We start from the raw sequence: 115,343 nt of genomic DNA, 5'->3' as shown, positions 1-115,343 counted from the left end.
TCAAGACCACTGGGGGCCTTACGATCGAGGGCATTTCGCAGGACGAACAGCTATTCCTGCATCCGGACAACAGCGTTCAATCGGCGGAGCAGCTTGCCCGCGTCCTCCCTGACCCGGAGGCTGCGACGGCAGGACTTACGGGGGAAGGATATGCGGCGCTTCAGGACATGGAGTCGCAGCTCTGCCGGATGCTCGAAGGGCAGCTGCTTGCGTCCGGCATGTTCAGCCGGGCAGCGGACAATACCGGCTACGTGCAGGGAAACGGCGTACATGGCCGGTATTCAAGATGGCTTGATGCGAGTATTGCGCTGCTTAGAGAGCGAAAGGGTGTGCAGCAAGACAGCGCCGGCAAGGGGCTGTATCCAGCCAATGCCAGGATGGAGGCGCTGTGGTCCGACTGGGACCGCAAAAAGAAGGAATGGCTCGCCTTCGGCGGAATGGCGGCGCAGATTGCGCTCGCGGAGACGGCGCTGCGTGCACTGCCGGATATTTTATCGGGCAAGCTTCCGGCAACGGATATTATGTTTCCGAATTCATCCATGGAGCTCGTAGAAGGCGTCTATAAGCATAATCCGGTGGCGGACGCTTTCAATGAAGTGCTCGGCGATATCGTTGCCGCTTATGTGAAGCAGCGGATTCAGCTAGATCCGTCCGCCCGCATTCGCATTCTGGAGATCGGGGCGGGAACCGGCGGCACGAGTGCCGGCGTCCTGCGCAAGCTGAAGGCATATGCGGACAACATTCAGGAATATGGCTATACCGATATCTCCCAAGCCTTCCTGATCCATGCCAAGGAGACATATGGACCGGACCATCCATTCCTGACTTATCAGCTATTCAATGTCGAGTCACCGCTATCCGGCCAGCAGATTCGTCCGGGCGAATACGATATCGCCATTGCGGCTAACGTACTTCACGCGACGAAGAACATTCGCCACACGCTGCGCAACGCCAAAGCCGTACTCAAAAAGAACGGACTGCTGCTGCTGAACGAGCTGCACGGACAATCCATGTTTACGCATCTGACCTTCGGGCTGCTCGATGGGTGGTGGCGGTATGAAGACGCCCGGCTTCGTATACCAGGCTCACCCGGTTTATCGCCGGGGATGTGGCTGAACGTGCTTGAAGACGAAGGATTCCGTTCGGTCCATTTCCCTGCTGAGCCTGTCCACGCATGGGGCCAGCAGATTATTATGGCGGAAAGCGATGGCGCGGTACGGCAGCAGGTGAAGCCCGTTCAAGAGAAAAGCGAGGCGGCGGACAAGGAGAATCGGGTTAGCGTTCTGCCCGTCCAGCCGGTGAAGGCAGGAGCAGGAGAGCGTTACGCAGGCACGCTGAGGGAGAAGACAATTGCGTATTTGCGCCGGCGCATAGCGGAGGTGCTCAAAATGCCAACCGGACAGCTCGATCCGAGGGAGCGGTTCGAAAACTACGGAATCGACTCCATTCTGGTTGTACAGCTGACGAATGCGTTAAGTGAAGAGTTCGGCAGCGTGAACAGCACGGTGTTCTTCGAATATCAGACGGTCGAAGAGCTTGCCGGATATTTCTTGACAGCGCATCAGGAGACGCTCGCGGTGCTGCTCGGACCGGACGAATCCGGGACCGGAGGGGCACGGGGTATCCAAGAGCCACAGCCGGAGCCGGCCCTTGCAGGCGCAGCCGGAAATCAGCGGCCGGGCAGCCGGTTTGCTTCGATCCCGCAGAATACTGCCCGGACATCCGCGGCCGTAACGGCGTCAGCCGATATCGCTATCGTTGGGCTGTCAGGACGTTATCCGGGTGCCGGAAACATCCGTGAATTCTGGGCGCAGCTGAAGGCGGGAAGACACGGCATTACCGAAATTTCCAAGGATCGCTGGGACTGGGCGGATTATTATGAAGCGCAGCGCGGCAAAAGAGGGACGATGTACAGCAAATGGGGCGGATTCATTGAAGGATACGACCGGTTCGATCCGCTGTTCTTCGGCATTTCGCCGAAAGAAGCGAAGCAGATGGACCCTCAAGAACGGCTATTCCTCGAAACCGCTTATGCAAGCATAGAAGATGCGGGCTATACGCCTGCTACGCTATGCGCCAGCGGCAAGGTAGGCGTATATGTCGGGGTGATGAACGGGAATTATCCGACGGGTGCCAGTTATTGGTCCATCGCGAACCGCATCTCCTATTTGTTCAATTTCCGTGGCCCGAGCATGGCGGTCGATACGGCCTGTTCCTCCTCGTTAACGGCGATTCATCTGGCCATTGACAGCCTGAACAACGGCACAAGCGAATGTGCAATCGCCGGCGGTGTCAATTTGATTCAGTCTCCGAACCATTATTTAAGGCTGTCGGCCATGAACATGCTGTCCTCCGGGGATCAATGCAGGTCGTTCGGTGCCGGAGCGGACGGCTTCGTTGATGGGGAAGGCGTAGGCGCCATTGTGCTGAAGCCGCTGGACAAAGCGGTGCGGGACGGCGACCACATCTATGGCGTTATTAAAGGAAGCATGCTCAATGCCGGAGGCCGGACGAACGGTTATACGGTCCCGAACCCGCTGGCCCAGTATGAGGTCGTTACAGATGCGCTCAAACGGGCCAATGTCCATGCCAGAACGATTAGCTGCATAGAGGCTCACGGAACTGGAACCGCGCTTGGCGATCCGATTGAGATCACCGGATTGACCCGGGCGTTTGAACGGGATACGCAAGATAAGCAATTCTGCTCCCTAGGATCGGTGAAGTCCAACATCGGGCACTCTGAGAGCGCAGCCGGCATCGCCGGACTGACCAAAGTGCTGCTAATGCTCCGCCACCGGCAGCTCGTCCCTTCTCTGCACGCGACAACGCTGAATCCGGGCATCGAGTTCGGTAACACGCCGTTCGTCGTCCAGCAGGAGCTTGCCGATTGGAACCGGCCTGTCCTTACCATTGACGGCACCCGGCGGGAATATCCGCGCCGGGCCGGCATCTCTTCGTTTGGGGCGGGAGGCGCCAATGCGCATCTTGTCGTGGAGGAATATATGCCGAATCCGTACACCGTGCCGCAGCAGAGAACGGATGCATCCAGGCCGTGCCTCATTGTGCTGTCGGCCAGAAGCGGGGATCAGCTTAAGCTGATCGCCCAGCAGCTTGCGTCTGCCATTCAGGAAGGACGGTATGAAGAATCAGATTTGAGCCGGATCGCTTATACGCTCCAGACGGGGCGGGAAGCGATGGAAGAAAGAGCTGCCTGCGTTGCCGGAACACTTGAAGAGTTAGGCGCAGTGCTGCAGCTTCTCGGCGACGGTGTTTCTGAGGTGCCGGGTCTATACCGGGGACGGGTTAAGGAGAACAAAGACACAATCGCCGCACTCAGCTCCGACGATGAAATGCAGGAGGTCCTGAGCAAGTGGATGCGGCAGCGCAAGTTCGACAAGCTGCTGAGCTTGTGGACGAGAGGCCTGCAGCTCGATTGGTCACAGCTCTACGACGGCCCGCATCCGCAGCGCATCAGCCTGCCAACCTATCCGTTCGCCAGAGAACGGTATTGGTTTACGGAGGGCGGAGGGGGAAGCAGCCAAGGTCAGCCACTGGCAGAACAGCCGCCGGCTGAGCCGCTTGCGATCCCGGTCCCGCGTAAGGAAGAACCTGCATCCGCGGGGCTCATGACGGCAGGAACCGGGACCCCCGGCATGCTAGTGTCAGCAGCTGCAAGCGGCTTGAGCAGCGATGTATTTGACAGCAGCTTCTACGGCGAACTGCTGGATCGGATCATGGACGATTCCATCAGCATCGACCGTGCGGCCGATGAGATCCAATCGAATATAAGAGACGTGATCCGTCAAAGGAGGACCTATGGCTGAATTCCTGCAATATGTGTTGAATGAGATGAAACAGCATCGTCTGGCTAAGGCCGAGGCGCTTGATTTGCTGCGGCAATTTCACGGCAATGTGCTTGAAGAGCTGAACGGGGAGCTGTCCGCTGCCCGTTCTTACTCTGACAACGCTGTGGCTGGTCACCAGGTGCAGCGGTTATCACCGGAAGCGGAGCCCGCAGAGTCTCCCCTGGCGTCCGCGAAGCCGGGCGGCATTACGCTTCGCCCTTTATCCGAAGCCTTGCTGCCGGGCATTGCAGATGAAGGCCATTCCCGCGCTGCAGCGGGAACCGCAACTGCGGAGAAGCTGAGGGAAGAGCTGGCGGTAAGCTTGGCCGGCGTTCTCGACATGTTGCCGGGGGATGTGGACGCGGAGGAGCCGTTCACCCAATTTGGGCTGGACTCCATATCGGGGGTCGAATGGGTCCGGGACCTTCATAACCGGTTCGGCGTCCCGGTTACCCTGGAGGATATCCATGCGCACGCGAGTCTGCGGGAGCTTTCGGTATGGCTGGCTTCCGCCGTGAACGCAGAGGCGGACGTGGTCCCTGCGGAACAGTTCCCTACTGTCACGTTGCCCATATATGAGCCTGTAGAAGAAGCGCATACAACTGCTCAGGCCGCCCCAATTAAGCTGCCTGAGCGCTCTGAACCCGCCGGCCAAGCCGCCAGCTCACGGCCTTTATTTCCCGAGCTGATTGCGCTCAATCACCGCACTTCCGGCCGTCCTGTGTTTTGGATTCACGGAGGAAGCGCCATCGTCAGCGGCTACAAGCAGATCGCTCAAGAAGCCGAGCGTCCGATGTACGGCATCCAGGCCCGGGGCTGGATGTCCAGCCGCAAGCCGCTGCACGGCATTCAAGCGATGGCGGCGTACTATGTCCATATCATCATGTCTGTTCAGCCGCACGGTCCGTATGACCTCGGAGGTTTCTCGCTTGGCGGGCGTATCGCTTACGAAGTTGCCCGGCAGCTTCAAGAGCTTGGAGAGGGCGTTCAGACAATCGTCATGCTCGATTCTTATTTGCACACCCCTTACCGGGAAGCGCTTCAAGACGAGACATTCTATAGAAAAACGATTGCGCTGCAGGCGGTGAACTCGGCCCTCTTATCCGCGTTATCACCGGAGCCCAAATCATGGGCGGGCCGTCTTATCCATCAGGACGAAGCCCGTGCTTATTTGCACGAAGATCCGGAGTTGTTCCTGGAGCAGTTGCTCGGGATGGCCAGTGCACGGGGGTTGAACGGGTCCGAAGCAGCGTGGCGCGAGCGGCTGGAGCAAAGCATCCGGGTTCAGGAGGCTTACGGGCTTGACCGGTACGTTATTGCGCCACTGGATGCACCGGAAGAACCGTCCTGTTATTATTTCCGCTGCCGGGGCGGGTCATTTTATGGAGAGCTGGAGCCTTATTTTTGCCTGGATGACAACGGGACAGGACCGGCTGACGCTATCCCTTACTGGAAGGCGTGGGAAGAATGGCTGCCCCGCATGTCGGTTATGACGGCCGGATCGGACAGCCATTACCGGATGTTGTCCGATCTGCGCGCGATGGAAGCGGTACGAACGTTTTGCAGAATGCTGTACCGTATGGAAGGTCCGCCGTCCGAGGCGATCACTGCGTTAATTGAAGAGAATCAAATACAGAGGGCGAATCATTAGAATGGGGGACTTACTCATGAGCAGGCAGCATTATAAGGTATATTCCGAAGGAAGAATCGGCAATCTCGTCATGAAAAACCGGCTGGTGCGCTCTGCTACAGGTGAGAGCCAAATGTCGACGGACGGGAAAATATCGCAATCGGTTCTGCAGGTGTACAAGGATCTGGCGCTGGGCGGAGTCGGAACCATCGTTACCGGCGCCATGGCGGCAACGCCGACGGCCAAAAGAACGGAGGGCCAATATTGCATCTACGATGACGAATTCATTCCCGAGGTAGCCAAAATCGCACACACCGTTCATGAGACCGATCCGGAATGCATCGTCATCGCGCAGTTAAACCATCCCGGCCGGCAGGTGCATCACTATGTAACGGCGGACTGCATCGCGCCCTCGGCTGTGGAGTCTCCGATTCTGATCAAAAAAGCCCGGGAGCTGCAGCCGGAAGAAATCGGGCAAATCATCCGGTATTTCGCCAATGCGATTGTCCGGGTTCAAAAAGCCGGGTTCGACGGTGTGCAGTTTCATGCGGCGCACGGCTATTTGCTCAGCTCCTTCCTGTCCCCTTATACGAATCGGCGTACTGACAGGTACGGCGGTTCGGTGCAGAAGCGGGCGAACATTATCCGGGACATCGTTGCGCTGGCGAGAGAGGAAGTTGGCGACTTTCCGATCCTCATCAAGCTGAACTGCGACGATCACGTAGAAGGCGGCATTAACAAGGATAACTTCCCGGAGCTGCTGGACGAAATCGCAACGACCGGCGTCGACGCCATCGAGGTAAGCGGGGGCATGTGGGATTGTCTCGTCCGGTCCGAGGACGAATTAGGCTTTACACCGGTCCCGATTCCCGAAGCAAGAACGAAGATTGGCGGGCTTGCCAAGCAGTCGTATTATTATGATTATATCAAGGATATCCGTCTCTCCATTCCGCTTATCCTGGTAGGCGGACACCGTAATATCGAGCGGATGGAAGAGATCGCGCAGAACGGAAACGCCGATTTCCTGTCGCTGTGCCGTCCGCTTATTTCCGAGCCGGATTTGCCTAACCGCTGGCTGCACGGGGAAGGACTCACCAGGGCGGATTGTATTTCCTGTAACGCTTGCCTGCTTGTACTGCGTAAGGAATTTTGCTGTCCGTATAAGAAATACGGCAAATTGAAGGAGTTATATCTCGCGACGAACGCAGAGAATTGGAGGGAGACCTTCAAGTAGGCATCAAGCCCGGCCGGTGACTGAAATGCCTGAATGCCTGAGCCTGTTCATAGGGTTCAGGCTTTTTTTGTATACATGGGCGTATGTCAATGACTACATTGCTGGTTAATGTTAAATAGTTGCCTCATACTTATAGTATTCAGAAAGCAATCAGACTCTATGACATAGGAGGAGACGGGGATGACGGAGCTTTTTATTAAGCAGAAGGTGTTCAGTCTAAGAGAGAAGTTTACGGTGAAGAATCAGCAGGAGCAGGATGTCTATTATGTAGAGGGCAGTTTTATGCGGATTCCAAAGACATTCTCCATTATGAATACAGCTGATGAGGAAGTCGCACTGATTACCAAGAAGGTATTCAGCTTTTTACCGAAGTTTTTTGTGGAGGTGGACGGCCGGGAGGTGCTTACGATTAAGAAGGAGTTTTCTTTCCTGAAAGCACGCTATACGATAGATTCGGCTGACATTGAGGTGCATGGGAATTGGTGGGACATGGATTTTCAGGTCATCCAACGCGGAGCCGTCATAGGTGAAGTCAACAAGAAGTGGTTCACCTGGGGCGATAGCTACAGTGTTCAAGTATTCAAAGAGGAGATGGAGGCCATCATCATCGCGATTGTGGTCGCCATTGATTGTGTGAAGGCTGACGATGCCGCGGCTTCCCAGCAGTGACTATTACCGTGCAGTTATCTGAAAGCTTTTCTATACTCTCCTTCAATCTGGACAGCGATAACGGAAGCCTCGTCCTGGCCCTCAACTTCATAAAATGGACTCCCCTTCGGGGCAATGGTTGAATCGCCATCCTGCTCCGGCAAGGATTTGTCCGGGTCGATGTACCTTTTTACAGTTCCGATTTCTTTGCCTATCCGCTCTGCTGCTATTGTGTCATCAGTAACTACGTAGGCTTTGTTATTCCATACAATAACTGGTGGGTAGGGAAGTACGGGATATTCGGTAGTGTTATCCTTAAGTGAACACCCTTGAAATATAATGATGAATACAATCAAGATGAAGGTTTTTTTTGAAATTTCATCCACCCACTTGTCTATTATTGAGAGTAATTACCAAATATTTTACGCGTTAACTTCAGAAACAGGAGATCAGGAAGCAGTGACAGCCGAACGTTGTGAAGTGAACTCACTGAAAGGGTGGACTAGATGAGTTTGACAGTTAGTCTAATTGAAAAAAGAGGTATATTAATAGATACTAATCTCCTGGAAGCTCAGGTACCAGCACCACACAATGATTTATTTGGTTTCGAGTCATGCAGAAAAACGCTCTGGGGAAATGAATTAATTAGTGAACTTGGGTGTGAATTAGTACATTCTTTAAAAGATACAGATATTTATGTATTTAATGAGGAGATAGAAAAGCTGAAAAGTGAATTCCTCATTTTGCTAGATAATTTAGATATTATAAGCCAACACACTGACTATATTAAAGACTTTATTGAATTCAGAATAAGAAATGCGCTGGAAATGATAAAGGTAGCACTTCATGAAAAAGATAAGGTTGGAGTTTGGATTGGGTAGCTATGAGTGATAAAGCAATGATTACCAGCTACAAAGCATATTTAGCGGCAGCCATGGATGTAATAATATCCTTGACTGCCGCTGTTTTTTGAGCTAATGTTCTACGTGCTGTACATCCTTGTGGCCGCCATTAACCACGTTGACTTGACTTGCTGCCTACAAAACGGTTACTTGCTGCTCCTATGCCGACTATGAAGAGTAGGACTGAAGCTCCAAGCAGAATGAAGAGCGGCAGGTTCCAGCTGTTTGTGGCATCATGCAGATAACCGATAAGGGCAGGGCCGATTGCGGCAAGTAGGTATCCGACCGATTGGGCCATGCCTGACAGTTCTGCTGCCTGATGCGCGTTATGAGTACGTAACCCGAAAAACATCATGGATAAGCTAAAGGCGAAGCCTCCGCCAATTCCGAGTATTATAATCCACAACAAAATGATATTGGAGCTTCCATAAAGCATTCCTAGCGTTCCTGTCAAAAGTAAAATGGTTGTGATGACCACCAGGGAACGCTGGTTTGACATACGCCCGGCTATAACAGGGACAATAAAGGTAAAGGGAAGCAGCGCTAATTGCATAATTGAGAGATACCATCCTGATTGGTTTAAGTCAATGCCTTGCTGTTGTAGAATTTCAGGCAACCAAGCGATCAGCACATAGAAAATCATGGACTGCGTACCCATAAACAGCGTCACTTGCCACGCAAGAGGTGAACGCCAGACATTCACATCATTGCCAGCCTGCTGTTGGCCCGTCAGGGTTGTTTGCTTCATATGATTTCTCATTTGAGGTAACCAGCAAAGAATCGATATGAAGCTTAGGATTCCCCATATTCCCAAGGACCCCTGCCATTTGAAACCAGCATCCGCGGCTAGCGGTACACTGATTCCCGATGCGACGGCTCCGGATAAACTCATTGAAATTGCAAAAATACCAGTCATGGAACCGATTTTGTGAGGAAAATTACGTTTGATTAGACTCGGTAATAATACATTACAAACCGCAATGGCGAATCCGAGAATTGCTGTTCCAATATACAGATTTACAGCGCCAGATAAAGAACGTACTCCAATACCAACAGTCAAAAAGATCAGGGCAATCAAGATTAAAAGTTCTACTCCATGCTTCCGTCCCAGTTTTGGGACTAGAGGCGATAATAAAGCAAAGGTAAGCAGAGGTACCGTTGTTAAGAGGCCCGCTAAAGTATTGGAAATATGAACGTCATCCCTTATAAGGCTTACTAAAGGACCGACTGAGGTTAAGGGAGCACGTAAATTAGCTGCAATAATGATAATGCCGAGTATTAGCAGCCCAATAGATGATGGTGAATTTTTTTTATTCGGCATTCTTCATTCTCCTACCAGAACAGTATAGTATAATATCCGCGCGGACAACGAAAGTATAATATAATATATTAAAATTGACAATAAGTATTTTATAATTAACGATTTTAAGGAATTTAATTCCTGAATATTTAAAATTATTACATTCGTTAAAAACAAAAATGCAACGCTGCGTTCCCATATATAAATGGAATACAGAGTTGCATATTGTAGTGGGGCTTTGAATTTTAGAAACCATATTTCAAGGCTATATGGAGTACTGTTTCGCTATTCGTATTATTGGTATAAGAGTGAGGACTATCTGCACGAAAACTGATTGTATCATATTGATTCAAGGTGTAACGCTCTCCATTGACCTGAATTTCAATAGAACCCGTCATTACTGTTGCAATTTCAGTTGTATTTACATGATGACCTTCAGGATGGTACGAACTATTAGGGTTTAAATAAGCCCGGCACATTTCAATATCGTTGCTGGCATTTTTGAAGACGGGCTCTATGCTCCAATTCTTATTGTCATTCGAAAACCGGAGCCCTTCGCCTGCCCGGTACAAGCTGACGGGGTCCTCTGATTTGAACAAAGCCAACAGCGGTAATGAGATGCCCTTTGAAATTTTCCATATCATCGCCAGAGTCGGATTGGTCTCTCCGCGTTCGATATTACCCAGAGTAAGTTTGCTTACGCCCGTTGATTCTGCTAAATCCTCCAGACTCATGTTTTTTTCTTTTCTGTACCTTTTCAAGGCACTGCCGATTTGTAATACAAGTTGTTTTGATTCATCGATTTCATCCATTGGATATTCACCTCAACAAATAACTGTATAGCTAGTATATTGTTTATTCTGACTCTTTTCCATACGAGCAGTATTTGATGGTGACTATCTACACTTTAAATTTGTTGATCTGTCCCTGCAATTCTTCTGCCATCTTAGAGAGGAATTCTGCCGACGCTGCAATCTCTTCCATGGAAGCGAGCTGTTCCTCGGTTGCAGCAGATACATTATGAACCCCGCCGGATGCTTCCCCGGCAATGCTGGAGATCTGGCTTATATATCCGACCACTTCATCTGCGCTGGCTGACATTTCTTCTGAACCGGCAGTTACTCCCTGAATGTCATCAGCGACCCTGTTCACGGCTTCGTAGATATGCTCGAATGCTTCTCCAGCCGCTGTAACAATCTCAATTCCGGCTTCGGTTTCATTGCTGTTCACCTTCACAGCCAGGATTGCATGGTTCGTATCATTCTGAATCAGCTGGACAAGATCGGTAATTTTTTGCGCGGATTTCGAGGATTCCTCGGCTAGTTTACGTACTTCTCCGGCTACAACAGCGAAGCCCCGGCCGTGTTCCCCTGCACGCGCAGCCTCGATAGCCGCATTCAATGCGAGCAGATTGGTCTGACTTGCGATAGTATTAATTACCCCGGTAATACTGCCAATCTCAGCAGAGCGTTCCCCCAGACCGGTAACCAGCTCGGTCAGTGAGGATATGGAAGTACGGACGGAGCCCATTTGGTCCACTGCCTGCCGGATAACCTTATTGCCTTCAGCCGATTGATTCGCGGCATCTACAGCGAGTACGGATACGCTCTGGGCAAGGAGGGCGATCTGCTCCGAACCATCGGCCATCTCGCTCATTGCCTGTGAAGAATTATTCACCATCTTCACCTGATTAGAAGTACCAGAGGCTAGTTCCTCGACGGTTTCGGAGATTTGCTCGGAGGCTTTCGTATTTTGCTCTGCACTCGCCAGCAATTCTTCCGAAGAAGCGGCTACCTGCTCGGAAGTCATGGAGACGGATTGAATCATCGCCCGCAAGTTACCAGTCATGGTATTGAAGGAGGCAGCCAATGTACCGAGCTCATCCTTGTTTTTAAGTGTGATGGTTTCACCGGTTAGATCCCCGTTCGCTATAAGCAACGCCGAAGCATTCATTTTCTGAATGGGTCTTGATATCATGGCTGCAATGAAGAAGGCTATAAATAAGGCAATCAGGAAGGAAATAATCGTCACCGCCAAAATGATAATGAATGCACGATTGGCCTCTGACAGTGAATCTTTTGTAGCCTGTCCCGATAAATCACTGCCCATGGCAATTAACTGAGCGAGTGTGTCATTGGCTGTATACCATAACGGGTAAGCCTCTGTATGCAGCCTGCTGGCATCCTCAAAGTTGTTAGCTAACCCAAATTCGATAAAGGCAGGCATTTTCGCCATATAGGCATCATAGTTGGTGCTGAAGGCATTATACATTACCATCGCTTCGTCACTGCCCTCAATGAGGGTAAACAGCTGTTTGCGCTCATCCTCAATTTTGACTTTGAGCTGCTCCAAAGCTTCATTCATCTTCGCAATTTCACTCAGATCCGTCTCAACGATGACGGCAAGAGCCAGCCGCTCCACATCTGAAATGTCACCATTCATCATGCCAAGTAAGCTGACGCTCGGCATCCACTCCTGATCGATTTCCTCGGAGGTTTCGGACATTACATAGATCTGATTTAAGGCATAGGTGCTTACGAAGGCGAGCAGTGCAACCACAACCAGAAATCCCATCAATAATTTCATGCGAATCGTCAACTTCATGCTCCCCAACAGGTTTCTCTGTGTGTCTTTCATGTTTCCCACTCCTCAATATGCTGCGCAAAAATAGGTGTCACATGTATATCGACAGCTTTTGGCATTAATTGAAGATATGAAAATTATAATCATACAAATTTAATGTAATTTCCTGCGTAACAAAGGGAGACACGGAGTGGAAGATTGGATTATGATTGCCTACCCGATTTGCCTGAACGTATTCAGGTCATTCTAGGTAATAGCTCTAAGAAAGCCCGGGTCGCCGAAGATAGAGGGACTCCCCGCAGCGTCGCAATCCCGATCCGCCGTTCAGGAATCGGTGGCTTCAAAGGGATTTCAAAGAGCTTACCGGACTTCAGCTCCTCGGTGATGTAATTCCGCACGACAAAAGCAAGACCAAATCCGCTGCTGGCGAATTGCACGAGAAGATCCACGCTTCCCAGCTCGAATTCAGGCTCCAGCTTTACTCCACATGAAGCGGCATAATGATCCAGATAACGTCTTGTGCTGCTTCCCGGCTCCAGGATCAGCAGAGGATAGTGATGGAGGGCTTCGATGGCAAGCGGGCCTTCTGCCGCCAAATTCTGAAAGTCCTTTCCCCCGACAAGACTGTCCTGGATCGGTTGGCTCTCGTAGAATTCGACCTGTTTGTCAGAGGCAGGCAGACTGACTATACCGAAGTCGATTTTTCCTTCCTTAAGCAGCGTTATTGTCTCTGGTGTCGTCCGGTTAGTGACCCGGATTCTGATCCGGGGGTGCAGGGCATGAAACTGCTCCAGATACGGTAACAGGAAATATTTGCACAACGTGTCACTTGCCCCGATTGCGATTTCTCCGCTGTTCAAGTTATTCATCTCTGCAAGGGCCTTTTCTCCGATATCTACGAAATTGAAAGCCTGCTCCAGGTAATGAAACAGTACCTCGCCTTCCTTGGTCAAGATGACTCCTTTAGCAGTGCGGAAGAACAACTGTCCACCAAGGGAGTTCTCCAGCTGTTTAATGGTATGGCTGACAGCCGGTTGAGTGATATGAAGATGCTCTGCTGCCCGCGATAAGCTGCCAGTTCTGGCAATCCAATAAAAGACTCGGTACCATTCCAAATTGATAGACATTCATATTACCTCTCTTTATACCTAGTATTACTAATATGCATTATTCTAATATACTTTGCTTAGATTATCATTAGTTTTGTAAGCAAATTAGGATTGGAGGCTATGAATATGACAGTAACAGCAATCGTGGGTGCAAATTGGGGAGATGAGGGCAAGGGGAAGGTGACGGACATGATGGCAGCTGCTTCATCTTATGTGGTGAGATATCAAGGCGGAAGCAATGCAGGACATACGATAATTAATCCTTTCGGGAAATTCGCGCTGCGGATGCTTCCTTCCGGGGTTTTCTATTCCAATGTGGTGAATGTTATCGGCCCCGGAGTGGCTGTGGATATCGAAGTGCTGCTGCATGAACTGGAATCATTAACCGTTAGAGGAGTCCCGGCCCCTCAATTACGAATATCGGAGAGAGCCCAAATTGTACTGCCAGTGCACCGGTTGCTGGACGAGCTCGAAGAGAACCGGTTAGGAGGCCGCAGCTTCGGTTCGACGAAACGCGGGATTGCCCCGTTCTATTCCGATAAATATGCAAAGCTTGGAATTCAAATCTCCGGCTTATTCAACAAGGCTTATCTTCGTGAACGTTTGGAAAATCTGTTGGAGAGTAAAAATATACTGCTCCGGCATCTTTATGGACAGTCAACGATTCAGGTAGAGGAGTGGTTAGCCAAGTTAAGCGAGCAGGCAGAGGCTATCGCTCCTTACCTGTGCGATACAACAGCGTTGTTGCATAATGCCTATCGGAATGGAGAAGGGATTCTGCTGGAAGGACAGCTTGGGGCGCTTAGAGATCCTGACCATGGGATATATCCTTTCACGACTTCATCCTCTACACTTGCCGGATATGCTTCAGTAGGGGCCGGGCTTCCGCCGTATTCGATTGAGAAGATCGTAGCGGTAACAAAGGCTTATTCCAGTTGCGTCGGTGCAGGGCCATTCGTTGTGGAAATGGAAGACAGCAAAGGCGATGAGCTTCGAAGCCGGGGTGGAGATGCCGGTGAGTACGGAGCGGTAACAGGACGGCCTAGGAGAGTAGGCTGGTTTGATGCGGTCGCGACGCGATATGGCTGCAGAATCCAGGGAGCAACCAGCGTAGCGCTTACAAACCTGGATGTCCTGGGTTATTTAGATGAGATTCCGGTATGTGTGGGATACGAGATCGGGGGGGAAGTCGTAGACGAATTCCCTTACCAGGATAAGTTAAGCCTGGCCAAACCCGTATATAAACAGTTTCCGGGCTGGAAATGCGATATATCGCAGATTACAAAGCTGGAAGACTTACCGGAAGCCGCAAGAGATTATATCGATTATATAGAATCAGAACTGGGAGTGGGGATTACGACGGTATCTGTCGGCCCGAACCGGGAGCAGGTTATCCTCCGCCAGTCACAGGTGCATAGAGGGTAGGCTAATCCGGAGTATTGCAGCTCAGCAACTAATTCACAATACTCGCGTCTAAAAGAATAGATTCCAGTATCATCCATTCGGAGCATTTCACAGGGGGATTTATTCTATGTACTCACATCGTTCGTTTATTCAGAATCACCGGCTGGCGGCAGTTTTGGCAGCGGGTTTGTTCGCGCTGGCCGCTTTCTTCGGGCTTGGCAGCGCATATGCCCATGCGGACCGCTGGGAGGTGTTTGACCAGGGCGAGCATTTATTTTTTCCGGAGGGGCCAATTGAGATTGACGGAGTGGTTATGGTGCCCCTGCGCCCGATAGCGGAGCGGTTTGGCTATACCTTTGTGTCCGTAAGCAATAAGGAAATTGTGCTTAAGAATGCGGAAGGGCACAGAGCCGTAGTCCGGCTGGGCACCAAAACAGCTTTGCTCGATTATGACGGCGGTTCGAAAACGCAGCTGATGGCGCAGATTCCCCGCAACTACAACGGTGCATGGTTTATTGATCTGGCGCTGGCAGGAGCCATGGGCGGTCAAGGACACTCTACAGTTCCCGGGACAAATCTGATTCAGCTTCGTCCCGTGTCAGGCGATGCCCAGGAGCAGCTGGAGCAGAAGTATTGGTTCAACTTCATGGATAAGGGCAAAACGGTATTTGTTAATAATCAGGGGCAGGAGCAACTACGGACTTCCAATACTCCGGTGTATGACTTTGGTTATGAAGAACTGCTTCCGGTGAAGACATCCGCCTATACGGCTGGTTTCATGAACCGGGCAGGAGAACTGGTGTTAGATACGCCGCATTATCAAGTGGGACAGTTCTATGAGGGGCTGGCCTGGTTCAAGGATATGGTCAAGACGGGAAGCGGCGGCTTTTCAGTGAAAATGGGCTTTATGAACCGTGCAGGCAAGATCGTCATTCCGGCAATCTACAGCCGTGTGTATGATTTCTCGGATGGGCTCGCGAAGGTAGCCGGAGGCAAAACCTTGTACATCGACCACAGTGGAAAAATAGTTATACCAGGCGTATCCGGGCTGCAGAATAGCGAGTCGTTCTCGAATGGTCTGGCGCTCGTTACTGTACGTACCACAAGCGGCGGTAAAAGCGTCATCCGGACCGGCTTTATCGACAATAAAGGGAATTGGGCAATCAAGCCAATCTATGACTCTGCGAGTTCGTTCTCCGAAGGCGTTGCTACCGCGGCATTGAACGGCAAAAGCGGTCTCCTCGATACCAAAGGAAAGTTGATTCTGAAGCCTGAATTCAGTACTGGTAATGGGTTCGTAGGGCAGTTCCATGACGGTTATATTGTGCTGACGCTGAGCGGGGGCGAACACGATTACAAGCAGCGGCTTGTTGATGCTAATGGGAATATTATTGCTATTCCGGGTGCCGAGCAAATTAATGGTTATGGCGATGGCATGATTTCTTATAAGGACGGCGGATACGGCTTCAAAAATGTGGCAGGTGATGTGATCGTAAAGCCTGCTTTCTCAGAGGTACGGGATTTCAAAGCCGGAGCAGGCAAAGGGTTCACAAATATCAACAATGAACAATCCGCATGTCTGATCAATAAAGCAGGAGAAATCGTCTGGAGTAGAGAATAAAGGTCGTATATCCTTATATTTGAAAGGGAAGATGACTTTGGAAACAGGCGGAGTTCGCCCGGGTAAGCTCAATGCGATAGTGTATGTATTATTTGGTTTGCAGCTTCTGTTCACTCTTTTCAGTAACCGGTTTTATAGCTTTATCGCTTATATCGACAACAACCAAAGTTCTAGCGGTAGTATGGCTGGCTTAATATCGATAGTAGCAGCCATAGCTGCAGTTGTATGCGTGATATGGTTTGGGAGAAGGCATAGTCTGGTGCTGATGTTTCTGTCCGTGGAGCTGATATCTATTCTGTACCAGCTATGCCTGCACCCGTCGCAGATTCTACGGCCAACCAATCTGATCTATACAGTGGTTGTCAGCGTGCTGACGGTATTGTTTCTGGTTAAACTGCCGCCGGCAGAACCTGAAGAACCGGCCGGGAAGGCGGAGCAGGAGAGCGTCAAATTGTCTTCCGGCAGTAACCATGATTCCGGCCCAGTGGTAACCGCTAAGCTAGGTATGATTATGCTCTATATTCTGGCGGCGGTACCAGTTCTGTACAATATTTATTCCAAGTCTGGCGGTTATGAATATACAATGCTGGTGGGTCCGTATCTGAAGTTGTCCTACTTCTTTGTCATTCTCAGTGTTATTTATTTATTCATCACGAATACATATTTGCAGGATCATTTGAAGGTGATTCTTACACTCATTGTTGTTTTTACCCTTATAAAATTCGTACTGCCGCTGTTGTATTTCATACCGGGCATCAATTATATCACTTTCTATGCCGGATACTATCTGGTTTACATTCTTCTTGCCGTTCTAATTATCGCTCCGGTCTACACGCTGCTGCGGGGAAGACGGCTGCCGCTGCTGTCCCGGCTGGCAGATCGAATATCTTTTTAAGCGGCGGATTTCCGGAATAACCACTTCCTCAGCAAAATCTCCTCACGGAAGCCAAACGCACGAAGACATCTGTAAGATGTTCTTACGCGCCGGCTTACCCGTTGGGGGATTTTTTTGTGGAGCCATAAACTCTGATTCACTCGAATGTTAGAATACATCAAATATGATTTGGCTTAGATCATTGTTTTAGATGGGGCGGTAAATTAGAATTTCAAGTATAAGTTAATGAAAACGAATTCATCTTCACAAAGGAGCCGGTAACATGCTTAGAATAGTAAAAGTCGAAAACGGGACAGTCCAGGGACTGCCGGCAGCCGATCCCCGGATTACAAGCTTCAAGGGGATACCCTTCGCTGCTCCGCCTATAGGCGACAACCGCTGGCGGGCGCCGCAGCCGGCTGCAGACTGGGAGGGTGTGCTGCATGCTTACCAGTTCGCAGCGGTCTCCATGCAGGTGAGGCAAGAGCTGGATGATAATAACATCTATACCCGCGAATGGGCCGTAGAACCGGACATCGCAATGAGCGAGGATTGTCTGTACCTGAACGTATGGACACCAGCTAAACTTCCGGACGAGAAGCTCCCCGTATACGTATGGTATTTTGGCGGAGGCCTGCAGGTAGGCCATCCGGCTGAGATGGAATTTGACGGTGAACGTATTGCACGCAGAGGCATAGTGGTAGTGACAATCAACTACCGCCTGAATGCCTTCGGATTTCTTTGCCATCCGGAAATAACAGCGGAAGCGCCGGAGGCGCCCGCCAACTTTGGCAACCTCGATCAACAGGCAGCGACCCGCTGGGTGAAGCGCAATATTGCGGCATTCGGAGGCGATCCGGACAATATCACCATCGGCGGACAGTCAGCCGGCGGCGGGAGTGTCATGAGCCAGCTCACTTCACCACAGAACGAAGGTCTATTTCAGAGGGCGATTGTTGAAAGCGGGATTTTCACAAAGCTGTATCCGGGAACCCTGCTGCCTCCTCACCGCAGTGATCTGCAGGAGGCTGAGCATGACGGTACCCGGTTCTTCAATTACCTGGGCGTATCCTCACTTGCAGAAGCCCGGCAGCTGGATGCGGTCTATCTTCGGGACAAGGCCGTAGAGTACGGGGGATTCTGGGGCACGGTTGCAGACCAGAGATTCCAGACAGGCAACCCGTTCGAATTGTTTCTTCAGAACAAGCGCTTGAAGGTACCGGTAATGCTGGGTCATACCTCCTCGGAGTTCTTTAGTACCCCGGACGCCGGGACATTCGACGAGCTCAAGAAGCTGGCCGCAGACATGTTCGGTGAGGATGCCGGTACATTCCTCGAGCTTTGCGGAGATCAGACCGTTCCAATAGAGGAAGCCAGACAGAGAGCTTCGGTTAGCGGAATAGAATATGCGATTCGCATTGCTGCGCGGGCCAATGCCGACACCGGCAGCGAAACTCCGCTTTACTATTATAATTTCGATGCTGAAATACCGGGCTGGGATAATCCCGGCACCTTCCACTCTGTAGATCTCTGGTTCTTCTTCGAGACGCTCGCCAAATGCTGGAGGCCTTTTACCGGCAAGCATTATGATTTGGCCCGGCAGATGTGCAATTATTGGGCCCATTTCATCCGTTCCGGAGACCCGAACGGCCCAGACTCCACAGGAGCGGAATTACCCCGGTGGGAGCCGTATACCCCGGACGCGCCGTACGGGATGCTGTTTGCAGACAAGGCGGAGTTTTCCGGACAACAACCGGAGGCCATGATGAATTTCCTTGTTCAGCAATATTTCAGGAACCGCGAATAAACCGGTTTGATTGAAGAGCTCCAATTCTAGCGTTTGGCCTGCTTCTGGAAATTTCTCGGCGTATGCCCGGTCATTTGCTTGAACTGCCGGCAGAAGTGTTCCACATTCTGATATCCGCACCTTGAAGCCACATCGGCAATGCTCTGGGCATTGTGAATGAGGTATTCCTTGGCCATACGGATCCGGCTGCTGATGACATCATCCATGCAGGAGATTCCGAATGTTTTTTTGTAAATGTTCTGAAGATAGCCCGGGCTAATGAGGAGAAAATCAGCCATTTTTGACACGGTCCAGTAATCCCCGGGGTTGCTCTGAATAGCCGTGCGCAGCTTCAGCAATTTGTAATATTGAGGTGTAATATTATCCTGGAAATAGGATTCCCACAGTTTGTTGAATAAGGTCCGGAGCAGATAATCGATGGAGGATTCTTTGCAATTCCGGTTGAAATTGTGTTCGCTGACCATCAGCTCAAGCAGCTTTTGGCAGTAGTCAGGGTCACTTAACGCAAAGGGCACACCAAAAGGAAGCGGAGATTCCGTGATATAAGGTTCATCGGATTCGAAGCGGAGCCAGTCATTGACGAATTGACCGGCGCTGGCCCGGTAATAGACTTTTTGCTGTGGACGATAGAGGATTACATTGTGAGCGGGATAGAGCTTAAGTCCGCCATGTACCCAGAACTCTGCTGGAGTCTTGGTAATAACAAGCAGCCAATGAGAGCCTACGGGAACATCAATAACAAAATTACCGGCGTGTGAAGTATTGCACTCAACATAGTGTATAAGGGCCATCGCGTTCTCCTCCTGGCAGACATGGCGTACTAGCATAGCGAATACAAGAACCCGCCCCTGTCAGGAGCGGGTTCCCTGTCTATCTATAAATCCGGTAGTTTCCGCTCAGCGCCAGCATAGTGAAGAAGTACAGGCAGTTGTCGTAATACCGGCGCTCCCCTGTACGAAGCGGCGTATGCCAGAACAGCTTGACGAAAGGCCCGGCATCCGGTCCATCGGCTGCAAGCGAGGCCATACCCAGTGTAGCCAGCAGGCCGACCGGATGCAGGGAAAGCTCGTCAAACGGCTGCCCGTCAATGGTATAACGCCGGTAATCCTCAGGCTTGGTGTCACGGAAGAACGCCTGAATCCGGTTAGACTGCTCCACCTGCCAAGGGTCACAGCGGAACCATTCATAGTCCAGCCCGATGTTGGCGGCGACCCGGTATGCATCGCTGAAGAAGTGGCGGAAGTCACCGTGCGGCTGGGGTTCAGCCGGAGTCCCGTCATAATTGGCGTATTCCGGCGACAGGCCGGTTTCGGGATGGCAGGCCTTATGCAGATAGGCTCTGCTTTGGGCTGCCGCATCCCTCCAGAATGCCCGGTCCGCTTCATCTGCCTGCAGAGCGAATAAATCATAGAAATGCGGCAAATGGTAGGAAGGGTCGCTGAAGGGGGTCTCGGGAATGAACTTAATCAGCCGGGTTGCAGGGTCCCACATGGGATCGCCTTCTCCGTCTTCGCCTTTGTGTACACAGGCGCGGAGAATGATTCTGGCCTGCCCGGAATAGTTGAACGGCTCGGCGCCGTCGCCCCAGCGCGCCGATGCAAAGAACAGCGCCATGGCGAAGAACTCTTCACCGTCCGGCGCCGGACCGGGAGACAGCCGCGTGCCGTCCAGCTTGCAGTGCCAGGCAAAATAATCCTTGTAACGGCCTTCCGTATGCTGCATATAGACCTTGGCGAACTTCCAGAGCCGGTCGAATTCCTCCTTTTTATCCATTTGAACCGCCATCATCATCCCGTAGGACATGCCTTCGGTACGCACATCGGTATTGCCGGTATCTACGATATATCCCTTATCGTCACCCATAGGATGGTAGATTCGGACCCCGGGAGCGCCGTAGAAAAGCTCGTTCCACGTATCTTCAAGTCTCTGAGCAATGGCCTCTGGCGACAGGCCGTTCTCAAGGAACAGGTTTCTGTATTTTCCCGTATAAAAGGAGCCTTCTGTGAAAAAATTCATAACAATCCTCCAATGGATAGCATTTTGCCCAAAGTATAACATAACCGGCAGTATAGAAATTAAAGCGTTTTCCTTGAAATTTATAGGTGAGTCCGGCCGCGTCCAATCATCTAAGGATAGATCAATCTTAGGTGTCTATATGTCATGGACTTCGCTAAAGCGGCTTCTCTATACTGAAAGGGAAAGGGACATACAGGTGACGGTGCTGGCGTAGCCCGACATATCCATGTATATAACGAACAACTAGGGGGACAACAGAAATGACGCAACAACAGGGATTCAATCCGTATCTGCCATCCTGTGAATATATTCCGGATGCTGAACCTTATGTATTTGAAGGCAGAGTGTATGTGTATGGCTCACATGACCGGTTTAACGGACACGCCTTCTGTCTGAACGACTATGCCTGCTGGTCTGCTCCTGAGGACAATCTGGCCGATTGGCAGTATGAAGGTGTGATCTACCGGACTACGGATGACCCGCTGAACCCGGAAGGCAGCATGTGCCTCTATGCACCGGATGTGACGAAGGGGCCGGACGGACGGTATTATCTCTACTATGTACTGGACAAGGTTCCTGTCGTATCGGTGGCTGTCTGCGGCAAGCCGGGCGGCAAATATGAATTCTACGGCTATGTAACCTACGGTGACGGTACGCGTCTGGGCGAACGGGAAGGCGACGAGCCGCAGTTTGATCCGGGGGTATTGACCGAAGGAGACACCACCTACCTGTACACCGGCTTCTGCGGATACGGGGACAAGTCCAGACATGGCGCCATGGCTACCGTGCTGGGTCCCGATATGCTTACGATTATTGAGGAGCCTGTGTTCGTAGCGCCGAGTCAGCCTTACAGCGGGGGGACAGGATTTGAAGGCTATGAGTTCTTCGAGGCCCCGTCTATCCGCAAAAGAGGGGATATCTACTACCTGATCTATTCTTCGATCTCGATGCATGAGCTGTGTTATGCGACCAGTAAGCATCCGACCCGGGACTTCGTCTATCAGGGAGTCATTGTAAGCAATTGCGACCTGCATATTGATACGTATAAGCCTGCGGACCAGCCGATGTATTATGGCGGCAATAATCACGGCAGTATCGTAGAGGTTAATGGAGAATGGTATATCTTCTACCATCGCCATACCAACGGGACAGCGTTCTCCCGCCAGGGCTGCATTGAGCGGATTGAATTCCGCGCAGATGGCACGATCCCCCAGGTGGAGATGACCTCCTGCGGTCCGAACGGAGGCCCGCTCCAAGGAAGCGGCGAATATCCGGCCTATCTGGCCTGCCATTTGTTCTGCAAGGATCAGGAGATGTACACCGGAGGTTTCGGCCCGATTGGTGCCTGGATGGACAGCCGGTTCCCGAAGATAACCCAGGACGGCAGGGATGGCGATGAAGAGATCGGCTATATTGCCAATATGACCGATTCGGCTACCGCCGGATTCAAATACTTCAAGTGTGAAGGGGTTACCCGGGTCTCCATTAAGGTGCGCGGTTATTGCCACGGCGAGTTCGAGGTGAAAGCGGCCTGGGACGGCCCGGCACTCGGACGTATCCCGGTAGGGTTCACGAATGTCTGGAAAGAATACACTGCGGAAGTGGCGATTCCGGACGGCGTTCAGACGCTGTATTTCACGTACACCGGCAACGGCGGCGCCCAGCTTGCTTCGTTTACGCTGGAATAACCCGGAGAATATGCTGAATATGGCTTGATGCACAAGCAGCACTTGGAAGTTCCCGGGTGCTGTTTTTTGTTGCTGCAAGCTGTAAGCAGGAAGCAGGGAGCGAGCCGCTATGAAGGTAGCTATGCTAAGCGCACTACCGCTACACCCCGGAAGAATAACGGGCCTTGTAGTCTGAAGGCGTCATGTTCATATAATGCCTGAACCACTTCGAGAAGTAGCTGACATGCTGATAGCCTGACTCCAGTGCAGCCTCCAGCACGTTGTATGATCCGCTGCGGAGCAGACTGGCCGCCTGGCTGATGCGGATATAGTTCAAATACTCCATTGGGCGCATACCAGTCTGGGCTTTGAAAAACTTGCAGAAATGCGAGCGGCTAAGCGATACAACGGAGGCAAGCTGATCCAGCTCCAGCCTGTCACGGGAATGCTGCTCCATATAGCTCAGCACTTCCCTAATTTGCCGGTTGTATTCGCGCCTGTGACGGGGCTCCGGCTCCGGATTCTTTCGGGTGAGCCCGTATTGATAGCTGTCTGCAATGAACAGCAGCAGGTGAGCCTTCAAGCTCAGTTCATACGCCGCAGACTGATGCTCATAGCGGTTCAGCAGTTCTTTTATCAGATAGAGCAATGGAGTATGGGTATCATCTGCAGCAGATAACAAGGCGGGCAGCCGGGTTGTCCCCTGCAATAGAGGGTCCAGGAACAACGACTGCACCCGGTCCGGATACGGTGAAGAGAGCCAGGAGCATTTGAACACGATGGAGTAATAACAGGTGCCGCCTGAGACGGTATCCATGCCCGAATGAAGTTCCCCCGGGTGAACGATCAGGGCATCGCCTGCCTGAATGGTGAATTCCCGGCTCTCGATATAGAAGGTAGCCCGGCCTTCCGCCAGATAAATGATCTCCATCTCGTTATGCCAATGCACGGGTAGAATCGAATGAACGCGGGCCTGATGCTCCACCCGGTAGATATGAAGCGGGAATTCAGGCTGACCATGCAGCTTGTTCTCACGGTAACGGTGTTCGTACATGATTACCTCCTGCGAATCGCAATATTGTGTTTATAAAGCACAAATATATGCTAGATAACGGATATTAATAATAATATCATTATAATCAAAGGAAGTCATAATGAAGGGTGGAACTATTGTGAATCTGATCGCTACACACTCCGGTACAGATGGCGTAAGGCTGGAGACTACAGAGGGGATTATGCATATCGCCATGGCCATGTATACGCCAGGCATTGCCAGAATCCGGTATACCCTGAATGCGGAGCTAAGCGGGAAAGAGAGTCTTATGGTAGTGAGCCGCCCGGAGGCGGAGAGTGTAGAGTGGACGATTGAGGAACACTCCGGCCATCTGGAAATTTCGACAGTGCTTCTTAAGATTAAGGTGGACAAGTTAACCTGCGCGTTCAGTTATTGGGATGCGGATGGCAGGCTGCTGACACGGGAGCCGTCCAGAGGCGGCAAAACCCTGGAGCGGACAGAGGTCTATCATACGGTCTTCGATGCTTCGGCAGATACGGTTGAGACCGGTCAGGGGGCCGATGGTCTGCGCGCGAGAGCCGAAGGGGTCAACCGCAGGCTGGACAGAGAGGCTTTTCATACGAAGCTGGAATTTGAATGGCAGGAAGACGAAGCGCTATATGGACTTGGCTCCCACGAGGAAGGGATGATGAACCTCCGGGGCCGGCAGCAATACTTGTATCAGCAGAATATGAAAGCGGTTGTTCCGGTGCTTGTATCTACGCGCGGTTACGGGATTCTGGTAGATTCGGGGTCGTACATGACCTTCCATGATGATGCCTTTGGCTCCTATCTCTGGAGTGATGCGGATGAAGAAATGGATTATTATTTCATTTACGGGCCGGAGTTCGATCAGATTACCGGGGGAATCCGTTACCTGACCGGGGAAGCGCCGATGCTTCCCAAGTGGTCCTTCGGTTATGTACAGTCCAAGGAAAGGTACATCTCCCAGGCAGAGCTCATTGCCACAGTGCAGGAGTATCGTGAGCGGTCGCTTCCCCTCGATTGTATTGTGCTTGACTGGCAGTCCTGGACGGGGAATCTGTGGGGGCAAAAGACCTTCGATCCCGAACGTTTCCCTGATCCCTCGCAGATGATGAACAGCCTGCACGCCATGAATGCCAAGCTCATGGTATCCATCTGGCCGATTATGGGCGCGGGCGGGGCCAACCATGAGGAGATGAAGGAACGCGGCTTCCTGCTCGGCAATCAGGCTACTTATGACGCCTTCCGGGAGGAAGCGCGCGAATTGTACTGGAAGCAGGCCAATGACGGGCTGTTCTCCCACGGGGTCGATGCCTGGTGGTGCGATTGCACGGAGCCTTTTGAGGCGGACTGGAAGGGTGTGGTGAAGCCGGAACCGGAGCAGCGCCTGCTGATCAACACCTCGGAATCCAAACGTTATCTCGATCCGGGGCTGATCAATGCCTATTCCATGCAGCATTCCAAAGGCATCTATGAAGGCCAGCGTGCAGCGACCTCAGAGAAACGGGTGATCAATCTGACACGCTCCGCCTTCGCGGGGCAGCACCGGTACGGCACGGTTACATGGTCAGGCGATATCGCGGCCAATTGGGAGACGCTGAGGAAGCAGATTGCCGACGGCCTTAACTTCTGCCTGACAGGCTCTCCGTACTGGACACTGGATATCGGCGCTTTTTTCGTGAAGAAGCAGAAGGAGCAGTGGTTCTCGAACGGAGATTATGACGAAGGGGTTGCCGATCTCGGATACCGTGAGCTGTACGTCCGCTGGTTCCAGCTAGGGGCCTTCCTGCCGATGTACCGTTCCCATGGGACGGATACGCCAAGAGAGGTGTGGCAGTTCGGAGAAGAGGGAGAGCCGATGTACGATACGCTTGTGAAATATCTGAAGCTCCGTTATAGGCTGATGCCATACATCTACTCACTGGCCGGAGCCGTCGCACACCGCAGCTATACCCTGTTCCGTGCGCTTGCCTTCGACTACCGGGAAGATGTGCAGGTCCATTCGATCGGCGACCAGTTCATGTTCGGTCCGGCCTTCATGGCAGCTCCCGTAACGGGGGCAATGTATTACGGTCCCGGTTCCCTTGAGCTTGAGGGAGTCCGCAAGCTGCGCAGTGTCTATCTGCCTGCCGGGGAATGGTACGATTACTGGAGCGATGAACGGATAGAGGGCGGCCTGACGATTGAAGCCAAGGCCGGTCTGGAGACACTTCCGCTCTTCGTCCGCGCCGGCTCGATTGTTCCGCTTGGCCCGGAGATTCAATATACGGATGAACAGCCGGATGCTGTGATTAGCCTCAAGGTATACGGAGGCAAGGATGTCTCTTTCACCCTGTATGAAGATGAAGGGGATAACTACAATTATGAGCACGGCTCCTATTCCATGATCTTGATGACCTGGAGCGAAGCGGAACGTAGCTTGACGATTGGGAAGCGGGCAGGAGATTATGCCGGTATGCAGGCGGTCAGACAATTTACTGTAGAGATCGCCGGACAGGCCGGAAGCTGTATTGTAAATTATGAGGGTGAAGCTGTAACCGTCCGGGAAGCAGACCTGAACCTTTGACTTTGAAGCCCTCAATGCGTTCTGCTGTTTCTCCGGTAGGCGGCCGGCGTCACTTTCGTGATCTTTTTGAATGTACGGTAGAAATGGGGCATGCTCTCGAAGCCGCAGGCCATAGCGATCTGCTCGATGGTATAGTTTGATTGCAGCAGGCAGTCCTTGGCGGCAAAAATCCGTTTGGTCGCGATGTAATCCGTCACATTCATCCCCAGACGCTGCTTGAAGACCCGGCTGAAATGGGCCGGAGAGATCGCCGCCCGCCCCGCCAATGAGGACAGCTCCAGCGGCTGATCCAGGTGGTCGTTGATATAGCTGAGTGCCTCACGGAACCAGTCCGGCAGCAAGGCGCTTGAGGTTACCGGCTCGGCAGCCTGCGGGAGGCAGTAGCGGTTCAAGTGAAGCAGCGTGAGATGGAGCAGCAGCGTCAGGGCTTGTCCGCCGTCCGGACGGCTCTGCTCCCGTTCACCGTGGATGACATCGATATCGTTTTGTAAGATTCCGGCGTGTTCAGGAGATAGGGTGTACTTGTACTGCTTATTCTTCTTGGCCGCGTCAAACAGCTTCAGATATGCATAAGATTCGCTGTAGGTATGGTTAAGAACAAGACCCGGGCTGAAAAATACGGCAGAAGAGGTCACCGGCTCCTCCTTGTCGGGGAATCCCCGGTGCACCGTGTTTCCGGGAACGACGATAACATCCCCCTGGCGCATTTCATAAAAGGTCTGATCGATGAAAAAGGTGCCTTTGCCGCCGTATACGTATATGAATTCGTACCAGTCGTGCTGATGGTCGGGCAGCTCGCGCTGCGGGCTTTTGGTCTCCTTGTAGTCCAGAAGCAGAGAGAACGGCAATTCATTGTCGAAATGCTTGCGGATCGGTTCCATGACGCGGCCTCCTTAGCTAAGGCTATGAATTCTTATCCTTATCATATCAAAATAAGGTATAAATTTGTTTGTTTAAGCTATTTTTATTCCTTTATCGGATGTTTAAAATAAGGTGGAATGGAGGTGCTGTGATGTATATTGATGCTCATCAGCATTACTGGAAGATAGACAGGGACGATTACGGATGGATTACACCGGATATTCCGGTGCTGTTCCGGGATTATCTGCCCGCTGACCTTGAACCGCATTTGCACAAGCACGGGATTAGCCACTCGATTGTGGTACAGGCTGCGCCGACTGTGGAGGAGACGGAATACATTCTGGGACTCAGCGAACAGGCGGATTCCATAGCCGGTGTGATTGGCTGGCTGGACCTTGCAGGCCCGTCCTTCCGGGAACAATATCAGCAGCTTCGCAGGCACCGGAAGTTCACCGGTCTTCGCGTGATGATCCAGGAGATGGAGGACCCCGGTCTGCTTTTGACCCGTCCATATATAGAAGCGCTCTCATTTCTTGCGGACGAGGATGTCCCCGTGGACCTGCTGGTTCTGGCAGATCAGCTTCCGCAGCTCATAGGGCTGCTGGATCGGGTTCCGGGTCTAAGAGGGGTCATCGACCATTTGGCCAAGCCTCCGATTGAAGCGGGCCAATTAGAGCCGTGGCGAAGCCGGATGGCGGAGATTGCGAAGCACCCGAATATCTGCTGCAAGCTGTCCGGGATGGTAACGGAAGCCGGTCCCCAGGGCTGGACACAGGAGGATTTCACGGCTTATATCCATGCGGTGCTGGAGCTGTTCGGACCGGAGCGGGTGATGTTCGGCAGCGATTGGCCCGTGTGCCTGATGGCGGCAACCTATGATGAGGTGCTTCAGATCTTGCGGACGGCACTGAAGGAGCGGATGTCGCCGGAAGAGATGGAGCCGGTCTTTGGGGCGAATGCCGTGAGATTTTACAAGTTAGATACGCTATATAAGAAGCACTAAAGAAATAAACAAAAAGCAAAAGAAGCGCCGGAAGTCCAAATGTTCACCGCTGTGACGATGAAGCTTCAAGTTCAAATCATAAGTGCAATATCAAACTACAGGAGGTAGAACGCTATGAAATACAGAAAGCTGGGGAATACAGGGCTGGATGTCTCTGTATTAAGCTACGGGGCATCGTCGCTGGGGAGCGTATTCCGGGATGTTCCCAAGGAAGAAGGAATCCGCACGGTTCACACGGCGCTTGATATGGGGATCAACCTCATCGACGTCTCTCCCTATTATGGTCTGATGAAAGCGGAGACTGTTCTGGGAGAAGCGCTGCAGACTGTGCCGCGGGACCGCTACATCCTGAGTACGAAAGCCGGACGTTACGGCCAGGATGAGTTTGATTTCTCCAGAAAGCGGATTATCCGTAGCGCCGAAGAGAGTATGGGCCGTCTGGGGACGGACTATTTGGATATTTTGCTGCTGCATGATATTGAATTCGGCTCTCTGGAACAGGTAATGGAAGAGGGAATTCCAGCGCTTAAGGAGTTGAAGCAATCCGGCAAAATCCGTTATTCCGGCGTGACCGGCCTGCCCCTTCCAATCTTCGAGACCGTGTTGTCGCGGACCGCTCTGGATGTAATCCTGTCCTACTGCCACTATTCGCTGAATGACACGACACTGCTTCAGCTCCTTCCGCTGCTGAAGAGCCGCGGCACGGGACTAATTAATGCCTCGCCTATCTCCATGGGCCTGCTCAGCAACCGTAAAGTGCCTGACTGGCATCCGGCGAGTGCGGAGATCCAGGCCGCGTGTCGGCGCGCCGCTGAATATTGCCGGGACAACGGAGAGGACATCGCCAAGCTGGCGGTCCAGTTCTCTACAGCGAATGAACAGATTCCGACAACGCTCGTAAGCACCGCGACACCGGAGAATATCCGCAACAATATTAAATGGACGGAAGAGCCGATGGATGAACAATTACTGGCGGAGGTACGGGACATCCTGAAGCCTATCGACGGGGCAACCTGGCCGAGCGGCCAGCCGGAGTGGAACGTGATGCAAGGCCGGAACGGAGATTTCTTATAATGAAGGGAATTATTTGTGAGGAGATCGGGAAGCTCGTATACCGGGAAGATCTGCCGGAGCCGGAGCTTCAGGACGGAGAAGCCATTGTAAGCATCCGGCGGATCGGAATCTGCGGCACAGACCTGCACGCCTACCGGGGCAATCAGCCTTATTTCACTTATCCGCGTGTGCTTGGGCATGAGCTGTCCGGGACGGTTGAGCGCATTGGCGACAATCCGCAAGGGCTGCGGGCCGGTGATCAGGTAAGTGTGATCCCTTATCTGCATTGCGGAGAGTGCCGGGCCTGTCTGAGCGGCACAACGAACTGCTGTAAGAAAATGAGAGTGTTTGGTGTTCATTTGGACGGCGGAATGCGGGAGCGGGTGAGCTTGCCAGTAGGCAATCTATTGAAGACAGACGGACTGACGCTGGATCAGGCGGCTATGCTGGAGCCCCTGGCTATCGGGGCGCATGCCGTGCGGCGTTCGGGTCTGGGATCAGGTGATCAAGTGCTGGTTATCGGAGCCGGTCCTATCGGACTGGGCGTGATGGCGATGGCCAGATATGCCGGTGCGCAGGTGATCGCGATGGATGTCAACGATGAACGTCTGGAATTTTGCAAAAGCTGGTCGCAGGCGGAGCATACGGTAAGTGCCTTGCGCGAACCGAAGGAGCAGCTATCCGGGCTGACAGAAGGCAACTTCCTGCCATATGTCATTGATTCCACCGGCAATATCTCTTCGATGGAGGGTGCCTTCGGCCTGGTTGGGCATGGAGGGACGTTGACTTATGTCGGCTTGGTCAAAGGTGATATAACCTTTAATGATCCGGATTTCCATGCGCGGGAAATGACCGTGCAGGGGAGCAGAAATGCGACCCGGGAGGATTTTGAACAGGTGATTCGGGCCATCACTGACGGTTATATTGAGGTGGACAGCTATATTTCCCACCGCTGCTCATTCGAAGATATGACCGGCCAGTTCGAGCGCTGGCTGAATCCGGAGTCCAAGGTAATCAAGGCACTGGTAGAGCTGGATTAAATACGAAGGAGCGGAATAGCGATGACAAGCAAGGAACAGAGCCGGCAGCGGTTATGGTACAGTGAACCGGCGCAGGAATGGAATGAGGCGCTGCCGATCGGCAACGGGCGGCTCGGAGCCATGATCTTCGGCAGGGCAGCCGAGGAGAAGCTGCAGCTCAATGAGGATTCTGTATGGTACGGAGGTCCGCGTGACCGCAACAACGAAGACGCGCTGCCTCATCTGCCCAAGCTCCGCAAGCTGATCCTTGAGGGGAAGCTGAAGGAGGCGGAGGAACTCGCCGCGATGACGATGACGGGACTGCCGGAAGCGCAGCGCCATTATCTGCCGCTGGGCGAGCTGCTGCTGTCATTCAGCGGGCATGAGCAGCCGGCTTCGGATTATAGACGGGAGCTTGATTTGGAGCGCGGCGTATCCCGGGTGAGCTATTCAACCGGCGGGGTCCGGTATACCCGCGAGCTGTTTGCGAGCTTCCCGGATCAGGCCATAGTGGTCCGGTTGACCTCCGACCGGAAGAACGCAATCTCCCTGAAGGCCAGGTTCAACCGCCAGAACTGGAGAATGCTGGAGAAGACGGAGAAGTGGCAGGACGATGGACTCGTGATGGGCGGAGAATGCGGAGGCCGGGGAGGCAGCTCCTTCGCGGCCGTATTGAAGGCAGTAACGGAAGACGGCACCTGCCGAAATATCGGAGAATATTTGCTTGTGGAGGGGGCCAGCTCGGTTACGCTGCTGCTTGCCGCAGGAACCACATATCGCCATCCCGATCCGGCACTGCATGCCAAGATGCAGCTTGAAGAACTGAGCCGGGTTCCCTATGAAGAGCTTCTGGCCCGTCATATTGCGGATTACTGCAGCTTATACGGGCGGGTTGCGCTGACGCTCCCCGAGAACCCGCAGCTACACGGGCTGCCGACCGGCGAACGGCTGAAGCGGTTTCAGCAAGGGGAGGAGGATCACGGGCTGATCACAACCTATTTCCAGTATGGCCGTTATTTGCTGATCTCCTCCAGCCGTCCGGGTTCTCTGCCTGCGAATCTGCAGGGAATCTGGAATGACAGCTTCACCCCGGCCTGGGACAGCAAATTCACGATCAATATCAATGCGCAAATGAACTACTGGCCTGCTGAAATCTGCAATCTTGCGGAATGCCATGAGCCACTGTTCGATTTGATTGAAAGGATGCGGGAGCCGGGACGGGTGACGGCCAGGGTAATGTACGGCTGTGGAGGCTTCACAGCGCATCATAATACGGACATCTGGGCAGATACCGCTCCGCAGGATACCTATATGTCGGCGTCCTTCTGGCCGCTGGGCGCGGCATGGCTGTGCCTGCATCTGTGGGAGCATTACCAGTTCAGCCAGGACCGTTATTATCTGGCGCAGGCGTACGATACCATGAAGGAAGCTGCGCAGTTCCTGCTGGATTACCTGATAGAGGATGAGGCTGGCCGGCTGATTACCTGCCCGTCTGTCTCGCCGGAGAATACGTATCGGCTGCCTGGTGGAGAATCGGGCGTGCTGTGCGCCGGAGCCTCCATGGACTTCCAGATCATTGAAGCTTTGTTCAAGGCCGTCGTCCGCAGTGCCGAGATTATCGGCCGGGACGAGGCATTCCGCGAAGAACTGCGCTCTGCGCTGGGCCGGCTGCCTGGACCGCAAATCGGGAAATACGGCCAGATTCAGGAGTGGATGGAGGATTACGAAGAGGTGGAGCCGGGACACCGTCATATCTCCCATCTGTTTGCTTTGTACCCCGGGGACGCATTCACGGTGGAGCATACGCCGGAGTTGGCTGCAGCAGCCCGGACTACGCTGGAGCGCAGACTCGCAAGCGGCGGCGGACATACCGGCTGGAGCCGGGCCTGGATCATTAACTTCTGGGCCAGACTACAGGACGAGAGCAAAGCCTACACGAATGTACGGGCATTGCTGGAGCATTCGACCCTGCCTAACCTGTTCGACAACCATCCGCCGTTCCAGATTGACGGGAATTTCGGAGGAACCGCGGGAATTGCCGAGATGCTGCTGCAGAGTCACACGGATAGCATCAGACTGCTGCCCGCGCTGCCTGCAAGCTGGAGCGAGGGCAGTGTGAAGGGGCTGCGGGCAAGAGGCGGCTATACCCTCGACTTCTCGTGGGCCGATGGACTCGTTACGGAAGCGGTGGTATCATGTACCGTATCCGGTCCTTGCCGGATCGAAGGTCCGGGCCTGGATTCCGTTTCGTTCACAGGGGAAGCGGGAAGCTCTTATACGTTTACCCGGTAAGCGTGAGCCGGAAGCTGCCAGGATAGAAGTTTATGGAAGATTGCGTAAACTGGATGCTGGCAGAGTTGATGATTATAGAAAATTGCGTAAACAGGAAGCTGGCAGAGCGGATGATTATAGAAGATTGTGCTGGGATTGGCGCATTTGCGCCAATCCTTTTCTGTGATTATGCAGGAAATTCTGCGTATAAAATAGACCCGCCCAAAGTAGGCGATGCGCAGGGATGAAAGGGATAAATCCCACTAATTCCGCAGAAAGTGAGCGATGTGCGGGAATGAAAGGGATAAATCCCACTAATTCCGCCGAAAGTCGGTGATGCGCGGGAATCAAAGGGATAAATCCCACTAATTCCGCCGAAAGTGGGTGATGCGCGGAAATCAAAGGGATAAATCCCACTAATTCCGCCGAAAGTGGGCGATGTGCGGGAATGAAAGGGATAAATCCCACTAATTCCGCCGAAAGTGGGCGATGCACGGGAATGAAGGGATAAATCCCACTAATTCCGCCGAAAGTCGGCGATGTTCAGGAACGAAAGCGGGCGGTAAGAGGAAATGAAGAGCAAAAGTGCCCCTGAATCCACCGAAAGTCGGCGACAGAAAGAAACGAAGAGCAAAAGTGCCCCTGAATCCACCGAAAGTCGGCGACAAGAGATGGCGTAAAATAAGTTGTGTACCAGTATTTGGAGCCTAGTCAGGCAAAAAGTAGGGTATCCTCAGGATTGCGAAACCACCAAGGAGGAACCCTACCAATGACTATTTTACCCGAAAGCTCACTGAATAATCTATTTGAAAAACTTGTTAACGATTTTGTGAAAGACCACTTGGAGTCCATCATGCGTGCAGAAATGCAGGCGTTCATGGCGAGCGAGGAAGCAGGTACACGCAATAGCCGTAACGGATACTACACCCGAAACCTGCACACGAAATACGGCAATCTAGAGGACCTGGAGGTCCCCCGCGACCGCCAAGGATTGTTTCAAACTCAGATGTTTGAGCCGTACCAGCGGCGGGACGGGTGGCTGGAGGAAGCGGTCATCCAGATGTATAAAAGCGGCATGGGGACGCGGGATGTGGCCCGGTTTATTGAAAGTATGTTTGGAAGCCATTACTCTCCAACGACCGTTAGCAACATTACGGCTACCGTCCTGGACGACATCCACCAGTGGCAGAAACGGCCGCTGAGCAAGCGCTACAGCGTGATCTACCTGGATGGGCTGTACGTGAAGCTCAAACGGGGTACGGTCCGCGGTGAGGTCGTTTATTTTGCGATGGGGATTGACGAAGAGGGACAACGTCAAATCCTAGGGTTCTACGTCGGCGGTCAAGAGAGTTCGAACGGCTGGCGTGAGGTCCTTAAAGACCTGTACGACCGTGGAGCGCAGGAAGTGTTGCTCGGTGTGTTTGACGGGCTTCCCGGGCTGGATGCGGCGTTTAAAGAGACGTACCCGCAGGCGGATGTGCAGCACTGTGTGGTGCACAAGGTGCGGGCCACGTTCCCCAAAATCCGGATCGAGCACAAAACCGATGTCCTTGAAGACCTGAAGACCGTGTATACCGCACCGGATGAGGTCGTGGCCCGGGCTAACTTTGATACGGTCAAAGCCAAGTGGAACAAGCTGTATTCGAAAGAAATGAAGTCCTGGGAGGAGCAGTTGTGCACACTCCTGACGTTCTACAAGTACCCGGAGCCCATTCGCAAAGCGATCTATACGTCGAATCCGATTGAGCGAATGAACAAGGAAATCCGCAAACGCCTTAAACCGATGAACAGTTTGACGAATATGGATGCGGCAGAGAAAATCGTGTATCTCGAAATGCTTGACTACAATGAACGTCATGGGCAGCGGGTCGTTCCTGGCTTTGGGATGGAACCCGTCAAAAAGAAGCTAAACGAGTTATTTGAAGCACGCTACCCTTCCTTGCCCACACCCGAAGAAGAATAGCGGATGAATCCAGTTTCTGGGGGTCGGGGTTCCCCCGACCCCCAGAAACACCTGCACCCCCAACCCGTAACCCGGGGAGGTACTTCTACTCTCTTACACAAACTTCTTGACGCTACCCGACAAGAGGAAACGAAGAGCAAAAGTGCCCCTGATTCCGCCGAAAGTCGGCGACAGGAGGAAAAGAGGAGCAAAAGTGCCCCTGAATCCGCCGAAAGCCGGCGACAGGAAGAAATGAGGAGCAAAAGTGCCCCTGAATCCGCCGAAAGTCGGCGACAAGGAAGAAATGAGGAGCAAAAGTGCCCCTGAATCCGTCCGATGTGCGCAGGCAAGAGAAAGGTGTAAACTATCTGTCTTGTTCTTCATTTAAAGCTGCAGCCGTATAATCGCCAGCGGGTGCATTAAGTCATGTGAAATACCGGGAGCGGCTCATCAACCGCTGGCTGCTCCTGTGCTAAAGAACGGAAATTCAGTTGCCGCACAGCAAGCAAGCGTTTTCTTTTTATCGAATTTTCGGGGGGGAAGTACTATAGTTTATGAATTGTAAGCGCATTCTGAAAACGTATAATTAGAGATGTCAACAAGAGAATTTATAAGCATAAGCGATTAGCCAAAAAGGGGAGGCATAACAACATGCACAAAACGGCAAAACGTTCAGCCAAGGCCGCGGCAGCCGGTGTATTAGCACTCACACTGGCACTTACAGGCTGTGGTTCTGGCAACAACAGCAGCAACACCGGAAGCAAAGATAACGCCAGTGGAGGAAACGCCAGTCCGGCGGCAGCCGGAGACGATAATGCTCCGGTAACATTCTCGGTATTTATGAGTGGTCCCGGGCAGCAGCCTACGCCTGACAACAAAATTCTCAAACTGATGAAAGAAAAAACCGGGGTCAGCTTCAATATGGAATTCCTGGTCGGCGACCTGCAGCAGAAGCTGGGCGTCATGATTGCCGGAGGTGACTATCCGGACATCATGTCAGGGGACGACAAGCTGATCAATGCCAAAGCTTACATTCCGCTTGAGGATCTGATTGAGAAGTACGCGCCCAACCTGAAGAAGCATTATGCCGATGTGTGGAACCAGATCAAGGATGAGAGTGACGGTCACATCTATGTACTGCCAAGCTATGGCGTATATCAAGGTAAAATTACTGAACCGACTTACCAGGGACCCGGCTTCTGGCTGCAAAAGAAGGTACTGGAGGAAATGGGCTATCCAACGCCTAAGACCCTTGATGAATATTTCGATATCATTGCCAAATATAAAGAAAAACACCCGGATGTCATCGGGTTCGAATCGCTCAACTTCGACTGGCGTGTGTTCCCGCTGCAGAATGCGCCTGAGCATCTGTCAGGACATCCGAATGACGGAGCGGTTATTGTAGACAACAATGTAGCGCAGATTTTTGCCGACAAGGATATGTCCAAGGATTACTACAAGAAGCTTAATGAGATTAACGCTCAAGGGCTGATGGATAAGGAAGCGTTCGTGCAGAACTATGACCAGTATCTGGCCAAAATCGCAAGCGGCAAGGTCGTCGGTATGTTTGACCAGCACTGGAACTTCCAGGACGGTGAGACTTCCCTGATCTCCCAGGGCAAAATCGAAGATACGTACATCGGCTTCCCTCTGCTCTATCCGGGTGCTGAAGAATGGTACCGTGACCGCGGAGCAGTCGGCACCAACCGCGGCTTCGGCATTTCGATCAATGCCAAGGACCCTGAGCGCATTATCAAATTCTGGGATCAGATGATCACTGAGGAATGGCAGAAGACGATCCAATGGGGAGTCAAGGGTGAGGATTATGAAGTGAATGCGGACGGTTCGTTCTACCGGACACCGGAACAACGGGCAAACGCTGACAAGACAAGCTGGCAGGTAGCTAACAAAATCACAGGTATGCACGGTTATATGCCTAAAATTCAAGGTACGTACAGCGACGGAAATGCAGCAGATCCGGGTACGCAGCCACAGGAATTCTTCGACAGCCTGAAGCCGTATGACCAGAAGATTCTGAAGGCGTACAACAAGAAATCCTGGTCTGAATTCTTCAAGGAACCCAAAGAGAACAATATCTACTTCCCGGCGTACTCCATCGTGCTTAAGGATGGTTCGCCAGCTCAGCTTGCACAGTCCAAGCTGAATGACCTTCAGGTTAAATTCCTGCCCAAAGCCATTATGGCCAGTCCGGCAGAGTTCGAAGGTGTATGGCAGGATTATGTGGACAAAATCCACAAGCTGGACATCAAGGCCTACGAAGACCGGATTAATGAAGGCATCCAGCAGCGTATCGAAAAATGGAGCGTCAAGTAAGCGGCACTAAGGCTTGAAACGGAGCGGGAAATGAACTTTCCCGCTCTTCCTAAATAGGAGTGGAGAGAACGATTACACAGGAGGGAATACTACATGTCTGATGCCGTACTGGACAAACAGGTCAAGAAACAGAAGACCCGTAGAAGCAAAGTCGATCCGGAAATCGGTGTGAGCCTCAGCTGGAAGACGCTAAAGATACAGAAACAGCTTATTTTCATGTCTGTGCCGATTGCCATCTATTTAATTATTTTTAACTATGTTCCTGTTTGGGGATGGATTATGGCCTTCCAGAATTACCGCCCGGCGCTCTCCTTCGGCCAGCAGGAGTGGGTAGGCTTCCAGCAGTTCAAATTCCTATTCTCCGATGAGACCTTCATGCTGGTGCTGCGCAACACGGTTGCCATGAGCTTCATCAATCTTGTACTCGGTACGGTGACGGCTATCGGCCTGGCTTTGCTGCTGAATGAGATTAGACTCAAGTTCTTCAAACGTATCGTCCAGTCAATTTCATATTTGCCGCACTTTCTGTCCTGGGTTATCGCAGCGGGTATTGTCGCTACCTCCCTGTCGATTGATGACGGGATTGTCAATGTCATTCTAATGAAGCTTCACCTGATCAAAGATCCGATTATGTGGCTCAGTGAAGGCAAGTATTTCTGGGGCATTGTCGGGGCTTCCAACGTGTGGAAAGAAGTAGGCTGGGGTACGATTATCTATCTGGCCGCGATTACCTCCATTGACCCTTCCCTGTATGAGGCAGCATCCATCGACGGCGCTACGCGTCTGCAAAAAATGCGTTTTGTCACTCTTCCGGGAATTAAAGCAACCTTTGTGATTCTGCTGATTATGAATATTGGACATATTCTGGATGCCGGCTTTGAGCTTCAGTACCTGCTCGGCAACGGTCTTACTATAGACTATTCGCAGACCATCGACATCTTCGTCATTAAGTACGGGATCTCTATGGGGAACTATTCTCTGGCTACGGCAGCAGGGATCTTCAAGACCATCGTCAGCGTTATTCTCGTCTTCATGGCCAACTATACTGCCAAACGTCTCGGCGAAGAGCGGTTAATCTAAAGGAGGAAGCCCTTATGAAAGCTGTAGCAAAAGGATCAAGCCGCATAGAGCCGGTTGTGTTTCATACACTGAACACGCTGTTCATGCTCTTTGTGGTTGCTGTAACCTTGTATCCATTCCTCCACACGATGGCTGTTTCGTTCAACGACGGCAGTGACACGCTGGCCGGTGGAATCTATCTCTGGCCCCGTTCGTGGACGCTGGAGAATTACAAGGCGGTCTTTGTTTCAGGGACGATCTACCATGCCGCATTTATCTCGGTATCCCGCACGGTCATCTCAACGCTGCTCGGTGTTTTTCTCACCACTATGCTGGCTTATGCACTGGCGCAGCCACAATATATTTTTCGCAAAAAAATCGGCCTGCTGTTCATCCTGACCATGTATTTCAATGCCGGACTGATTCCGAACTACTTCCTGATCAAGAATATGGGCCTGCTGCATAGCTTCATGGTCTATATCCTTCCGAGTCTGGTCAGCGCATTCAACCTGATCATTATGCGGACCTATATCCGCGGTCTTCCGTTCAGTCTAACCGAATCGGCGAAGATCGACGGGGCGGGGGATTTCCGGATTTTCTGGAAAATCATCTTCCCGCTGTGTACTCCTGTACTGGCAACGGTTGCTTTGTTCATTGCGGTAGGTTCATGGAATGCCTGGTTCGATACCTTCCTCTATGCTTCCTCGGATCTTAAGCTAAGCACACTGCAATATGAAATGATGAAGCTGCTGGGTTCCACGATGAGCACGAACAATGATCCTTCCATGCTTGCGGGAGGCCAGAATAATCAGGTGCAGGCCCTGGTTACACCGGCTTCCATCCGTTCCGCGATCACGATCGTTACGGCTGTCCCGATTTTGTTCGTCTACCCTTTCTTGCAGAAGTATTTCGTGGTAGGGTTGAACCTGGGAAGTGTGAAAGAATAATTGTCATTTAGAATGATATAAGAAAAATATGGATAATATAACCGTTTCGGGTGAAGCCGAAGCGGTTTCTCCTGTTCAATACTGGTGAGCCTTGCAGAACTCAAAATACTTAAATAAAGAGGGTGATCCAATGCTTAAGGTACTGTTTGCCGACGATGAGCCGCTTATGCTGGAAGGGCTGCGATTCCTGGTAGACTGGGAGAAATTAAACTTTGAAGTATGCGGTGAGGCTCTGGACGGGGAGGACGCGCTGGATCTGATTCACAGCACCCGTCCTGATCTGGTTATAACTGATGTGCGCATGCCGGTAATTGACGGTCTTGAACTAATAAAAAGAGCTTCCAAAACCGATTTCCGGCCCAAGTTTATTATCTTCAGCGGCTACGCCGACTTTGAGTATGCCAAGCGGGCGCTTAAGTACGGGGTATCCAACTATTTGACCAAACCTCTGGATGAGAAGGAGCTAACAGAGGCGCTGCAGATCGTAACCGACCAAATCCATAAGGAGCGCAAGGTGTCCTCACGGCGCGAGGCTCTTTCGGCTCTGATGCAGGCGGATACGGTATCCCGGCTCCTGATGCGGGAGAACACGGAAGAGGAGCGGCAGAAGGGGATGAAGAGCCTTGGGATCACCCCCGCCTCGCGGATATGCTGTATACTGGTCCATGGAACAGCGCCTGACAGTCTTCAGCTGCGTGAGCAGGTCTCTGCCATGGGCGGCAAGGAGCCGCTGTGCAGCCTGAGCGTCTATCCGTTCACTGCAGGAAGCGGGAAGCATGGATATTTGCTGGTGTCCCCGCAGGAAGGACCGGAGCTTGACCCGGCCATGCTCACAAGCTGGATGGATGAAATACGTCCCTTGTACAGCACTCCGGTCTGTTTCACGGCAAGCCTTCAGCATCACGGACCGGAAGCTCTGAATTCGGCTTATCAGGATGCGCTGGCTGCTGAGCTGTGCAGGCCGGATGCCGCGGAGGGCGGAGCGGCCGGCTTCTTCGAGAAGCAGGATAAGACTCAGATGGCGATGCTTCCGGCAGAGCTGAGAAGATCGCTGCTGCAATCCGTCACTGAAGGGAAGCTTGAGCACCTGAGCGGGCAACTCCGCGATGTGTTCAAGATATTCTCGGCGGAGGTGGCTTCAAGCTCATGGATCGACGCTTTTCTGGCCAATATCAAAGCTGAGCTGCTACGTGAAATTACTGCCAGAGGGGGAGACTATGCGCAGTGGGTGAAAAAATGGTTTCCGTCCCGGTATACGGCCAGCTGCCTGCCTCTGCTGGAGAGGCAGACGGAGGAGGAGCTGTGCGAGGCTGCAGAATGGTTCGCAGCTGCTGCGGACGGCAGGCGGGAGGACCAGATAGTGTCTGCCGTGACGGAGTATGTCCGCAGGCATTATCAGGAGAAGCTGAAGCTGCAGGATATTGCGAAAGTTCTGCATGTGAATTCCGCTTACCTGGGACAACGGTTCAGGAAGCATTACGGCAGCTCTTTTAACGACTATCTCCATGAATACCGCATTGAAGAAGCCAAGAAGCTGCTGCGCCGGACCGATATGGGTATTTCCGATATCTCAAGCCGGGTGGGCTATGCGGACGCTGATGTGTTCGCTGCCAAGTTCAAGGCGCTCAACGGCGTTACGCCTACCGTATACAAGAAGAGCTAAATCAAGGGGAGGAGGGGACTGCATGAAGCATAAACGGAAGCCGTCTGCCTTCATCAATGATATTCCGCTCAAATACAAGTTTTTGTTTATCTACTTACTGTGTGTTCTCGTCCCCATACTCAGCATCAACGCCCTTTTTTATGTGCAGATCAGCCGCAACGTGGAAGTACGGGAGAGGGAGAATCTGGGGATTTCGGTAGACCGGGTGGTCTATGATCTGATGCAGATCGTGAATGAATGTGTGGCGATCAGCAATACGGTGGCTGCAGACCGGCCCTATATGGAGATGATGGATTATGCCTACCCGGATAATGAGGCTTATTATGATGCCTATAACGATTTTCTTAAGGACAAGCTGCGGCAGTACAGCAATCTCCACTCCTATATCTACTGGATGGGCATATATACCTCCAATCCGACGATCCAGAATGGCAGCAGCTATTTTATTCTGTCAGACAAGGATAAGCAGAGTGAATGGTACCGCAAAATATCAAGCAGCACAGACAAGGTATTGCTGACCTCCTATCAGGGGACCAACCCGCTTAATCCGCCCCAGCAGGAGGTGTTTGTCAGCCTGATCCGCAAGCTAGATAACTTTACGGGCCAGCCCTACAATAAGTATTTGCGGATTGATCTGCGGCTGAACAATGTGCAGGAGCTGTTCCAGAAGGAGCGTGATTATCTGGATTTCAAGCTGCTGGATGAGAAGAACCGGATCGTGCTGGCATCGGGTCAATCCTTCTACTCGCTGGACACCAATGCTCTGCTGAATGTGGACACAAGCCTGGATCAGCCATCCAAGCAGATTGTCCGTACGCTCAGCAGTGCAGCCTACACCAAGGGCTGGCGTCTGGTCGGAACTCCGGAGGGCCGGAAGGTGAATCATGAAATGGTCCATGCGCTAAGGATCTCACTGATTCTTGCTCTATTAACTATAATTCTCCCTACCCTGCTCATGATTGTGATTATAAGGTCCTATAATCTGCGGGTCAGATTGCTCTACAAGCATATGAAGCTGGTCAAATATGAACAGTTCGAGAGCATTGATATGTATGAGGGGAAGGATGAAATCGGCGGACTGATCCGCAGCTTCAATCTGATGACCGGGAAAATCCGCAATCTGATCAATGATGTCTATAAGCTGGAGATTCAGAAGAAGGACCTGGAGCTTGAACGGGTACGAGCGGAGCTGAAATATCTGGAAAGCCAGGTGGACCCTCATTTCCTCTTCAATACGCTGAATGCCATATTGGTCATTTGCAAGAAATATAAGTATGAACAAGTCACGGATGTCATCCGCAATCTGGCGCTGATTATGCGCAGGCTGCTAAGCTGGAAGGATGATCTTATTACTGTAGAGGAAGAGGTCTCTTTTATCGAAATGTATCTGCAGATTGAGAAGTTCCGCTTTCAGAACCGGTTCTCATATGTGCTGGATATTGAGCCGGAGGTGCTGAAATGCCGGATTCCCAAGATGAGCATACAGGCCTTGGTGGAGAATTCCTGCAAGCATGGCCTACAGTCGGTCAAATGGGCAAGGGAAATCCACGTGTCCGCGGCGAGGGATAACGCTGGCCTGCTGATCGTAGTGACGGACAATGGCAAGGGAATCGAGAAGGAGAAGCTGGAATGGATCAAGTCCCATCTGGAAACGGAGCAGGATTCCGGACAAAATGTCGGGCTTCGCAATGTGTATAAACGCTTGATGTTGTACTATAACGGCAGAGCCAGGTTCAGCATTGAGAGCACCGAATATGAACAGACGGTCATTACCATCCGGATTCCCGAGGACTTGAGCCTGGATCTGGTAGTGGAGGGATCTCATGTATAAAGTGGTACTCGCGGATGATGAAACCCTCGCATTAGAGGGATTGCGGACACAGACGGATTGGGAAGAGCTGGGCTTTGAAATCTGCGGAGCCTGCGAGAATGGGGAGGAAGCGCTGGCTGCGATTGTACAAAACTCGCCCGATCTTGTGATTACAGATATCCGTATGCCCGGGATTGACGGGCTGGAGCTGATAAGGCGCGTGCGCAGCCTTGAGATGGAGCAGCCGATCTTCGTCGTTCTCAGCGGCTACGGCGAATTCGAATATGCAAGAACTGCCATTCGTTATGGGGTAAGTCACTATCTGCTGAAGCCGGTCGTAGAGGCCGAATGGGATAAGGTGCTTACAGACATTACGGATGAGCTGGAGCTACGCGTTAAGCAGCGGATGCAGCAGAGCATGCTGGCGAGCCGACTGCTGCCGCTGGCGATTGCGCGCATGCTTGAGGGCCACTGGGCCGAGCCTGAAGAGGAGGCGGCCGAGCAGATGGACCGTCTGGATGAGACCGTCACGGGCTGGACGTATCTGCATGTGGAGGGCGATAGCAGCAATATCACAGACCTTTGCCGGGAGCTGGCCGGACCGGCAGGTGCCCTGTTCATTGACCTGCCCGGCGATCAGGCCGGACTGGTTGTGGAGAGCTCGGCGGGGGCGGCCGGGCTGGCGGAGCAGCTATACGCTGGGCTGGTCCGCAGCGGTGTGAAGGGCTCCGTCAGCATCGGGCCGAGTGTGCAGTCACTCCGCGAGCTGCCTGTCTCCTACAGGGAAGCGGCAGGGGCTGCGGCCCGCCACTATTTCTATTCAGACGGAAGCGGTCCGGTGCATTCGGCCATTGAAGGCGAGGGCCAGGTGAACTACAATCTCCCTGCCACAGAGTTGCTCGAGGAAATAATAAGCGCTGTGGAGAGGCTGCAGGAGCAGAAGGTTCAGGAGAAGCTGAACGAAATGTTCAGCGTGTTCAAGGAGAACCGGACAGATCCGGGAGTTGTACAGATGACCAGCATGGATATCATGCTGAGAAGCATGGAATTGCTGAAGGAATTCGGCGGAGCGGACGATCAGTGGATCGGTTCGCTTGATTTTTTCAGAACGGAGCCCAAATCGCTGGAAGCCCTGCAAGCCACCCTTCAGAGCGCGCTGGCAACAAGTATGAATTATATCCGGCAGCACAAGGAACGTAACTCAGAGCATCCGCTTATCCGCGTAGAATGCTTCTTGCGGGATCATTATTCCAGGCATTTGACTGTAAAAGAGATTGCCGAGCACTTCTATATCAATCCGGTGTACCTGGGCCAGGCCTTCATCAAAAAGCATGGGATCAGCATTCTGGAATACATTCACAATCTGCGTATAGAAGCAGCCAAAAAGCGGCTGATCGAAACCCGCGACACAGTCAGGAGCATTGTGGAGAGTGTGGGTTATGTGCACTATCACCATTTCCTGAGAGAGTTTGAGAAACGGACGGCACTGAAGCCGGTGGCATTCCGCGAACAGTCCCAGTCTGATAAAGGATAGATCCATTAATTTATTAGGGTCCATGTATTTAGTATGGTAATGGTAAACGCATACAAATTCGCTATGATAGAGATAGCTGTCCAACAATGCTGTTATTCACAGGAGGTCCACGGCATAGGCATGCAGGCCCATTGGAATATCTATGGCCCGTCCATTGAAGAAATCCGCAGCGCCCTTGAGCTGTACGCTTCTTTTGGGGCTCAAAATCCTGATTACGGAGCTGGATATCTCCATGTTCCGTAATGAGGATAAGCGCACGGACTTGAAAGCGCCAACATTAGAAATGCTGAGGCTCCAGGAGGAGCGTTATACGGAGATCTTCGCCCTTCTGCTGGAATACAAAGCTTCCATTGATTCGGTGATCTTCTGAGGCGTGGCCGATGATTATACCTGGCTGGACGGTTTCGCAATCCTAATTGTTATAACCATCTTATCGCTAACAACAATGGAGGGAATTAAATGACAACTCAATTGAATCAGGCTACCGGAAAGGTACCCCCTAACGGTAATCCGCTGGTAGCGCACAGATACGGAGCCGACCCTTATGCCCTGGTATTCGGGGACAGAGTCTACCTGTACATGACCAACGACGCGCTGGAATATGATGAGAGCGGTGTGGTGAAAGAGAACTCTTACAGCAGTATCAATACCATTACCGTCATCTCCTCTGCCGACCTGGTCAACTGGACCGATCATGGCGCGATTGCCGTGGCCGGACCGGAGGGCGCTGCGAAGTGGGCTACCCAATCCTGGGCACCGGCAGCAGTTCATAAGGTGATTGGCGGCAAGGACAAGTTCTTCCTGTACTTCGCCAATAATGCCAGCGGGATTGGGGTTCTCTCAAGTGACAGTCCGGTGGGGCCATGGGTTGACCCAATCGGGGAAGCGCTGATTCTGCGCTCCACACCGGGGGTGGCGGATGTGACCTGGCTGTTCGACCCGGCGGTTCTGGTCGATGACGACGGCAAGGGCTACATTTACTTCGGAGGCGGTGTCCCGGAAGGACAGTTCGCAGAGCCGGGCACAGCCCGGGTGATGAGACTGGGTGAGGATATGACCAGCGTAGTGGGTACTGCTGAAGTGATCCCGGCGCCATTCATGTTCGAGGATGCCGGGATTCATAAGCGGAACGGTGTCTACTACTATACTTACTGCTCGAACTTTTATGACGGGGAACGGCCAGAGGGCAGCCCTCCGGCGGGGGAGATCGCCTATATGACAAGTGATAGTCCCATGGGTCCCTGGACATATCAGCGGACGATCCTGAAGAATCCGGGACATTTCTTCGGAGTCTCCGGGAACAACCACCATGCGGTGTTTGAATTTCATGACAGCTGGTATATTGCTTATCACGCCCAGACCTTATCCAAGGCACAAGGGATTGCGAACGGCTACCGCTCCACGCATCTTAACCGCCTGACTCATCATGAGGACGGTTCCATTCAAGAGATTCATGCGGACTATGAGGGCGTGAAGCAGCTTGTCACACTGAACCCGTATGAACGCATCCCGGCAGCAACGATGGGCTGGAGCGCGGGGGTGAAGACAGAATTTCTCACTGCCGGGGGAGAGCAGATCGTAACGGATATAGAGAACGGCGGCTGGATCGGATTATCCGGAGTGGACTTCGGGAGCCGGGGAGCAAAAGCGTTCCAGGCTTCGGTTCTGGGCCTTGAAGCCGGCGGTGTACTGGAGCTGCATCTGGATGACCCGGCTGGCCCGCTCGCCGGCAAGCTGTCCGTGCCTGCGGCGAACGGGGCAGAATGGACGGAGCTGAAGAGGGAGGTCCATGGAGCCATAGGGGTACATTCACTCTATCTGGTATTCACAGGCGCGAGCGGCAAGGACTTGTTCAAGCTGGCAGCTTGGAAATTCACGACAGAAGCATAACCAACTTCAAGGAGGCCAAAGCATTGAATACCGCGATCATTACCAATCCTGTAATGTGGGCAGATGTCCCGGATGTGGATGTTATCCGGGTCGGCCCTGTATTCTATATGGTCAGCACCAGCATGCACTCCATGCCGGGCTGTCCGATTATGAAGTCAGAGAATCTGTACGACTGGGAAATAGTGAATTATGTCTATGACTCCTTCGAGGATCATGAGGCCCACCGGCTGGAAGACGGCCAAGGGATATACGGCAGCGGTTCTTGGGCGGCCTCCCTCCGCTATAAAGACGGAATCTACTATGTATGCTTCTCCTCCAATGATATGGACCAGTTCTATATCTACCGGACCGGAGATATTGAGCAGGGACCCTGGGAGCGTTCGGTGATTCCGGGACTCCATCATGACCCGGCTCTCCTGCTGGATGAAGATAACCGCAATTATGTGATCTATGGCAACGGGGACATCATGATCAAGGAGCTGACAGCGGATCTGACGGCTGTGAAGCCCGGCGGAACGGATCAGCTGCTGCTGGAAGGCGAACGGGAAGACATCGGCCTGCGGATTGAAGGCTGTCATGCGCATAAGCGGAACGGCTATTATTATCTGTTCTTCATTGAATGGCCGAGAACCGGCAATCAGCGCAGACGCCAGCTGTGCTACCGTTCCCGTGAGCTGCCGGGTCCTTACGAGCGGAGGGTTATTCTGGATGATGATCTGGGCTACCGGAATAACGGTGTCGCCCAAGGCGGCATTGTCGATACACCGGACGGCGACTGGTACGCGGTGCTGTTCCAGGATCATGGGGCTGTCGGACGGATTCCCTGTGTCCTCCCCGTAAGCTGGGAGCAGGATTGGCCGGTGATCGGGGAGAACGGTGAAGCGCCTAAAGTGTTCCGGACGAAGCTTCCTGCGGGGGAGCCGAAGCCGCTGGTGATCAGCGATGAGTTCGATTATACCAGCGGCCGGCTGGCGCTGAACTGGCAGTGGAACCATAATCCCGACAACGGGCTATGGTCTCTCACCGAGCGGCCGGGTTATCTGCGGCTGCGCACCGGACGCACAGCAGACAGCATTCTGCGGGCTCGTAATACACTGACCCAGCGGACGGAAGGTCCGGCGTGCAGCGCGGAGACGCTGATTGATCTCTCAGGCATGCAGACCGGCGACAGGGCAGGTATGGTTGCCTTGCAGAACGGGTACGGGACGGTCGAGGCTGCGGCCTTGGAGCAGGGCGGGTTCAGCGTGAGTATGTGCGTCAACAGCGGTGACGGCTGTCCGCAGACGGTAGAGAGTATTCCATTCACCGGCAACAGGATATATCTAAGAATCGATTTTAATTTCGAAGATAGCGTGGACACGGCCCATTTCTTCTATTCGGCAGATGGGGCGGCCTGGAAGGCTATTGGCGGAACGCTGCATATGAAATATACACTGGATCATTTCATGGGCTACCGGATTGGCTTGTTCAATTATGCGACCCAATCATCCGGAGGTTATGCCGATTTCGATTATTTCCGTTATCGCAGGCAGGGCTAAGTCCGGGTCTTGAAACCGAAACCGGCAGCCTGGATGCCGAAGGCGGGGGCAGTTTAAGAATACCGGCCAGAGGCAGCGACAGAGTGCAGGTGTGCTAATAGTTGGCTTAATCAGCATGTGAGGGGCATTGGTTAATGCTTCTCATTTGCTTGTCGTCTAGCCCGTACCCGCTCCAGCAAAACTGCCGAGATAACTACAATTGCCTATTCTTCCTGCCGGGTTTCAGCCTGTTTGGAAGCAAGCTTCTCGCGGTAGGCCCGGGGGGAGAAGCCGGTAAGCTGCCGGAACTGCCGGCAGAAATGCTCGACATTCGCATAGCCGCAGAGTGCTGCGATCTCCGCAATTTTGTGCTGGCCATAGCCAAGCTTCTCCTTGGCCAGCCGAATCCGGCAGTGAATGACATCCTCCATGCAGGAGATGCCGAAGGTGGATTTGTATATGGTCTGCAGGTAGCCTGTACTTATATGCAGATGCCCGGCCATAGAGGACACGGTCCAAGGGTGGCCGGGGTTGCTGTAAAGCGTCTTGCGCAGCTCCAGAAGATTATAATATTGCGGAGTCAGCTTGTCCTCGGACGCCTCGGACAGCTTATTGAACAAGAGCCGGAACAGGTAATCAATGGATAGCTCCCGGTAATCGTTCTGGAAGGAGTTCTCCAGTGTCAGCAGCTGAAACAGCTGATGGCAATAGCCGGGGTCCGGCAGCGAGAATGGAGTGCCGACTGGTAGGACGGTCTCTGTAATATAAGATTCATCCGCATCAAAGCGGACCCAGTCATTCACATACTTCCGGGAGCAGGCCCGGTAATAAATGCTGTGCTTAGGCGGATACAAGACAGCAGAGTGAGCGGGGAATTCCTTCAATTCCCCATTCACATCAAACAGTGCCGGAGTCTGTGTCAGTACAAGAAGCCAGGCATCCAGCCCTTCCGGAATGCTGTACACGAAATCATGCTGATGCGTAGCGTCATATTCAACGTAGTGTATTGCGGGCATTGGCTTCTCCTTTCTTCGGATAGATCAATTAATGGTCAGTAAATATCATTGTTAGAAATTCGCTCAATCTCTATAATTTATAGTGTGTATCACGAGTGTAGCTGAATAATGACAGTGGAAGGTGTATTACTGGTTATTAGAAATTATCAATAAGAAGGAAGGTTATTGATTAATGATACCACAACAAAACGAGGATCGGAATCAGATCCTTTGCTATACAAGGCTGCCGCAGGAGGATATGGTGTACGCTTCGAGGCTTGCCCACAGCATGCACTTGGCTTACAGCACAGACGGGCTTCTGTTTCAGGAATTGAATCATAACTCAGGTGTTCTGTTCGCCAAGGCGACGGAGAATGAAGACGGGACACTCCGGGCCAAGAGCCTGAATCATCCTTATCTTTTCCACTTGGCTGACGGGAATTACGGCGTAATTGCTGTGCGTACTGAGGCAGACGGTGAAGCCGATGAACAGAGTAAGGGGAAGGTGCTGTTGTTCTCCTCTGCCGATTTACTGCAATACAGCGAGGTGGGACTGCTGGAGCTTAAGGCCGATACCTTTGTAAGCGATGTCTCCTGCCAATACGATCCTGAGCGGAACGGTTACCTGATCAGCTGGATGGATGAATATGGTCAGGGGTATGAGAGCTGGATGACCGACATTATGAGCCTCAAAAATGTCTCGGCTCCGGGAAAAGCAAAGCCGTTCACTCTGGATACCGTGCTTGCCGATATTGAAGGGATTCTGCCGCGCAATGTGATCTCTGTCTCTGCAGAGACAGCCCGCAGACTCTTCTGCAAGCTTACTGTTCCAGAGAACATTGCTATCGTGGTTCCGGACCGCGTAAGTGCGGCTTCGTTAGAGGAAGTGAAGGCTGTGCGGGCAACGGCTCTATACAGCGATGGTACGCAGGCGTCCAAAAAAGTGGATTGGAATATGGGCGCCATCGACTGGAGCCAGGCGGGAACCTACAGAATTACCGGGGAGATCCATCAGGAGCATTATCCTTTTCCAATCGCACTTGACCGTGCTGACCCTTGCATTACACAGTGGAAGGGGAAATATTATTTCATTGCCACCAATGATGCGGATCAGAATCATACGCTGTATATGAGGGAAGCGGATACTATTCCCGGACTGGTAACGGCTGAAGAGGTGCTGATTCTCGATTCATCCACCTATGAACAGATTCGCGGTCTGCTGTGGGCGCCGGAATTCCATTTCATTGAAGATGAGCTGTACATTTTTCATGCGGCAACCTCTGGTGAATTCTTCTATGAAGAGTCGCATGTGATGAAGCTGCGGGCAGGTGGTCATCCGATGAACGCGGCGGACTGGACTATCCCGAAGCGTGTAGTGAAGAAGGACGGCACATATTTGTGTGAAGCAGGCAAGACGATTTCTCTGGATATGACTGTCATCCGGTGGAACGGCAAGCTCTATGCGGCATGGTCGGAGCGCCAGTTCGTGCCTGTCGATCTGGGGGCCAGGGTCTATATCGCAACCATCGATCCGCAGGAGCCGTGGAAGCTGACCAGTGATCCGGTGCTGCTGACCCGGCCCGACTATGGGTGGGCTAACAATCATACCTTTGTGGATGAAGGCCCGTTTGCCCTGTATTCGGATGACAAGCTCTACGTGACCTTTGCCAGCGCAGCGGTGGATGCCACCTATGTTGTCGGTCTCCTGACTGCAGATAGAGGGGCGGATCTGCTGGATACAGAGAGCTGGACCAAAGGCAATTATCCGCTGCTGACCTCCAGAAGTGTGCCGGGAGAATACGGTCCGGGCCATAATTCCTACGTGACGGACGAGGATGGGGTCATCTGGAACGCCTATCATGCGAGACCGGGAATTGACGGACCACGTAGCTCCGGTCTCCGCCGTGTGCATTTTGACATTGACGGTGCTCCGGTTCTGGATTTCACAGAGGAAAAGGACCTGAATCCGGAGCTGAAGCAGGTATCCATGGAAGTGAACGTAGGCTAGCTAGTGGGTCTGTTAGCCGCATCAGCGTCTCCCTGGAAGAGTGAACGCAAGAATGTACGGGATCATCATTGTTGACGATAACGCCCTTAATATGCAGAAGACTTGCAAGGAAGAGGAGGAATTGATTATGGAATATCATGTTGCCATTCAAGGGAGCGATCAGGCGCCGGGTACGGCGGAACAGCCATTCCGCTCCGTTTCCCGTGCTGCGGCTCTTGCGGTGCCGGGAGATACGATTACAGTACATGCGGGGATATACAGGGAATGGATCAGCCCGGCCAATGGAGGTACAGAGGAACAGCGGATTGTATATCAGTCTGCCGGGGATGGGGAAGTGGTTATCACCGGTGCTGAGCCTGTGGCCGATTGGACGGATGAAGGGGACGGCGTCTGGAGTACGGAGGTACCGAACACCCTGTTTGTTGTCCGCAACCCCTATAAGGTTAAATTGTACGGGGACTGGCTGTTTGAAGGCGCGTTCCAGCCGCATTTGGGAGAGGTATACCTTGACGGCAAGTCCCTATATGAATGTGATGGCGTTGACAAGCTGCGCAATCCCCAGGTTTGGCCTCAGGCCAAATATGCGGAGGACTCTCTGCTGCAGTGGTATGCGGAAGTAAGCTCCACGGCCACCACAATATGGGCGAACTTCGGCGGCAGGGACCCGCGCAAAGAGAATGTGGAAATCAATGTGCGCCCTTATTGCTTCTGGCCGGAGAAGACCGGCCGCAGCTACATAACTGTCAGGGGCTTCACACTCCGGCAGGCCTCACCCCAGTGGGCTCCGCCAACAGCTTTGCAGGAAGGGCTCATTGGCCCCCATTGGAGCAAGGGCTGGATTATTGAGGATAATCTGATCAGCGAGTCCAAATGTACAGGCATCAGCCTCGGCAAAGAAATCACCACCGGGCATAACGAATGGTCGGAGAACCGGATCAAGGGCGGAACGCAACGGGAGCAGGAGGTTATTTTCCGTGCTTTGCGCAAGGACTGGCACAAGGACCGGATTGGAAGCCATATTGTCCGCAACAATGTGATTCATGACTGTGAACAGGCTGGAATCGTAGGGCATCTAGGAGGTGCTTTTAGCCAAATCTATCAGAACCGCATTTACAATATCCATCATAAACGTATTTTCCACGGCGCAGAAGTCGGAGGCATCAAACTCCATGCTTCACTGGATACCCAAATTTGCGGGAATGTCATTTACAGCTGCTACCGGGCACTTTGGCTGGATTGGCAGGCGCAGGGCACCCGTATCAGCCGAAACACCTTTTACGACAATTTGTCCGAGGATCTCTTTGTAGAGGTCTGTCACGGCCCTTATATGGTGGATCACAACCTGTTCCTGTCTCCGATGAACTTTCGCAATATGGCTCAAGGCGGTGCGTTTGTTCATAATCTGTTTGCCGGCAGGTTTGTGGTGCGTTCCGAGCTTACCCGTTATACACCCTACCATATGCCTCATGAGACAGCTGTTGCCGGGTTCAGTAATATCACGGGTGGCGACGACAAGTATTATAACAACCTATTTATAGGTGATGACGATCCGCACAACGAGCCGCTGCCGATGACTTTTTTCGAGCATCTTCCACTCACTCCAAGAGAAAATCTGGACGAAAGCGGTGCCCCGGTAATGGACGGTATCCCGGATAACTCCCGCTGTTATCTTCACCCTGTGGGGTTGGGCGGGTACAACGATTACCCGGACTCCATGCACAAGCGGTGGTGGGAATATACCAAGGAAGAAATTGCGGCGATGGAGGAAGCCGAAAAGCCGTTCCAGCCCGATAGGATGGCACTTCCTGTCGCGATACAGGGCAATGTGTATTTGAAAGGCGCGGTCCCCAGTTCTCATGAGCCGGATGCAAGGGCCTATGTTGACAACGGTGTTGAGATCGAAATCGATCCAGCTGTAAACAAGGTGCAGTTGTATATTAAAAGCGCTGAAATGATGCATGCTGCAGCTCCAGCTGTAGTTACGACTGAGATGCTCGGCAGAAGCTATCACGCGGAGATGTACTACGAGGAACCGGATGGCTCCGCCTACCGTTTTGACCACGACTTTTTTGGCAAACAGCGCCCGGATCAAAATATCACGCCCGGACCATTTGAATTGCTAGATGATAGTCCGGTGAAGATTGTGCTGTAACGCAGAATAATGGGGCAAGGCTCCCACACTTTGTTTATTGAATAAACTAAGTGTGGGATATACATAAATTCAAGGAGAGGGATGAGGACATTGAACGGGAATAATCCGAAGTATTTAACACAAAAGCCAGGGTATGATCAGGAGCGGGAAGGGATCGCGCGGGGAGAGATCCGCACGATTGAATATCCTTCTGCGACAGTAGGCAACACGCGGAAGGCCCGGGTGTATACACCGCCCGGATATTCCAGTGCAGAGAAATACAGCGTCTTGTATCTGCTCCACGGCATTGGCGGAGATGAGGACGAATGGTATACCCACGGCAAACCGCAGATCATCCTGGACAATCTGTATGCCGATCTGCTGCTGAAGCCCATGATCGTTGTGCTGCCGAACGGCCGGGCGATGCTGAATGACCGGGCGGAAGGCGATATTTTCGCCCCCGACAAGGTGCAGGCCTTTGAAACGTTTGAATCGGATTTGCTGAACGATCTCATTCCTTATATAGAAGCGAATTATTCAGTCCTGACGGACCGGATGCACCGTGCCCTGGCCGGATTATCCATGGGAGGTGGGCAATCGCTCAACATGGGTCTGAGCCATCTGGACCGGTTTGCCTGGATCGGGGCGTTCTCCCCGGCTCCCAACACGAAGGAGCCTGAGCTGCTGGTACCCGATCCGCAGCAGACGTCCGCAACGCTTAGCCTGCTCTGGTTATCCTGCGGCGATCGGGACAGCCTCAAGTATGTCAGCGACCGGACGCACGCCTATTTCGCGGAGCATGCGGTGCCGCATATCTGGGTTGAAGAACAGGGTGATCATGATTGGCCGGTCTGGAAGAACGGCTTGTATCAGTTCTCGCAGCTTATTTTTTAAATGGTTTGGGGGCGTTCGGAATGAGTGCCTCTGATTCCGCTGGAGGTGCTGCTATTGTAGCAGCGAAACGTCCTGCCGGACGTACACTGATTGTCCGTTGATCAAACGCTGACCGAGCATTGATCGAGTACTGATCGAGTACTGATCGAGTACTGATCGAGTACTGATCGGGCACTGATCGGGCACTGATCGGGCACTGGTCGAGCACTGGTCGAGTACTGATCGAGTACTGATTGAGTACTGATTGAGTACTGATTGAGTACTAATCGGGCACTGGTCGAGCACTGATTAAGCACTGATTATCCGCTGATTGCCCCATCAATCGCCCGCTAATCACACACCCAACGTCCGCCGATCGCCAACTAATCAGCCTCTAATCACTCACCTGTCGTCCACCGATCGCAGAAGACTGCATTGCACGCGGCGTTGAGGTTGTTGGGAGGAAATAGTTGGATTTTATACACTTGCTGATAAACAAATATCCCTTACTGCAACTGTAGTTGGATAAACAGCACTTAATTCATTGAAATTCACCTTAAATGGAGAATACAGCAAAATTAGATGCTCTTTTTCCACTTGCTTGTCTGCAAACGCCGGAATCGGCCTAATTAAGATACGTTTTTCCACTTGCTTGCTGACGAGGGCGATTGGTTGGATAGGAGCAGGCTGGTTGGCGATGAAGGGGCGCTAGGTTGGATAGGAGTAGGCAGGTTAGCGATGAAGGAGCGCTAGGCTGGATAGGAGTAAGCAGGTTTGTGATGAGGGAGCGCTATAGGTTGGATAGGAGTAGGCAGGTTGGCGATGAAGGAGCGCTAGGTTGGATAGGAGCAGGCTGGTTGGCGATGAAGGGGCGCTTGGTTGGATAGGAGTGGGCAGGTTGGAGATGAGAGGGCGCTTGGTTGGTTAGGAGTAGGCAGGTTGCCGAAGAGGAGGCGATTTGTTGGATATGGGTAGGCTGTTAGCCGAAGAGGGGCCAGGTTGGCTGGATAGGATTAGGCGAGTTGGCCGACTTGGGGCTTGATTGGCTGGAGAAGTTAGCTTATATATACTCACTTAAGCGCGAAAAAGGCAACCCCAAGCCATTTACATGGCTCCGGGGCTGCCTTTTCTTTTATACCTGCGCCTTGCCGGTCAATGCTTATTTATTCGCAATCGCATCGGCACGCATTTTAACAATTTTGTCTGCTCTTTCTTTGTCGACAGCAAAGACATCATTCCAGCCGAGACCTTCGACATCGCTCTTGAGCTTCGTCCAGAGCTGATCGAATTCGCCCTGATCCTTGGCGAAGATCATTTTCCAGGAGGTGTTCTTCACATAATCCGAAATCTGGCTGCGTTTGTTCTTGACGTCCGAAGAATCGGAGCCGAGGCTTGTATTGATGTTAGGTACAATATCGATCATGTTGTTCTTCTGATAGTATTCGGTCGGAGTGATCGCGTCATAGGTTTTCTGCCAGTCTGTAGTCAACGCTGTTTTGTTGGCTTCAATGGTGGAAGCCCAATAGGTGCTGTTGTAGAACTCCTTGGTTTCCGGGTCGACTACGAAATCACTCATAATCATCGAGTTTACCTTACTCTGGCCGTCCTGATAACCGCCGCCGCCGTACTCATCAGGTACAGGGGTGTTTTCCTGGAATGCCGTTTGGCCTACCTCGGTCAGCTTGAATTTGCCGTCAGGCGTTTTTTCATAGTTGAAGCCTTCAAAACCGTTGGTGTAGTAGCGCAGACCTTCAGGGGAAGACATCCAGTCCATCAGTTCCATGATTCGTTCCGGTTCTTTCGCTTTGGAGCCGATGGCAAAGACTCTTCCGTTCCCGAAGTAAGCATCACTGTTCTGGATCAAGTGGGTGTCCGCAATTGGAACCGCAACGTTGCCGTCGCCCTGGTTGCCTCTTTCAATCGTGTTGTAGAAGCCTCTCTGCCAGGAGTACCACAGGAGAAGAACCTGTTTGTTGGTCAGCTTTTCGGACACCTTGTTCCAGTCCTGGGAAGGGGAGTCCGGGTCGACGAGGCCCATTTTGTTAGCGTCATAATAGAACTGCAGAATCTTCTTGTACATACTGTTGTCGTCTACGATCGGAACGATATCGCCTTTGGCATTCAGTTGAATGGTTGTAGTCCCGTTCGGCTGCTCGTAACCATACCAGTTGCTGAGCCAGCGGACATTCTCCATGCTTCCGCCGTCCCAGTCCTTCCACAGCGTGATCGGAACAATCGGCTTGCCGTCCGGAGTCTTCGGATATTTGGCCTGCATGTCCTTCAGGGCGGTCATCAGATCGTTCAGATTGTTCAGCTTCGGCGCGCCGATTCCCTTGTAATAGTCCCAAGGCAGAATCGGGCTGGAGTATGGCAGCTCTTCCGAGAAGGTGGTTGGCGAAGTATCGGCGGTGAAGGCCGGCAGGGCATAGATTTTACCGTCCGGGTTCTGCTTCTCGAAGGCAACATTGAACGGCTTGAAGTGATTGTCTACATATTTGGACAGATGCTCTGTATTCTTGATCAAGTCCGTAAGATCCATAATCATACCCGCCGGAATCAATTCCTCGAGCTGGCTGTTCTCAATAATCAGAAGGTCCCCGAGGTCTCCGGATGCCGATCGGGTCTTGTACAGCTGATCGCCGGCCACCTGCGGAGCCAGAATGTTCAGCGTGATATTGAACTTGTCTTTCAGCAGTTTACCGTACCACCCGGTCTGCTCGCCCTGGTAGTTAGCCGCATTGTTAAATACCGTAAGGGTCAAAGGTTTGCTGTGATCAATGCCTGTGCCCGGATCGGATGACTGGGCAGGTGTCCCTGGTTCGGCCGTCCCTGCTGCAGCACCCCCATTGTTGGAATTTCCACTGCAACCGCTTAGTACTGTTGTTATCAGCAGAATCGTCGTCCCGAGCACCAGTGCGGACTTTCTTCCCAGCTTAATGTGTGTTCTCATGTGTAGCCCCCCGAATGATTAATGTATCATAATGGCGCAGGCGTATTAGCCTTTGACTGCCCCAATTATAATTCCTTTGACAAAAAATCTCTGGAAGATCGGATAGACCAGCAGAATAGGTGCGACTACGATAATGGTAACCGTCATGCGGATGGAGGTAGAGGTCTGCTTGGTCGCCAGCGTTGCCATCGCCGTTGATCCGGCATTCTGCAGATTGACCATAGTGGACAAGGAGCTTGCCTGATTGATGTAGTTATACAGAATGAACTGCAAGCTGTACAATTTGCTGTCCGTCACTAGCAGCAGCGTGTCCTGGAAGGAGTTCCACTGGTTGACTGCCGAGAAGATGGCAACGGTTGCAAGGATCGGCTTGCTGATCGGCAGAATGATTTTGTAGAAAATCGTGAAGATCCCGGCACCGTCAATGCTGGCCGCCTGCTGCAGCTCCTTGGGCGTAGCTTCCACGAAGGTTTTGACCAGGATAATGAAGAATGGGGCTACCACGGACGGAAGAATATACGCCAGGAAATTGTCGGTAAGATGCAGGGTTCTCATGGTCAGATACCACGGGATGATCCCGGCATTGAAGAACATCGTAATGATGGTGAAGCGGTACCAGAATTTCTTGCCCCACATATCCTCCTGCGCAAACATGAATCCCAGGAAGGCAGAAGCGCCGACAGTGAGAAGGGTACCTATTACCGTTCTGGCCAGCGAAATGACAAAGGCATTGCCGAGGCCCGGTATTTTGAATACATCGACATAGTTCTGGAAATGAATCCCCTTAGGCCAGAAGATAATCTCACCCTTGGCACTGAGATCGTTCGCGCTGATGGTATTGATAATGATCGAATAGAACGGATAGACACAAATGAAGGCGAAGAGGGAGAACAGGATATAGATGACGGTGGAAATGATTTTGTCGGTGGCGCTGACCTGCATTTTGACCGTTTTGGAGATGTCTATATCCCGGCTGTTTGGCGTAAGACCCGTCTGGCTGTCACTCATACGATGCCCTCTCCTCTCAACAATTTGGACAGTCCGTTTACCGAAAAGAGAAGCACAACACTAATCAGGCTCTTCAGCATACTGATGGCAACGGAGACGGAATAACTGCCGCCGCCCATGGCGAGGTTATACACATATAGATCCAAGACCTGAATAGTGTCCTTGTTAAACGCATTCTGGAAGACAAAATATTGCTCCAGTCCATTGTTCAGAAAACTTGCAATCTGGAGCATCAGCAGCACGAAGTAGGTCGGCATCATGCTTGGCAATACGACATGCCGGATCACCTGCATCCGGGTTGCACCGTCCACATAAGCCGCTTCATACAGCGACTCGTCAATGCCCATGATGGCGGCGATATACAGGATCGCTGACCAGCCGAGTGTCTTCCAAGTAGCCCAGAACCACATGGTAAGCCAGACATGATCCGAGCTCTGAAGGAAAAGGACCGGAGAATCAGATAGCCCCGTCGTGTGTAGGAAGCCGTTGACCATACCTTCACTGGAGAACATGGAGAAGGCCAGGGAGTAGACGAGGACCCAACTGATAAAGTTCGGCAGCGTGGTTACGGTCTGAATGAATTTACGGAACCGGACAGCCTTGATCTCGGTCAGGAAGATGGCGAAGATCATCGGGAGCCAGGAGAAGAGAATGCCCAGACCGCTAATGCCGAAGGTGTTCTTGATGACCTGGAGCAACTGGTCGACCTTCACCTGGTTCTCAACCAGAGATTGGAACCACTTCAAGCCGACAAACGGCGATTGGGACAACGGAATAGGCGGGGTATAGTCAAAAAAGGCATATACCCATCCGTAGAGCGGGTAATACGCAAAGACAGCAAGTAAAACCATAAAGGGCGAAATGTAAAGGAATTTCCGGAAAGAATTGCTTCTAATGCTCTGGCTGCGCATCGTTTCACTCCTCTTCGTATTCTCTTTGTATAATTGCCTCGTTGAAGCTTTCCAGATCTGCTATTCCTGGTAGTGTAAGTCTGCCGGTCATCCCCCTTTTTCAAAAGCAATTTCAACGGCCCCGAGGAGTGCGCTGTTTGTTGTTTCCCCTATTGTTTCCCCTAACCCTTCTATATTGATAACGCTTTCATATATGAAATCTATAATAAATTATCATCTACCTACTAACAATGACCGATCCTCACCACTTATTGATCTATTATGAGGTGAAATCCGGATGGGATCATGAGCATGCCCTCTCCGCAAAAGAAGTGGAAAAAGGACACTTAATTTTCTCGAATGATTCGAACTAAGATCATTAGGTGGAAAAAGTACAACTAATTAATCCAATATCCTGGTTTGTGGCATAAACAGGATAATTAAGTGCTGTTTTTCCACTTGCTGCCGGACAGTAGCGTTAAATCATATAATTAGTTGTACAATTTCCACTTACGTTCCATGTATGCCTGCTGAAAGTGCCGCCATGCGCCCGTAGCAGCCGTTAAGCATACGTGGAAACATCAGTGGAGCATCGTCTACGCTCATAGATACCGTTGCGCCCCTGTGTGCCACTACCCAGAAGAACCTATCACCCCTACACCCCACTACTCAGAAGAACCTATCGCCCTACACCCCGACTACTCAGAAGAACATATCGCACCTACACCCCCACTACCCAGAAGAACACACCGCACCTACGCCTGCCCCAGAGCACACTAAGCGGCTCATTTTCCGGTCAGCCTGTTCTGCAATCCGTTGATTTCCATGCTTAAGAAAAGCAACATACGTCGATATGAAAGCAACGTCAAGCTATAGATTACAAGGACCGTGTGTGATTAAATACATAAAGAATACAGCATTTACTCTGGTACCTACATTTGGAAAGATGCGAAAGGATGAATACTGATCATGGACAAACAACAACAGCTCGGCTTGACGCCTCCTATGGGCTGGAATTCATGGAACACCTTCACTTGGGATATTAACGAGCAACTGATCCGGGAAGCCGCCGATACTCTGGTGGCAGACGGCTACAAGGATGCGGGATATGATTACATTGTCATCGACGACTGCTGGAGCCTGAAAGAACGGGACAAGGATGGTAAGCTGGTCGCCGATCCGGTCAAATTCCCGAGCGGAATGAAGGCGCTTGCAGATTATATTCATTCCAAGGGACTGAAGTTCGGCATGTACTCTTGTGTAGGCACACATACCTGCGCCGGGTATCCGGGGAGCTTCGAGCATGAATTCCAGGATGCGGAATCCCTGGCCGAATGGGGCGTGGATTTTCTTAAGTATGACTATTGCTTCAAGCCCAGACATATGTCGGGAGAGCTGCTGTACAAGCGGATGAGCTTGGCGCTTAAAAACTGCGGAAGAGACATTCTGTTCTCCGCGTGCAACTGGGGCGAGGACAACGTCTATCAGTGGATTCGTGAATCCGGCGCGCATATGTACCGTTCTACCGGAGATATCCAGGACAGCTGGGAATCCATCAAGACCCTGGCTCTGTCGCAGCTGGATAAAGCAGCGTACACCGGCGCCTACTGCCATAACGATCTGGATATGCTGGTAGTCGGCATGTACGGAGGCAGCAACAGCGACTTCATCGGCAGTCAGATCGGAGGCTGCACGGATGTGGAGTACAAGACCCACTTCTCACTATGGGGCCTGCTGGGTTCTCCGCTGATGATTGGCAGCGATATCCGCAAGGCCAACGAGGCTACCAGGAATATTCTGCTGAACCCGGATCTGATCGCGATCAATCAGGATGTGGAGAGCCGCGGGGCTTACCGCATCAAGCCGGAACCCCAATGGTTCCATGCAGATGATGTATTCATGCTGGTCAAAGTATTGTCGGACGGAGACCTTGCGATCGGCTTCTTCAACCTGAGCGATGGACAGAGAGAGATGTCGCTGCAATTCTGGGATTTCGGAATCCCGTATGCCTCCGGCAAATCGCTGTCCCTGTATGACTGCTGGGAGCATAAAGAGCTTGGCGTATTCAGAGAAAGATATGCTCCGGTCGTTGCAGCCCATGATTGTCTGATTGTGCGGGCTAAATTGGTGTAGAGAAGAGAAGGGCGTGAACATGAATAGAACATGCAGACAATGCGGTGTTCCCCTGATGACGGATGATGTGGCGATTTACCTGAAGCTGGTCACGCGCAATGCCCAGGATTTCCTGTGTATCGATTGTCTTGGCGAGCAGCTCAAATGCGGGCGCGAGCCGATTGAGCGGCTGATCAAGTACTTCAGGGAGTCGGGGAAATGTGTGTTGTTCCGTTAAAACGCGTTACCTCCGCTGCTTTATGTTTATCTATATAGCGAGAGAGTGTAAAGTGGTAAGGAAAGGATGGATGGGACAAATGGTTAAATACAGAACGGCAGCTCCGCATGAGCGCGAGGAATACATAGATTTGGCCAACCTGGCATTCCGCTTTGATTTTGAAATCCTGATGCCCAAGGCTTATGACAAAAGTGTAGATTCTTCGGCCATGCATAAGGTTGCTGAGGATGAGCAGGGCAGGCTGCGCGCACTGGTGGCTGTGTTCCCCGAGTCTCTAAGGGTAGGTGAGGATATATTGCGGACCGGCTATCTGGGTACCGTATCGGTCCATCCGCGCGCGCGCGGCGAAGGGCATATGAAAGCGCTTATGAATCTGTGGCTTGAAGAGCTGCGGGGTACATGCGATATGGTTGTATTATATGGGCAGCGGCAGAGATATGAGTATTTCGGCTTCACGCTTGGCGGTGTCAAGTTCAAGTATACTGTGGCAGAAGCCAATGTGCGCCATGGCTTAAGAGGGGTGGATGACACTGGAATATCCTTCAGTCCGCTGTTTGAGATTGAAGGGGGAGCAGAATTTGCGCATAACCTGAACACCTCGCGGCTTGCTTATGTTGAACGTAGCTTAGAGCAATTACCGCTGATTTTCAGCACACTCTGTCAAAAGGCACTTGGCGTTCTGGATCAGGATAAGCTGATCGGCTATCTGGTTGTCAACGAAGCGGGCGATGATATAGCTGAATTCGCGCTGGAGAAAGCGGACGATATTCTGCGGACGCTTAAGGCATACATGGCCTATAGCAGAGCAGGGCGAATAACGACGTACGCGCCGGAATATGAGATTCAGCTGAATAAGGCTCTTGGCGGTATTGCCGAAGACTTTGTGACCGAGAACTCGGATATGTATCATATTCTGGATTTCGCCAATGTCCTGAAGGCTTATCTGACGCTGAAGCTCAAGACCACAGGTCTGGTCCCGGGTGAATTCTCCGCAGTGATGGACGGACAGCCGGTGACGGCGCGGGTGGACGAAGAGGGCGTGAGCGTCGAGCGGTCTGCCCGGCCGGGAGTTGTGGTCCTTGACAGGCTGCAGGCTCAGACGCTTCTGCTGTCACAACACAGCCGTTACATGGCAGTGGATGCGCCTACAGGCTGGTTCCCGCTGCCGCTGTTCTGGTACAAGATTGATAAATTCTGAATAATCCCATGTCTCACAATAGAGCAACGCAAGCCTTCTACTCCGGGAGGCTTGCGTTTTTTTTGGCGTATCTTCAACTCCCTGCGGAGTTAGGGAGGGCCCCGCTGAATGAATCTCTATATTGCGACGGAGTGTATGAAGTTGCTTTTTTGAAGACCTTTGAGAAATACAGCGGGTCATGGTAGCCGACGGAATAGGATAAAGACTTTATAGATAACTGTGAATCGGCCAATAATGCACAGGCACGCCGAATCCTGAATGCGGTCAGATAACCGGAAATAGAGGTGCCCGTTTCTTTCTTGAACAGCCGGAACAAATAGCTGCGCTCAATTTTGACGAATCCCACTACATCCAGAACCGATAAGGAGGAATTCCAAAAGTTGGTTTCTATATATTCTTTTGCGGAAGAGACATAGTCCTTTTTGAGATATGCTTGTTCACTGGGGTAATACTCCATGTAATAGGACAATAACAAATGCAGCCCTGCCTCCGAACGTTCCCGTTCATATGGCTCTATGCCGGTGGCCTTGATCTTGTGATACAAGGGTTCTATATCCTGCGGAGGGGCCGTTACAACCGGATGCTCCGGTGAAATATGAATCATCGACAACAGACGGGAGGCCTCAGTCCCGTTGAATTCAATCCAGAAGTACTCCCAGGGGTCCTGCGGATCAGGGTAATAGTACACCTCCATATGCGGAAAAATAATGAAGCTCTCGCCGGTCTGCAACAGGAAGGTTGTCTGGCATGTCTTCAAATAGCCTCTCCCGCTTACAATATAATGCAGAGCATACACATCGCGGACGCCCGGTCCCCATTTGTGTAAATCGGGCGGTTTATATCCGTTTGCTTTAAACATCGGATTCTCGCTGAATCCGTATTCCATTGGCTTCATCGTCAGCACCTGTATCCTTATAGCATCATAATATTATTAGATTAAAGGAAATTTATGAAGAAAGATAGCGTTATGAGGAGCTTGAACTAACTATTAAATGACTGAATAAAGAGACCCCATCATAGACAAGGATTACATTGTTACGGTTTGCAGCCAGTCGAATAACCCTTAGGTGAATACTTTCAATTTCAACCCTGTATATAGATAAATTAAAGCTGCTAACAAGCAACGTCTAAAAATAGAGAGTCATTTGCGCGATTCATTAACGAACAAGCAGCTCTATGATTTAATGGATATTGAAAAAAGTTTAGTTTATTTCCTCATTTCATTAAAGGCCAACTCGGCCAATTCCAAATAGAAAAACCACAAGCTCAATCTATAAATTAATAGGACTATGCTGAATTTGACATAATTTTTTGTGGTACTATATTGGTAATCGTTGGTGAAGTGGAAGAACATAAGCTTATTAATTCGTATTATAGATTTAAGGGGAAGGATAATGATTATGTCTAATGGAAAAACTGATAAACTATCAGAATAATTCGGACTATGAACGAATCAAAGAATTTAGCATAGTTGGCATTGTAGCTTCACCCGAAAAGTTGGATGGGCTGAAGCAATTTCTGGATCATCTGGATAGTCTCCATGGACTGACTTTTATCATTGCTCAACACGAGTCTGCCAAGTCGGAGTTATTTCCATTAGAAGAGCTCTCTAAACATACCCATATGAAGATTTTTCATGCAGCGGATCAAATGGAGATCCATGAGGATTGTATTTATTTGTTACCTCCCCATCATGATATTAGCTTTCAATCAAGAATAATAACTTTAACAGGCGTTACTGCTAATAAAGGCAATGACTTATCGGCTGATCGATTTTTAAATGGACTTACGGGAATTCTTGGAAGCAATACGATAGCTATCCTTTTTTCAAATGAGGGTAGAGACGGTATGCTTGGTATCGATAGTATTTCAAAAGCTAATGGGCTAATCATAGTTGAAGAAACGGATATGACAAATCCTGTTCGCTTGACCGGAAGTGATATTGAAATTGATCAGACCGATTATTTTCTTACTCCGGAGGAAATGCCGGAACATATTGTTGAATATATTGATTTTTATATGAATCAGACCAAACAATCGATTGCTGAAGAACTAAGTACATTATTTGCGATCCTGAAGAAGTCTACAGGTGTAGATTTCTCTGTTTATAAACAGGCAAGTATTATGCGCCGTATTCAAAGACGGATGGGTATTAGAGAATTTCAATACCTTAAGGAATACAATCAATATTTATTTAATCATTCCAATGAGGTCACTGCCTTGCAGAAAGATTTATTAATTGGAGTGACGCAATTTTTCCGTGATCCGGCTGCCTTTGCTATTCTTGCAGATAAGGTATTGCCTACCATCTTTGAGCAATGTGGTGCAGACAAGCAAATAAGGGTGTGGGTTGCTGGTTGTTCTACCGGAGAAGAAGTGTACTCCATAGCCATTTTGATTAGAAAATATATGGAGGACATTGAAGAAACTTTTGATGTGACCATTTTTGCCACCGATTTGGACAAGGATTCTATTCAATTCGCCAGCAAAGGAGTATATTCAGAAATCATTTCTAAGAACGTGTCAGAGGAATACTTGGATGCTTATTTTACCCGCCAAGGAAATGAGTACAAAGTAAATAAAGAAATTAGGCAAATGGTCATTTTTGCTCAGCACAATTTGGTTAGTGATCCACCCTTTACCCAGCTAGATCTAATTTTATGCCGTAATCTGTTGATTTATTTGCAACAGCCTGTTCAAAAAAAAGTGATTTCCCTGTTTCACTTTTCATTGAAATCAGACGGGTATCTCTTTTTGGGTCCAAGTGAAACTTTGGGCAAATTAACCAATCTATTTATACCTCAGGATAATAGATGGAATATATACCACCATAAGATAAGTGATTCGTTGTCTGCAGTGGGTTTCTCTGGTATCAGAGAACGTGTGAATGATAAGAAAATGAGTCACAAGAATAATGTGATTGTAAGATTAAAGGAAGCGGAACGGGTTCTTAAACTGGAAACGGTGTATACCAAGCTGATCGAAGAATACGTGACTGCTTGCATTATCCTTGATAGCAGCAACGATATCGTTCATATCAATGGGAATGCCAATCAATATTTAGTCTTCCCTAAGGGTAAACCGACACTGAATGTGTTTAAACTGGTTCCTGAATATTTGGGGGTTGTTATTGGGAGTTTGCTTCAAAAAGCGAGAAAAGAGCTTAAGGAAATTATTTATAGAGATGTAGCCATTAAGGATAGCTATAAAGGACACTCCATTCATTTGAGAGCAAAGTCTTTTTCAATTGATTCGATAGATGACAAATTGATGATTCTCTTTTTTGAAGATGCTGCTGAACAGAAAGAAGTCCTGAGCGAGGATGGAACAGATGCAGACTTGATACAAAATCATCAGTTTCCGGCATTACATGACAAGGAGCATATTCAGGACCTGGATCAAGAATTGGTTCATGCGAGAGAATTGCTGCATACTGCGAATGCTAAATTAGAGGTGTACAACGAAGAATTGGAAACCTCTAACGAAGAGCTGGGATTGGTCAACGAAGCATTGATTGTTTCCAATGAGGAACTGCAAAGCACGAATGAAGAGTTACAGTCGGGTAACGAAGAATTGATGGTTGTAAATCAAGAATATCAGACTAAAATTCAGGAATTAACCGATTCTAATAATGATATGTCAAACTTTTTAAACAACACCAATATCGCTGCTATTTTTCTGGATGAAAAGATGACTGTACGTAAATTCACACCTGCAGTTAGCAAAGAAATAAATTTGGCAGACATGGACATAGGCCGTTCCATCGGCGATATCAAACATAATTTACAATATGACGAACTGATGGCAGACGCAATGAAAGTTCTTTTTTCGGGTGAAAGCGTCAAAAAAGAAATCATGAATTCAAATGGTAAATGGTTCAGTATTATTCTATTACCCTATTCAGCATATGATTCCCGCTATCAAGGAATCGCAGTTACGTTAATTGATATTACGGAATTTAAGAATGCAAGAATGTCTGAAGATTTTACGGAGCAGAAAAACAAGCTGGAATTATTACATTCCACGGAGATGCTCTCGGTTATAGGCCTTTTGGCAGCAGGCATCGAACAGGAGATTCATGATACGGATACCTCAACTTCGAAGCTCGGGAAAATCGAAGCCATAACGGATGAATTACTAGTCCTGGCTAGTCCGCAAAAGCAGAATTTCGAATCAAACGATGTAGTCCAAATATTGAAGGAAGTCATCTCCATGTATGAACCACAGGCAACGATCTTCAATGTAGATATGATAACGAAATTTGCCGATCCGGTACTCTTCGTCAAATGTGTTCCCAATCAGCTAAAAATTGTATTTAGCAACATTATTAGAAATGGTATTGAGGCAATGCCTGCTGGCGGGGATATGTTGATTAAGGTAAGGATCGATGGCGATGAATCAGTAAACATTATTTTTAGTGATAATGGGTCCGGTATACCTGAGGATAAGTTAGTTAACCTGGGAGCTTCCATATATTCTACGAAACAGAATAGTATGGGGTTAGGCTTAATGGTCAGCTACAAAATTATTGAGAGTCACGAGGGTGTGATTTCCATTACAAGTGTGTGGGGTAAGGGCACAGTTGTTAAGATTATCTTGAATCAAGTTTTACAAGGCTTAACACCCTAAAGAGCGCTAAGGTTCTAATGAAAATACAGACTGGCTATGCGTGTGCATATTATGCATAAGTTCTGTCTGAACAGAAAGGAAGACCGTGAGTCATCATCACGGTCTTTCAGCATTTCACCAAATAATCAATCTTAGACCGGCGATGCCGATATTGCGGGTCATTATCCACAGGATCACTTCTGCATTAGCGGTATTTACGGTCATGCGTGACAGCGTCCAACTAGTCTCCATGCACTTCACACAATCCCCCGCTTTGCCTTCATGCACTTCAGATTATAGGTGCGGCCGTAGGCTTTGGCGTATCTGATCATTTGGTCAAGCATACGGGTGTCCTTCAGTTTGGTGAACGGGCAGGGGTCGGGAGCGGTATTCACTTCCAGAATCCATGGGCTAAGCCGCCGGTCTAAGGCAAAATCTACGCCGATTTCATTCAGCGCCGGATAGGCAGTGCTTAACTGAATGGCAGACTTCACGCCAAGTTCGTTCATTTGCGTAATCAGAGCGCTGTGCTTCTTCAGGCTGGTGTGAACGCCAAGCAGTTCCTCGACCGGATATATGGTTCCGCCCTGACTACCATTCGTAACCACCTTCTGCGGATGCGCGACGCGTCCTGCCGCTCCTGTAGCTTCCCACTTTCCCTGAGGATTGCGCTGCACCATTACGCGGATATCAAACGGCCGCCCGCCGTATGTCAGAAGACGGATGCCCTTCTGTACTAAATAGGATTTCCCTCCGGTCTCCTCCATGATTGCTTGATATGCCTTGTCATAATCAGCGAATGTGCTCACCCGTGTACCTGCCTGATAGCGGTAGGTGCATTTTTGCGTCACGACAGAATCTCTCCCGCCAGAGCTGCCCCGGCTTGCAGGTGTCCTCTGTTCAACCCGGATAACCCCCTCGCCAAGTGAGCCGCAGCAGGGCTTAATATATACCATCTGGTATTTCTGCAGCATTGCATGCAGAACACTCCGGCTCATTCTTCGTGTGTCCGGGATATGCCTCTTTAATTCCGGCTTCTCCGCCAGTACTCTTGTCTTCGTCAGTTTATTGGAAATACGGCTGATCTGCTTCTTCATCGTAACCCTCCGTCCGGTAGCTTCTTATAGGCCATAGTACGGCAGAGAGCGGGCTTTTGATTGGGCAGACGTGATGGGCAGAACACACCGGGAGATTGCTACATATGTTATTGAAGGTGTGAATCCAAGAGGCTGCGGCATGCAGCCGGAGCAGGAGGCATCCATGATGCTGATGGACAATTGGCGGGATAAAGTACTTGAAGTCATCGGGCAGTTTCCCTGGTACAAGGGGCTTATTAGCAGCAGTGAGACTATGAATTACAGTCTGCAGAACCTTCCCCTGATGACCGCGGACATTCTTGAAACCCATTATTATAGCAGCTCACCCGATGCTTCACTCGCCGTATACCGGACATCGGGTACAAGTACAGGCCGGCGCAAGGCTATAGTCTACTCAGAAGAAGATGACGCCCATTATATCAATATCAAAACAAAGCTGTTCGGTGAGTTGATTGCAGGCAGCGGATGTACAAGGGCGCTGGCCGATATGGGAACCGGACATGCTGCGAATACGGCGCTGGCCATTTTCGAACGGCTGGGACTTGTCAGCAGCTCAATCCCCTTCGAGCTGCCGATAGAGCAGCATATCGGGCGGATTCAGGCATTTAAGCCCGACCTGCTGTATACGATGCCCTCTATCCTGGACCATATCGTATATGCTGCTGAAGATCCGCGTTCGCTCGGAATCCGCAAGATCATTCTGGTTGGTGAGATCGCTACAGTGGAGTGGCAGCAGAATATGGCCCGGCTGTTCGGCCTTGAGCCGCAGGACATTACCGATACGTACGGGTCTATTGAAATGGGCACCATCGCGTACTATTCGCATGATCTGGGCCGGTATATCTTTGCTGACGGAATTGTTGCGGAAGCCATCGGAACTGAGGCATTAGGGGAAGGGCTGGACCCTCTGGGAGTTGGCGAAGGTATCCTGGTGCTTACCTCAACTGTCCGCAGGCTGCTGCCCGCCATCCGTTTTGTCACCTACGATGTCGTAAGGGATTTCAGGACAGTGAAGATAGACGGGACGAAGAAGCAGAGCTTCGGGTCCATCGTCAAACGGGTGGGCCGCGAGCTGAAGCACGGGGAGAAGATCAGCATCTACGATATTGAACAGGTGGTCTACCGTCATCTCCAGGATGCAATGATCCGGGTCCAGGTCAGCAATAATGCATTAACTGTGTATATCCAGAGCAGATCTGCGGTTCCATCCGCAGTTCCGGCGATCAGGGAAGAAATCAGGGAATGCATTCCGGAAATCGGTCTGATGATCCGCAATCATCTGCTTGACGATATCGAGGTCATTCTGGCAGCAGACGGCGGGAAGCTCCAGACCGGACAGGTGAAGAACAAGAAGCTGTATTATCAGAAGGATGGAGTCAATGACAGGGCAGAGCTGAACCTGGACACCGGTATCTTGTCGGCCATCGGCAGGACGCCATTGATCAGGCTGGACCATCTGTTTCCGCGAGGCGGGTTCAGCGTCTACGCGAAGCTGGAGCTGATGAACCCGGGAGGAAGCGCGAAAGACCGTCCGGCACTGTGGATGATCCGGGAGGCTTGGAAGGAAGGGCTCATCGGGCCGGGTACAGTCATCATTGAATCAAGTTCGGGAAATATGGCGATCAGCCTGGCTATGATCTGCAAATATCTGGGGATGAGCTTCATCAGCGTTGTGGATTCCAGGACGACAGAGGTGAATCTTCAGATTCTGAAGTCCCTGGACGCAACCATCGATTATGTTGCCTGTCCCGATCCCGAAACAGGGGAATTTCTGCCGGCCAGACTGAAGCGAGTGCAGCAGCTGCTCGCGGAGGTACCGGGCAGCTACTGGCCGAACCAGTATGCGAACCCCAATAATTATCTGTCCCATTATCATACAACCATGAAAGAGATCGTGGCTGAGCTTGGACAGGTGGATTATCTGTTCTGCGCTGTCAGTACATGCGGGACGATCCGCGGGCTTGCAGAATACGTGAAGGACAACGGGCTGCAGACCCGGATTGTGGCTGTTGATGCAGCGGGCAGCGCAATTTTTGGCGGCGATCAGGAGAAACGGCGATTCCCCGGCCTTGGTGCCGGTATTGTGCCGCCTTTTTGCAGAACAGATCTGATTGACCATATTGTGCATGTTACCGATTCCGATATGGTTCAGGGCTGCCGGGCGCTTGCGCGGAAGGAATCGGTTCTGGCCGGAGCGTCCTCCGGGGCAGTTCTTGCGGCCATCCGGCAGATGAAGCAGCAGCTCCCTCCCGGAGCTGTCTGCGCCGCTATTCTGCATGATAAGGGTGAACGTTATCTCGATACGGTATTCTCGGATTCCTGGGTTCAGAGCCAGTTCGGACAGCAGCTGCCGCCAGCAGATGAAGAGTTCCTAACTTGAACGCATAAGGAGGAGACAGGTTGCTGTACTTAAATGACCAGGATCTGCGGGCACTGGGCCTGAATTGGGCTGCACTTGCAGAATCAGCAGAAGCTGCGGTGCACCTCATCCATGCCGGTGATTATGTGCAGCCGGTAAAGCCCTACCTGAGGTACAAGAATCCCCGTAACCGGATCATTGCCATGCCGGCTTATGCCGGGGGGAATGTCAATACAGCCGGGATCAAATGGATTTCCAGCTTCCCTGACAATATCAGGTCGGGTCTCCCGCGTGCGCATAGTATCATCGTATTAAATGACCAGGGTACGGGCCAGCCCTCAGCTATTCTGAACTCACCGCTTCCCAGCATCGTCAGAACGGCTTCTGTCAGCGGGCTGATGATCCGTCATGTGCTGCAGAGCCGTTCAATGGATCAGATTCAGCTTGGCATTATCGGCTGGGGGCCTATCGGGCAATATCATTGTCAGATGGCTATGGCTCTGTTCGGAGACCGGATTGAACGGGTCCGTATCTACGATATACGGGGAGCAGACTTGTCAGGAATTCCATCTCCATACATGGAGCGGATGGAAGTGGCAGAGACGTGGGCGGATGTCTACTTGCATTCTAATATTCTTATCACCTGTACAGTGTCCGATCACCGGTATATTGATATTCCCCCCGCAAAAGGCATGCTGCTGCTGAATGTTTCACTGCGTGATTACAAGCCGGAGGCGCTGGCTTCACTGAAAGCGATCATCGTCGACGACTGGGAGGAGGTATGCCGGGAGAATACGGATATCGAGCAGCTTCACCTGGAACAGGGGCTGACCCGTTCCGGAACACAGACGCTTGCCGATGTCGTCTGCCGCCGCAGTCTCAGTACATTCGCCGCCGATGATCCAATCCTCTTCTGTCCGATGGGCATGGCTGTTTTTGATATCGCTGTGGCGGTGCATTATGTTAAAAAGGCGAGAGAAATGGGGATTGGGACTGAGCTGGCTTAACCGGTGAATGTCCTGAATCTATGCATAATTTCGTCCCCTCCAGCAAATACCAACAGGAGGGGGATGGATGCCGCATGGAACAACAACAAACAGCCAAAGAGCATAATGAGCCAGAGAGATTATATCCGGATCTTGCGTTCAACGTAGAACGGATGGAGCTGGAGTTTCTGGGCTGCTCTGATATTATGTACCGGAATTGCAGCATTGACGGGACCAACCGGGCAACACTGATCTATGTGGACGGGATGTGCGATACGCATGCCGTGGATGAATTTGTGCTGCAGCCGCTGCTGGAGCATTTCCGCAGAAGCACTAAGGTTAATGAAGGCAGAGAGGCAGAGCTGAAAGAGGTCTTTATTCCGACGCTGCAAATCCGCATAGTCTATGATACGAAGGAAGTCATCCAGGCCGTTCTGCGCGGGGAGACGGTTATTTTCACAGAGGGCAACGCTTTTGCGATGGTGGCCAGCCTGATCAAGATGGAGAAACGTTCGATTGAGGAGGCTACTTCGGAGAAGGTTGTCCGCGGCCCGCGTGATGCATTCATGGAAACGCTGCGGACCAATACCTCCCTCCTCCGGCGGCGTATCCGCTCCTCCAAGCTGAAGCTGGAAAGTATGACACTCGGCAGTATCACGGAAACGGATATTGTAATCGGCTATATGGAGGGTATCGTCAAGGAGAGCCTGATCAAGGAAGTTAGAGCCCGTCTGCAAAAAATCCAAATTGACGGGATCATTCATTCCAGCAATATCGAAGAATACATTGAGGATAACGTGTTCTCGCCTTTTCCGCAGATTCAGAATACAGAGCGGCCCGATGTGGCGGTCTCCAGCCTGCTGGAAGGCAAGGTTATTATTATTACGGACAACACGCCGTTTGTGCTCATCGTTCCAATGACCTATTGGTCCGGGCTGCAGGCTGTAGATGATTATACCGACAGATTTATGTATGCCTCCTTTGTGCGCTGGATCAGATATACCTTCGTCCATACTTCACTTTTATTGCCTTCCCTTTACGTGGCATTGACCACTTACCATCTGCAGGTCGTGCCTACACCGCTCGTGGTAAGTATTGCCTTTGCCAGAGAAGGCGTTCCACTTCCGGCAGTGTTTGAGGCTCTGATTATGGAGTTTATCTTCGAGGGTCTGCGTGAAGCAGGGATCAGGCTGCCCCAGCAGGTAGGGCCTGCGGTGAGTATTGCCGGAGCCCTTGTTATTGGACAAGCGGTAGTAGCTGCGGGAATCATATCTACACCCATGGTAATCATTGTGTCTCTGACGGGGATCGCTTCATTTGCTTTTCCGCTGTATAACCTGGGAGCTGCCTACCGGATGCTCCGGTTTCCTCTGCTCATTGCCGCCGGAATTCTCGGCTTCTATGGAATTGTATTGTTTCTGATTATGCTTTCGGTGCATATGGTGACGCTGAAGCCGTTTGGGATACCTTATATGGCGCCTTATGCGCCGCTGTCTATGGAGAATCTGAATGATGTGCTTGTACGTGCACCCAAATATAAGATGCGCAGGCTGATGCCATGGCTGGCCAATGGCAAGACTGAGCGGTTCCCCAAACGCACCAAATAACCGGCAGGAAGGGACGGGGGCATATGTTCAGGAGAATAAGCTCTGTATTCCTCGCCTTATCCCTGATTCTGACCGGCTGCTGGGACCGTCAGGAATTGAACGACCAGGCGATTGTCCTGGGCTGGGGCATGGACTTGATGGAGAACGGAGAATATCTGGCTACGGCCAATCTTGTGCTGCCGCTGGTATCCAAATCAGGCGGTCAGGAAAGCGGAGGACAGAGCAGCACATCCGGGTTCATGACCGAAAGTGCCTTCGGCAAGAACAACAGGGATGCCGAACAGAATATGCAGAGAAAGCTTTCGCGGGTACTGTTTCCGGGACACCGGCGGAATATCTTTATCGGGGAGAAGCTGGCGGAGAAGGGGGTCTTCTCCATCATGGACGAGTATGGCCGAAGCCCGATGGTCCGCCCGCGGTCGAATATTTTTGTTGTCAAGGGCGGGACTGCGCAGGAGGCGATGAGCATTGCTTATCAGCTTGAAGCCAATCCGGCAATTGCCGTGCAGAAGATTCAGGAGAAAAGCGGGGCACCGATCAGCCGCTCACTGCTGGACTTCTTCATCATGGCCAATGGCACCGGTTGCGGCGTCATGCCTGCACTCTCGATTGAAACTCCGGAAGTAAATACGGACAAGAAGACACCGGAGGACAGCCCGCCGCAGACGACCTTAAGCTTATACGGGGCGGCTGTTTTTAATGAGAAGCTGAAGCTGGCGGGATATCTGAATTATGATGAATTCTGGGTCAGGCTCTGGATTACGAACCGGCTGGCCTTCCGGAATTTCACTACAATTATCAACTCTATTGATGCCGACAAGCCGGGGGGAGCGGCAGCGGATGCCCTCTCTGGAGCAACCAGGGGCAAGACCGTGAGCATTAATGTGGACACCTTCAAGAGTCAGATTACGCCGGTTATGACCGGAGCTCTGCCGAAATTCCGGATTCTGCTGGAGGGAAAGGGGTTCATTGAAGAGAATAATTCACCGCTGAACCTCTCGAGGCCGGACAATGTGCAAAAGGTCGAAGCCCGGATGAATCAATACCTTGAAGCAAGGATTAAGAAAGTCTTAACCAAAGTGCAGAAGGATTTCAAATGCGATATCTTCGGATTCGGAGATACGATTCATCACCGCCATCCTTATCAGTGGAAGAAGCTTGGTGCAGATTGGGACACGATCTTTCCGGATATTGATATGGACATTACGGTTAAGCTGGACCTCACCGGAACAGGCCTGACAGGACAATCGCTGCTGCCAACGAGAGACGGCGGTGAAGGGAAATGAAGATCAACAACCGGCAGCTGTTCTGGATGATCATGATGCTGGAAATCGGGATCAACCTGCTGATTTCGATGACAGCAACAATTCTTTATGCCAAGCAGGACGCCTGGATCTCCTATGTTCTGGCTGGAGGCGCGGGTCTGGTCATTACCTATGTTGCGTCCAAGCTCAGCTCCCGGTATCCCCGGCAGACCTTGATAGAGTACAGTGTGACTATTCTGGGAAAATGGGGCGGCAAGCTGATTGTCATTCCGTTCATTCTCCAATGGTTCTGGGTGATCAGTCTCATTCTGCGCGATGAATTCTTGTTCATACGCTTGAGTGTCCTCTATAAAACACCTGCCTGGGTAGTCATCGGAACGATGCTGGGCGTGGTTATATACACGGTCTATCATGGAGGCATTGAAGCCATCGGCAGGGTCAGTGAGCTGTGGGGGCCGATTCTGATGATTATTCTTGCGCTCACCTTTGCGCTCACCATCAATAATCTCAATGCGCCGATGCTGCTGCCCGTATATGCAGATACCGGACCCGGGCCTATTATGCAAGGTGCTCTGGCGCCTGTCTCGCTGCTGGGCGAATCCGTTCTGCTGATGATGCTGTTTCCCTTTGTGGAGCATCCCGGCAAAGGAACCCGTAAGGCGGTGCTGCTGGGAGTGGCCTTATCCTCGGTAATGCTGCTGTTTGGCGTATTGTGGGTCATTATGACCTTCGGTCCGGCTGTAAGCGGACGGCTGCAATTTCCTTTTTTTGAGATGGTCAAGCTGGTCTATCTGATGGAATTCATTCAGAATATGGATATATTTGTGATGGCGGTGTGGCTGGTCTGCATATTCGTCAAGCTGTCCATCTATATGTTCATTACCAGCTATGGCGTGGCCCAGTGGACCGGCAAGACCGGCAGCTGGAAAAAAATATCCCTGATCGTAGCCGCAGTCTCGTTCATCCTCACCATGCTGGTGATCATTCTGAATCCTCCGGCCGGGCTGCTGCTGAAGGGGGTATGGATCCGTTATGTGCTGCCTGTGAATATGATCGGAATTCCGCTATTCCTGTGGCTGGTTTCTGCTGTGAAAGCAAACTTTCATACAGATATCCGGCGCTAGTCTTACTGCGAAGAAGAGAAACGCAGTAAAATCCAATAAGATTGAACAAAGTCGCGAAATTTGCGACTTTTTTGTTTTATTTACGTATATGTATCTCTATATAGACTTAAATACGTAAAAAGGAGCGATGCATCTTGAATTTCATGAATGGGGATGGGAATAATCCGATCCCGGGACGCAAGCTTCCCGAGCTGAAACCGGGAATGTACAAGAAGATTGGATTAGGGGTAGCCGCTGCCGCTGTGTTGATTTATATTGGCGCAACTTCATTCTATACCGTGCAGGAGCAGGAACGTGCAGCTATCCTGACCTTCGGCAAATACACCAACGAGTCCTCGGCAGGACTTCATTTCAAATGGCCTTATCCAATACAGGAAGTGATAACGGTGCCTGCGGAGCTGACCCAGCGGATACATATCGGGTACCGCCAGGAGGCAGATGGAGCTGTAGCTGTTGAAGATGAGGCGATGATGATTACAGGCGATGAGAACATCGTATCTGCCGATGCTGTAGTACAGTGGAAGATCAGCAATGTCCGCAATTATCTGTATAACATTGATGACCCGGACAAATTTCTGCGTAACTCGGCCAGCTCCTCCATCCGTGCGGTCATTGGTTCCGAGAAGCTGGATTATGCCATTACAGACGGAAAGACGGTTATTCAGGATAAGGTCCGGGTGCTGCTCGTCGATCTGCAGAAGAAATACAACACCGGTATTCAGATCATTGATATCAAATTCCAGGATATTGAACCGCCGAGCGGCCAGGTAGAAGAAGCCTTCCGCGAGGTTACCAATGCCCGTGAAGAGAAGAACACGAAGATTAACAACGCCAAGAAATATGAGAACGATATCATCCCTAAGGCACGCGGTGAAGCGCAGGCGCTGATCGAGAGAGCCGAAGGCGAGAAGAAATCACGTATCCTGAATGCCCAAGGCGATGTAGCCCAGTTTAACGCCATATTTGCCGAATACAGCAACAATAAGAGCGTAACCGAAAGCCGGTTGATTCTGGAGACACTGGAGACTATATTACCTAGCGCCAAAATCTTCATTACCAACTCGGATAGCGATACTGTGAATTATCTGCCGCTGAATGAGCTGATGCGCAGCACTCCGGTCAGCCCGTCAGCTTCGGCCACGCCGCAAGGAGGAGATGCAGAGTGACAAGAAACCAGATCATCGGACTGATATCAACTATTGTTCTAGCTATTTTGCTTGCCGGCTCTTTGTATGTAGTCAAGGAAGGCGAATACAAGGTAGTCCTGCGCTTCGGTGAAGCGATGCGTACCGTTGAGGAGCCTGGACTGAGGCTGAAAATCCCTTTTATCGAGAATGTCTCAGCTCTCCCCAAGTATCAGATGACATACGAAAGCTCACCTACCAGCATTCTGACGAAGGACCAGAAGCCGATTGTGGTTGATAACTATACCGTCTGGAGAATTACCAATGCCTCGCAATTCCTGAGAACCGTACAATCGGTAGGCGGCGGGATTCAGCGTATTGATGAAGCGGTATATAACTCCGTGCGGCGCAAGCTGTCGGAAGTCAATTATGAGAATATTATCAGTGAAGACACCGGACGGGGCAATATTAACGATGAGATCACCAATGATGTCATTGCCGCCTTAACCCGTGATAATTACGGGATTGAAGTGATTGACGTACGGATCAAACGTACGGATCTGCCGGAGGAGAACAAACAAAGTGTGTACAACCGGATGATTTCGGACCGCCAGTCCATCGCCGCGCGGTATCTGTCGGAGGGTGACGAGGAATCCAAGAAAATCACCTCCAAGGCCGACCGTTCCTCAAGAGAGCTGATGGCCCAGGCCGAAGCCGATTCTAAGAAAATCATTGCTGAAGGAGAAGGGGAAGCCGCCAGAATCTATAACCAGGCCTATGGAAAGTCTCCTGAGTTCTATAGCTTCTATCGTACGCTGGAGAGTTATGTGACCACGCTGAAGAATGAGCCGGTTATTATGATACCGATTGACTCGCCATATGCCAAAATATTGATGGGGCAATAACCTCATCTGATCTATTGGCGAGCAGAGCAGCGATTTCCCCATTACTGGAGAATCGCTGCTCTGCATTTATTGGTCATTCCGCTTACTGCCCTGAAGCACTGATATCCCTAAATAGCTGTAAAATAAACTCGAAGAACGACTTCTCCGTATCCGTAAACTGCTTACCGGCAGGCCAGGACAAATAGATTGTCCGCATGCATAGCGGCTCACTTATCGGGAGGAGCCGGATATCATCGGAGACTACCCTGTTCCACAGCACGGAAGGGATAAAGGAAATACCGAGGCCGGATTGGATCAATCCTCTGACTGTAGCCGGATCATCGCTTTCAAAGACGATATCCGGTTCATATGGGATGTTCGAGAAGAAGCGGTCTGTGGTTCTACGCAGTGCGTTTGCGGTGGTGAGGCTGATAAATTTCTCATGCTCCAGGTCTTTCAAGGCCACGGTGTTCAGAGCGCTAAGCGGGTGAGCGGCGGGGACCCCTAGCAGGATTTCTTCCTCTAACAGCACAATTTGCTCGTTTTCTTCGATTCTCTCAGACGTGATCGCGAAATCATAATCCATTCCCTTCTTAATCTGGGCCGGGTGCTGGGTCAGGTTAAAGCGGATGTGCGGATAGCGGTCGCGGAATTGCCGGACAATGCTTGGCAGCAGCATGGAGCCCACAGCGATATAAAGGGTAATCACCTCAATTTTCTCATGCTTCATTTCTTTCACTTCAGTAACTCCCTGCTCCAGGGTATACATCGCCTGATCGACCCGTTTGAGAAACTTCTTGCCGTAAGCATTCAACACAATATGCTTCCCCTCGCGGTCAAACAACTGCACCCCTAGTTCAGTCTCCAGATTCCGGATCATTTTGCTGAGTGCCGGTTGGGAGATAAACAGCTCACCTGCGGCCTTAGTTACATTCTCATGCTTTGCCGTGAGCTGGAAATATTTGAGCTGCAGAAACTCCATCGGTGCCCGTCTCCTCTATATATAACCCGCAGGTTATCAATAATATACATATCTATGTATTTTACAGCGAATTGTCCGGCCTTTACAATTGTACAAGTAACGAGCCCCTAATCCGCACAAGATTAAAGGTGGTGTGATTCTGAATATAGTATTTATGTTCCCCGGTCAGGGGTCACAGGTCCCTGGTATGCTAGAAGACATACCCGAGTATGTGAAAAAGGCAACAAATGTCTTAGGGATAGAAATCCGTGATGATGCAGAGGCGCTGAATTCAACAGTATGGATTCAGACGGCGCTGTTCGTGAAGGAAATTGCAGCGGCGAACGGGCTGATTGAAGCGGGCATCACCCCGCAGTTTGTGGCGGGACATTCGATTGGAGCTTTTCCGGCAGCGGTAATTGCCGGGGTTCTCCCGTTCGAGGATGCGCTGCGGATCGTCTGGCAGCGGGCTAAGCTGATGGAAACAGCGTACACCCGAGGCTATGGGATGGGCGTCATTATCGGCCTTACGAAGAATGAAGTTCAGCAAGCCGTCGATCTGGCTCATAGCGTAGAAGCACCTGTGTATCTCTCCAATATGAATGCGGAGCAGCAGATCGCTGTTTCGGGTTCTTTGGAAGGAATAGAGTTCGCTTTTCAGCACGCCAAACAACTGGGAGCGGCCAAAACCATGTTGCTCAAGGTCCCTATCCCTTCGCACTCTCCCTTGATGTTAAGTATATCCCAGGAGTTATTGAAATTAGTCTCCAAAGTTTCGCTTCAGGATGCCAAGATTCCTTACTTGTCTAACCATACAGGCCGAATGATCCGGGCCAAGGAGAAAATTGCCGAGGATCTGGCCCTGAATGTGGCGCACCCCGTACGGTGGATGGATATGGCCAGTATATGCGTTGAAGCGGGAGCCGATTGTTTCGTGGAAATGCCTCCAGGCAACACATTATCCCGGCTAGTGAAGCAGGCCCACCCGGGTACCCGGCAGATTGCCGTAGACGAGGTAGGACCCGAAGCGGCTCAGTATTTAATCAGAAAATGGAAGGGGCAGGAAAATGAATAAGGTACAGCGTTCCTGGTCACAAAAACGCGACAAGAAGCTTGAAAAATTATCGAATGTACAAAAATGGCTGGATGGAAAATACGTCGATCCGTCCCGGATTGTTGAATTAATGGAGGCATTGCTTGAGCCGGGTGCGCGAGTTGTATTGGAAGGGGATAATCAAAAGCAGGCATCATTCCTGTCCCAAAAGCTGCTGGAGGTTGATCCGGCGAAGGTTCATGATCTGCACATGATTATGTCCAGTATCTCCAGACCCGAGCACTTGGATATCTTCGAGAAAGGGATTGCGGGCAAGCTGGACTTCTCGTATTGCGGCTCCCAGAGTCTGCGGGTTGCCCAAATGATTGAGGATGGAACGTTGAAGCTCGGTGATATTCATACGTATCTTGAATTATTTGGCCGTCTGTTCGTCGATCTGATTCCGGATGTGGTCCTGGTGGCGGCTGACAAAGCTGACCGCGAAGGCAACCTGTATACCGGCTACAACACGGAGGAAACACCAACGATTGTCGAAGCGGCCGCCTTCAAAGATGGCATTGTGATTGTGCAGGTCAATGAAATCGTTGATGTGCTGCCAAGAACGGATATTCCGGCATCCTGGGTGGATGTCATCGTTCAGGCGGACAAACCATATGCGCTTGAAGCGCTCTTTACCCGTGACCCGCAGAACATTACAGAGCTGCAAATCCTGATGGGTATGATGGCAATCAAAGGTATCTACGGAAAACATCAGGTGCAGTCACTGAACCACGGTATCGGATTCAATACAGCGGCCATTGAGCTGCTGCTGCCGACATACGGAGAGCAGCTCGGTCTGAAGGGTAAGATTGCCAAGCATTGGGTGCTGAACCCGCATCCGACGCTGATCCCTGCTATTGAAAGCGGCTGGGTGGAGAGCATTCACAGCTTCGGCGGCGAAGTGGGGATGGAGAAATACATCTCGGCCCGCTCCGACGTATTCTTCGTCGGCAAGGACGGCACCATGCGCTCCAACCGGGCGATGGGTCAGGTAGCCGGCCAGTTCGCGGTGGACATGTTCATCGGCTCAACCCTGCAGATGGACCCGCTCGGCAACTCTTCGACCGTAACTGCCGGCCGCTTATCCGGCTTCGGCGGAGCGCCGAACATGGGGCATGATCCGCGCGGACGCCGTCATGCTACTCCAGCTTGGCTGGATATGATTCAGAATCCGCATGAGCTGTCCAAAGGCCAAAAGCTTGTTGTGCAGATGATCGAGACTTACGGTGCGAACAAGAAGCCGGTCTTCGTGGAATCGCTGGATGCGATCAAGGTGAAGGATGAATCCGGCCTGGCTACTACGCCGGTAATGATCTATGGGGACGATGTCACGCACGTCGTTACCGAAGAAGGCATTGCCTACCTGTACAAAACAGACAGCATGGAAGAACGGAAGCAGGCGCTGGCAGCGGTCGCCGGAGTTACACCGCTCGGAATGGAGAGCAGTGAGCAGGATGTGACCGAGCTCCGCAGCAGAGGCATTGTAGCGCTGCCGGAGGATCTTGGCATCCAGCGCAGACAAGCCAAACGTTCTCTGCTTGCGGCGCAGACGATTAATGATCTGGTGGATTGGTCGGATGGCTTGTATCAGCCGCCGGCTAAATTCCAGACCTGGTCTTAAGCCTATGGTAGCCGCAGCCGGTACAACGTTCGGGGCAGAGCTGGCCGCGGGGGCCGTGCAGGCTCTGGTAGAGGAGGCGCTGCTCACACCGAAGCCGGGACTTGTCGATGCCAGGGACAGCGGCTCGCACGCTGATATGTCCATCGGACTGATGCTCACATCGGCCCGGGCACTCGAAGGGACGTTTCGGCGCATCGCCGATATCTCATATCTGCATCCGGTGAATCAGTTCCTGCGTGAAGCGATCGCTGTCATCGGCCGGGAGGGCGAGCAGCAGATGCTTGCGGCCACTGGTGGTGTGAATACGCACAAAGGGGCCATTTGGGCACTCGGGCTGCTGACCAGTGCACGCGCAGCCTGCCCGGAAGAACGTGATCCGTACCGTATCCTCAGTATTGCGGGTCAGATAGCTTCCTTTGAAGACCGTTACACACCGCTTTTGTCAACCAACGGCCAGGCGGTAAAGCGGAAATACAAGGTAACCGGTGCCGCTGAGGAAGCCCAACTGGGATTCCCCCATATAAGGGAAGCTGCCTTGCCTGCGTTACTCCGGGCCAGAGCCAGCGGAAAGACAGAGGATGAAGCGCGTGTCGAGGCACTGCTGGCGCTGATGTCGACCGTGGAAGATACCTGCATCCTGCACCGCGGGAGCTGGAGTGATCTGACGGCCATCCAAGGGATGTCCGCGTCTTTCCTCCATGCAGGCGGCTTCAGCTCGCAGACGGGCAGAAAGATATTTTACCGGCTGTCGGAGTACTGCACTGCAAGACGTTTGTCTCCTGGAGGCAGCGCAGATCTGCTTGCTGCTATATTGTTTCTTGAAATATAAGAATTTATCTGGAGGTGTACGTGCAGATGGAGAAACTGCAATTTCAATATAAAACGAATAAGCCGATTGAGAAACCGGCACATATCGGTGTTGTCGGATCAGGGGATCTGGAGATTATTATGGAGCCAGCGGAGGGCGAATTCACTACAGTCAGCGTCCTTACAGGAAGCGACGGATTCTCCCAGGTATGGAACAACGTACTGGAGCGGTTCTTTACACGGTATCCGATTCACGCAAAGGTTACGGTGCATGACTTCGGAGCTACTCCGGGGGTAGTTGCACTCAGATTATCGCAGGTATTGGAGGTGCTGGATTATGCAGAATAGTTTTGTAGAGTTAAAAGGACGCGAACGCGCCATGGCCCTGCTGGATCACGGTACCTACCGGGAGCTGCTTGGCCCGCTGGACGGTATCCAGTCCCCGCATCTTGAACCGCAGGGCATCGTTCCGCAGAGTGACGACGGTATTGTGCTGGCGCTCGGGGAAATCCGGGAGCGGAAGGTTCTGGTCATCTCCATGGAGGGAGCTTTCCAGGGCGGGGGCATCGGGGAAGTCAGCGGCGCTAAGATCGCCGGTGCGCTGGAGCTGGCGCTGGAAGAGAATCACAAAGGCAATACCGTGTATCCGGTGATGATTTTTGATACCGGCGGTGTCCGGCTGCAGGAAGCGAACTACGGGCTGCTGTCCATCTCGGAAATTTGCAGCCAAATTGTTGCACTGCGGAAGATTGTTCCGGTAGTGGGGCTAATCCCCGGACGTGTAGGAGCCTTCGGCGGCATGTCGATTACAGCGGAGCTGTTCACTACAATCATCGCTACCAAGAAGGCCCGCCTCGGCCTGAATGGGCCTGAGGTTATCGAGCAGGAAGCTGGCGTGATGGAGTTTGATGCCAGCGACAAGGCGCTGATCTGGAATACGATTGGTGCGAACCAGCGTCTGGCTACAGGCCTCGTTGATAAGGTAGTAGAGGATTCAACTGATGCAATCATCGAAGCGGTGTTTGCAGCTTTTGAAGCTCCGGCCAAGCCGTCCAGAACGGAGCAGGTAGATTTCAATCTTAACCTGCTGAAGCAACTGGATACGGATACGGAATGGACACCTGAGCGTTACCGGGATTTCTATCAGCAGGTGGCAGCTGCTCCGCAGTCTGTTCCAATAACTCAGCCAGGTCCGGCTGATGCTGCGGACAGCAGAGGCTACCGCTGGTTCTCCAAATTGACAGGGATTGCCCATCCGGTCAGTGAGGTTCCTTCGGTACTTGCTGCCGATGTGGAGAAAAACGGACAATTATCCAGAGTGATTGCCGTCGTTCCTGATTCCGGCAACCGTTTCAAGCGTGCCCGCAAAGGGGAAGTCGGCTTGCTGGAAGGCTGGACCCTTGCCCAAATCGTAAGAGATGTCATCAAGCAGGACGAAGACAAAGAGATCAAACGCCCGATCATTGCCGTCATTGATGTACCCAGCCAAGCTTACGGCTATAAAGAAGAAATGGTCGGCATCAGTATGGCGCTTGCAGCAAGTACCGATGCCTATGCAACGGCAAGACAGCAAGGTCATCCCGTCATTGGCGTGATTGTCGGCAATGCCATCTCTGGAGCTTTCCTCTCGCACGGACTTCAGTCGAACCGCCTGATCGCGCTGAATGATCAAGAGATCAATATCCAGGCGATGTCCAAGGCTTCCGCAGCGCGGATCACCAAGCGGACAATTGAAGAGCTGGAAGAAGCCAGCAGGAAGGTTCCGGCCATGGCCTACGACGTGAACAGCTACAGCACACTGGGCCCACTATACAAACTGTTGTCCGGTATCGAGGCGGATGAACCGCAGGCTGCTGATATTGCCACAGTTGAACAGACTATATTGGAAGCCATTGAGTCTACCATAGACGCTCCCCGCGATCTCAGCTTCCGCTATCAGACGGAGGAAGCTTTATCCGGCGGCCGCGCAGCAACGCTTAAAGTGCGTCAGGTACTGCGGGACCAGTGGTAAACCGGACGCATGATCTGATTGAAATCACCGATCTATCCTGGCTCAGCCTGGATGAGAACCAAGAGTGGACTGCCGCCTCGCTGCGGCGCACCCCCTTTGTTGTCGTCCGGCGGGCGGAGCAGCTCCAGGATGGCGGTATTCCCGTAGGAATCCGGGGAGCTGAGCGGAATCAGCGGGCTGCTGCCCGCCTTGCGCCGCAGGGAATCAGGCGGAGCATTACTCCGTATGAGGTTGCCAGGGAGCGGCTGTGGACGACTTTGCCCGCTGAAAGACAAGAGCTTCCCGTCCCTAGAATCATGGATAAGGCCGCGGAGCTGCTGAAGGAATGGCACTGGGGACCGGCCGGCAGTGCGGGTTTTGAAATGGTTACAGGGTATCCTTCCTTGAAAGAAACCAGCGATCTCGATCTTGTGATCGGCAGTTCGGGAATGATCGGGCGCAGACAGGCCGAAATCCTGCTGCGTGAGCTGGATAAGCTCGGTCCGCGGATTGATATTCAATGGGAGATTGAAGAGGGGGCTTATATCCTGCGTGAACTCGTCAACGGTCTGACAGACTCGGTGGTACTGCGGACTATCCATGGCACGAGGTTAGTCCGAAACCCTTGGCGGTGAAGCAAGCTTTTATCAAAGGCAAAAAGGGAGGAAGTACAATCGGTTGAGCGGTGATCCATCCTCATACGATTATGTGCAATTTATGGAGAAAATAGCGGAGAGTGCAAAACTAAATATGAACGAAAGCGATATTCTGAAGGTATTTGCCGTAAGCGGGGCAATCCTGCAGAGTGTGCTGGGTATGTTCCTGAAGCATGCCCACGGTAATTCTGATCTGGCCTTGCTGGCCGTGATCTATAATCTTGTGAAATACACCGCGCCAGTGTTTATTTTCGCTATTGTGTATGGAATGGTGAAAGGGAACCAGCATACGAAGACTGGGCATTTTTATAAGGAGAAATTCTATGAGCTGGTGATTCCCTACTTCCTGTGGGCAACAGCCAGTCTGATCTTCATTCCAAGTCTTCAGGTTAACCGTCATGCTACCTCTTTCTGGTCACTGATTGAGTCCTATGTAGTCGGTAACTCTTCACCGCAGTATTGGTATACGGTTATGATGCTGCAATTCCAGGTTCTGATGCCGGTTCTGATCTATACCTGTTATAAGTTCCTGTCCAAGCCGTCACGGGTGATCCCGCTGCTCGTCGTAAGCTTCCTGATCTTCGGCGCGTGGCTGTGGATGTATGATACCTACGTATTCCACGGTGTGTATGCTACCAGCTTGCGTTATCTGGACCGTTTTTTTGTCAGCTACTTTATTTATGGCCTGCTGGGCGGAATCGCCTGGGTCTATAAGGATAAGTTCGACGGGATTCTTCACCGCATCCAGTTCATTCTTATTCCCGTCATGCTGCTGCTGCTCATCTGGACAGGCCGCGAGTTCTTCAGCTTCGGATTTGAGGATATGAGCTTCGGCAATCTGATCTATCTGAAACCATCCATGACGTTGTATAGTCTGGTGGTCATTGCCCTCATCTATATGCTGGCCAGACATCTGCTTCTTGTGCAGTCACGCACGCTTCCGTTCTATAAATGGCTGTCTACGTATGCGTACCGGGCCTTTACAGCGAATGTGTTTATTCTGTACGTCGTGTTGAAGCTGTTCGGCGGTTTAGTTGACCAGCTGCCGTTCTTGGTAGCGCTGGTCCTGGTTTATCTCACAACTGTAGCCTGTTCATTCTGCGTCGTGTATGGCTTTGCGAAAGGCTACTCCTGGATTAAACGGACATTTCTGAAGAATGAAATGGCTGTGCAAGCCGAACATTAAAGACTCAAATATGAGAGGCCCATGCGATTTTCGCATGGGCCTCTTTGATATGCTGCTGAGTGTAATCGCCTATTTTTTTTCACAGCCTACGCCGTCACCATCCCGATCCAGTTTGCGCGAGTATCCTGGCTCTCCGGCGCGAATAGGATCAGCTCCTGCTGCCCGAACAGCATCACAATTCTTGTAATACACATCCTGCACAGGTGCTTTAGTGGCCGCAGGTTTTTTGGTGGCCTTGGGCTTTGTTGTGGTAACAGGTTTGTTGGTAGCATTGGGCTTGGTTGTGGTGACGGGTTTGTTGGTGGCTTTGGGTTTGGTTGTGGTAACGGGTTTCTTAGTTGGAACAGATTTCTGTGTTGGAATGGAGGCAAGTGTATTTCTTGAGACACCCGGTTCCTCTGTTGCAACAGACTTCGTAGTGGCCGCAGGAGCTGGTGAAGGTGAGGGGGCAGCAGTGTTTAGACCCCGGTCTTGGGTATCAGGGATAATAACGATTGCAATAATGAAACAAAGGAGCAGCTGAATACCTGCGTACTTTGAAACCTTCTTCCGGTTACGGTTATCCTCATTCCCCCACCAGATCACTTTCTGAGGGAAGATCATACCGAATAACCAGACAGGGATGGCGGCGAGGGCAAGGAAAAGGAAATTGAAGGCGATTACTACAAGGAAAGGGAAGGATAATAGCAGGAGGATTTCAAACAAAATAACAATTGCACTAATGATGAGAGCTTTTTTTGAACGTGACATAATAAACCCCTTTAATGTGTTAGTTGACTCCAATCAGTTTAACAATTAAAGGAAGTTTTTTCTATATAAAACTACCCCATCTTTCGACAAAAATGCAAACGATTTTGGGGGTTATTTTGATAGAGAATTACACGAATGTCCATGCTATACTGATGGGGTGTCTTCAACTATCCCTCATTATAGAATCAAAAGGGGATATCACTTATTTTGTAAGGGGTATGTTATGCTTGTTAATTTGCTCATCAATTTTTCATTGCTTACTACGTTTATCTTTTTCGGGGATATGATATTGGCCCTCTTAAAAGGAAAGCGGGCGTTCTCCAAGCTTCAATTACATGCTTTATACGGAATCGGGTTTGGACTGTTTGGCATTGTTCAGCTGTATTTTGCTTTTCCTTTAGGCGATGGCACCATTATAGACTTCCGGCAAGTCTCAATCCTGGCATCCACATATCTTGGCGGGCCTGTTACCGGGATGATTTCGACAAGTTTAATTGCTTTGTTCCGGCTTTTTTTCCTTGGTGAAATTAATGAAGCGACCCTGTTGGGTGTTGTAAATATCGTGATTACTTTTCTGGTGGGCGTTTTTGCTTTTTCGCTTAAAATCCCCGCATTTTACCGGTGGCTGGTTGCAGCTTGCGGTATGGTCATACTCTCCACCTGTATACTGCTTCCGCTGGTAGGCTGGACTAACATAGGCACGATTCTTTTATTTGACATGATCTGTTTCATGGCATGCCTGTTTAATTATCTGCTCATTAACCACCTGGAGAAATCCCATGACGCATTAGAAATGTTTAAAGAGGCGGCAGAGCGGGATTTCCTTACGGGACTCCATAATCCCCGGTCCTTTAATCTGATTTTCAAAAAAACGGCGGAAATAAGCGCGCTCCAGAATGAACCGTTCTCTCTGCTGTTAATAGATATCGATCATTTCAAGGTTGTTAATGATACATACGGGCATGCGGCCGGAGATGTGGTCCTGTCCAAACTCGCTGATATTCTCCAGTCCGGTATCCGTATACGCGATTATTGTGCGCGCAAAGGTGGGGAAGAGTTCGCGGTTCTGCTTCTGCGGTGTACGGCGGATAAGGGCATGACGGTTGCCGAGAAGCTGCGTTCCTCGGTTCAAGACAGCATCTTTGTACTTCCTGACCAGTCCCAGCTAAGGATAACGATTTCTGTAGGGGTTTCTTCTTATCCGGAATCTGCCCCGGCAGAAATGCTGGAGAAAGCCGACGAAGCTCTATATGAGGCTAAAGGAAAAGGCAGAAACCAGGTATGCTATGCTGAAGCGCGTCTTACATAAACTCGGTGATCAGTCAGGCGGTTAACGGACGGGCGTATAGCGGAGCACCACGACGCCGGAGCCGAAGGTTGTGGTCCCGCTCAGCTTCAGATCCAGCCGGTCACGGATTCCCCCCAATAACTTAGGACCGTGTCCGGCAACGATTGGCTGTACCAGGAAGTGATATTCATCCACCAAGTCTAGCCCTGCCAAAGTGGAGCCCAGGCCGGGACCGCCGTTAACGATCAGGCTCTTTCCTTCTGCCGTAAGCTGCTGCACTTCCTCTGATACGGTCCCCGTTAGCAAAAAAGAGTTCTCCCACGACAAGTGATCCAGCGTCCGCGAGAAGACATACTTGGGTTTCCGGTCGAGCTTATGTGCAAAGTCGACCATAAATTGGGGTCCTTCACCGCTAATAGCAATGGCTGGCCAAGCGCCTTCCATCAGCTGGTAGATTTTACGTCCCATAAGCAGGCCATCGGCCTGGTTCATCAAATCCAACGTATACTGGTGGAGCTCCTCATCCGCTATCACCTGCGTGTGGTCACAGCAACCGTCCAGTGTCACATTCATCTGCAGAATTACACGTCCCATATGCAGCCTCCTTATGTTACATTTTAGCCCACTAAATACAGCTTTAGTTTAACGGACGAGGGGGGATTAAACAAATCCGCCCTTTAGCATAATTATCAGATTAATCAGATTAACAGCTATTGACAATCTGCTACTATGTGTTACTATGTAGTGGTAGTAAGTAATACTGAATACCAGTCATACAGAGTAGTGAGGAGGAATTGTGCTGGATAATCTGACAGAAATGCTCAAGGGCGTACTTGAGGGCTGTGTCCTTGAAATTATAAGCCGCAACGAAACCTACGGTTACGAAATCACAAGGCAGCTGAATGCCCTCGGCTTCACAGATGTTGTAGAGGGAACGGTGTACACCATCCTGATCCGGCTTGAGAAAAGCCAGCTGGTTGATACCACTAAGAAACCTTCCGATATGGGGCCGCCGCGAAAATTCTTTGCGCTGAATGATGCGGGGCGTGAGGAGCTGCAGAAGTTTTGGGGGAAATGGGAGTTTGTATCATCCAAAATGAACGAGCTAAAGGAGAGAAAACAATGAATTTTTGGGAAAAGATCACCGGCAGAGATATGACCAAAGAATTTCAGGCTTTTGAGCTGCGGGTAAAAAAGCTCCCGGCTGATTATCAGGCGGCCTGGGAGAAAATTAAAGCCGAGCTTTGGCCGCACTCTGATTTCACCGGCCGTAACCTCATGCCCATTCTTGACGGTGTGCTTGGCCTGCTGGAAGAAACGGCGGCGGACGGCCAGAATGCCCGGGAGGTATTAGGTGACGATATCCGGGGCTTCTGTTCAGCGCTGGCGGGTGAAGAAGGGGCGAAGTCTTACCGCGACAAGTGGCGCCAGCAGCTTAACGATAATATTGCCCGAAAATTAGGGAAGTAGGAGGAGGATACAATGAAAATACGGGATATGATCGAGGGGAAAAAAGAGTGGCGGGCGCATGTTGCGCGTGTCAAAGCACTGCCGCAGGATTACCAGATTGTATATAAAGAGCTGCAAAAATATCTGTTTAAGGTCGGTCCTGTAGAGCTGACGGAGGGGAATGGCTTGCTCTCGGGGATTGTCGATCTTTTTGAGGAGGGCTCTGCACTGGGGAAAGGGGTGCTCGAAGTGACGGGCAATGACGTAGCGGCCTTCTGCGACGACCTCATCAAAGATTCCAAAACCTACGCTGACCTCTATCAGGAATCTGTGGACCAGGAAGTAGCCAAGGCCATGAAAAAGGCAACGGACTAAACAAAGTGAACGGGGGAAGCAGAAATGGGCAATGCCATTGAAGTGAAAGGTCTGCGAAAGTCCTTCAATAATATAGAAGTTCTGAAGGGCGTCAACTTTGAGGTGCGGAGCGGCGAAATTTACGCTCTGCTCGGTTCCAACGGTGCGGGGAAGACAACGATTGTCAGAACCCTCACTACCTTGCTGAAACAGGACGGGGGAAGTGCCACCGTAAACGGCTTTGATGTCGCATCGAAGCCAGATCATGTACGCCAGTCGATCAGCCTGACCGGACAGTTTGCTGCCGTGGATGAGATATTGACCGGGCGGGAGAATCTGATCATGATCGCCAGGCTCCGGCACCTGAATCATCCGCTTCAGATAGCAGACGATCTATTGAAGCGGTTCGGCCTGACTGAAGCCGGGAGCCGCAGAGTATCAACCTATTCTGGCGGGATGCGCCGGAGGCTCGACATCGCCATGAGCCTTGTGGGGGAACCGCAGCTTGTCTTCCTCGACGAGCCGACCACCGGTCTTGATCCCGAAGGCCGGGGCGAAGTCTGGAAGACAGTCAAAGAGCTTGCCGCTAAAGGCACGACCATATTTCTGACCACACAGTATTTGGAGGAGGCCGAACAGCTGGCCGATCAAATCGCCATTCTGCATGAGGGCAGGATCATTGCGAGCGGCACACTCACGGAGCTGAAGAAGCTGTTTCCGCCTGACAAGGTGGAGTATGTGGAGAAACAACCCACATTAGAAGAGATATTCCTCGCCATCACCGGTAAAAGGGAGGGAAAGTAAAATGGAAATGACAGCGAGACACTTCTTCAGTGATATGAGCGTTATGCTTGGACGTTCCATGCGCCATATTATCCGCAGCCTGGATACCATCATCACAGTCACCATCACTCCGATCGCCATGCTGCTGCTGTTCGTTTATGTGTTCGGCGGGGCCATTCAGACCGGCACGGACAACTATGTGAATTACCTGCTGCCCGGCATCCTGCTGATTGCAATTGCCAGCGGCATCTCCTATACGGCCTACCGGCTGTTCATGGATATGCAGAGCGGCATCTTCGAACGGTTCCACTCGATGCCGATTGCGCGCTCGGCGGCGCTCTGGGGGCATGTGCTGACCTCACTCGTGTCCAATGCGATTTCGGTTGCCGTCATCATTCTAGTAGCGCTCCTTATGGGCTTCCGCTCTCCGGCTGGCGTATTGGCATGGCTTGCCGTGGCCGGTATACTCGCACTGTTCACGCTGGCCCTGACTTGGATCGCGGCGATTGCCGGACTGTCCGCCAAATCGGTGGACGGCGCAGGCGCCTTTTCCTACCCGCTAATCTTCCTTCCCTTCATCAGCTCCGCATTTGTGCCTACTGAAACTATGCCGCGGGCTGTCCGCGCCTTTGCCGAGAACCAGCCGGTGACCTCCATAGTGGAGACTATCCGCGCCCTGCTGGCGGGGCAGCCTGCCGGACATGACATTTGGACTGCACTTGCCTGGTGCCTGGGGATACTGATTGCCGCATATCTGTTTGCGATGCGCATATACAAACGGAAAGCGGCGTGAACGGCTGCCCGGTTTCTGATATCAAAAGCATGGCGCCTTCCCGGACCTTCCGGGACAGGTGCCATTTTTATGTGCGGCCTAGGTATTGTCCCTGCGTTTTAATTGCTGGTGTTCTTTGACGCCTTAGCTGCGGTTTTACCGGTTCATCGGCTTTCTGTGGCTGATTTCTGATGACTTGTCATGAAATCCTGCACATAATACAACATTTCCCTTCTGATATCGCCCCAAATCCGGAATTGTTGTATGAAATGCAGGATTTTACCTTTTTCAAGCGGCTTAGCCGAATTATTCTTGTATTTTATACAACAATCCTCCCGGAAACCTAACTATCAATGATCCAAAGTTGTAAAACGTACAACATTTATCTCTACAGTGTTTACTGAAAAGTCTCCATCCTGCTGCAGCGCCCTCTGCCCGTATATTCCGTGAATCTAGTGAGCTTAATCTATATTTTTCACCCTATCCATTGGTAATTCAGGTTATAATGACCATGTATATTGCAGGATATTGGGAAGGCTATAGCCACTAAGCCAGAGATTCTGTGATTTTACATCCCATTAACATGCTTCATATGTTCGCGTGATATAACTGAAACAATCGGTTATTGGAGGAGAAGATTAGATGAAGCTGAGTAAAGAGGAGAAATCATGGATTCTGTATGACTGCGGTAATTCTGCCTACTCGATGGCGGTGACTACGGCGCTTTTGCCCATTATCTTCGGCATGTTCACAACTGTGGGCAGCAGTATGGATTTGGGCTATTTCAATTCCATTGCCAGTATCCTGGTGGCGGTGCTCAGTCCGATCCTGGGGACGATTGCTGATTACAAGGACAGGAAGAAGCGCTTCTTTATCTTCTTCGCTGCGGTAGGCGTGCTTGCTACGGCTTCCCTGGCCTTCGTGTCACCGGATAGCGGACAATGGCAGCTGCTGATTGCTTTTTACATTCTGTCAGCGGTCGGGTTTGCCGGGGCTAATATCTTCTATGATTCCTTCCTGGTTGATATTACAGATGATGAGCGGATGGATAAGGTATCGACGAGAGGATTTGCCTTCGGTTACATCTTCAGCTGTATTCCGTTCGGAATCAGTCTGCTGCTGATCTTCATGATGGGGATGGATAAGGCCATCGGCTATCAGATTGGATTCATCATTACTGCACTATGGTGGGGGCTGCTCACTGTGCCTATGATCAGAGATGTGAAGCAGCGCTACTATATTGAGCCTGAACCTAATCCGGTTGCAAACAGCTTCAAAAGAATGGCGAACACCTTCATGAATATCCGCCGGCACAAAATTGTATTTGTGTTCCTGATTGCTTATTTCTTCTATATCGACGGGGTAGATACCATTATTAAAATGGTGGTGCCGTATGCGACTTCGGTGCTGGGCGGGGATTCGCTGGACACTTTCACCCTGCTGGGCATTCTGCTCATCATCCAGATCATTGCCTTTCCGTGTGCGATTCTCTACGGTAATCTGGCCAAAACCCACTCTGCCCGCAAGCTGATTATCTTCGGGATTTTCACTTATATCATTTCCTGTATTGCGGCTTTCTTCATCACCTCAGTGTGGCATATCTTTATTCTCGGCGCGCTCATCGGTTCGGCCCAGGGCGGCATCCAGGCGCTCAGCCGGTCGTATTTCGCCAAAATCATTCCGAAGGAGAATTCCAATGAATTCTTCGGCTTCTATAATATCTTCGGCAAGTTCGCGGCAATTCTCGGCCCGGCACTGATGTCACTGACTACGACGTTAACGGGCGAGGCCCGCTTTAGCATTTTATCCATAATTCCGCTGTTTCTGATCGGATTCTTCATCTTCATCACTCTGCCTAAGGGGAACTGACATGGAACCGACAACGCCTCGCGCGCCATTAGCTAAACATCTGATCGTCATTTCCTACGATGCCTTCTCGGAGGACAACTGGGAACTGGCCAGCCGGCTGCCCAATTTATCCAGACTGATTAAGCAAGGTGCCCACAGCAACCGCTTGCGGAGCGTATATCCCACACTCACCTATGTAGTTCATACCACCATCGCTACCGGTGTTCATCCGGACAAGCACGGTATTCACCACAACAATCCGCTGCAGCCGTTCGTGAAGGAGGAGGATCAGCGCTGGTTCTGGTTCCGTGAGGCGGTCAAGGTACCGACAATTTATGATGCTGCACGTAAGGCAGGGCTCAGTACCGCCGGACTCCTCTGGCCGGTTTCGGGCAAGTCCTCGATCCGGTATAATATTCCGGAAATCAGGGCGCTGAAAGGTGAGAATCAGGCACTTAAGGTGCTGAGAAGCGGCAGTCCCGCCTACTGCATCCGGATGGAGCTGAAATACGGCCGGATCAGGCAAGGGATTACCCAGCCTTACCTGGATGACTTTACAACGAAGTGTGCGATAGACACGATTAAGCGCAACAAGCCTAATCTGCTCATGATGCATCTGATTGACCTGGATGATGCCAAACATCTGTATGGGACAGACAGCGATGAGGTGAAAGAAGTCATCCTGCGCATGGATAACCGGCTGGGTGAGATCCTGCAGGCCGTGGAAGATGCCGGGATCCGGCAGGATACGGTAATTATGGTGCTCGGAGACCACGGCCAGTTCAATGTGCGCTACAAAGTGCATTTGAACAAGCTTTTGCAGGCAAAGGGTCTGATCTACGAAGAGGGCGGCGTAATGATATGGCGGGCATACTTCCAGTGCGGCGGAGGTTCAGCGTACCTGCATGTCCGGCCGGGAGACGAAGAAGCAGAGCGGCTCGCGCTCACGGCTATTGACGAATATATGCAGAATGACATGGCAGGGGTTGAAAGCGTATACTACAGAGAGACATTAGACCGTCTTCATGCAAGCCATTCCACAAGAGTGATGCTTGAAGCGCGGCGCGGCTATTCCTTTGATGAGAGTCTGGAGGAGCAGCTGGTTGTCGATTTGCAGGCACATGGAATTCGTTATGCTACGCATGGTTATTCTCCTGACAAAAGCGGCTACCGGTGCAATTTTGTCGTCTCAGGCGGTACGATTAAACATGACTATTCCATCGGCGACATCGAAATGGTCGATATTGCGCCAACGCTGGGAAGAATTCTGGGGATCGATTTCGGGCATGGCGACGGGAGAGTGCTGGAGGAGATTGTCCGGGAATAAAAAAGTGCAAAACCGGCAAAAGAGTCCGATTGTCTTCTATATCCGGATGAATTAGTGTAGACGGTAAAAGAAAGGTGGATGCCCGTATGATATTTAACTATTCGTTTGTACCCGCATTGGATAGCCTGTATGACATGGAACAGGGTTATGGCTTTGCCGCTGCGCCGGCAGGCTCGAAGAATGAGGAGCTCAAGGATTCATGGCCCGGAGATTATTTCTCTCCTGCGGTGCCGACACTGCTGATGGATGTGCCGAATGGCAATTACACCGTAACGCTGGAGATCGGTTCGCCGGACACCTCCGCCGTTACTACCGTAAGAGAAGGACTCGGCCGGATCCGGCTGCTTGAGCTGAAGACCGGGCCCGGTGAGATCACCACCCGCATCTTTGCTGTGCATGTCGAGGATGGTGTGCTCAAGCTGGCTTTCGGCGGTGCTGCACCAAGTGTGCGGCAGGTGACGGTTAACCGGGTAAGCTCCATCCCTACTCTATTTCTTGCCGGAGATTCTACCGTAACGGATCAGGCCTCGGGGCAATTTCCTTATACAGGCTGGGGCCAAATGATTGGATTGTACCTGGATGAAGACATTGCTGTGGCGAATCATGCACGTTCCGGCAGAAGCGCCAGAACCTTTATTGAGGAGAGCCGTCTGCTGCGGATAGCCAAAAGACTGCGCAAGGGCGACTTCCTGCTTGTCCAATTTGCCCACAACGATGAGAAAGAAACAGAAGAAGGTGCGGGTCCGTTCACAACCTATCAGCATTACCTGAAGCAATATATTGATCTTGCGCGCTCAGCCGGTGCGTATCCTGTGCTTGTAGCCCCCATGCACCGGCGCTTCTTCGAGGAGGATGGGGCTATCCGGAATACCCACGGGGATTATATTGAAGCTATGAGGCAGCTGGCCGTCCGGGAAGCTGTACCCTTTGTGGATCTCGCTTCACTCAGCAAAGTATATTTTGAGGAGCTTGGTGAGGCTCGTTCCAAGCAAGTATTTCTGTGGGCGGAACCGGGCCAATATGCTAACCTTCCTGAGGGAGCAGAGGATAACACGCATTTCTCGGAAGCCGGGGCCATAGAAATGGCCAGACTGGTAGCGAAGGGGCTACAGCAGACAGAGGCGGACAAGCTCAAGCAGCATCTGATCAGCAATATAGGGGGCTCCTTAATTTAAGCCAGATATTCGAGTTTATTTGTGTTTATTTATATTCAATAAAGTTCACTTGTGCTTTATAATGTTCAATATAATAGTTCACTTAAGTTTTAACTACACCCCTATATGTCTGGAGAGCTGAACAGTGATTAGAAAAGCGAGTGTTATGCATGTTTATCCCGATGCTTATGAGGAGTACAAACGCCGTCATGATGAGCTTTGGCCGGAGATGGCTGAAGAGCTGAAGAACCATGGCGCACATAATTATTCTATTTTTCTGGATGAAGAAACGGGCAGCCTGTTTGCTTACGTAGAGATTGAAGACGAAGAGCGGTGGGATCAGATGTCGCAGACGGAGATTTGCCGGAAGTGGTGGGTGTATATGGAGCCGCTGATGGAGACTAACCCTGATCACAGCCCGGTGTCCAAGAATTTGAAAGATGTATTCTACTTAAAATAACCGATAGCCAAGAGTGCCCTGTGATATTGCGGGGCACTTTTGTATTGTATAGCTTGCAAAGGGGTCATGAAGTGCACCGCCGTTCGATCCGGGGAAGACATTCAAATAACAATGCCAAGCACGAAGCCGTCGTACCCCTTGCTGCCTACCGTCTGCAGTGCAGTGGCCTCGATTCGCGGCTCGGCGGAGAGCAGATCCATAAACTGACGTACACCTTGTACGCGGTCATCTGTACTATGCGCTTGAATGACTTCACCATCACGCACTACGTTATCGGCCACAATTACCGCTCCCGTCCGGGCCAGCTTCAATGCCCATTTCAGATAATGGGGATTGTTCGGTTTATCGGCGTCAATGAAGATGAAGTCAAACGGGCCGTGCCCCCGGGCTTCAAGTGTCGCCAGCGTCTCAAGTGCCGGCCCCTCAATCACCTCCGTTTTATCCGCTAACCCTGCCATTCTCAGATTATCCTCAGCGACGACTACGTGGTCATGCTCGAATTCGAGCGAAACCAGTCTTCCTCCTTCCGGCAACGCCCTGGCCAGCCAAATGGTGCTGTAGCCGCCCAGCGTGCCGATCTCCAGAATATTAACGGCGCCTTTCATTTTAGCCAGAAGATACAGCAGCTTCCCCTGGTTCGGAGCAACATCAATCGCCGGTAATCCTGCACCTTCATTAGCATCCAGAACGGCGTCCAGCACCGGATCTGCCGCCAGCAGCTTGTCATTGAAATACGCGTCAACCTTACTCCATTTGTTCTGTTCTTTCATGTGAATCCCTCCGTTTGGTTAAGTGTTGTATTGGATCTGTTTTAAATATAAGGTAAAATAATTCATAAAACTAATATATGTTTTTGTGGTTTACATATAATTTGATTATGAATTGAGGCGATCTGCATGAACCTTCATGCACTAAGGCTATTTTATTATGTTGCCGAGACGGGCAGCGTCACGAAGGCGGCTGCAAGGCTCAATATCAGCCAACCGGCGGTTACCAGTCAAATCAAGAAGTTCGAGAAGGATCTGGGACTGTCTTTGTTTAACCCCAGCGGCCGCGGAATTTCACTTACTTCCTTTGGAACAGAACTGGCGAAGCAGGCGGGGAATCTCTTCACCTATGAGGAACAAATGGATCAATTTGTAGAAGACTACCGCCAGGGCAAAAAAGGGAAGCTGCGTATCGCCGCTACTTATCTGCCGGCTAATTTCCTGGTTCCCGGCTGGGCTGCCAGATTCAAAGCGGGACATCCCGGGATTGAGATCGAGATTACAACAACGAACTCCCAGCAGGCCTTTGAGCAATTGCAGCGGCATGAAGCAGACGTTGCCTTCTATGGGGGCGGAGCCAAGGAGAAACCGGAGGATGTCGAATGGCTGGAGCTTTTCGAGGATGAGCTGTGGTTCGTGGTAGCCCCTTCCCATCCCTATGCAGACCGTACGGTTTCACTGTCGGAGATGATGCGGGAGCCGTTCATTATGCGGGAGGAGGGCAGCTCAACAAGAGAGCGCCTTGTCTCGTTATGTACGACTTATGGCCTGAAGCCGCCAGAGGTCGCACTGCAATTCAGCGGACTGGGTGAAGCCATCCGTTCGGTAATCGCGGGGTATGGTGCAAACTTCATCTCCTCTCTCGCCGTGCGCGAATATGTGGAGTGGAAGCAGCTCTCCCGTGTGCATGTGGAGGGGATTCACCTAAGCAACCATATTGCTGTCTGCACGCGTAAGAATGAATCCCTGCCTGCCGCGCTGCAGCAGTTTATTGATATCTGCCGCCAATGATTAACGGATAAACAATAATTAAATATCATCTTTCGATCTAAATATATTGATAAACGATAAATTATATGGTAAATTAAACTCACAATTCTGAAGTGAGGTGCTTTTACAATGAAACGCAAACCAGGGTCGACCACTTTTTTGAAGGCAGTGATTGTGCTGTTTGGATTGGCTGCACTTGCTCTATGTGTATTTGTAGTGCCGGAGATCGCGGGGTTTGCAGCAGAGCTGTATCCGGATATGGCTTACATACAGGCTCTCGTGATGATCGATCTGTACGGGGCGGCACTGCCTTTTTACATCGCACTCTATCAGGCCTTTAAGCTGTTAGGCTACATCGACCAGAACAAGGCATTCTCGGATACCTCTGTACAGGTGCTGAAGAATATCAAGAACTGTGCAGTCGCCATCAGCGGTATGTTTGTTATAGGCATGCCCCTGTTCTATCTGATGGCGGAGAGGGATGATGCCCCGGGGATTATCGTCATCGGAATGATCATTATCCTGGCTTCCATGGTGATCGCTGTATTCGCTGCAGTGCTCCAGAAGCTGTTGAACGAAGCTATTGAACTAAAATCTGAAAATGATTTGACAGTCTGAGGTGATGACCATGGGGATTATAATCAATATTGACGTGATGCTGGCGAAACGGAAAATGAGTGTAACTGAGCTTACGGAGAAGGTGGGCATAACGATGGCTAACCTGTCTATACTCAAGAACGGCAAGGCGAAGGCGATCCGGTTCTCAACGCTCGAGGCGATCTGCAAGGCATTGGATTGTCAGCCGGGAGATATATTAGAATACACTCCGGAAGCTACAGAATAAAAGGGAGCGGGGAACGAGGAGAGGACGATATTGAAATCATTGGTACGGCTGCTGCATTTCGGCTATCATCACGCGATGAGCTGCATTTTTCCCGTTGCGATCTTTGGAACCCTGATACTTACCAGTAAAGTAGAAGTGCCCTTCATCCACCGGTATGATGCCATTCTGCTGATCCTGCTGACCGTGCAGTACCTTATGTACCGCAGCGGGCTGGAGACCCTCGATGAGATCAAGGTAATCTGCGTATTTCATGTGATTGGTCTGGTGCTGGAGATTTATAAAATAAGAATGGGCTCATGGGCATACCCTGATCCGGGATACACGAAGCTGCTCGGGGTACCGCTGTACAGCGGGTTTATGTATGCCAGCGTGGCAAGCTATATGTGCCAGATCTGGCGCAGGCTGAAGATGGACATGACCGGCTGGCCGGGGCTGGCCTCTGCGGGATTTCTGGGCGGAGCGATCTACCTGAACTTTTTCACGCACCACTTCATTCCGGATTTCCGCTGGTGGCTGACGGCGCTCGTGGTAATTGTTTTTTGGAGGACATGGATCATCTACCGGGTGCAGGAGCGGACGTACCGGATGCCGCTGACGCTGGCTTTTTTCATTGTAGGCTTCTTCATCTGGATCGCTGAGAATATCGCTACCTTCTTGGGTGCCTGGAAATATCCCGACCAGCACGAAGCCTGGCATCTGGTGGGCTTCAGCAAGATCAGCTCATGGTTTCTGCTAATTATCATCAGCGTCATTATTGTGGCTCAGCTTAAGCATGTTAAGGCAGGGCGTTCATAATTCAGGACGTTCATAATTCATAATCAGCACTCTTCACTAATCGGCTAAATGTGTCGATAATAATTCTAAACATTCACATTTAGGAGATGCTTATGGATAACTTGGCAGCATTGGTCGCAGCAGCACCTTTCTTCAAACAGATTCACGCACAGGATATTATGATCGGCATTACGGACCGGGAAATATTCCATTATTATGCACCCAGTAAAGTGCTGGATTTCGGCTTAACCAAAGGAAGTCCAGTTTCGCCGGATGATCCGTCCCTCGGCAATGCCCTGGCCGGACGCGCCACGACAAACCGTCTGTCACCTGAGCTGTATGGAGCAACTGTAATTTCTTCGGCAGTCCCGATTTACGGTACGGAGGGTGAAGTGATCGGGGCTTTCGCAATTGCCTATACGCTGGAAAATGAAGATAAAATGGAACAGCTGACGGAAAGCATTAATCAGATCAGCGGCCAGCTTGTGGATATGGTTCAGAATGTGGCGGCCCAGTCTCAGGAGCTGTCGGCGACAACCGCGCAGATTCTGGACAATTCCCGCAAGACGGTGGAAGAGTCCAAGCAGGTGAATAAGGTTGCCGGATTCATCCGGGAGATCTCCGAGCAGACGAATCTGCTGGGCCTGAATGCGGCGATTGAGGCTGCGCGGGTCGGAGAGCAGGGGGCAGGCTTCGGTGTGGTGGCGACAGAGGTCCGCAAGCTGTCGGTACATACGAAGGAAGCTACGAAGTCGATTGAGGATTCTCTTAGCACGGTACAGCGCTCGATCCGGGAGATGGAACAGGAGATTGAGGCAATCGCCAAGTCTTCCTCGGCGCAGGCTGAGCTGGTTACCCAGTTCAGCGATGTCATTGAGAAGCTGAATGAGACCAGCGGTGAGATGGCCAGATTCATTTCATCCGTAATCCAATAAAATAGCATAAACAAGGCGGCCGTTAGGTTAACGGCCGCCTTGTTGTATTCAGGAAGGCGTCAGGAATTAGAACTGCCCGGAGGATTGGCATTCAGGTGATCGATCCGCTGCTCCAGCACTGCGCCAGCTTTGCCCAGAAACTGAGTAATCAGCAGGAGCTCTTCTTCCGTATATGAAGCAGCCAAGGCAATCATAGCCGAATGAAGTGTGGAATAAGTCTCTATGACATCCGCTTTATGCTCATACAGCGGAACGATAATCACCTTGCGGCGGTCACCCGGGTCATTTTCTCTGCGGACATAGCCGGTTTTCTCCAGCCGGTCGATTAATGCGGTGACGCTGCCGGTAGTCAGTCCGGTTAGCTTCGACAGTTCTCCGGCGGTAATCGGACCTTTTTCACGCAGGATATCTACGGATATGAAGTCATTATTGTATAGTCCGAGGGCGGAGGCCACATTCTGCTGGTATTGTACCGTCCGGGTTCCCAGTCCGCGCATGAGCAGGGTGAATTGTTCCTGGAGCTCTGTCGGCTGAACGGGTTCTTGGCTGGACATGAGTAGTCCTCCTTAGGGAGAGATAGATAGCTTGGACGCGCCAGAATTGCATATTTAAGATGTTTGGCGGACGGGTTAATGATTCATTTTATTGTAGCGAATCGCTTCATTATTTGCAAAAAGAGAATCTATCGGACAGTACTCCGCGTCCAGAAAGTGACGCCGTTCAGAGGGTAGGACATACTTACGCCGGTTCTGGCCTTCCCTGCGGATACCAGTGACAGACGGTTCCCGTCCGGCTGAAGTGTGAATAACTGCTCAATATGATAGACACCTGGCGGAGGTGCAGATTCGTAGAGGTTAAGGATTACACCAGCGGCAGTTATTGCAGTAAAGTCTGCTTCATGTACACCCTCTATTCCATATTCAATCTGCATGGGCTTGCCGTTCTTCAGCCCATAGGCATCCACTTTAACTGCGAAGCGTGCCGAGCCGAACCTGAATTTGCCGAAAGCCCGGACAGCGATGTTACGGCAGGTTCTGTTCCGCAGCAGTGCGGGCAGACCTAATCTGCGCAGCACAGCAACAGCGGAGGTAGAGATGCGGGAATCGAAGCAGAGCCGGGTGGAAACAGATGGAACGCCTAAAGTTACAGGCAGAGTCTGCTGATCAGAGAAGGGAAACCGGTAGGCTGTCCGGGTCCGCAGATCAAAGCCGAAATCGGTGGGCTTGCTCCCGGTGAAGCTTGAAGCCTTGCGCGCTTTGCCGTGTTCAGTAATCTCAAAGGCTGCCCCCAGGTTGTCCACGGTCCACTCCAGAGCGGCTTGTCCATGGCTGTCTCCAAGCCCGAGCATTATGGAGATGTCAATGGACTCGGTATGCTCCAGTTCCTGCATGGCCCGTGCCGCGAGCAGGTTGGTCAGCCCTGGAGCCAGGCCGACACTCAGCAGGGCTGCAGCCTGGAGGCCATTCTTCACCGGGTCCAGCTTCTGCAGCTTGCTGAGGAACTCGCCGCTCGCCGAGACATCTACATAATGCGTGCCGCTCTGTAAGCAGGCTTCTGCCAGCCGGGTATCCTGCTGGTCCAGGCACATCACAACCAGCTTCACCCGTTCAAGCAGCCTCTGGTCCAGCGGCTCCTCTGCTGCCAGACGTAGCGGCTTCACATAACCGCCGGTACTCCGGGAGAATTCTTCGGCACGTTTCAGGTTTCTTCCCGCCGCATAGACCTTCCCGGGATGCTTCCCGCCAAGAAGCCGGCAAATCTGTGACCCGACATGACCATAACCGCCGATGACTATAATATCTGTTTTCATTGTATCTTCTCCGTCCTTGAATATTGAATGTAAGCTTACCTGCGATATAATAGGAATTATGTTTCATTATCCGGATTTCAAGGATGGGAGACCATCCCACATATGTGGGATTTAGAGAGGACACCAAGATGAACGAGGCGATGAAAAGCATCCTGCAGCTGGACCCGGCCCGGGGCGGGAGAGCTATGAATTCACAGCAATACAGGGAAGCGGTTATTGCTAAACTCCGTTCTATTATTCCGTTTGCCGCTGCCTGCTGCACGACAGTAGATCCGCATACGCTTCTAACCACCGGAGCGGTAACAGAGCAGGGGCTTGCAGCAGTGCACTCTGTATTGTTCGAATATGAATATCTGCATGAGGATTATATGAAGTATGAGCACTTGGCCAAGGCGGAGCTTCCGGTAGCGTGCTTAAGCGGAGTTACCGGCGGAAGCCTTGAGAAGAGTGAGCGTTACCGCAAAGTACTGCAGCCCGCCGGATTCGGAGATGAGCTGCGCGCAGCGCTCATGGCAGGCGGGGTCTGCTGGGGCTTCCTGACTCTGTTCCGTCCGCTGGATAGCCATCCGTTTCAAGCGCAGGAATGTGCCGGGATCGCTTCTGTTGCTCCGCTGATTGCTGCCGGGCTGCGCAGTTACGCCACATCGCAGCCCGGCAAGGATTCGGACAGCGGGGCACCGGAAGATAACGGAATTATGATGCTGAATGAGCGGCTGGTTCCGCTGAGTGCGAATGCAGCGGCGAATTATTGGCTGGAGCAGATGCGGCAGTTCGAACGTCTGGATACGGGAGTATTGCCGGGTCCGGTCCGGGCCGTGTGCTTACGGGTTGTAGCGGAGGAGAGAGCTTCCGGTGCTGTCCCTTCAAGCGCTAAAATATGCCTTCAAACCGGGGATGGGACTTATCTGACCGTTACGGCCAGCAGGCTGGACGGTCCGGAAGGCATGCTGGCCGTTTCTTTTGTAAATGCCAGATCCTCCGATGTATTCCGCCTGCTGGCCGATGCCTTTACCTTAACCTCACGCGAGAAACAGCTTGCAGAGATGCTGCTGCTGGGGTTATCCACCAAGGAACTGGCGGAGTCGCTCCATATCTCTGCTTATACCGTTCAGGATCACCTGAAATCAATCTTTGCCAAAGCAGGCGTGTCCAGCCGCCGGGAGCTGATCAGCAGGCTGCTGTCACGATAAGAAGAGCGGGGGCCCTGATGAATCATCTTAAAAATAGGATTAGACTTGTGCGTATGGATGGAGGTATCGGCTGAACCTATAATTTCGGACCGGATACAAAATTGTTGTATAAAATACAACATTTTCCTCATGATTTCGGCTCAAATCCAATAATGTTGTACAAAATGCAGCAATTCTCCTCCACCATGCGGTTTAGCGGGCCAATTGTTGTATTTCATACAACAATCGGCCTGAACACCCGGGTATATACCAATACAGGTGCAAAACGTGCAACATTTATTTCTACAAAGCTTTTTATGTCTACAAAGCATTAATGTTTACAAAACTTGTCTACAAGCTTACCAAGTAGTCTCCATTCTACCGGCGCCATTCCCACAGTACTTGGAGCAACAGTCTGTTCGCGCAGCATTCTCACATAGTTCCACTATCAATCTATCAATCAATCCATCCATCTCAATGTAAAAAGGGGTCTCAATAGCCATTTCTGGCGGTTGAGACCCCTTTATTCCTTTATTAATGATAATGATGCGTTGCCATTACCCTTTATTTACTGACGCAAAGTCTTCAAGGCGCCGCTCCAGGCCAGAACCTGATCGAGCATGGCGTTAACGTTGGCGATATGCAGATCGGCCGGTTTGAAGACGGAGCCGTTCTCGAAGTCAGTGAACAATGAGAGCAGAGGGTGTACGCGAACATCCGCTACGGACAGCTCGCCGAGAATTCCGCGTAAATGCTCAGCAGCGCGGACGCCTCCGGCTGAACCATAGCTTACGATACCGGCTGCCTTGTTGTTCCATTCTTCACGGGCGGAGTCCAGGGCATTCTTGAGTGCTCCGGTAAGACTGTGGTTATATTCCTGTACGATAAATACGAAGCCGTCCAGTGTTGCCAGCTTGGCTGCCCACGCTTGGGCTTCCGCATAGCTGTCGGTTTCACCGAGAAGCGGCAGTTTGAAGTCGGCAATATCCACGATTTCGTAATTGGCATCTCCGCGTGCATCTGCAATACCTTTCACCCATTCGCCTACCTGCGGGCTAACGCGGCCTTGGCGGGTACTTCCCAGAATAATTCCGATGTTTAATGTTGTCATTGTAATTCCTCCTCGAATGTGTTGTAAGTTTTTTGAAGTATCTCTTATATTTTTATTATAGCTTATAACTTAAATAAAGCAAGTTATTTTTAGAAACTATTATTAGGCGAATCTTACTAGACAGATATACTTGAAAAGACAGATATACTTGAAAGCACCCGGTCACCAGTGTGCAAAGCGGTACCATTCACAATGCTGTATGTATTGCAGCTTACAGTTACCTTTTACGGAGGATAGCCTGAATATACATCTATTAAGGTTTTGCCCTCATTATGTCATGATGCATAACATTGACAGGTGTATTTTAGTTGAAATTACAAAAGGAATGGATTTGTAATTGATTTTAGTAGCGAAATCAGTTTAAAATATACACAACAAGTTAGTTATTCTAACATATAATTAAATCATCTTATGCATTCATAGCGAATTGAGAGGTGGAGCGGTCATGATAGAGGAAAAGAAACGGCAGGAACAACTGGAGCTCCCGCGTGATTGCACCTTCTCGCCAGAAGACTGGCGCATACTGGCCCAGTATTGGTACCCGGTGGCGGCCGCAGATGAGGTTCAGGATAAACCTGTTCCGGTGAAGCTGCTGGATATGAAGCTGGTATTGTACCGCAGCGAAGGCAAGGTGGTCATTGCCCGGGACCTCTGCTTCCACCGTGGAGCGCCCTTAAGCAAGGGCTGGGTTGAGAACGGTGAGATTGTCTGCCCTTATCACGGTTTCCGGTATAACTGTGAAGGAAAGTGTACGGCGGTGCCGGCGCATCCAAGCAGCAAGATCTCACCCAAATTGAAATTGATTGTCTATCCCGCCGTGGAGCGTTATGGCCTGATCTGGACCTGCCTTGGTGGCGCGCCGGAGCAAATCCCATCTTTTCCGGCCTGGGATGATCCCGACTACATTAATATTCTAATTCCGAGCTTTGATATTGCCGGTTCCTCCGGGCGGCAGATGGAAGGCTTCCTGGATGTATCGCATTTCGCTTACGTGCATACGGCAACCTTCGGTGACCGCAACAATACAGAGGTCCCCCAGTATAAGGTATGGCGTGAAGGGGATACGGAGCTGGTAGCGGAGTATTGGAGCACGGTCAGCAACTACGGCAAAGGTCAGGAGAACCCTGCACCCGAAGGGTTCATGTGGCTGCGTGAGTTCCGTGTCTTTGCCCCGTTCGCCGCTTCGCTGACTGTCTATTTCCCGGATGAGGGCAGGCTGAAGATTCTGAACTGTGCATCCCCGGTATCCGCCCGCTATACCCGGCTGTTCTGCCCGATCTCCCGTAACTTTGACAAGAGCGCCCCTGTAGAGGATACGATCAAGTTCAATCTGCAGGTGTTCCAGGAGGACGCGGAGATGGTGGAGTCGCAGACTCCGGAGGATCTGCCGCTCGATCTGCAGGCGGAAGCCCATATCCCGGCAGACCGGACATCGATTGCCTACAGACAGCTGCTGACCAGCCTGGGACTGGGCAAGAATTATACGTCTTAACCGCAGGTGTAATTCCTTCATAAGATTGTTTGTAAGTGTATACTTTCGCAAAATAAGAAAGCAGCCCTACGGTCAGCGAATGACCGGGGCTGCTTTTGTTTGTGTCTAGAATGAAATAAATGGCAGTAAAGTTTGAATATATAAAAACTATCCATGGAGCTTGAGTGGTTGCTATAGGTAAAATATGGTGGTTGGGATTCCATACAGGAAATCGCCGCGCAAAATAGATTTGGAGGAGATATTATAAACTATATTGAGGTTGCCCAAAAAAGTACTGCACACTTACTTCCCCTGGTATCAGAATTGTACGGGTTATACGGCTACGAGTTAGGGCAGATTGAGGCGCATGAGGGAGGGCGTAATATTGTATACACCTGTGAAAAAGCAGGCGCCAGCCCCAAAATACTCAGGTTCGCTTTCCTGCCTGACCGGAGCCGCGACGATTTCCTGGGTGAACTGGAGTATGTCCGCTACCTGTATGAGCATGGAGGCAGCGTCGCGGATGTGATCAGCTCCCGGAACGGGAATCTGCTGGAAGAGATTACTCACGATAATCACAGGTATTTTGTCAGCCTGTTCACTAAGGCCGCAGGAAAAATGCTGGTGGAGCATCATTACCGGTACAGGGAAGGTGTGCCCATTACCGAATATTATTATAACTGCGGTAAAGTACTGGGGAAACTGCATCAGTTATCCAAAGAGTACACGCCGGTCCATCGCCGGTATAGCTTTTTTGACAAATACAATCCCGCATATCTGGATGAGCTGATTCCTGAATCCCTGGCCTTGCTTAAGGGGAAGCTGATTGAGCTGCTTAGCGCCCTGCGAGAAGTGGAAGCGAACGGGGAGACTTTCGGAATGCTTCATTTCGATTACAATGACGGGAATTATTCAATAGATTATGATACCGGACAAATTACCGTATACGATTTCGACAATTGCTGTTTCGGCTGGTATATGTTTGAGCTGGCAGCTCTCTGGACACATGGAGTGGGCTGGATACAATTTGAACCCGATCCCGGTAAACGTAAGGAATTCATGGCTGATTACTTTGCAACCGTTCTCGCAGGGTACAGGTCAGAGACCCGGATTGAACCAGCGGTGCTGGATCAGCTGCCTTTATTCATCCAAGTTACCCTGATGGAAAGTGTTGTGGATGCCTTCGAGGTCATGCGGAATAACGGCGGGGAACCGGAATGTGGCGGGCGGCTGTCTTTTCTCATTAAATGCCTGGAAGACGATATTCTATATAACGGATTTTTCGATGAGATTTACTCGTGCGACGATCCGTTCGAGTATGAAGGATGAAACAGATGCCGTCCCCCGGAGGACGGCATTGCCGTTTTTACCCGTCTAATTAAAATAGGTTGATAACCTACGTAATTTGTGCTTTAATTCAGTAGTACAATTTATGCCTACAACAAATGTGAGGAAGTGACCAATCGTTAGTCCTTCTATGGCAACAGCTGGAGCAAAGACCTCTTGTTATGCATATTATTGAAACGTGATGTAATTCTTTCTGAAATACAAGGAGCTAGAGACCACTTATGAAAAAATCATTTGATATCCGCAACAAGCCTATATTGCTGTTCACTTTTCTCTTGCTGCTCAAGAGTGGGGTGGCGTGGTATGTTGTTTTTAATGACGGGCCTAACTGGGGCACCATGTTTACGGAAATTCCATTTTTCCTCATTGTATTCAGTCTCATCGAGTGGCTGGCACGCAAGCGGAAGATTCTCTATTATATGGTGGCCAATCTGTTTATAACGGTCATTTATTTCGCTGTGCTGATGTACTACAAGTATTATGGCGTCATTGCGACATATCATGCGCTGCAGCAGGCCGACAAAGTTACGAAGGTTGGGGAGAGCACCTATTCCCTCATCACTCCTTATTATCTGTTTATCTTCGTGGACGTCGTGTTCTTCCTGTTCCTGATGTTCCGGCCGAAATATATTTCGCGCTGGAAAGAAAGAGGTACCGTGCGGATGAGCCGGCCGGTGCTGACAGTGATCACTGCTGTCTCCATCGGACTCTGTATCTTCAATATCTGGCCGAACCATGCGAGCATGAATGAGATCAAGAAAGCCGAGAGTATGGGCATCCTCAACTACGAGGTATATACCCTGTTCGCCGATACTACGGAGAAGGAAGAAATCATCGACAGCAAAGAGATTACGCAGACAGCTGTGAATGAATTGAAAGGCATTACCGTGCCAGAGTCCCCGCAGTATTTTGCTGCCGACCAAGGCAAGAATCTGATCGTGGTACAGATGGAATCCTTCCAGAACTTCCTGATCGGGCTGACCATTGACGGACAGGAAGTTACGCCGAACATTAACAAGCTGGTGAAAGACAATACCTATTTTAATAACTTTTATACGGATGCGGGTCAAGGTACAACCTCGGACGCGGAGTTCGTGGTGAATACTTCTTTTTATGTGCCCAAGAATGAACCGGCGACTTCTTCCAATTATATGAACAAAACGCTGCCGAGCCTGCCGGGTCTGCTGAAATCAAACGGCTATCATACGTATACCTTCCATACCAACAGCGTGGATTTCTGGAACCGCAAAGAGCTCTACAAAGCCATCGGATTCGACAAGTATTATGATCAGAGCTTCTATGGCGACGATGACCATATTGCTTTTGGTTCTTCAGACGAAGTGCTGTTCGCCAAAACCGTTCCCGAGCTGACCGCTCTGGATGCGAAGGAAGAGCCGTTCTATGCCATGGTCATCTCCATGAGTGCTCATCATCCTTTCCGTCTGCCGGAGGATAAGCTTATGATGACTCTGCCTGAGCAGTATCAGGGGACTTTACTTGGCGACTATATCCAGGCCCAGAATTATGCGGATTACGCGATGGGGCAGTTCCTGGATGAACTTAAGGCCAGCGGAGTGTGGGACGACAGCCTGATTGTATTTTACGGGGATCACCAGGGCGTACCGCTCTATGCGCTTGGCGATAACGAGAAGGATTGGCTGAAAGAGCTGATCGGGTATGAGTACGGTTATACCGACATGTTCAATATCCCGTTCATTGTACACTCTCCGTCGGGAATACTGCCTGCCGAGATCGGTCATACCGGAGGACAGATTGATATTCTGCCGACTGTAGCCAATCTGCTGGGCGTCTCCGTGCAGAATCAGCTTCACTTCGGGGAGGATCTGCTGAATCAGGAGACCAATCTGTTACCGGTCCGGCATTTCCTGCCGACGGGCTCTTTTATCAACAATTCAAGTATTTATGTAACCGGAGAAGCCTACGCGGACGGAACCAACTTCAGTCAGAAGGATAATTCGGTGCTTGCTGGCGGATCGACTGAGGCGCAGTTCAATAACGTGCAGCGGCTGCTGAATATGTCTAACAGTTACCTTGAACAGCTGCCGGACCGTCCGGACGTTCAGTCAGAAGAATAGGTTTAAATTTTACAAAAAAGGCAGACCCAAAAGCCGTAATGGCTGGCGGGTCTGCCTTTTTTGTAAGCTACACAGTATAATTCTCCAGCGAAACGATCCATTTGCCGTCCTGAATCTCGATGGTGTGCAAGCCGGTATAGGAAGCCGGGAATTTACTGCCGCGGTTGTTCCAGTCTAATTCTTTTATAATATGATAGATGATATTAATGACTCCGCCGTGAGTAACAATCATGAGGTTACCTTCCGGATGGCGGTTGGCTTGGTCTTCGCATAAGCGGCCGAACGCTTCCTTGATACGTGTGAAGAACTCCAGCGGGCTTTCGCCGCCGGGATAGCGCTCGTCCATCCGTAAACCGGAGAAATACAAACCCGGAAACCGTTCATTTACGATTTCGTTCGGCATGCCGGCGATCACGCCATTATTCATTTCCCTCCAGTCCATACTGCGCTCGAGCGGCAATCCGAGCTCTCTTGCCAGCTCACCAGCCGTATCCAGAGCCCGCTGCAGATCGCTGCTGACAATACGCTTTATGTTAAATGAAGACTGGTTATCTTGAAGATAGCGGCCGAGCTTCTCGGATTGTCGGTAACCTTGCGTGATTAGTCCCCGCTGGCTCCATCCGCCACGGAATCCTTCATCATCTTTGCCGTGTCTTACCAAATATATCGCCAATTTTCCTTCGGCCTCCTGTTCTGTAGAGAGTAAGCATGCTTCCTTATGCGGGATGCCCTGCTAAGTTTATCACTCGCTTTCCAGATTTATCAAGAGGAGAAGTTACAACCGGGATAACAAAGCTTGACGAAAATTCGGACACGGGCCTGCTGCTTAGGCGGTTCGGGTCAAGGAATTAATTAATTCTCCGGTACGAACACTACCCGCTGCTGACTGCCTGCCGGAGTATTCCACACTTCTTCAATCCTGGACAGCGGAAAAGCAATTGGGTTCGCAGTAAGCTTGCCTCCAGCAATCGCATCGATTAGCGCTGGGAATTCGGCCAAGTATCCGGCTGGAGTCACGGACCCTTGACCGCTGCCGATGATCTGGAAGTTGGCCGAGCGGAGTGCGGCAGAAGGGATAGCGGCATCTGCTCCGGCAACGGAACCAATCTGGATCCAGGTCAGCAGCCGGCTGCGGTCAGCCCGGCGGGTAAGCAGCGGAATCATAGCCAGCCCGGCAGGCTCGCCCCACAGATAGTCGAGAACGATATCCACTTCTGAAGCAGCCTCGCCGAGGCGCCGGGCAGCTGCTTGCGGATCACCCGCAAGCGAGACCGTTACATCCGCGCCGAGCGGCGTAAGCGAACGGAGACGCTCCGGGTCCCGCCCGGCAGCGATAATCTGACTGGCCCCCATATGCTTGGCGATCTGGACCGCCATCTGTCCGGAATTGCCGGTTGCCCCCAGAATGAGAACCTTGAACCCTGGCTGCGCCTGAACCCGGCGGCGCAGGGTCACCCAGGCTGACATGGCCGGATTCATAGCGGCAGCGATGTGCACGGGATCGGCATGAGCCGGAATTGGTACACTGCGCCGCAGGTCAATTACAGTTTTGTCGGCAAAAGATCCTATAGCAGTATCTGTTGTAACGAAATAGACTAACTGACCGTCCGGCAGCCTGCCTACCCCGTCAACACCAGGAATCAGCGGTAATTCATCTGTACTGGTGTAGTGAGAGCCATTGGCTTGTGCCCGTACCCGGAGATGCAACCCGGCTGCAAGCACATCAACCAGAGCTTCATGTTCTCCCGAGGGTACCGGAGTATCGTGAATTTCATATTTCGGACCTGAATCGAAGGATCGTACAACAGCAGCATACATAATATTGGCCTCCATTTGCCCCATGGGCGGGTTTTTGTTTGTGACGCAAACTAATAAGTTTGTAATACAAACAATATAGTTTGTTTCACGTACAAAGTCAACGGCGATTATGATACAATATGGACAGCAGGTTAGATAAATGATGAATCTCGGAGGGGCGTATATGAGCAGTTACGATAATTCTTTTGATAAACTGGATGATCTGTCGATTGTGGACAGTCTGGTGCAGCTATCCTTCCTGATCCAGAACATTCTCGCCAGAATAGGGGCGGAGCATGATCTCTCGATCATTCAGATCCGTCTGCTGGGTATCCTGCGGGACCGGGAACCGGGTATGCTGCAGCTGGCCAAGCATCTGGGACTCGATAAATCCAGCATTACCGGACTGGTGGACCGGGCCCAGCGCCGCGGACTGGTGGAGCGGACCGTGTCACCGGCCGACAAGCGGGGATTCAACGTGAGGGCAACTGCGGCAGGGTGGCAGATCATTCATGAAGTCGGGGAGCAGATTGAGCGTCAGATTACGGAGGTAACCGCAGGTCTTACTGAAGCGGAACGTGCACAGACCATTGCTCTTGCCAGCAAGATTCTAGTTACTGCCCCTGGGGCAAGTCGCTGAACTGAAAGAAGGCCATCCGCAAAGGATGGCCTTAGAAATTTCAAAGGATAGCTCAGATTATTTATAGACTCCCCGATAGCCTTCGGGTAATAATTCTGCTATTTTTTTCATTATGTATGTGAGGGTGAACTCTTCATATTCTTTTTTATCCTGCTCCTTCGCCCGCTGGAGCAATTCAAATTGTTGTCCGATCTGGATATGCACATCTGCCTTATTGAACGTTTCCGCCTTCATATCACCTTCTTGATGAATGGGTAAAAGCTTCTCTGTCCCATATAACCCGATAGGTACAATGGGAGCTCCGGTTAATCTTGCTATAAGAAGGATACCTTTCTTCGCTTCAATCAAACTGCTGGCTCTGCTTCGGGTTCCTTCCGGGAAGATCAGTAAGCTTTCCCCTTGTTTAACAAGCTTGATTATCCTTTCGAGACCCTCTTTGTCAGCAGTATTGGGCTTAATAGTTGTCGTCTTAATTACATTGACACCGATGCTGGTCACTGCATTATTGGACAGCTTTTCCCCGGCTACAAAAGTAGGATTAATCGCTTTTAGAGCTTTGTCCAGCACTAATCCATCCGAATTGCTTAGATGATTACATACAAAAATAGTCGGTGTTTGTATTTCTTTTAAGTTTTCACTGCCGGTTATATGTATATTTGCATATTTGTTCAGGTAATTATTTATAATATTTCTCGATATGGATGTGACCCATTTATCCGGCAAGAAATTTATGATTCTTGCCGCTGTAGCGGTAATCATATACGTATCCCCCCAATATTCACCTGTAATCTAGGATACCATTTGACAGCAACAATTCAAACATGATAACTTTACGGTAGATTAATAAAGGCAATGTAACCTAAGGGTTCAACCTCGCTGAGAAGTGGGGTTGGGCCCTTTTTGCATTGCCGGACCAGAGGAGGATTCATATGCGGAGAACAGAATTGCTGCTGCAGCGGCTGGACGAAATCGGTAAGTCACTGGAGCGTACGGGCGATGCTCTATTATTATTAGGTGTTGGTTCCGTTGGGGTCGAGACGGCACGGATGGATGAGTATTCAGATTTGGATTTCTTCGTTATTGTGAAGCCGGGAGTGACCCGGAGATATATCGACCAGTTGGATTGGCTCGAAGCCATACAGCCTCTTGCCTATGCTTTCAAGAATTCGGACCTTGGATATAAGGTGTTGTTCGAGGATGGGATTTTCGCGGAATATGCTGTATTCGAGGAATCGGAGCTGGCGGACGCCGCTTACACGGAGGGCCGGGTGATATGGAAGAATCCGCTGTATGCCAATACGGCGATCGCCAGACCTTTAAGACCCCTCCCTTCTCCGAAGGAGGATTCCCTGGACTTTCCTTTGAACGAAGCCTTAACCAATCTATACGTAGGCCTCGGACGTTATGCAAGAGGTGAGCGTCTATCCGCTACGCGGTTTATTCAGGGATATGCTATAGACAGGATTCTGTCTGTACTCCATCTGCTGGAGGACGAGGTTGATTATTATCCAGACCCGTTTGGAAATGAAAGACGGCTGGAGAAGAGATACCCCCGTTTTGCAGAGATTATCGGCGGGATGATTCAGGGATACGATCATGTGCCCGAATCGGCACTATGCATTCTGGATTTCTTGGAAGAGGTGTATCCGGTCAATCCAAGGTTAAGCGATGAGATCAGGCGGTTGGCCAAGCTAATGTAAAGTAACGGCCTTGCTTCCTGTTATGGGAAAGAAAGGTTCTTGAATTTCTTTCCCGAAATGCAGCCGGGGTGGAATTTGTGGTATCTTATTTCCGTCCAAAGAATTAAACGATTAAACGAAAAGGGATGATTTCCGTAGACCAGGAACTTGTAGCTGCTCTTGCCACCGAATTTAGGAACTCGCTCAAGGTGCTGAACGCGGTCGGAGATGAGACCCGGCAGGCCATCCTGATGGCCTTGCTTCAAGGGCCGCAGAATCCCGGTATGCGTGTAGGTGAGATAAGGGTGGAAACCCACTTATCCCGTCCGGCCGTTTCGCATCATCTGAAAATCCTGAAAGAGGCACAGATTATTAGCGTCCGGAAAGAAGGAACACGTAACTATTATCGTCTGGACACCGGAAGCAAGCTGATGTTGTTGAAAAGCTTAGTAAGCGAATTGGAGAAGGCCCTTGCACAATGTGACAGGTAATCATCGGAGCCGTAATCCGGAAGAAAAAGGGAGGGGACCGTCAATGAATCAGACAGTTCAAGCGGTGAACGGAGTAAACATTCCCCAACTGGGGTTTGGCCTGTATAAGATCAAGAATGGGGAAGCCTTTGAGCAGACGGTAGAGAATGCTATCCGGAGCGGGTACCGCCATTTCGATACAGCGAAAATATACGGTAATGAAGCGGCACTGGGCCGGGTCATCCTGCACAGCGGCATTGACCGTGAGGAGTTCTTCATTACCTCCAAAGCCTGGACGACGGATCTTGGGTATCATGCGACGAGAAAGGCGTTCGAGCAGACTTGCCGGAAGCTGAACGTAACGTATCTCGATATGTATCTGATACATTTCGCAGGCCCTCATTATGTTGAGGCCTGGAAGGCGATGGAGGAGCTGTACGATGAAGGCAGGATCAAAGTCATAGGTGTTGCCAATTTCGGGATACGGCATCTGGAGCAGCTCAAGAAGAACGCCCGGATCCTGCCGATGGTGAATCAGATCGAAACTCATCCGGAGTTCCAACAGAACGAATTGTATGACTATATGGTTCAGAACCGGATTCTCCATGAGGCGTGGGGGCCGCTCGGGCAGGGAAGCAAGGTGCTGCTGGAGCATCCGGAGCTGACAGCCATCGCTCATGCTCACCGCAAGTCGGTTGCGCAGGTCATTTTGCGCTGGCATCTGGAGCGGGGGAGTATTGTTATCCCTAAGTCGTCCAATCCGCAGAGGATCCAAGAGAATAGCGAAATTTATGACTTTGCACTGAATTGGGAGGAAATGGAACGAATCCGGAGGTTGGACACGGGGAAGAGATATTCCGTAAACCCGGCAGGTCTTATGGTTAATCCGGTGTACGTGACATTCATGAAGCTATTCATTCCAAGGTGACTCCGCATATAGACAATGAACATAGAGAAGAGGCCAGCCCGCGAGGGGCTAGGCCTGGAATTTCCCGTGAATTACCCGTAATGATGTATTGCGGCAGCCGTATCTTAAGTAGTCAGGGTGTTTTCGTTCTCTCCGCCAGTGTAGTAATTGACTTAATATCCTCATCGGTTAACTGGTCCAGAAAATGCTTGCGTATTGCCTTCGAGACTATGGGAAGGGCTGCCTCCAAGGCGGAGCTGCCGGCGGAGGTGATGATAATTTGTACACCCCGGTCTGTGTCCAGCGGTTTTCTTAGCACGAGACCCCGTTTCTCCATCCGCGTCAGATGATGGGATAACCGGCTTTTATCCCAGTCCATAGAGTCAGCTAGCTCCTGTTGACGAAGCTTCCCCTCTCCGAATTGTACTAACCGGTCTAATACTCCGAAATCGCCCTCGGATAGCCCGGTATGCTCAGACATCTCTTTCACAACCCGGCCGAAGATACGTTTGAAGGAGCCTTTCCACATATTCCATAATTGCATTTCATCTTCGTTTAATTCGCTCATATTGTCCATAGAAGGATCATAGCATGGTTGACGTATCAACCACAAGATGCTATTGTGTGTTTATTGGTTGACATGTCAACCTAAAGATTCATAAACATACTAGGAGTGTGACTATTCAATGGAATATGTGAAGCTTGGACGAAGCGGCTTGGACGTATCGAAGTTAAGTCTAGGAACCATGAGCTTCGGGGTACCTGAGCGCGGCAATACCCCGTGGTCGTTGAATGAAGAGAACAGCAGACCGATTATTAAAAGAGCAATCGAATTAGGCATTAACTTTTTCAGTACTGCTAATATGTATTCCGACGGCACAAGTGAAGAAATTCTCGGAAGGGCAATAAGGGACTTTACCCGCCGGGACGAAGCTGTGATTGCCACGAAGGTGTTCGTACCGATGCGTAAGGGTCCCAATGCAATGGGCCTTTCCCGTAAAACCATAATGACCGAAATTGATAACAGTCTACGACGGCTTGGAACAGACTACATTGACCTGTATCAGATTCACCGCTATGATCCGAATACGCCGATTGAGGAGACGATGGAGGCTCTCCATGACTTAGTGAAGGCTGGCAAGGTTAGGTACCTTGGAGCATCCTCCATGCTGGCATGGCAGTTTGCGAAGGCGCAGTCCACCGCAGAGCGAAACGGCTGGACAAGATTTATTGCTATGGAGAACAGACTTAACCTGCTGTATCGGGAAGAAGAAAGGGAAATGCTCCCGCTTTGTAAGGATCAGGGGGTAGGGATCACACCTTATCTGCCTCTGGCTGCGGGCCGGTTAACCCGGGATTGGGATCAACGCACCGAACGATCAGAGAATGACCAGGTAGCCAAGGCGATGTTTATCAGAACGGAAGAAGCAGA

General features: G+C 51.1%; 97 protein-coding genes and 2 pseudogenes (2 of these 99 only partly in view). 73 read left to right on the top strand and 26 right to left on the bottom strand.

Annotation, left to right across the window (positions count from 1 at the left end; genetic code table 11):
- The 4 genes from NSQ73_RS19900 to NSQ73_RS19885 all read left to right on the top strand — a co-directional run.
- Positions 1-3,824, top strand: partial view of an SDR family NAD(P)-dependent oxidoreductase gene (locus tag NSQ73_RS19900; RefSeq protein WP_340987836.1) — the end only. Its footprint begins 9,496 nt before the window's first position; the window shows 3,824 of its 13,320 coding nt (coding positions 9,497-13,320); its start codon lies beyond the left edge, outside the window; the stop codon is at positions 3,822-3,824.
- Positions 3,817-5,496: a thioesterase domain-containing protein gene (locus tag NSQ73_RS19895; RefSeq protein ID WP_340987835.1), complete on the top strand. Its 1,680-nt coding sequence runs from the start codon at positions 3,817-3,819 to the stop codon at positions 5,494-5,496. The genes NSQ73_RS19900 and NSQ73_RS19895 overlap by 8 nt, the downstream gene beginning before the upstream one ends.
- 16 nt (positions 5,497-5,512) lie before the next feature.
- Complete coding sequence (locus tag NSQ73_RS19890) at positions 5,513-6,709, top strand: NADH:flavin oxidoreductase (RefSeq protein WP_340987834.1); 1,197 nt, start codon at positions 5,513-5,515, stop codon at positions 6,707-6,709.
- A gap of 180 nt (positions 6,710-6,889) precedes the next feature.
- Positions 6,890-7,378: an LURP-one-related/scramblase family protein gene (locus NSQ73_RS19885; protein ID WP_076244340.1), complete on the top strand. Its 489-nt coding sequence runs from the start codon at positions 6,890-6,892 to the stop codon at positions 7,376-7,378.
- 14 nt (positions 7,379-7,392) lie between these two features.
- Here the strand turns inward: NSQ73_RS19885 and NSQ73_RS19880 are convergent, their stop codons facing one another.
- Positions 7,393-7,743 (bottom strand): hypothetical protein, encoded by a 351-nt coding sequence (locus tag NSQ73_RS19880; RefSeq protein ID WP_042135878.1) that lies wholly within the window; start codon positions 7,741-7,743, stop codon positions 7,393-7,395.
- A 120-nt stretch (positions 7,744-7,863) separates the two neighbouring features.
- Here NSQ73_RS19880 and NSQ73_RS19875 point away from each other — a divergent pair, with 120 nt between their 5' ends.
- A complete protein-coding gene (locus tag NSQ73_RS19875; RefSeq protein ID WP_076244342.1) occupies positions 7,864-8,238 on the top strand; it encodes a hypothetical protein in 375 nt (124 codons plus the stop codon).
- 130 nt (positions 8,239-8,368) lie between these two features.
- Here the strand turns inward: NSQ73_RS19875 and NSQ73_RS19870 are convergent, their stop codons facing one another.
- The 4 genes from NSQ73_RS19870 to NSQ73_RS19855 all read right to left on the bottom strand — a co-directional run bounded on the left by NSQ73_RS19870 (position 8,369) and on the right by NSQ73_RS19855 (position 13,269).
- Complete coding sequence (locus NSQ73_RS19870) at positions 8,369-9,580, bottom strand: CynX/NimT family MFS transporter (RefSeq protein ID WP_042135879.1); 1,212 nt, start codon at positions 9,578-9,580, stop codon at positions 8,369-8,371.
- A gap of 224 nt (positions 9,581-9,804) precedes the next feature.
- The gene (locus tag NSQ73_RS19865) at positions 9,805-10,371 is read right to left on the bottom strand and encodes a helix-turn-helix domain-containing protein (RefSeq protein ID WP_042135880.1); all 567 of its coding nucleotides are present in this window, start codon (positions 10,369-10,371) and stop codon (positions 9,805-9,807) included.
- An 88-nt stretch (positions 10,372-10,459) separates the two neighbouring features.
- Positions 10,460-12,163, bottom strand: a complete 1,704-nt coding sequence (locus tag NSQ73_RS19860) for a methyl-accepting chemotaxis protein (RefSeq protein ID WP_042141026.1) — start codon at positions 12,161-12,163, stop codon at positions 10,460-10,462.
- Positions 12,164-12,378: 215 nt separating this feature from the next.
- On the bottom strand, positions 12,379-13,269 hold the full coding sequence (locus NSQ73_RS19855) for a LysR family transcriptional regulator (RefSeq protein WP_336103247.1): 891 nt from the start codon (positions 13,267-13,269) through the stop codon (positions 12,379-12,381).
- A gap of 108 nt (positions 13,270-13,377) precedes the next feature.
- Between NSQ73_RS19855 and NSQ73_RS19850 the strand changes: the two genes are divergently transcribed.
- The 4 genes from NSQ73_RS19850 to NSQ73_RS19835 all read left to right on the top strand — a co-directional run bounded on the left by NSQ73_RS19850 (position 13,378) and on the right by NSQ73_RS19835 (position 18,957).
- The gene (locus NSQ73_RS19850; protein WP_042135883.1) at positions 13,378-14,676 is read left to right on the top strand and encodes an adenylosuccinate synthase; all 1,299 of its coding nucleotides are present in this window, start codon (positions 13,378-13,380) and stop codon (positions 14,674-14,676) included.
- A gap of 106 nt (positions 14,677-14,782) precedes the next feature.
- The gene (locus tag NSQ73_RS19845; RefSeq protein ID WP_076244349.1) at positions 14,783-16,276 is read left to right on the top strand and encodes a WG repeat-containing protein; all 1,494 of its coding nucleotides are present in this window, start codon (positions 14,783-14,785) and stop codon (positions 16,274-16,276) included.
- A 259-nt stretch (positions 16,277-16,535) separates the two neighbouring features.
- Positions 16,536-17,171, top strand: a complete 636-nt coding sequence (locus tag NSQ73_RS19840) for a hypothetical protein (RefSeq protein WP_340946741.1) — start codon at positions 16,536-16,538, stop codon at positions 17,169-17,171.
- A 262-nt stretch (positions 17,172-17,433) separates the two neighbouring features.
- Positions 17,434-18,957, top strand: coding sequence for a carboxylesterase/lipase family protein (locus NSQ73_RS19835; RefSeq protein WP_076244353.1), 1,524 nt, complete (start codon positions 17,434-17,436; stop codon positions 18,955-18,957).
- Positions 18,958-18,983: 26 nt separating this feature from the next.
- Here the strand turns inward: NSQ73_RS19835 and NSQ73_RS19830 are convergent, their stop codons facing one another.
- Positions 18,984-19,748: a helix-turn-helix transcriptional regulator gene (locus NSQ73_RS19830; protein WP_076244356.1), complete on the bottom strand. Its 765-nt coding sequence runs from the start codon at positions 19,746-19,748 to the stop codon at positions 18,984-18,986.
- Between the two features lie 79 nt (positions 19,749-19,827).
- The gene (locus NSQ73_RS19825; protein ID WP_340987833.1) at positions 19,828-20,973 is read right to left on the bottom strand and encodes a glycosyl hydrolase family 8; all 1,146 of its coding nucleotides are present in this window, start codon (positions 20,971-20,973) and stop codon (positions 19,828-19,830) included.
- Positions 20,974-21,233: 260 nt separating this feature from the next.
- Between NSQ73_RS19825 and NSQ73_RS19820 the strand changes: the two genes are divergently transcribed.
- A complete protein-coding gene (locus NSQ73_RS19820; RefSeq protein WP_340987831.1) occupies positions 21,234-22,661 on the top strand; it encodes a family 43 glycosylhydrolase in 1,428 nt (475 codons plus the stop codon).
- A gap of 139 nt (positions 22,662-22,800) precedes the next feature.
- On the opposite strand, the gene NSQ73_RS19815 is transcribed toward NSQ73_RS19820, so the two are convergent.
- The gene (locus NSQ73_RS19815) at positions 22,801-23,694 is read right to left on the bottom strand and encodes a helix-turn-helix transcriptional regulator (protein ID WP_340987829.1); all 894 of its coding nucleotides are present in this window, start codon (positions 23,692-23,694) and stop codon (positions 22,801-22,803) included.
- Positions 23,695-23,794: 100 nt separating this feature from the next.
- Here NSQ73_RS19815 and NSQ73_RS19810 point away from each other — a divergent pair, with 100 nt between their 5' ends.
- Entirely contained in the window at positions 23,795-26,245 is a 2,451-nt protein-coding gene (locus NSQ73_RS19810) for a glycoside hydrolase family 31 protein (protein ID WP_340987828.1), read from the top strand.
- Between the two features lie 11 nt (positions 26,246-26,256).
- On the opposite strand, the gene NSQ73_RS19805 is transcribed toward NSQ73_RS19810, so the two are convergent.
- Entirely contained in the window at positions 26,257-27,126 is an 870-nt protein-coding gene (locus tag NSQ73_RS19805) for an AraC family transcriptional regulator (protein WP_340987827.1), read from the bottom strand.
- 131 nt (positions 27,127-27,257) lie between these two features.
- On the opposite strand from NSQ73_RS19805, the gene NSQ73_RS19800 reads away from it, so the two are divergent.
- The 16 genes from NSQ73_RS19800 to NSQ73_RS19725 all read left to right on the top strand — a co-directional run bounded on the left by NSQ73_RS19800 (position 27,258) and on the right by NSQ73_RS19725 (position 47,169).
- Entirely contained in the window at positions 27,258-28,109 is an 852-nt protein-coding gene (locus tag NSQ73_RS19800; RefSeq protein ID WP_340987825.1) for an amidohydrolase family protein, read from the top strand.
- Positions 28,110-28,223: 114 nt separating this feature from the next.
- Positions 28,224-29,183 (top strand): aldo/keto reductase, encoded by a 960-nt coding sequence (locus tag NSQ73_RS19795; protein WP_340987824.1) that lies wholly within the window; start codon positions 28,224-28,226, stop codon positions 29,181-29,183.
- Positions 29,183-30,202, top strand: coding sequence for a zinc-binding alcohol dehydrogenase family protein (locus NSQ73_RS19790; RefSeq protein WP_340987823.1), 1,020 nt, complete (start codon positions 29,183-29,185; stop codon positions 30,200-30,202). Before NSQ73_RS19795 ends, NSQ73_RS19790 begins: the two co-directional genes overlap by 1 nt.
- Positions 30,203-30,223: 21 nt before the next feature.
- Entirely contained in the window at positions 30,224-32,473 is a 2,250-nt protein-coding gene (locus tag NSQ73_RS19785) for a glycoside hydrolase family 95 protein (protein ID WP_340987822.1), read from the top strand.
- Positions 32,474-32,505: 32 nt separating this feature from the next.
- The gene (locus NSQ73_RS19780; protein ID WP_340987821.1) at positions 32,506-32,700 is read left to right on the top strand and encodes a hypothetical protein; all 195 of its coding nucleotides are present in this window, start codon (positions 32,506-32,508) and stop codon (positions 32,698-32,700) included.
- A 521-nt stretch (positions 32,701-33,221) separates the two neighbouring features.
- Entirely contained in the window at positions 33,222-34,415 is a 1,194-nt protein-coding gene (locus NSQ73_RS19775) for an IS256 family transposase (RefSeq protein ID WP_042133759.1), read from the top strand.
- A gap of 630 nt (positions 34,416-35,045) precedes the next feature.
- Positions 35,046-36,728: an extracellular solute-binding protein gene (locus NSQ73_RS19770; RefSeq protein ID WP_340946717.1), complete on the top strand. Its 1,683-nt coding sequence runs from the start codon at positions 35,046-35,048 to the stop codon at positions 36,726-36,728.
- A gap of 93 nt (positions 36,729-36,821) precedes the next feature.
- On the top strand, positions 36,822-37,808 hold the full coding sequence (locus NSQ73_RS19765) for an ABC transporter permease (protein WP_340946716.1): 987 nt from the start codon (positions 36,822-36,824) through the stop codon (positions 37,806-37,808).
- Positions 37,809-37,822: 14 nt separating this feature from the next.
- Entirely contained in the window at positions 37,823-38,734 is a 912-nt protein-coding gene (locus tag NSQ73_RS19760) for a carbohydrate ABC transporter permease (RefSeq protein ID WP_042135910.1), read from the top strand.
- Positions 38,735-38,864: 130 nt separating this feature from the next.
- Positions 38,865-40,397 (top strand): response regulator transcription factor, encoded by a 1,533-nt coding sequence (locus NSQ73_RS19755; RefSeq protein ID WP_340987820.1) that lies wholly within the window; start codon positions 38,865-38,867, stop codon positions 40,395-40,397.
- Between the two features lie 22 nt (positions 40,398-40,419).
- Positions 40,420-42,228, top strand: a complete 1,809-nt coding sequence (locus NSQ73_RS19750) for a sensor histidine kinase (protein ID WP_042135915.1) — start codon at positions 40,420-40,422, stop codon at positions 42,226-42,228.
- Positions 42,221-43,741 (top strand): response regulator transcription factor, encoded by a 1,521-nt coding sequence (locus NSQ73_RS19745; RefSeq protein WP_340987819.1) that lies wholly within the window; start codon positions 42,221-42,223, stop codon positions 43,739-43,741. The genes NSQ73_RS19750 and NSQ73_RS19745 overlap by 8 nt, the downstream gene beginning before the upstream one ends.
- Before the next feature lie 33 nt (positions 43,742-43,774).
- Positions 43,775-43,984 carry an endo-1,4-beta-xylanase gene (locus tag NSQ73_RS19740; protein WP_336101112.1) on the top strand — a complete coding sequence of 70 codons (210 nt, stop codon included), beginning with the start codon at positions 43,775-43,777 and terminating at the stop codon, positions 43,982-43,984.
- Positions 43,935-44,111: a hypothetical protein gene (locus NSQ73_RS19735; RefSeq protein ID WP_336101118.1), complete on the top strand. Its 177-nt coding sequence runs from the start codon at positions 43,935-43,937 to the stop codon at positions 44,109-44,111. The genes NSQ73_RS19740 and NSQ73_RS19735 overlap by 50 nt, the downstream gene beginning before the upstream one ends.
- An 89-nt stretch (positions 44,112-44,200) precedes the next feature.
- Positions 44,201-45,631, top strand: a complete 1,431-nt coding sequence (locus tag NSQ73_RS19730; protein WP_340987818.1) for a glycoside hydrolase family 43 protein — start codon at positions 44,201-44,203, stop codon at positions 45,629-45,631.
- A gap of 23 nt (positions 45,632-45,654) precedes the next feature.
- Positions 45,655-47,169 (top strand): glycoside hydrolase family 43 protein, encoded by a 1,515-nt coding sequence (locus NSQ73_RS19725; RefSeq protein ID WP_340987817.1) that lies wholly within the window; start codon positions 45,655-45,657, stop codon positions 47,167-47,169.
- A gap of 203 nt (positions 47,170-47,372) precedes the next feature.
- Here NSQ73_RS19725 and NSQ73_RS19720 read toward each other — a convergent pair whose 3' ends face one another.
- The gene (locus NSQ73_RS19720; protein ID WP_340987816.1) at positions 47,373-48,164 is read right to left on the bottom strand and encodes a helix-turn-helix transcriptional regulator; all 792 of its coding nucleotides are present in this window, start codon (positions 48,162-48,164) and stop codon (positions 47,373-47,375) included.
- 172 nt (positions 48,165-48,336) lie between these two features.
- Here NSQ73_RS19720 and NSQ73_RS19715 point away from each other — a divergent pair, with 172 nt between their 5' ends.
- From NSQ73_RS19715 to NSQ73_RS19705, 3 genes are all read left to right on the top strand, one after another.
- A complete protein-coding gene (locus NSQ73_RS19715) occupies positions 48,337-50,151 on the top strand; it encodes a family 43 glycosylhydrolase (protein WP_340987815.1) in 1,815 nt (604 codons plus the stop codon).
- Between the two features lie 127 nt (positions 50,152-50,278).
- Positions 50,279-52,303: a right-handed parallel beta-helix repeat-containing protein gene (locus NSQ73_RS19710; protein WP_340987813.1), complete on the top strand. Its 2,025-nt coding sequence runs from the start codon at positions 50,279-50,281 to the stop codon at positions 52,301-52,303.
- An 81-nt stretch (positions 52,304-52,384) separates the two neighbouring features.
- Positions 52,385-53,176, top strand: a complete 792-nt coding sequence (locus NSQ73_RS19705) for an alpha/beta hydrolase (RefSeq protein ID WP_340987812.1) — start codon at positions 52,385-52,387, stop codon at positions 53,174-53,176.
- Between the two features lie 1,138 nt (positions 53,177-54,314).
- Here the strand turns inward: NSQ73_RS19705 and NSQ73_RS19700 are convergent.
- From NSQ73_RS19700 to NSQ73_RS19690, 3 genes are read right to left on the bottom strand one after another with little or no spacing between them, the layout of a single operon-like run.
- Positions 54,315-56,105 (bottom strand): hypothetical protein, encoded by a 1,791-nt coding sequence (locus NSQ73_RS19700; RefSeq protein ID WP_340987811.1) that lies wholly within the window; start codon positions 56,103-56,105, stop codon positions 54,315-54,317.
- A gap of 45 nt (positions 56,106-56,150) precedes the next feature.
- A complete protein-coding gene (locus tag NSQ73_RS19695) occupies positions 56,151-57,113 on the bottom strand; it encodes a carbohydrate ABC transporter permease (protein WP_144026091.1) in 963 nt (320 codons plus the stop codon).
- Positions 57,110-58,024, bottom strand: a complete 915-nt coding sequence (locus tag NSQ73_RS19690) for an ABC transporter permease subunit (protein ID WP_340987810.1) — start codon at positions 58,022-58,024, stop codon at positions 57,110-57,112. Before NSQ73_RS19690 ends, NSQ73_RS19695 begins: the two co-directional genes overlap by 4 nt.
- A gap of 948 nt (positions 58,025-58,972) precedes the next feature.
- Between NSQ73_RS19690 and NSQ73_RS19685 the strand changes: the two genes are divergently transcribed.
- The 3 genes from NSQ73_RS19685 to NSQ73_RS19675 all read left to right on the top strand — a co-directional run bounded on the left by NSQ73_RS19685 (position 58,973) and on the right by NSQ73_RS19675 (position 61,551).
- Positions 58,973-60,136: a glycoside hydrolase family 27 protein gene (locus NSQ73_RS19685; protein WP_340987809.1), complete on the top strand. Its 1,164-nt coding sequence runs from the start codon at positions 58,973-58,975 to the stop codon at positions 60,134-60,136.
- A gap of 19 nt (positions 60,137-60,155) precedes the next feature.
- Positions 60,156-60,353, top strand: a complete 198-nt coding sequence (locus NSQ73_RS19680) for a hypothetical protein (protein WP_042135931.1) — start codon at positions 60,156-60,158, stop codon at positions 60,351-60,353.
- A 79-nt stretch (positions 60,354-60,432) separates the two neighbouring features.
- Entirely contained in the window at positions 60,433-61,551 is a 1,119-nt protein-coding gene (locus NSQ73_RS19675; protein ID WP_340987807.1) for a GNAT family N-acetyltransferase, read from the top strand.
- Positions 61,552-61,624: 73 nt separating this feature from the next.
- Here NSQ73_RS19675 and NSQ73_RS19670 read toward each other — a convergent pair whose 3' ends face one another.
- Entirely contained in the window at positions 61,625-62,446 is an 822-nt protein-coding gene (locus NSQ73_RS19670) for an AraC family transcriptional regulator (protein WP_340987806.1), read from the bottom strand.
- Positions 62,447-62,666: 220 nt separating this feature from the next.
- On the opposite strand from NSQ73_RS19670, the pseudogene NSQ73_RS34990 reads away from it, so the two are divergent.
- Both NSQ73_RS34990 and NSQ73_RS19665 read left to right on the top strand, forming a co-directional pair.
- Positions 62,667-62,786, top strand: a pseudogene (locus NSQ73_RS34990) (magnesium transporter CorA family protein); the annotation flags it as partial.
- A gap of 172 nt (positions 62,787-62,958) precedes the next feature.
- Positions 62,959-66,180, top strand: coding sequence for a CheR family methyltransferase (locus NSQ73_RS19665; RefSeq protein ID WP_340987805.1), 3,222 nt, complete (start codon positions 62,959-62,961; stop codon positions 66,178-66,180).
- 236 nt (positions 66,181-66,416) lie between these two features.
- Here the strand turns inward: NSQ73_RS19665 and NSQ73_RS19660 are convergent, their stop codons facing one another.
- Entirely contained in the window at positions 66,417-67,256 is an 840-nt protein-coding gene (locus NSQ73_RS19660) for a YheC/YheD family protein (protein WP_340987804.1), read from the bottom strand.
- Between the two features lie 73 nt (positions 67,257-67,329).
- Here NSQ73_RS19660 and sbnA point away from each other — a divergent pair, with 73 nt between their 5' ends.
- The 7 genes from sbnA (at position 67,330) to hflC (ending at position 76,626) form a co-directional block, all read left to right on the top strand.
- Positions 67,330-69,636: a 2,3-diaminopropionate biosynthesis protein SbnA gene (gene sbnA, locus NSQ73_RS19655; RefSeq protein ID WP_340987802.1), complete on the top strand. Its 2,307-nt coding sequence runs from the start codon at positions 67,330-67,332 to the stop codon at positions 69,634-69,636.
- 20 nt (positions 69,637-69,656) lie between these two features.
- Entirely contained in the window at positions 69,657-70,622 is a 966-nt protein-coding gene (locus NSQ73_RS19650; protein ID WP_340987801.1) for a 2,3-diaminopropionate biosynthesis protein SbnB, read from the top strand.
- A 74-nt stretch (positions 70,623-70,696) separates the two neighbouring features.
- Positions 70,697-72,208: a spore germination protein gene (locus tag NSQ73_RS19645; protein ID WP_340946674.1), complete on the top strand. Its 1,512-nt coding sequence runs from the start codon at positions 70,697-70,699 to the stop codon at positions 72,206-72,208.
- A 23-nt stretch (positions 72,209-72,231) separates the two neighbouring features.
- Entirely contained in the window at positions 72,232-73,494 is a 1,263-nt protein-coding gene (locus tag NSQ73_RS19640) for a Ger(x)C family spore germination protein (RefSeq protein WP_340987799.1), read from the top strand.
- On the top strand, positions 73,491-74,597 hold the full coding sequence (locus NSQ73_RS19635; RefSeq protein WP_340987798.1) for a GerAB/ArcD/ProY family transporter: 1,107 nt from the start codon (positions 73,491-73,493) through the stop codon (positions 74,595-74,597). The genes NSQ73_RS19640 and NSQ73_RS19635 overlap by 4 nt, the downstream gene beginning before the upstream one ends.
- A 143-nt stretch (positions 74,598-74,740) precedes the next feature.
- The gene (gene hflK, locus NSQ73_RS19630) at positions 74,741-75,763 is read left to right on the top strand and encodes an FtsH protease activity modulator HflK (RefSeq protein WP_171718089.1); all 1,023 of its coding nucleotides are present in this window, start codon (positions 74,741-74,743) and stop codon (positions 75,761-75,763) included.
- Complete coding sequence (gene hflC, locus NSQ73_RS19625; RefSeq protein WP_047013985.1) at positions 75,760-76,626, top strand: protease modulator HflC; 867 nt, start codon at positions 75,760-75,762, stop codon at positions 76,624-76,626. Before hflK ends, hflC begins: the two co-directional genes overlap by 4 nt.
- Positions 76,627-76,708: 82 nt before the next feature.
- On the opposite strand, the gene NSQ73_RS19620 is transcribed toward hflC, so the two are convergent.
- Entirely contained in the window at positions 76,709-77,587 is an 879-nt protein-coding gene (locus tag NSQ73_RS19620) for a LysR family transcriptional regulator (RefSeq protein WP_340987796.1), read from the bottom strand.
- Between the two features lie 154 nt (positions 77,588-77,741).
- On the opposite strand from NSQ73_RS19620, the gene NSQ73_RS19615 reads away from it, so the two are divergent.
- From NSQ73_RS19615 to NSQ73_RS19585, 7 genes are read left to right on the top strand one after another with little or no spacing between them, the layout of a single operon-like run.
- Positions 77,742-78,641 (top strand): ACP S-malonyltransferase, encoded by a 900-nt coding sequence (locus NSQ73_RS19615; protein ID WP_340989332.1) that lies wholly within the window; start codon positions 77,742-77,744, stop codon positions 78,639-78,641.
- Entirely contained in the window at positions 78,634-80,280 is a 1,647-nt protein-coding gene (gene mdcA / locus NSQ73_RS19610; protein WP_340987794.1) for a malonate decarboxylase subunit alpha, read from the top strand. Before NSQ73_RS19615 ends, mdcA begins: the two co-directional genes overlap by 8 nt.
- 4 nt (positions 80,281-80,284) lie before the next feature.
- Positions 80,285-81,109, top strand: coding sequence for a triphosphoribosyl-dephospho-CoA synthase (locus tag NSQ73_RS19605; protein ID WP_340989330.1), 825 nt, complete (start codon positions 80,285-80,287; stop codon positions 81,107-81,109).
- Positions 81,110-81,135: 26 nt separating this feature from the next.
- On the top strand, positions 81,136-81,435 hold the full coding sequence (locus tag NSQ73_RS19600; protein WP_039306192.1) for a malonate decarboxylase subunit delta: 300 nt from the start codon (positions 81,136-81,138) through the stop codon (positions 81,433-81,435).
- Entirely contained in the window at positions 81,425-83,098 is a 1,674-nt protein-coding gene (gene mdcD / locus NSQ73_RS19595; RefSeq protein WP_340987792.1) for a biotin-independent malonate decarboxylase subunit beta, read from the top strand. Before NSQ73_RS19600 ends, mdcD begins: the two co-directional genes overlap by 11 nt.
- Positions 83,092-83,712, top strand: coding sequence for a malonate decarboxylase holo-ACP synthase (locus tag NSQ73_RS19590; RefSeq protein WP_340987790.1), 621 nt, complete (start codon positions 83,092-83,094; stop codon positions 83,710-83,712). The genes mdcD and NSQ73_RS19590 overlap by 7 nt, the downstream gene beginning before the upstream one ends.
- A gap of 43 nt (positions 83,713-83,755) precedes the next feature.
- The gene (locus NSQ73_RS19585) at positions 83,756-84,919 is read left to right on the top strand and encodes an acyltransferase family protein (RefSeq protein ID WP_340987789.1); all 1,164 of its coding nucleotides are present in this window, start codon (positions 83,756-83,758) and stop codon (positions 84,917-84,919) included.
- A 69-nt stretch (positions 84,920-84,988) separates the two neighbouring features.
- Here the strand turns inward: NSQ73_RS19585 and NSQ73_RS19580 are convergent.
- Positions 84,989-85,111, bottom strand: a pseudogene (locus NSQ73_RS19580) (excalibur calcium-binding domain-containing protein); the annotation flags it as partial.
- An 847-nt stretch (positions 85,112-85,958) separates the two neighbouring features.
- Here NSQ73_RS19580 and NSQ73_RS19575 point away from each other — a divergent pair.
- Complete coding sequence (locus NSQ73_RS19575) at positions 85,959-86,978, top strand: GGDEF domain-containing protein (protein ID WP_340987788.1); 1,020 nt, start codon at positions 85,959-85,961, stop codon at positions 86,976-86,978.
- Positions 86,979-86,999: 21 nt separating this feature from the next.
- Here NSQ73_RS19575 and NSQ73_RS19570 read toward each other — a convergent pair whose 3' ends face one another.
- On the bottom strand, positions 87,000-87,551 hold the full coding sequence (locus NSQ73_RS19570) for a dihydrofolate reductase family protein (RefSeq protein ID WP_340987786.1): 552 nt from the start codon (positions 87,549-87,551) through the stop codon (positions 87,000-87,002).
- 223 nt (positions 87,552-87,774) lie between these two features.
- Here NSQ73_RS19570 and NSQ73_RS19565 point away from each other — a divergent pair, with 223 nt between their 5' ends.
- The 9 genes from NSQ73_RS19565 to rhaM all read left to right on the top strand — a co-directional run bounded on the left by NSQ73_RS19565 (position 87,775) and on the right by rhaM (position 95,104).
- On the top strand, positions 87,775-88,083 hold the full coding sequence (locus tag NSQ73_RS19565; RefSeq protein ID WP_340989328.1) for a PadR family transcriptional regulator: 309 nt from the start codon (positions 87,775-87,777) through the stop codon (positions 88,081-88,083).
- Positions 88,080-88,427 carry a DUF1048 domain-containing protein gene (locus NSQ73_RS19560; protein ID WP_171718051.1) on the top strand — a complete coding sequence of 116 codons (348 nt, stop codon included), beginning with the start codon at positions 88,080-88,082 and terminating at the stop codon, positions 88,425-88,427. The genes NSQ73_RS19565 and NSQ73_RS19560 overlap by 4 nt, the downstream gene beginning before the upstream one ends.
- A gap of 12 nt (positions 88,428-88,439) precedes the next feature.
- Positions 88,440-88,781 carry a DUF1048 domain-containing protein gene (locus tag NSQ73_RS19555; protein ID WP_340987784.1) on the top strand — a complete coding sequence of 114 codons (342 nt, stop codon included), beginning with the start codon at positions 88,440-88,442 and terminating at the stop codon, positions 88,779-88,781.
- A gap of 24 nt (positions 88,782-88,805) precedes the next feature.
- Positions 88,806-89,564, top strand: a complete 759-nt coding sequence (locus NSQ73_RS19550) for an ABC transporter ATP-binding protein (RefSeq protein WP_340987782.1) — start codon at positions 88,806-88,808, stop codon at positions 89,562-89,564.
- A gap of 1 nt (position 89,565) precedes the next feature.
- Positions 89,566-90,336: an ABC transporter permease gene (locus NSQ73_RS19545; RefSeq protein WP_340987781.1), complete on the top strand. Its 771-nt coding sequence runs from the start codon at positions 89,566-89,568 to the stop codon at positions 90,334-90,336.
- 621 nt (positions 90,337-90,957) lie between these two features.
- A complete protein-coding gene (locus tag NSQ73_RS19540; RefSeq protein ID WP_076246771.1) occupies positions 90,958-92,184 on the top strand; it encodes an MFS transporter in 1,227 nt (408 codons plus the stop codon).
- A gap of 1 nt (position 92,185) precedes the next feature.
- On the top strand, positions 92,186-93,490 hold the full coding sequence (locus NSQ73_RS19535; RefSeq protein WP_340987780.1) for an alkaline phosphatase family protein: 1,305 nt from the start codon (positions 92,186-92,188) through the stop codon (positions 93,488-93,490).
- An 86-nt stretch (positions 93,491-93,576) separates the two neighbouring features.
- The gene (locus tag NSQ73_RS19530) at positions 93,577-94,665 is read left to right on the top strand and encodes a rhamnogalacturonan acetylesterase (protein ID WP_340987778.1); all 1,089 of its coding nucleotides are present in this window, start codon (positions 93,577-93,579) and stop codon (positions 94,663-94,665) included.
- 124 nt (positions 94,666-94,789) lie between these two features.
- A complete protein-coding gene (gene rhaM / locus NSQ73_RS19525; RefSeq protein WP_039308886.1) occupies positions 94,790-95,104 on the top strand; it encodes an L-rhamnose mutarotase in 315 nt (104 codons plus the stop codon).
- Positions 95,105-95,205: 101 nt separating this feature from the next.
- On the opposite strand, the gene NSQ73_RS19520 is transcribed toward rhaM, so the two are convergent.
- Entirely contained in the window at positions 95,206-95,874 is a 669-nt protein-coding gene (locus NSQ73_RS19520) for an O-methyltransferase (protein ID WP_340987776.1), read from the bottom strand.
- Between the two features lie 126 nt (positions 95,875-96,000).
- Here NSQ73_RS19520 and NSQ73_RS19515 point away from each other — a divergent pair, with 126 nt between their 5' ends.
- The 5 genes from NSQ73_RS19515 (at position 96,001) to NSQ73_RS19495 (ending at position 99,414) form a co-directional block, all read left to right on the top strand.
- Entirely contained in the window at positions 96,001-96,882 is an 882-nt protein-coding gene (locus NSQ73_RS19515; RefSeq protein ID WP_340987774.1) for a LysR family transcriptional regulator, read from the top strand.
- Positions 96,883-96,990: 108 nt separating this feature from the next.
- On the top strand, positions 96,991-97,479 hold the full coding sequence (locus tag NSQ73_RS19510) for a DUF2975 domain-containing protein (RefSeq protein ID WP_039308893.1): 489 nt from the start codon (positions 96,991-96,993) through the stop codon (positions 97,477-97,479).
- Positions 97,480-97,489: 10 nt separating this feature from the next.
- On the top strand, positions 97,490-97,705 hold the full coding sequence (locus NSQ73_RS19505) for a helix-turn-helix domain-containing protein (RefSeq protein ID WP_042135991.1): 216 nt from the start codon (positions 97,490-97,492) through the stop codon (positions 97,703-97,705).
- A 30-nt stretch (positions 97,706-97,735) separates the two neighbouring features.
- On the top strand, positions 97,736-98,500 hold the full coding sequence (locus NSQ73_RS19500) for a DUF817 domain-containing protein (protein WP_340987772.1): 765 nt from the start codon (positions 97,736-97,738) through the stop codon (positions 98,498-98,500).
- A 92-nt stretch (positions 98,501-98,592) separates the two neighbouring features.
- On the top strand, positions 98,593-99,414 hold the full coding sequence (locus NSQ73_RS19495; protein WP_042135993.1) for a methyl-accepting chemotaxis protein: 822 nt from the start codon (positions 98,593-98,595) through the stop codon (positions 99,412-99,414).
- A 59-nt stretch (positions 99,415-99,473) separates the two neighbouring features.
- Here the strand turns inward: NSQ73_RS19495 and NSQ73_RS19490 are convergent, their stop codons facing one another.
- On the bottom strand, positions 99,474-99,968 hold the full coding sequence (locus NSQ73_RS19490) for a MarR family winged helix-turn-helix transcriptional regulator (protein ID WP_340987771.1): 495 nt from the start codon (positions 99,966-99,968) through the stop codon (positions 99,474-99,476).
- A gap of 128 nt (positions 99,969-100,096) precedes the next feature.
- A complete protein-coding gene (locus NSQ73_RS19485) occupies positions 100,097-101,224 on the bottom strand; it encodes a saccharopine dehydrogenase family protein (protein ID WP_340987770.1) in 1,128 nt (375 codons plus the stop codon).
- A 128-nt stretch (positions 101,225-101,352) separates the two neighbouring features.
- On the opposite strand from NSQ73_RS19485, the gene NSQ73_RS19480 reads away from it, so the two are divergent.
- Positions 101,353-102,414 (top strand): helix-turn-helix transcriptional regulator, encoded by a 1,062-nt coding sequence (locus NSQ73_RS19480; protein ID WP_340987769.1) that lies wholly within the window; start codon positions 101,353-101,355, stop codon positions 102,412-102,414.
- Between the two features lie 547 nt (positions 102,415-102,961).
- Here NSQ73_RS19480 and NSQ73_RS19475 read toward each other — a convergent pair.
- A complete protein-coding gene (locus tag NSQ73_RS19475) occupies positions 102,962-103,504 on the bottom strand; it encodes an NADPH-dependent FMN reductase (RefSeq protein WP_039308902.1) in 543 nt (180 codons plus the stop codon).
- Positions 103,505-103,949: 445 nt separating this feature from the next.
- Between NSQ73_RS19475 and NSQ73_RS19470 the strand changes: the two genes are divergently transcribed.
- The 3 genes from NSQ73_RS19470 (at position 103,950) to NSQ73_RS19460 (ending at position 108,418) form a co-directional block, all read left to right on the top strand.
- Positions 103,950-104,996 (top strand): aromatic ring-hydroxylating dioxygenase subunit alpha, encoded by a 1,047-nt coding sequence (locus tag NSQ73_RS19470; protein WP_340987766.1) that lies wholly within the window; start codon positions 103,950-103,952, stop codon positions 104,994-104,996.
- Between the two features lie 303 nt (positions 104,997-105,299).
- Complete coding sequence (locus NSQ73_RS19465) at positions 105,300-106,304, top strand: phosphotransferase enzyme family protein (RefSeq protein ID WP_340987765.1); 1,005 nt, start codon at positions 105,300-105,302, stop codon at positions 106,302-106,304.
- Positions 106,305-106,543: 239 nt separating this feature from the next.
- Positions 106,544-108,418 (top strand): LTA synthase family protein, encoded by a 1,875-nt coding sequence (locus NSQ73_RS19460; RefSeq protein WP_340987763.1) that lies wholly within the window; start codon positions 106,544-106,546, stop codon positions 108,416-108,418.
- A 67-nt stretch (positions 108,419-108,485) separates the two neighbouring features.
- Here NSQ73_RS19460 and NSQ73_RS19455 read toward each other — a convergent pair whose 3' ends face one another.
- Both NSQ73_RS19455 and NSQ73_RS19450 read right to left on the bottom strand, forming a co-directional pair.
- Positions 108,486-109,091 carry a histidine phosphatase family protein gene (locus tag NSQ73_RS19455; RefSeq protein ID WP_340987762.1) on the bottom strand — a complete coding sequence of 202 codons (606 nt, stop codon included), beginning with the start codon at positions 109,089-109,091 and terminating at the stop codon, positions 108,486-108,488.
- A 179-nt stretch (positions 109,092-109,270) separates the two neighbouring features.
- Positions 109,271-110,236 (bottom strand): quinone oxidoreductase family protein, encoded by a 966-nt coding sequence (locus tag NSQ73_RS19450; protein WP_340987761.1) that lies wholly within the window; start codon positions 110,234-110,236, stop codon positions 109,271-109,273.
- Positions 110,237-110,375: 139 nt separating this feature from the next.
- Between NSQ73_RS19450 and NSQ73_RS19445 the strand changes: the two genes are divergently transcribed.
- Complete coding sequence (locus NSQ73_RS19445; RefSeq protein ID WP_340987760.1) at positions 110,376-110,855, top strand: MarR family winged helix-turn-helix transcriptional regulator; 480 nt, start codon at positions 110,376-110,378, stop codon at positions 110,853-110,855.
- 57 nt (positions 110,856-110,912) lie between these two features.
- Here NSQ73_RS19445 and NSQ73_RS19440 read toward each other — a convergent pair whose 3' ends face one another.
- Positions 110,913-111,614, bottom strand: coding sequence for a lysophospholipid acyltransferase family protein (locus tag NSQ73_RS19440; RefSeq protein ID WP_340987758.1), 702 nt, complete (start codon positions 111,612-111,614; stop codon positions 110,913-110,915).
- Between the two features lie 170 nt (positions 111,615-111,784).
- Here NSQ73_RS19440 and NSQ73_RS19435 point away from each other — a divergent pair, with 170 nt between their 5' ends.
- The 3 genes from NSQ73_RS19435 (at position 111,785) to NSQ73_RS19425 (ending at position 113,932) form a co-directional block, all read left to right on the top strand.
- The gene (locus NSQ73_RS19435) at positions 111,785-112,555 is read left to right on the top strand and encodes a hypothetical protein (protein ID WP_076246733.1); all 771 of its coding nucleotides are present in this window, start codon (positions 111,785-111,787) and stop codon (positions 112,553-112,555) included.
- 125 nt (positions 112,556-112,680) lie between these two features.
- Entirely contained in the window at positions 112,681-113,025 is a 345-nt protein-coding gene (locus NSQ73_RS19430; RefSeq protein ID WP_340987756.1) for an ArsR/SmtB family transcription factor, read from the top strand.
- A gap of 43 nt (positions 113,026-113,068) precedes the next feature.
- Positions 113,069-113,932 (top strand): aldo/keto reductase, encoded by an 864-nt coding sequence (locus NSQ73_RS19425; RefSeq protein ID WP_340987755.1) that lies wholly within the window; start codon positions 113,069-113,071, stop codon positions 113,930-113,932.
- Between the two features lie 112 nt (positions 113,933-114,044).
- Here NSQ73_RS19425 and NSQ73_RS19420 read toward each other — a convergent pair whose 3' ends face one another.
- Positions 114,045-114,455: a MarR family winged helix-turn-helix transcriptional regulator gene (locus tag NSQ73_RS19420; RefSeq protein ID WP_246354360.1), complete on the bottom strand. Its 411-nt coding sequence runs from the start codon at positions 114,453-114,455 to the stop codon at positions 114,045-114,047.
- A 142-nt stretch (positions 114,456-114,597) separates the two neighbouring features.
- On the opposite strand from NSQ73_RS19420, the gene NSQ73_RS19415 reads away from it, so the two are divergent.
- Positions 114,598-115,343, top strand: partial view of an aldo/keto reductase gene (locus NSQ73_RS19415; RefSeq protein ID WP_340987754.1) — the 5' portion only. Its footprint extends 226 nt past the window's final position; only the first 746 of its 972 coding nucleotides appear in the window; it begins with the start codon at positions 114,598-114,600; the stop codon falls past the right edge of the window.

It is taken from the genome of Paenibacillus sp. FSL R10-2736 (assembly GCF_038000245.1).
Classification (GTDB): Bacteria; Bacillota; Bacilli; order Paenibacillales; family Paenibacillaceae; genus Paenibacillus_AQ; species Paenibacillus_AQ phytohabitans.
The sequence above is the reverse complement of the archived record's forward strand: the minus strand, read 5'-3'. Positions and strand labels throughout refer to the sequence as shown.

Bases quoted from the DNA above. Each gene is read 5' to 3' on its own strand.
- NSQ73_RS19785 (WP_340987822.1), top strand. From the start codon at position 30,224: ATGACAAGCAAGGAACAGAGCCGGCAGCGGTTATGGTACAGTGAACCG.
- NSQ73_RS19545 (WP_340987781.1), top strand. From the start codon at position 89,566: ATGGAAATGACAGCGAGACACTTCTTCAGTGATATGAGCGTTATGCTT.
- NSQ73_RS19445 (WP_340987760.1), top strand. From the start codon at position 110,376: ATGATGAATCTCGGAGGGGCGTATATGAGCAGTTACGATAATTCTTTT.
- NSQ73_RS19750 (WP_042135915.1), top strand. From the start codon at position 40,420: ATGAAGCATAAACGGAAGCCGTCTGCCTTCATCAATGATATTCCGCTC.
- NSQ73_RS19765 (WP_340946716.1), top strand. From the start codon at position 36,822: ATGTCTGATGCCGTACTGGACAAACAGGTCAAGAAACAGAAGACCCGT.
- NSQ73_RS19795 (WP_340987824.1), top strand. From the start codon at position 28,224: ATGAAATACAGAAAGCTGGGGAATACAGGGCTGGATGTCTCTGTATTA.
- NSQ73_RS19805 (WP_340987827.1), bottom strand. From the start codon at position 27,126: ATGGAACCGATCCGCAAGCATTTCGACAATGAATTGCCGTTCTCTCTG.
- NSQ73_RS19485 (WP_340987770.1), bottom strand. From the start codon at position 101,224: ATGAAAACAGATATTATAGTCATCGGCGGTTATGGTCATGTCGGGTCA.
- NSQ73_RS19800 (WP_340987825.1), top strand. From the start codon at position 27,258: ATGTATATTGATGCTCATCAGCATTACTGGAAGATAGACAGGGACGAT.
- NSQ73_RS19790 (WP_340987823.1), top strand. From the start codon at position 29,183: ATGAAGGGAATTATTTGTGAGGAGATCGGGAAGCTCGTATACCGGGAA.
- NSQ73_RS19705 (WP_340987812.1), top strand. From the start codon at position 52,385: ATGAGGACATTGAACGGGAATAATCCGAAGTATTTAACACAAAAGCCA.
- NSQ73_RS19770 (WP_340946717.1), top strand. From the start codon at position 35,046: ATGCACAAAACGGCAAAACGTTCAGCCAAGGCCGCGGCAGCCGGTGTA.
- NSQ73_RS19605 (WP_340989330.1), top strand. From the start codon at position 80,285: ATGGTAGCCGCAGCCGGTACAACGTTCGGGGCAGAGCTGGCCGCGGGG.
- NSQ73_RS19435 (WP_076246733.1), top strand. From the start codon at position 111,785: ATGCGGAGAACAGAATTGCTGCTGCAGCGGCTGGACGAAATCGGTAAG.
- NSQ73_RS19895 (WP_340987835.1), top strand. From the start codon at position 3,817: ATGGCTGAATTCCTGCAATATGTGTTGAATGAGATGAAACAGCATCGT.
- NSQ73_RS19885 (WP_076244340.1), top strand. From the start codon at position 6,890: ATGACGGAGCTTTTTATTAAGCAGAAGGTGTTCAGTCTAAGAGAGAAG.
- NSQ73_RS19480 (WP_340987769.1), top strand. From the start codon at position 101,353: ATGAACGAGGCGATGAAAAGCATCCTGCAGCTGGACCCGGCCCGGGGC.
- NSQ73_RS19695 (WP_144026091.1), bottom strand. From the start codon at position 57,113: ATGAGTGACAGCCAGACGGGTCTTACGCCAAACAGCCGGGATATAGAC.
- NSQ73_RS19440 (WP_340987758.1), bottom strand. From the start codon at position 111,614: ATGATTACCGCTACAGCGGCAAGAATCATAAATTTCTTGCCGGATAAA.
- NSQ73_RS19820 (WP_340987831.1), top strand. From the start codon at position 21,234: ATGACGCAACAACAGGGATTCAATCCGTATCTGCCATCCTGTGAATAT.
- NSQ73_RS19690 (WP_340987810.1), bottom strand. From the start codon at position 58,024: ATGCGCAGCCAGAGCATTAGAAGCAATTCTTTCCGGAAATTCCTTTAC.
- NSQ73_RS19560 (WP_171718051.1), top strand. From the start codon at position 88,080: ATGAATTTTTGGGAAAAGATCACCGGCAGAGATATGACCAAAGAATTT.
- NSQ73_RS19680 (WP_042135931.1), top strand. From the start codon at position 60,156: ATGAATAGAACATGCAGACAATGCGGTGTTCCCCTGATGACGGATGAT.
- NSQ73_RS19420 (WP_246354360.1), bottom strand. From the start codon at position 114,455: ATGCAATTATGGAATATGTGGAAAGGCTCCTTCAAACGTATCTTCGGC.
- NSQ73_RS19530 (WP_340987778.1), top strand. From the start codon at position 93,577: ATGATATTTAACTATTCGTTTGTACCCGCATTGGATAGCCTGTATGAC.
- NSQ73_RS19505 (WP_042135991.1), top strand. From the start codon at position 97,490: ATGGGGATTATAATCAATATTGACGTGATGCTGGCGAAACGGAAAATG.
- NSQ73_RS19615 (WP_340989332.1), top strand. From the start codon at position 77,742: ATGTTCCCCGGTCAGGGGTCACAGGTCCCTGGTATGCTAGAAGACATA.
- NSQ73_RS19715 (WP_340987815.1), top strand. From the start codon at position 48,337: ATGATACCACAACAAAACGAGGATCGGAATCAGATCCTTTGCTATACA.
- NSQ73_RS19720 (WP_340987816.1), bottom strand. From the start codon at position 48,164: ATGCCCGCAATACACTACGTTGAATATGACGCTACGCATCAGCATGAT.
- NSQ73_RS19570 (WP_340987786.1), bottom strand. From the start codon at position 87,551: ATGGGACGTGTAATTCTGCAGATGAATGTGACACTGGACGGTTGCTGT.
- NSQ73_RS19470 (WP_340987766.1), top strand. From the start codon at position 103,950: ATGATAGAGGAAAAGAAACGGCAGGAACAACTGGAGCTCCCGCGTGAT.
- NSQ73_RS19490 (WP_340987771.1), bottom strand. From the start codon at position 99,968: ATGTCCAGCCAAGAACCCGTTCAGCCGACAGAGCTCCAGGAACAATTC.
- NSQ73_RS19665 (WP_340987805.1), top strand. From the start codon at position 62,959: ATGGAAAAACTGATAAACTATCAGAATAATTCGGACTATGAACGAATC.
- NSQ73_RS19890 (WP_340987834.1), top strand. From the start codon at position 5,513: ATGAGCAGGCAGCATTATAAGGTATATTCCGAAGGAAGAATCGGCAAT.
- mdcA (WP_340987794.1), top strand. From the start codon at position 78,634: ATGAATAAGGTACAGCGTTCCTGGTCACAAAAACGCGACAAGAAGCTT.
- NSQ73_RS19745 (WP_340987819.1), top strand. From the start codon at position 42,221: ATGTATAAAGTGGTACTCGCGGATGATGAAACCCTCGCATTAGAGGGA.
- NSQ73_RS19865 (WP_042135880.1), bottom strand. From the start codon at position 10,371: ATGGATGAAATCGATGAATCAAAACAACTTGTATTACAAATCGGCAGT.
- NSQ73_RS19875 (WP_076244342.1), top strand. From the start codon at position 7,864: ATGAGTTTGACAGTTAGTCTAATTGAAAAAAGAGGTATATTAATAGAT.
- mdcD (WP_340987792.1), top strand. From the start codon at position 81,425: ATGCAGAATAGTTTTGTAGAGTTAAAAGGACGCGAACGCGCCATGGCC.
- NSQ73_RS19645 (WP_340946674.1), top strand. From the start codon at position 70,697: ATGGAACAACAACAAACAGCCAAAGAGCATAATGAGCCAGAGAGATTA.
- NSQ73_RS19430 (WP_340987756.1), top strand. From the start codon at position 112,681: ATGATTTCCGTAGACCAGGAACTTGTAGCTGCTCTTGCCACCGAATTT.
- NSQ73_RS19425 (WP_340987755.1), top strand. From the start codon at position 113,069: ATGAATCAGACAGTTCAAGCGGTGAACGGAGTAAACATTCCCCAACTG.
- NSQ73_RS19730 (WP_340987818.1), top strand. From the start codon at position 44,201: ATGACAACTCAATTGAATCAGGCTACCGGAAAGGTACCCCCTAACGGT.
- NSQ73_RS19555 (WP_340987784.1), top strand. From the start codon at position 88,440: ATGAAAATACGGGATATGATCGAGGGGAAAAAAGAGTGGCGGGCGCAT.
- sbnA (WP_340987802.1), top strand. From the start codon at position 67,330: ATGGGCAGAACACACCGGGAGATTGCTACATATGTTATTGAAGGTGTG.
- NSQ73_RS19675 (WP_340987807.1), top strand. From the start codon at position 60,433: ATGGTTAAATACAGAACGGCAGCTCCGCATGAGCGCGAGGAATACATA.
- NSQ73_RS19815 (WP_340987829.1), bottom strand. From the start codon at position 23,694: ATGTACGAACACCGTTACCGTGAGAACAAGCTGCATGGTCAGCCTGAA.
- NSQ73_RS19685 (WP_340987809.1), top strand. From the start codon at position 58,973: ATGGACAAACAACAACAGCTCGGCTTGACGCCTCCTATGGGCTGGAAT.
- NSQ73_RS19700 (WP_340987811.1), bottom strand. From the start codon at position 56,105: ATGAGAACACACATTAAGCTGGGAAGAAAGTCCGCACTGGTGCTCGGG.
- NSQ73_RS19835 (WP_076244353.1), top strand. From the start codon at position 17,434: ATGCTTAGAATAGTAAAAGTCGAAAACGGGACAGTCCAGGGACTGCCG.
- NSQ73_RS19760 (WP_042135910.1), top strand. From the start codon at position 37,823: ATGAAAGCTGTAGCAAAAGGATCAAGCCGCATAGAGCCGGTTGTGTTT.
- NSQ73_RS19550 (WP_340987782.1), top strand. From the start codon at position 88,806: ATGGGCAATGCCATTGAAGTGAAAGGTCTGCGAAAGTCCTTCAATAAT.
- NSQ73_RS19710 (WP_340987813.1), top strand. From the start codon at position 50,279: ATGGAATATCATGTTGCCATTCAAGGGAGCGATCAGGCGCCGGGTACG.
- NSQ73_RS19620 (WP_340987796.1), bottom strand. From the start codon at position 77,587: ATGGAGTTTCTGCAGCTCAAATATTTCCAGCTCACGGCAAAGCATGAG.
- NSQ73_RS19850 (WP_042135883.1), top strand. From the start codon at position 13,378: ATGACAGTAACAGCAATCGTGGGTGCAAATTGGGGAGATGAGGGCAAG.
- NSQ73_RS19855 (WP_336103247.1), bottom strand. From the start codon at position 13,269: ATGTCTATCAATTTGGAATGGTACCGAGTCTTTTATTGGATTGCCAGA.
- NSQ73_RS19450 (WP_340987761.1), bottom strand. From the start codon at position 110,236: ATGTATGCTGCTGTTGTACGATCCTTCGATTCAGGTCCGAAATATGAA.
- NSQ73_RS19520 (WP_340987776.1), bottom strand. From the start codon at position 95,874: ATGAAAGAACAGAACAAATGGAGTAAGGTTGACGCGTATTTCAATGAC.
- hflK (WP_171718089.1), top strand. From the start codon at position 74,741: ATGAATGGGGATGGGAATAATCCGATCCCGGGACGCAAGCTTCCCGAG.
- NSQ73_RS19845 (WP_076244349.1), top strand. From the start codon at position 14,783: ATGTACTCACATCGTTCGTTTATTCAGAATCACCGGCTGGCGGCAGTT.
- NSQ73_RS19775 (WP_042133759.1), top strand. From the start codon at position 33,222: ATGACTATTTTACCCGAAAGCTCACTGAATAATCTATTTGAAAAACTT.
- NSQ73_RS19810 (WP_340987828.1), top strand. From the start codon at position 23,795: ATGAAGGGTGGAACTATTGTGAATCTGATCGCTACACACTCCGGTACA.
- NSQ73_RS19475 (WP_039308902.1), bottom strand. From the start codon at position 103,504: ATGACAACATTAAACATCGGAATTATTCTGGGAAGTACCCGCCAAGGC.
- NSQ73_RS19510 (WP_039308893.1), top strand. From the start codon at position 96,991: ATGAAACGCAAACCAGGGTCGACCACTTTTTTGAAGGCAGTGATTGTG.
- NSQ73_RS19600 (WP_039306192.1), top strand. From the start codon at position 81,136: ATGGAGAAACTGCAATTTCAATATAAAACGAATAAGCCGATTGAGAAA.
- NSQ73_RS19565 (WP_340989328.1), top strand. From the start codon at position 87,775: ATGCTCAAGGGCGTACTTGAGGGCTGTGTCCTTGAAATTATAAGCCGC.
- NSQ73_RS19755 (WP_340987820.1), top strand. From the start codon at position 38,865: ATGCTTAAGGTACTGTTTGCCGACGATGAGCCGCTTATGCTGGAAGGG.
- NSQ73_RS19860 (WP_042141026.1), bottom strand. From the start codon at position 12,163: ATGAAGTTGACGATTCGCATGAAATTATTGATGGGATTTCTGGTTGTG.
- NSQ73_RS19635 (WP_340987798.1), top strand. From the start codon at position 73,491: ATGAAGATCAACAACCGGCAGCTGTTCTGGATGATCATGATGCTGGAA.
- NSQ73_RS19830 (WP_076244356.1), bottom strand. From the start codon at position 19,748: ATGGCCCTTATACACTATGTTGAGTGCAATACTTCACACGCCGGTAAT.
- NSQ73_RS19660 (WP_340987804.1), bottom strand. From the start codon at position 67,256: ATGAAGAAGCAGATCAGCCGTATTTCCAATAAACTGACGAAGACAAGA.
- NSQ73_RS19740 (WP_336101112.1), top strand. From the start codon at position 43,775: ATGGTAATGGTAAACGCATACAAATTCGCTATGATAGAGATAGCTGTC.
- NSQ73_RS19870 (WP_042135879.1), bottom strand. From the start codon at position 9,580: ATGCCGAATAAAAAAAATTCACCATCATCTATTGGGCTGCTAATACTC.
- NSQ73_RS19780 (WP_340987821.1), top strand. From the start codon at position 32,506: ATGGAAGATTGCGTAAACTGGATGCTGGCAGAGTTGATGATTATAGAA.
- NSQ73_RS19495 (WP_042135993.1), top strand. From the start codon at position 98,593: ATGGATAACTTGGCAGCATTGGTCGCAGCAGCACCTTTCTTCAAACAG.
- NSQ73_RS19460 (WP_340987763.1), top strand. From the start codon at position 106,544: ATGAAAAAATCATTTGATATCCGCAACAAGCCTATATTGCTGTTCACT.
- NSQ73_RS19670 (WP_340987806.1), bottom strand. From the start codon at position 62,446: ATGAAGCCAATGGAATACGGATTCAGCGAGAATCCGATGTTTAAAGCA.
- NSQ73_RS19515 (WP_340987774.1), top strand. From the start codon at position 96,001: ATGAACCTTCATGCACTAAGGCTATTTTATTATGTTGCCGAGACGGGC.
- NSQ73_RS19825 (WP_340987833.1), bottom strand. From the start codon at position 20,973: ATGAATTTTTTCACAGAAGGCTCCTTTTATACGGGAAAATACAGAAAC.
- NSQ73_RS19640 (WP_340987799.1), top strand. From the start codon at position 72,232: ATGTTCAGGAGAATAAGCTCTGTATTCCTCGCCTTATCCCTGATTCTG.
- NSQ73_RS19540 (WP_076246771.1), top strand. From the start codon at position 90,958: ATGAAGCTGAGTAAAGAGGAGAAATCATGGATTCTGTATGACTGCGGT.
- NSQ73_RS19535 (WP_340987780.1), top strand. From the start codon at position 92,186: ATGGAACCGACAACGCCTCGCGCGCCATTAGCTAAACATCTGATCGTC.